This is a genomic window from Streptomyces sp. NPDC051636, assembly GCF_044453765.1.
Classification (GTDB): Bacteria; Actinomycetota; Actinomycetes; order Streptomycetales; family Streptomycetaceae; genus Streptomyces.
The window spans coordinates 111978-227320 of sequence record NZ_JBITDA010000008.1; the positions used below are offsets into that span (position 1 = coordinate 111978).

General features: G+C 72.1%; 59 protein-coding genes and 7 pseudogenes (1 of these 66 only partly in view). 43 read left to right on the forward strand and 23 right to left on the reverse strand.

The window, feature by feature from the left end; genetic code table 11:
• The first annotated feature begins 273 nt into the window (after nucleotides 1-273).
• Nucleotides 274-987 carry an SDR family NAD(P)-dependent oxidoreductase gene (locus tag ACIBBH_RS17230; protein WP_399405332.1) on the forward strand — a complete coding sequence of 238 codons (714 nt, stop codon included), beginning with the start codon at nucleotides 274-276 and terminating at the stop codon, nucleotides 985-987.
• Nucleotides 988-1080: 93 nt separating this feature from the next.
• Here the strand turns inward: ACIBBH_RS17230 and ACIBBH_RS17235 are convergent, their stop codons facing one another.
• On the reverse strand, nucleotides 1081-1206 hold the full coding sequence (locus ACIBBH_RS17235; RefSeq protein WP_399405334.1) for a hypothetical protein: 126 nt from the start codon (nucleotides 1204-1206) through the stop codon (nucleotides 1081-1083).
• A 238-nt stretch (nucleotides 1207-1444) separates the two neighbouring features.
• Between ACIBBH_RS17235 and ACIBBH_RS17240 the strand changes: the two genes are divergently transcribed.
• Both ACIBBH_RS17240 and ACIBBH_RS17245 read left to right on the forward strand, forming a co-directional pair.
• A complete protein-coding gene (locus ACIBBH_RS17240; RefSeq protein WP_399405336.1) occupies nucleotides 1445-2260 on the forward strand; it encodes an SAM-dependent methyltransferase in 816 nt (271 codons plus the stop codon).
• Nucleotides 2261-2744: 484 nt separating this feature from the next.
• Nucleotides 2745-3521, forward strand: a complete 777-nt coding sequence (locus ACIBBH_RS17245; protein WP_399405338.1) for a hypothetical protein — start codon at nucleotides 2745-2747, stop codon at nucleotides 3519-3521.
• On the opposite strand, the gene ACIBBH_RS17250 is transcribed toward ACIBBH_RS17245, so the two are convergent.
• Nucleotides 3479-3787, reverse strand: a complete 309-nt coding sequence (locus ACIBBH_RS17250; protein ID WP_399405339.1) for a M23 family metallopeptidase — start codon at nucleotides 3785-3787, stop codon at nucleotides 3479-3481. The genes ACIBBH_RS17245 and ACIBBH_RS17250 overlap by 43 nt on opposite strands.
• A 308-nt stretch (nucleotides 3788-4095) precedes the next feature.
• Between ACIBBH_RS17250 and ACIBBH_RS17255 the strand changes: the two genes are divergently transcribed.
• Nucleotides 4096-4548 (forward strand): hypothetical protein, encoded by a 453-nt coding sequence (locus tag ACIBBH_RS17255; protein WP_399405341.1) that lies wholly within the window; start codon nucleotides 4096-4098, stop codon nucleotides 4546-4548.
• Here ACIBBH_RS17255 and ACIBBH_RS17260 read toward each other — a convergent pair.
• Nucleotides 4504-4752, reverse strand: a complete 249-nt coding sequence (locus ACIBBH_RS17260) for a hypothetical protein (RefSeq protein ID WP_399405343.1) — start codon at nucleotides 4750-4752, stop codon at nucleotides 4504-4506. The two genes, ACIBBH_RS17255 and ACIBBH_RS17260, sit on opposite strands and share 45 nt — an antisense overlap.
• Nucleotides 4753-4825: 73 nt before the next feature.
• Nucleotides 4826-5674 (reverse strand): class I SAM-dependent methyltransferase, encoded by an 849-nt coding sequence (locus tag ACIBBH_RS17265; RefSeq protein WP_399405345.1) that lies wholly within the window; start codon nucleotides 5672-5674, stop codon nucleotides 4826-4828.
• 146 nt (nucleotides 5675-5820) lie between these two features.
• On the opposite strand from ACIBBH_RS17265, the gene ACIBBH_RS17270 reads away from it, so the two are divergent.
• Nucleotides 5821-6405: a TetR/AcrR family transcriptional regulator gene (locus ACIBBH_RS17270; protein WP_399405347.1), complete on the forward strand. Its 585-nt coding sequence runs from the start codon at nucleotides 5821-5823 to the stop codon at nucleotides 6403-6405.
• Nucleotides 6406-6458: 53 nt separating this feature from the next.
• Here the strand turns inward: ACIBBH_RS17270 and ACIBBH_RS17275 are convergent.
• From ACIBBH_RS17275 to ACIBBH_RS17290, 4 genes and pseudogenes are all read right to left on the reverse strand, one after another.
• Nucleotides 6459-6904 (reverse strand): annotated as a pseudogene (locus ACIBBH_RS17275) (transposase); the annotation flags it as partial.
• Between the two features lie 125 nt (nucleotides 6905-7029).
• The gene (locus ACIBBH_RS17280; protein ID WP_399405349.1) at nucleotides 7030-7767 is read right to left on the reverse strand and encodes a hypothetical protein; all 738 of its coding nucleotides are present in this window, start codon (nucleotides 7765-7767) and stop codon (nucleotides 7030-7032) included.
• Nucleotides 7768-7959: 192 nt separating this feature from the next.
• Nucleotides 7960-8103, reverse strand: a pseudogene (locus ACIBBH_RS17285) (IS5/IS1182 family transposase); the annotation flags it as partial.
• A 3-nt stretch (nucleotides 8104-8106) separates the two neighbouring features.
• Nucleotides 8107-11094 (reverse strand): NACHT domain-containing protein, encoded by a 2988-nt coding sequence (locus ACIBBH_RS17290; RefSeq protein WP_399405351.1) that lies wholly within the window; start codon nucleotides 11092-11094, stop codon nucleotides 8107-8109.
• 483 nt (nucleotides 11095-11577) lie between these two features.
• Between ACIBBH_RS17290 and ACIBBH_RS17295 the strand changes: the two genes are divergently transcribed.
• Complete coding sequence (locus ACIBBH_RS17295; RefSeq protein WP_399405353.1) at nucleotides 11578-11718, forward strand: hypothetical protein; 141 nt, start codon at nucleotides 11578-11580, stop codon at nucleotides 11716-11718.
• A 23-nt stretch (nucleotides 11719-11741) separates the two neighbouring features.
• Nucleotides 11742-12167 (forward strand): annotated as a pseudogene (locus ACIBBH_RS17300) (transposase); the annotation flags it as partial.
• 225 nt (nucleotides 12168-12392) lie between these two features.
• Here the strand turns inward: ACIBBH_RS17300 and ACIBBH_RS17305 are convergent.
• Nucleotides 12393-13358, reverse strand: a complete 966-nt coding sequence (locus ACIBBH_RS17305) for an SDR family NAD(P)-dependent oxidoreductase (protein WP_399405355.1) — start codon at nucleotides 13356-13358, stop codon at nucleotides 12393-12395.
• A 149-nt stretch (nucleotides 13359-13507) separates the two neighbouring features.
• Between ACIBBH_RS17305 and ACIBBH_RS17310 the strand changes: the two are divergent.
• From ACIBBH_RS17310 to ACIBBH_RS17370, 13 genes and pseudogenes are all read left to right on the forward strand, one after another.
• A pseudogene (locus ACIBBH_RS17310) lies at nucleotides 13508-13582 on the forward strand (ATPase); the annotation flags it as partial.
• A 986-nt stretch (nucleotides 13583-14568) separates the two neighbouring features.
• The gene (locus tag ACIBBH_RS17315; RefSeq protein ID WP_399405357.1) at nucleotides 14569-14808 is read left to right on the forward strand and encodes an MbtH family protein; all 240 of its coding nucleotides are present in this window, start codon (nucleotides 14569-14571) and stop codon (nucleotides 14806-14808) included.
• Nucleotides 14809-14831: 23 nt separating this feature from the next.
• On the forward strand, nucleotides 14832-15704 hold the full coding sequence (locus ACIBBH_RS17320; RefSeq protein ID WP_399405359.1) for an aspartyl/asparaginyl beta-hydroxylase domain-containing protein: 873 nt from the start codon (nucleotides 14832-14834) through the stop codon (nucleotides 15702-15704).
• 28 nt (nucleotides 15705-15732) lie between these two features.
• Nucleotides 15733-16389 carry a 4'-phosphopantetheinyl transferase gene (locus ACIBBH_RS17325; RefSeq protein ID WP_399405543.1) on the forward strand — a complete coding sequence of 219 codons (657 nt, stop codon included), beginning with the start codon at nucleotides 15733-15735 and terminating at the stop codon, nucleotides 16387-16389.
• A gap of 68 nt (nucleotides 16390-16457) precedes the next feature.
• Nucleotides 16458-24677 (forward strand): SDR family NAD(P)-dependent oxidoreductase, encoded by an 8220-nt coding sequence (locus ACIBBH_RS17330; protein ID WP_399405361.1) that lies wholly within the window; start codon nucleotides 16458-16460, stop codon nucleotides 24675-24677.
• A gap of 15 nt (nucleotides 24678-24692) precedes the next feature.
• Entirely contained in the window at nucleotides 24693-32798 is an 8106-nt protein-coding gene (locus ACIBBH_RS17335; RefSeq protein WP_399405363.1) for an amino acid adenylation domain-containing protein, read from the forward strand.
• 130 nt (nucleotides 32799-32928) lie between these two features.
• On the forward strand, nucleotides 32929-47598 hold the full coding sequence (locus ACIBBH_RS17340) for an SDR family NAD(P)-dependent oxidoreductase (RefSeq protein ID WP_399405365.1): 14670 nt from the start codon (nucleotides 32929-32931) through the stop codon (nucleotides 47596-47598).
• Nucleotides 47595-51053: an amino acid adenylation domain-containing protein gene (locus tag ACIBBH_RS17345; protein ID WP_399405367.1), complete on the forward strand. Its 3459-nt coding sequence runs from the start codon at nucleotides 47595-47597 to the stop codon at nucleotides 51051-51053. The genes ACIBBH_RS17340 and ACIBBH_RS17345 overlap by 4 nt, the downstream gene beginning before the upstream one ends.
• A 65-nt stretch (nucleotides 51054-51118) precedes the next feature.
• On the forward strand, nucleotides 51119-52252 hold the full coding sequence (locus ACIBBH_RS17350; protein ID WP_399405368.1) for an OzmP: 1134 nt from the start codon (nucleotides 51119-51121) through the stop codon (nucleotides 52250-52252).
• Nucleotides 52253-52277: 25 nt separating this feature from the next.
• On the forward strand, nucleotides 52278-54932 hold the full coding sequence (locus tag ACIBBH_RS17355; protein WP_399405370.1) for a type I polyketide synthase: 2655 nt from the start codon (nucleotides 52278-52280) through the stop codon (nucleotides 54930-54932).
• 64 nt (nucleotides 54933-54996) lie between these two features.
• On the forward strand, nucleotides 54997-73266 hold the full coding sequence (locus ACIBBH_RS17360) for an amino acid adenylation domain-containing protein (protein WP_399405372.1): 18270 nt from the start codon (nucleotides 54997-54999) through the stop codon (nucleotides 73264-73266).
• Nucleotides 73267-73289: 23 nt separating this feature from the next.
• A complete protein-coding gene (gene fabD / locus ACIBBH_RS17365; protein ID WP_399405374.1) occupies nucleotides 73290-76595 on the forward strand; it encodes an ACP S-malonyltransferase in 3306 nt (1101 codons plus the stop codon).
• A 343-nt stretch (nucleotides 76596-76938) separates the two neighbouring features.
• Nucleotides 76939-78000, forward strand: a complete 1062-nt coding sequence (locus ACIBBH_RS17370) for a hypothetical protein (protein ID WP_399405376.1) — start codon at nucleotides 76939-76941, stop codon at nucleotides 77998-78000.
• Between the two features lie 217 nt (nucleotides 78001-78217).
• Here the strand turns inward: ACIBBH_RS17370 and ACIBBH_RS17375 are convergent, their stop codons facing one another.
• Entirely contained in the window at nucleotides 78218-79576 is a 1359-nt protein-coding gene (locus tag ACIBBH_RS17375; RefSeq protein WP_399405378.1) for a glutamine synthetase family protein, read from the reverse strand.
• 291 nt (nucleotides 79577-79867) lie between these two features.
• On the opposite strand from ACIBBH_RS17375, the pseudogene ACIBBH_RS17380 reads away from it, so the two are divergent.
• From ACIBBH_RS17380 to ACIBBH_RS17425, 10 genes and pseudogenes are all read left to right on the forward strand, one after another.
• A pseudogene (locus ACIBBH_RS17380) lies at nucleotides 79868-80532 on the forward strand (4Fe-4S domain-containing protein); the annotation flags it as partial.
• Nucleotides 80533-80540: 8 nt separating this feature from the next.
• Entirely contained in the window at nucleotides 80541-81347 is an 807-nt protein-coding gene (locus tag ACIBBH_RS17385; protein ID WP_399405380.1) for an acetoacetate decarboxylase family protein, read from the forward strand.
• Nucleotides 81348-81379: 32 nt separating this feature from the next.
• A complete protein-coding gene (locus ACIBBH_RS17390) occupies nucleotides 81380-82843 on the forward strand; it encodes an aldehyde dehydrogenase (RefSeq protein WP_399405382.1) in 1464 nt (487 codons plus the stop codon).
• Nucleotides 82836-83780 (forward strand): 3,4-dihydroxyphenylacetate 2,3-dioxygenase, encoded by a 945-nt coding sequence (locus ACIBBH_RS17395; protein ID WP_399405384.1) that lies wholly within the window; start codon nucleotides 82836-82838, stop codon nucleotides 83778-83780. The genes ACIBBH_RS17390 and ACIBBH_RS17395 overlap by 8 nt, the downstream gene beginning before the upstream one ends.
• Nucleotides 83781-83791: 11 nt before the next feature.
• Nucleotides 83792-84637 (forward strand): fumarylacetoacetate hydrolase family protein, encoded by an 846-nt coding sequence (locus tag ACIBBH_RS17400; protein WP_399405386.1) that lies wholly within the window; start codon nucleotides 83792-83794, stop codon nucleotides 84635-84637.
• Between the two features lie 28 nt (nucleotides 84638-84665).
• On the forward strand, nucleotides 84666-85265 hold the full coding sequence (locus ACIBBH_RS17405) for a TetR/AcrR family transcriptional regulator (RefSeq protein ID WP_399405388.1): 600 nt from the start codon (nucleotides 84666-84668) through the stop codon (nucleotides 85263-85265).
• Between the two features lie 171 nt (nucleotides 85266-85436).
• Nucleotides 85437-86897, forward strand: coding sequence for an APC family permease (locus ACIBBH_RS17410; RefSeq protein ID WP_399405390.1), 1461 nt, complete (start codon nucleotides 85437-85439; stop codon nucleotides 86895-86897).
• 100 nt (nucleotides 86898-86997) lie between these two features.
• Entirely contained in the window at nucleotides 86998-88488 is a 1491-nt protein-coding gene (locus ACIBBH_RS17415; protein ID WP_399405392.1) for an aldehyde dehydrogenase, read from the forward strand.
• Nucleotides 88485-89210, forward strand: coding sequence for a gamma-glutamyl-gamma-aminobutyrate hydrolase family protein (locus tag ACIBBH_RS17420; protein ID WP_399405394.1), 726 nt, complete (start codon nucleotides 88485-88487; stop codon nucleotides 89208-89210). The genes ACIBBH_RS17415 and ACIBBH_RS17420 overlap by 4 nt, the downstream gene beginning before the upstream one ends.
• Before the next feature lie 93 nt (nucleotides 89211-89303).
• Complete coding sequence (locus tag ACIBBH_RS17425; RefSeq protein ID WP_399405396.1) at nucleotides 89304-89438, forward strand: hypothetical protein; 135 nt, start codon at nucleotides 89304-89306, stop codon at nucleotides 89436-89438.
• 185 nt (nucleotides 89439-89623) lie between these two features.
• Here ACIBBH_RS17425 and ACIBBH_RS17430 read toward each other — a convergent pair whose 3' ends face one another.
• A complete protein-coding gene (locus ACIBBH_RS17430; RefSeq protein ID WP_399405398.1) occupies nucleotides 89624-90112 on the reverse strand; it encodes a MarR family winged helix-turn-helix transcriptional regulator in 489 nt (162 codons plus the stop codon).
• A 151-nt stretch (nucleotides 90113-90263) separates the two neighbouring features.
• On the opposite strand from ACIBBH_RS17430, the gene ACIBBH_RS17435 reads away from it, so the two are divergent.
• Nucleotides 90264-91628: a pyridoxal phosphate-dependent decarboxylase family protein gene (locus ACIBBH_RS17435; protein WP_399405400.1), complete on the forward strand. Its 1365-nt coding sequence runs from the start codon at nucleotides 90264-90266 to the stop codon at nucleotides 91626-91628.
• Between the two features lie 282 nt (nucleotides 91629-91910).
• A complete protein-coding gene (locus ACIBBH_RS17440) occupies nucleotides 91911-92483 on the forward strand; it encodes a MarR family winged helix-turn-helix transcriptional regulator (RefSeq protein WP_399405402.1) in 573 nt (190 codons plus the stop codon).
• Nucleotides 92484-92507: 24 nt separating this feature from the next.
• Here ACIBBH_RS17440 and ACIBBH_RS17445 read toward each other — a convergent pair.
• The 5 genes and pseudogenes from ACIBBH_RS17445 to efeU all read right to left on the reverse strand — a co-directional run.
• A pseudogene (locus ACIBBH_RS17445) lies at nucleotides 92508-92694 on the reverse strand (threonine dehydratase); the annotation flags it as partial.
• 71 nt (nucleotides 92695-92765) lie between these two features.
• Nucleotides 92766-93567, reverse strand: a pseudogene (locus ACIBBH_RS17450) (IS256 family transposase); the annotation flags it as partial.
• Nucleotides 93568-93744: 177 nt separating this feature from the next.
• Nucleotides 93745-94185 (reverse strand): hypothetical protein, encoded by a 441-nt coding sequence (locus ACIBBH_RS17455; RefSeq protein WP_399405404.1) that lies wholly within the window; start codon nucleotides 94183-94185, stop codon nucleotides 93745-93747.
• A 657-nt stretch (nucleotides 94186-94842) separates the two neighbouring features.
• On the reverse strand, nucleotides 94843-95553 hold the full coding sequence (locus ACIBBH_RS17460) for a cupredoxin domain-containing protein (protein ID WP_399405406.1): 711 nt from the start codon (nucleotides 95551-95553) through the stop codon (nucleotides 94843-94845).
• Between the two features lie 51 nt (nucleotides 95554-95604).
• Nucleotides 95605-96441, reverse strand: a complete 837-nt coding sequence (efeU, locus tag ACIBBH_RS17465) for an iron uptake transporter permease EfeU (protein ID WP_399405408.1) — start codon at nucleotides 96439-96441, stop codon at nucleotides 95605-95607.
• A gap of 829 nt (nucleotides 96442-97270) precedes the next feature.
• Between efeU and ACIBBH_RS17470 the strand changes: the two genes are divergently transcribed.
• The 3 genes from ACIBBH_RS17470 to ACIBBH_RS17480 all read left to right on the forward strand — a co-directional run bounded on the left by ACIBBH_RS17470 (nucleotide 97271) and on the right by ACIBBH_RS17480 (nucleotide 101184).
• On the forward strand, nucleotides 97271-98026 hold the full coding sequence (locus ACIBBH_RS17470; protein WP_399405410.1) for a hypothetical protein: 756 nt from the start codon (nucleotides 97271-97273) through the stop codon (nucleotides 98024-98026).
• Between the two features lie 1130 nt (nucleotides 98027-99156).
• Nucleotides 99157-100716: a hypothetical protein gene (locus tag ACIBBH_RS17475; RefSeq protein WP_399405412.1), complete on the forward strand. Its 1560-nt coding sequence runs from the start codon at nucleotides 99157-99159 to the stop codon at nucleotides 100714-100716.
• Nucleotides 100717-101184 carry a hypothetical protein gene (locus tag ACIBBH_RS17480; protein WP_399405414.1) on the forward strand — a complete coding sequence of 156 codons (468 nt, stop codon included), beginning with the start codon at nucleotides 100717-100719 and terminating at the stop codon, nucleotides 101182-101184.
• Nucleotides 101185-101485: 301 nt separating this feature from the next.
• On the opposite strand, the gene ACIBBH_RS17485 is transcribed toward ACIBBH_RS17480, so the two are convergent.
• From ACIBBH_RS17485 to ACIBBH_RS17495, 3 genes are all read right to left on the reverse strand, one after another.
• On the reverse strand, nucleotides 101486-101686 hold the full coding sequence (locus tag ACIBBH_RS17485; RefSeq protein ID WP_399405416.1) for a DUF6207 family protein: 201 nt from the start codon (nucleotides 101684-101686) through the stop codon (nucleotides 101486-101488).
• A 125-nt stretch (nucleotides 101687-101811) separates the two neighbouring features.
• Complete coding sequence (locus ACIBBH_RS17490; RefSeq protein WP_399405418.1) at nucleotides 101812-102411, reverse strand: CHAP domain-containing protein; 600 nt, start codon at nucleotides 102409-102411, stop codon at nucleotides 101812-101814.
• A 511-nt stretch (nucleotides 102412-102922) separates the two neighbouring features.
• Nucleotides 102923-103300, reverse strand: coding sequence for a winged helix-turn-helix transcriptional regulator (locus ACIBBH_RS17495; protein ID WP_399405420.1), 378 nt, complete (start codon nucleotides 103298-103300; stop codon nucleotides 102923-102925).
• A gap of 137 nt (nucleotides 103301-103437) precedes the next feature.
• On the opposite strand from ACIBBH_RS17495, the gene ACIBBH_RS17500 reads away from it, so the two are divergent.
• The 3 genes from ACIBBH_RS17500 to ACIBBH_RS17510 all read left to right on the forward strand — a co-directional run bounded on the left by ACIBBH_RS17500 (nucleotide 103438) and on the right by ACIBBH_RS17510 (nucleotide 105270).
• A complete protein-coding gene (locus ACIBBH_RS17500; RefSeq protein WP_399405422.1) occupies nucleotides 103438-104406 on the forward strand; it encodes an NADP-dependent oxidoreductase in 969 nt (322 codons plus the stop codon).
• A 30-nt stretch (nucleotides 104407-104436) separates the two neighbouring features.
• The gene (locus tag ACIBBH_RS17505) at nucleotides 104437-104757 is read left to right on the forward strand and encodes an NIPSNAP family protein (RefSeq protein WP_399405424.1); all 321 of its coding nucleotides are present in this window, start codon (nucleotides 104437-104439) and stop codon (nucleotides 104755-104757) included.
• Nucleotides 104758-104823: 66 nt separating this feature from the next.
• The gene (locus tag ACIBBH_RS17510) at nucleotides 104824-105270 is read left to right on the forward strand and encodes a heme-binding protein (RefSeq protein ID WP_399405426.1); all 447 of its coding nucleotides are present in this window, start codon (nucleotides 104824-104826) and stop codon (nucleotides 105268-105270) included.
• A 276-nt stretch (nucleotides 105271-105546) separates the two neighbouring features.
• On the opposite strand, the gene ACIBBH_RS17515 is transcribed toward ACIBBH_RS17510, so the two are convergent.
• Both ACIBBH_RS17515 and ACIBBH_RS17520 read right to left on the reverse strand, forming a co-directional pair.
• Nucleotides 105547-105999 carry a nuclear transport factor 2 family protein gene (locus ACIBBH_RS17515; RefSeq protein WP_399405427.1) on the reverse strand — a complete coding sequence of 151 codons (453 nt, stop codon included), beginning with the start codon at nucleotides 105997-105999 and terminating at the stop codon, nucleotides 105547-105549.
• Nucleotides 106000-106067: 68 nt separating this feature from the next.
• Nucleotides 106068-106778 (reverse strand): SDR family NAD(P)-dependent oxidoreductase, encoded by a 711-nt coding sequence (locus ACIBBH_RS17520; protein WP_399405429.1) that lies wholly within the window; start codon nucleotides 106776-106778, stop codon nucleotides 106068-106070.
• A 104-nt stretch (nucleotides 106779-106882) separates the two neighbouring features.
• Here ACIBBH_RS17520 and ACIBBH_RS17525 point away from each other — a divergent pair, with 104 nt between their 5' ends.
• The 3 genes from ACIBBH_RS17525 (at nucleotide 106883) to ACIBBH_RS17535 (ending at nucleotide 110154) form a co-directional block, all read left to right on the forward strand.
• Entirely contained in the window at nucleotides 106883-107725 is an 843-nt protein-coding gene (locus tag ACIBBH_RS17525; RefSeq protein WP_399405431.1) for a helix-turn-helix transcriptional regulator, read from the forward strand.
• 159 nt (nucleotides 107726-107884) lie between these two features.
• Entirely contained in the window at nucleotides 107885-108442 is a 558-nt protein-coding gene (locus ACIBBH_RS17530; RefSeq protein WP_399405433.1) for a hypothetical protein, read from the forward strand.
• Nucleotides 108443-109302: 860 nt separating this feature from the next.
• Complete coding sequence (locus ACIBBH_RS17535; protein ID WP_399405545.1) at nucleotides 109303-110154, forward strand: phosphotransferase enzyme family protein; 852 nt, start codon at nucleotides 109303-109305, stop codon at nucleotides 110152-110154.
• Between the two features lie 308 nt (nucleotides 110155-110462).
• On the opposite strand, the gene ACIBBH_RS17540 is transcribed toward ACIBBH_RS17535, so the two are convergent.
• A complete protein-coding gene (locus ACIBBH_RS17540; RefSeq protein WP_399405547.1) occupies nucleotides 110463-111557 on the reverse strand; it encodes an AraC family transcriptional regulator in 1095 nt (364 codons plus the stop codon).
• 352 nt (nucleotides 111558-111909) lie between these two features.
• Here ACIBBH_RS17540 and ACIBBH_RS17545 point away from each other — a divergent pair, with 352 nt between their 5' ends.
• Entirely contained in the window at nucleotides 111910-112659 is a 750-nt protein-coding gene (locus tag ACIBBH_RS17545; protein WP_399405435.1) for a LuxR C-terminal-related transcriptional regulator, read from the forward strand.
• Here ACIBBH_RS17545 and ACIBBH_RS17550 read toward each other — a convergent pair.
• Nucleotides 112643-113932, reverse strand: a complete 1290-nt coding sequence (locus ACIBBH_RS17550) for a beta-ketoacyl-[acyl-carrier-protein] synthase family protein (protein ID WP_399405437.1) — start codon at nucleotides 113930-113932, stop codon at nucleotides 112643-112645. The two genes, ACIBBH_RS17545 and ACIBBH_RS17550, sit on opposite strands and share 17 nt — an antisense overlap.
• A 270-nt stretch (nucleotides 113933-114202) precedes the next feature.
• Between ACIBBH_RS17550 and ACIBBH_RS17555 the strand changes: the two genes are divergently transcribed.
• Nucleotides 114203-115343: the 5' portion of a fatty acyl-AMP ligase gene (locus ACIBBH_RS17555; RefSeq protein WP_399405439.1), read on the forward strand. It continues 752 nt past the right edge of the window; 1141 of the gene's 1893 nt are visible here — the first part of the coding sequence; it begins with the start codon at nucleotides 114203-114205; its stop codon lies off the right edge, out of view.

Sequence of the window (115343 nt, forward strand, 5' to 3'; positions counted from 1 at the left end):
CAGGAAGGTCGCGTCTATGGGGGGGCAGAAGCTCCGCCTCCCTTCCCGGCGGCACGCGCCTACCGTGGAAGGCATGGACCAGCGACCTACAAGGCCATGCACGAGCGACGCGCCACCAAGGTGCTCCTCACCCTCTGACCTGCCGCGTACGCCTTCCCCGTCCGTCCCGTATCCCGCGGGGCGGGCCCACCCGACGGCGTGTGCGGCGGGTGGTCGGGACGAGGTCCCCACCACCCGCAGCGCCCCGTCCCCACAGAACGAAAGGTGACGGACATGGCACTGATCCTGGTGACCGGGGCCTCCAGCGGGCTCGGGCACAACACGGCGAGCGCATTGGCCGACGACGGGCACGAGGTGGTCATCCACGTCCGCAACCCGGCCCGTATCACTGACGCAGGTGATGCCGCCCGGTGGAAGGGCGTCGTCATCGGGGACCTCGCCGACCTCGACGCAATCCACGGAGTGGCCCGGCAGGCCTCTGAGTTCGGCCGCTTCGACACCGTCATCCACAACGCCGGCGTCTTGCACTCCCCAGAAGCGGTCACCGTCAACACCATCGCGCCCTACATGCTGACGGCACTGATGAGCAAACCGGCCAGGCTCATCTACCTCAGCAGCTCCATGCACCGAACCGGCTCCACCGACCTTGGGCGGCTGGCCGCCGGCACCGCTTCCTACGACGACAGCAAACTGTGGGTCACCACCCTCGCGCTCGCACTCGCGTCCCGGTGGGAGGGAACCTCCAGCCATGCGGTCGACCCCGGGTGGGTCCCCACACGCATGGGCGGCGCCGGGGCTCCGGATGACCTGACCGCCGGGCATCAGACACAGGTGTGGCTCGCCACCCACCACGACACGATCCCGCACACCGGCGGCTACTGGTACCACCAGCAGCCGCAGCCACCGCACCCCGCAGCGCTGGACGCAGAATTCCAGGGCCACCTCATTCAGGCCCTGAAGCACCACACGGGCGTCCCGCTCGACTGATGGTGCCGCCGGCAGAATGCATCACCAACGACTCACGATGTGACCCGCCCGGTTCGCGCCGAGGACCGCCGTATTCGCCGGCTCGCTGCCCGGTCAGCTGCTCTTCGGCTCTTCATGGGCGCTGAAGTCCGGGCTGGCGCGGAGCATGGCCTTGTACAGGGCGTCGTCCTCGGGCAGGTCCGGGCAGGGGGCCCGTGCAGGGGCCTCGAAGGACACCACAGCGGAGCTCTTACCACTCCGGCCGAGACCGAGCCGACCCATGTGGACTTGGTCCGGGCTGCCTCGATTGCGCGCGGCTGTGTCGGGAGACCATCCCCGCGGGCGCGGGGAGCAGGGCGGCGCTGTCCTCCACGCCCGGGATCAGCCAGACACCCGAACTGCTAGGCGGCAGGCGGGCGTTCAGGCGTAGGTTGTGCCGTGAGTGATCCACGCCCCGGCTGAAAGACGGACACGACTCATGACCGACCCTGTGACGACGCCCGAACCAACGATGCGGCAGAAGATCGACACGTCGGTGCCGCACTCCGCCCGCATCTGGAACTACTGGCTGGGCGGCAAGGACAACTACCCCGTCGACGAAGAGGCCGGCGACGCGTACACCGCGGTCTTCCCCGGCATCGTCACAATCGCCCGCAGCAGCCGTGCCTTCCTGCATCGCACCATCGCGTATCTGGTCTCGGAGGCGGGCATCCGGCAGTTCCTGGACGTCGGCACCGGCCTGCCGACCGCCGAGAACACGCATGAGGTCGCCCAGCGGCTCGCCCCCGAGGCACGGATCGTCTACGTCGACAACGATCCGATGATCTTGGCCCACGCCCGTGCCCTGCTCTTCTCCTCACACGAGGGCGCGACCGCCTACATCGACGCCGACGTGGCGGACCCGGACCGCATCCTCGCGGCCGCCGCCGAGACGCTGGACTTCGGCCGCCCCACCGCACTCATCCTCAGCAACATCCTGGGACACGTCGCCGACTACGACCAGGCCCGGTCCATTGTCACCCGGCTGATGGACGCCCTGCCGTCGGGCAGTTACCTCTCCATCAACGACGGGTCACGCGGCATCGACCCCGTTTTCGAGCAGGCCCAGGACGCCTACAACAACAGCGGCGCTGTCCCGTACATCCTGCGCAGCATCGAGGAGATCGCCACGTTCTTCGATGGCCTGGAGCTCATCGAGCCCGGCGTCGTCTCGGTCACGCAGTGGCGTTCGGAGCCCGGTTCGCCCACGCCGGCGGTCATCGCCGAGCACGGCGGACTCGCCCGGAAGCCGTAACCGGCAAACGGTTCACCGACGGCTCCCCTGCCCCAGCGCCAGGTCCGTCATCGGGGCGCTCGGTGTCATCGCCTGGCTCTGGCCGATCGGTCAAGACGACCACGCGGTGGGCCCGCCCCGCCTCCGGCGCCCCCGACCTGCCGCCGGCGCTGGGCTGGGCCGGGTGGCTCCCTGCCTGGCAGGGGTCCTGGCGGTCGCACTGCCGCGGAGGCGGCCGCGACCGGTGTGACGCCGGCACCGTCCGACTCCGCACGTGGGGAACGGACGGCGGTCATCCCGACAACAGGGCCCCGAGCCACGGCCCGCCCCGACGGGTCGTACGTGGCCGCCGACGGGTGGTCGATCGAGTGATGCAGCGCACTGGCCGCCCCCAACGCCCCGCGCACCGCTCGGCGCCCAGCAGTCCGACCGGCGTCGAGCGGTCGCGCGGAGTGCGCTCGTGCGAGGCGCCTGCCACAACCGGTCGTCTCGGCGGAGCGGCGCGGTGACGAACCGGTACGGGCATGGCCGGCTGGGCCGCGCGGTCCGCTCGCCGGATAGTGTCGACGCCTACAAGTCGAGCGGGGAGTCGGTGTCAACGGTGGGGAGCGATGTCGTGGGCGGCGAGGCGCGGGGAACGTTCGGAGAACGGATGGCGGAGGCGCGCCGTCGTAGGCCCGGCGCTTACGCGCACCTCTTCGACGGCCGCCCCAAGGTGGTGATCAGGACCACGCAACTGCTTCCCGACCAGGCGATCCAGCTGGCCACCGCCTACGGATACCGTCACCTGGAGACGCGGGGCAGCAAGAGTGTGCGGCGCCGGGTGTTCGTGCCGGACCCGGACCCGGCGGCACGCTGGGAGGCCTTGCCGCCGGGCACGTCTTTCGAGGTGGCCGCGCAGCACCCGGCCTTCCACGGGGCGAGCGCCCGCGCCGCCCGCAACCATGCCGAGTTGATCAAAAATGAGCAGAACCTCCTCAAACTGCTTCCGGCGGCGGTGTTCATCTTCCTGGGAATGATCGGTGTGGCTGCACAGCTGATCAGCACCGGGAAGGGGGTGCTGCTCGCGCCGCTGTGCTTCGGCGTATTGCTGGATGTGGCCGTCGTGTGGCTCATGTGGTCACGGAAGCGCAAACGGCGCGAACTGCTCGCACAAGCCGGTCAGCTGATGCTCACGTACCCGCCGCACGGGTTCCGGGCCTGGATGCCCGACCCCCATGCCTCGGCGCATGCTGTCCCTCAGCCGCCGGAAGCGAGCCACGGCATCGGATCGGTGGAGTAACCACCGTAGGTCTGGAGGCGCTTGCCGCTGAGCGTGCCGTGGCCGGTGACGATGCGGTTGCCGTACGCCTTGGTCAGCGCGTCGAACACGACCCGCCCCTGCCGTGCGGCCAGGACCTGGGCCCCGCGCGGTGCGCCGAAGTCGACGCCGGTGCGGAGTCTGGTCACGCCGGTGAGGGGGTGCTTGCGGGAGCCGAAGGCGAGGCGACGGCAAGGGTGCTCACACCCGCACATGATGGACGTCCTGGTGCCCGAGGACTCCGTCATCACGACTCCCTCCGACCCCAACGGCCTCGAGGAAGCTGGAACCGCAGGATCACCAGGGTCACGATCACCCGGTCGCCGAAGACCAGTTGATGACTGGGTCCGCCGCCCTCGGCGCGCAGACGCTCATGCCCTCGGCGTTCGCCCAGCCATGATTCTTCCCGCGCCATCCACGGCCCCGCCAACTCAGCGACGGGGGCCTCGAGTCGACGCCGCGAGATGCCCGTGCAATGCACCACGCCTGTAACTGACCCTGGGGCCTGAGTATTTCTACTCAGGCCCCAGGCGGTCGATCAGGGAAGGCTGTAGGCATGAACACCTCCCGAACAGAACCACGTCCCGTCATACCGCACGTGTCCGGAGCGGCTGTCACCGGTGCGGTTCTGGCCTACGGTGCCGCGTACTTCTTCTCCTGGGTCAAGCATCACAGCGACCAGGCATGCAGGACGACAGACGGCCTCTGCTGGACCTGGTGGGACTGGGCAGCCATCCCGCTCACCTTTACGACTGCCTTGATCACCCTGATCATCGTCTACAAGCAACTGGACATCAGGCCACGGCTCGCAGTCATCCCGCCGACGATCCTGCTGGCACCGTTCCCTCTCCTCGCCGCACAAGCGATCGCCGGCTGGTGGACTGCCGCCGTCACGGGCGGAGCATGGTCATGCTCCCTCGCACTGGCCGCATGGAGCCGCTACCGGATCCTGGGGCTCACTGCTTCAGCCACGCTTCTGCTCGCCTCCCTCGTCGTTCTCTACCACTGAGCTGGATCGTGAGGGCACTGGGACCCCGCTTTCGTGCACACCTCCGTAAGTCCCTGAAGGCTCGCCGTCAGCCGCTGCCACACCTGCCGCCAGGCCGGTCGGGGGGAACAGACACCCCGCCGGCAGCAGACGCACCACCCGGGAGGGCAGATCCCTCACTCGTGCCTGCACCGTGCCGGTCAGGGCCAGAGCCTCGTCGCCCATCTCGAACGGAACGGTCCGGGTCGGCTCGCCGAGATGGCCGGGCGCGGTGCCGCGGGCTGGTCGCGGTCCCCGCTCAGGCCGGGCGGTCCGCCGTGACCAGCCATGACGTGCTGCGCAGCCGGACGGTGCCGTCCGTTGCCTCGTGGGTGCGCAGATGGTCCTCCAGAGTCCGGCGGGCGCGGACCTGCGTCGCCGCGTCGACCTGCTCCATCAGGAAGCGGCCAGGGCCCGTGTGGAGTAGGAACTCCGCCGCGTCCTCGGCTCCGTGTCCCCACGTCCCGTACGCCTGCGCCTGGTTGATGGTGATGCCGGCGAATCCGGCCGTGGCGAGGACTTGGCGGACCCGGTCCGGGGCGGCCAGCGAGAACATGCCGGGCAGCCCCGGCCGCCCGAAGTCGCCGACCGGCAGGAGGTCACGCAGGGCCGCCATCGCCCCAACCCAGCCGTTGAGTGCTGCATCGGCCGGGCAGACGAACGCCAGACGCCCACCGGGCCGCAGCGCCCGGCCGATGTTGCTGAACGCCGCGACGGGGTCAGCGAAGAACATCACTCCGTAGCGGCTGAGCGCCACGTCGAACGCGCCCGTCTCGAAGGGGTACGCCTGGGCGTCCCCCTGCTCGAAGACGGCATTGGGGATGCCCTCTCGCCTCGCGCGGGTGCGCGCCTCGGCCAGCATCGGGCCGGACAGGTCGAGGCCCAGCGCACGCCCTCGGGGTGCCCTGAGCGCGGCGATCCGCGTGGTCTGCCCGGAACCGCAGCCGATGTCGAGGACCCGGTGGTCCCCGGCGATCCCGGCGGCGTCGATCAGCGGCTCGTTGAAACCTTCGTTCACGGCGTTCCAGCGGTCCTGGTTGTGGGCCCAGTGGATTCCTTCGGGGCCGTTCCACGCCTGTGCCTGCTCGGTGTTGACGACGTTCGGCACGGGTGCCTCCTGGTGTGGTGACGAAGAATGGGCGTGTGCCCAAACAGTATGGGCGGATGCTCAAACTGGCAATCCTCGTTAAGATCCAGCTGGTTACGGGGGGACGCGCCCACCAACAACGGCAGCAGTAATTACGGGAGAGGCCCATGTCACCGCGCGGAGTGGCGACGCCAGACGTACGCGAGCGGCTGTTCGCCGCTGCGGAGCGGGTCCTTGCGAACGACGGACCCGGCGCGCTGACGAGCCGGGCGATCACTACCGAAGCGGGCTGCGCCAAGGGGCTGCTGCACACGCACTTCGCCGGGCTCGACGAGTTCGTGGCCGAGCTCTGCCTCGACCGGTTCGCGCGTACAGCCGCGAAGGCACAGGCCCTCTCGGGGCTCGTCGGGCAGGGCTCGGTGGCGGCGAACCTCGACGCCGTCGTCCTCGCGCTGCTCGACTCCGGCGGCCCGGCCATCGCGGGCCTCGCCATGACCCGCCCCGCCGCCGCCCTGCGTATCCGCGAGGCTCTGGCAGCCGGGGCACCCGGCTTCACCGCAATTCAAGAGGCCATCACCGGCTACCTGGAAGCCGAGCACCGACTCGACCGGGTGCCGGACACCGTCGACCCGCCCGTCGCGGCCCTCGCCATCGTTGGGACAGCTCACCATCTCCTGATGACCAGTTGGCCGGGCACACCCGACCCACGGACCCAGCTGACCCGTCTCGTGGCCGCTCTGGTGGGAAGCTGAAGAGCTCCGTTCCTGTTCAGGCGACTTGACACACTCGCCTCACACCTAACAGGTCATCTCAATTGGTCAGTCAGCTTGTAGCAGATGAGGGTGCAGGTGACGCTGGTGAAGTCCAGGAAGTGGCTGGCTTTGCGTTCGTAGCGTCGGTGGAGGCGTCTCCGTCGAGCCAGGCCATGGTCCGTTCGATGCTCCAGCGGTGTCGGCCAAGCCGCTGGCTGGAGTCCGTTCCCTTGCGGGCGATCCCGGGTGTGATGCCGCGACCGCGTAACCATCGCCGCAGGTGGCTGTAGTCGTAGTCCTTGTCGCCGTGCAGTCTGCCCGGTCTGCGCCGCCGTCGGCCGCGGCGGGAGCGGATCGGCGGTATGCCTTGCACGAGCGGGATCAGGGCCTGACCGTCGTGGACGTTGGCACCCGAGACTCCGACGGACAGGGGCAGACCGGTGCGCTCAGTGATCAAGTGGATCTTCGATCCGTACTTGCCCCGGTCCACGGGATCCGGCCTGTCAGCGGGGTTGCGGCCGCCGACCCTGAAGGACGAGGGACTGCTCACCGCGTGGTCGGCCGCGGAGGTGTGCCCCGTCGAGCCGGTGGAGGACCGACAGCGGGGAAAGCATGCGGATCGCGTCATTGTGGTCCGGCTTCAGGGATGTGGAGTTCCGTGCACGCCGGCCCGTGCTGCGTCTTGGCTTCGCACGCGCCCGGCTCGGCCTCGTATGGGTTAACGGCCGAAACCGCGATCACCGACGTTCCGGCCGGAGGCGAAAGTGGGATGTCGATCTGCTGAGCGACCTTCCCCTGATCGTCAGGTCTGAGCACACTCCAGTAGAGGTCTTTGCCCCACTTCCCGGAGGAAAGATCCTGAGGGTTTACCGACACCTCGATGTGTGACCACTTCTGGACGCCGTCGGCGTGCACGCTGAAGCGCAGCCGCATGTTGGAGCGAGGTCCGTCGAGTCTGACGTCGGTGAAGGTCGGTCGGCCGTTTCCACCCGCGGCCTGGGCGGCACCGACCACGGCAATGCTCAGGGACGCCATGTAGAAAACAACGCCGAGGACGAGCACGCCCGTCTCCCACAGGATCCCGCGGCCCGTGGGGCGGATGAGCAGGGCGGCGATGCTGCAGACGATGGAGATGATGGCACAGAGCGAGGCCACGTAGATGGGCCACGACCTGTTGTTGAGGGCGACAAACACGAACTTGCTGTTGAGTCCCAAGGTCGTCATGATGCCGGCCACCGCCACCAGCGCACCGGCCAGGATCTTGGCCACATCGTCCAGGCGCTTTCCCAGCGTGGCCTGAATCTCTCCGATGGTCGGGGTCGGGGATTCCGTCGGTTTCGAAGGTTCGTTCGCCCCGCCCATTGCGCGCTTCCGATCGTTGAGTCCTGCGGGCCAGGACAACTGCTGGACGACGTCAGGTTCGCATACGACCCGGGGCCGGCCGGAGATTGCGATCGCGGGAAGCCGGGCAGTCGGCGGATGTTCCCCTGGTCGGTCCAGAGGGCGGCGCCCGGTCGGCTCTGGGGACTGTCCGGCAGGTCCTCACCGAAGCCACAGGGGCAGATTCGTCCGCCAGTACGCAGCCACCGGCAACACCCGGTCCTCCAGCGGCAGGCTCCACGGCCGGCCCTCGCCGGCCGGATCCGCGCCCTCGCGCCGTAGCGCGGCGATCAGCGTGCCGGACTGACGTGGGCTCAGCCCTCAGAAGTTTCCGGACGGACCAGTCCCCGAGGACGTGCCTGGCCGCTCGGAGAGTAGTCGCCGTATGCGTTCCCCCACCTCGGGCGGAACACTCTCGAGGCCGCGCAGCACCCGGGCGCGCACGGCGACCTCTTCACCGGGAGACAGGTCTGCTGCGCCGAGCAGCAGCTCCAATAGATCGTGCGCGAGCGAGGTGGCCGGCCCGCCCGGTGAGGTGAGGAACGTGGTGACGGCCGGTCCGAGCCATGTGAAGACCGGGTCCAGGGCGTGCCGTACGACGCTGTCGTTCGTGCCGCCGGAGACGTCCAGCTTGTGCCGGAGTTCGTCCCAGTACGTACGGGACCAGCCCGGGCCGTCGTTGCCCTGTGGGTACCGGTACAGCCAGTTCATGTCCACCGGGTCCGGCGCATCCAGGGCGCCGGCCCGCAGGGTGATCTCCAGTTCCCTGCCCTGCTCGGACCAGGTGCGCCGGGTGGAGAGGGACAGGGCGAAGTCGGTCCACTGCTCCTCGTCGAACGAGGAACGCCACAGCAGTGTGTGGCGGTGCCAGGCACTGGCATGGTCGTTCCAGGAGGGGAACAGTTCGCTTGCAGTCACACGGCCCTTCAGGAGCAGGATCACCAGCACCAGGTTGGCGCCGTAAATGCCGTGGCGGGCTGAGGTCCGCAGCAGTGGGGAGGTGGGGAAACGGGTGGGCCGATAGCCGCGGTGGGGTTCGTGCGTGCGCTGGCCGTGCTGCTCCAGTACGCAGATGAGGAGGCGCGCCAGCCGGTCGCGTTCGGCGGCGGGGATTCGGCGGATCATCGATCCGGCGAACCGCAGCATCTGCCGGGAGGACAGTGGCGCGTACGAAAGCAGCGTGTACGCAAGGTCGTCGTCGACACTGCTCTCGGCTACGGACAGGGACGGGCGGTGCGTCAGAAGGCTGGTGAGCACGTGCAGGGCGAGGCGTACGACAAGGTACTCGCCGAAGGTGGCGTGCAGGAACTCGTATGTGGCCAGCGCGCGCCCGTCCCGCATCGACTGCGCGCGCTGGATGAAGAAGAAGCGGCCCAGTGCCACTTCGGCGACGTCGAGCGGAGTGCGGAACCCGGAGGCCGCAGGGGAGGTCCGGCCCAGGAGTGCCGTGAGATCCTCGTCGAGTTCAGTGGCCGACACCCACTGGCGGCGGCGGTTGTGCACGGCGAATGCGACAAGGGAGAGCCGTTGCAGCTCCCGTTCGGCGCGGACGCGCGCTTCGTCTTCGGGTACGGCGGCGGGGGCGGGACCGGTCTTGTCGATCTCTCGGCGGGAGAAGGAGGTGAGCAGTTCCTCGTACAGCTCGGCCTCGTCGAGGGGGCTGTCGCTGTCGCGGCGCAGAGCGTTGTCGGTGGCGTCGTACAGCGCCAGCATCGTCAGCAGCAGCGGTTGCGCGGCGAGCGCCTGGTGGCGCTCGACGGCCTCCCAGGTCAGCGGTCGCAGCCCGCGGGCGGCGAAGCAGTCGGCATTGGCCTCGTTCCACAGGGTGAGCCAGCGGCGGATCTGCTCGGGACGGAACGGCTCCAAACGCAGGGCGACGAGGCCCGCTGGGTAGCGGGCCCGGTCGGCGACGGCGATGCGGCTGGTGACGAGGGCGCGGATGGGACGGCCCTGTTCCGCCTCGCGTTGCTGGAAACGGGCGACTCGAGTGAGGAAATCACTGTGGTGGACCCCGGTGGTCTGCAACAGTTCGTCGAACCCGTCGAGGAGCAGGACGGGTACGGCACCGCCGGCCGAGCGGACCAGCTCCGGCCAGGACGCCTGCTCCCCGGTCGCGGTACGCACCGCCTGCTCGATCTGGTCCTGAAGGTCGTCCTCGGCGCGCACGTCCCGCAACGGCACGCGGACGGGGAGGAAACCGGCGGAAGGCAGGCGGGCGGCAAGGACCCGCGTCAGGACGGACTTTCCCGCACCCGGCTGTCCGAGCACGAGGAGGGGGGCGTCGGCCGGTCCGGCGGACGTCAACGCTCCGGCGAGGTAGCCGGTGAGGTCCCGGCGTACCGGGGCCTCCTCCCACCAGGACTCGGTGGCCGGCCCGCTGGGACCGGCCACCTCACGCACCCGGAAGTCCGGGTCTAGATACATCTCCCGCAGCGTCGGTACGCGGATGCCTTCCGGGCCGGACGAGGCGTCCAGGACGGGGCGGGTTAGGACGGTTTCGGATGTGCGGGCAAGAGCCGCGGCGACATCCACGGGGGGACGCACTGTGCGGGCCAGGTCAGCAAGCAGCTCGGTGACTCCCCCGAGGGAGCGGCGCACCTCGGTCCGGGTCGCCCGGTGCTCGATCTGAGTCGTCCAGAACCCGAACTCCGGGGCCTCGTGGACGAGCTGGGCATACAGGGACTCGTACTGCCGGACCGCCTCGCGGGGCAGGGCGGTGCGGATCACCCGCCGGGCCTCGCCGCGGGCAGTCTGCGTCTGCGCGCTCCAGACGCGGAGTCCCTCCGTGAAGTCCAAAAACCTCGTTGACAGGCCTTCGTACCAGCGTTGCAGCTCGTCCGTGACCGCCTCGAAAGGCCGGTGGGGCGCTGGGCTCGGGGCGTCGACAGCGGCGAGTGAACGGGCAAACGCGGCGCCGCGCTCGACCACTTGCGGTGCGCCCGCGAGGGCGAGCTGTTCGCGGCGGGTCAGCTCCAGGTCCTCCATGCGGACAGGCAGATGCTGTTCTTCCAGAGCCTGGAACCAAGCGAGGACGACGATCACAGTGTGAGCGGCGTGCAGCAGGTCGGTGCGCTCGGCGCGGCCGTCCGCGCGGCCCAGGCGCCGCCTGATGCCCCGCACGGCGCCACGACCGAGCGTCAGCACACTGCCTCGGGCGTCGGCGATCCGCACGAGCCCGTCACTGACCCCACCCGTCGCGATGTTCAGCGCCCCGCCGAGCGCCCGGTCCAACGCGGCGACGGCGGGCGGGTCGCTGCCCAGCAGCGCTAACGCGTCCGAAAACGACAGCAGCCTGCGTACCCCCACCACGCCCCCACAGTCCGTGCGTCGGTTGCGGCGATCTCCCGACGCACTCTGGCACAGAGGCGCGACGCGGGGGTGGTGTTCGCAAAGGACGACGCCGAGGGCGTGGGCCTGGAGGAGGGCCAGCCGGGATCGGGCGCGTGAGCTGGCAGGCGTGGGAGGCGTTCGCGATCCTGGCCGCCCGGGACGGTCTGGGCCCGCCCTCCCGGCCGGGCGTGGCGCTCCGGGTTCTGGGCTCACCAGCGGCCCGGAAGCACGCGAGGGGCCCGAGGCCGACCGGTAGCGCCTCCGATGGATCGGTGCGACGCTCCAGGGGGCTGCTGGACGGTGATGTTGGTGACCACGAGGAGTTGGTCGCCGGTTCAGGCCATCACGACCTGGGCAGGCTGTTACGCCAGCGGCAGGGACGTGCGGCGGAGCGTCCGCCTGCTTGATCGACTCCCAGAGTGTCGACGTCCACCAGCGTCCCTGCCTCCGGGCAGGGCATCGATGCCGGCAAAGCAGATCGTGGGCCGTAAGCGGAGCATCGCGGAAACGGTCGGCCTGCTGCTGGCGGTGCTGGTCACCGCGGCGACATCGACCTGCACGCGGCCCTCAGCACCCGTGGCGAGCATGGCGAGCACCGAATGATCCGGGCCCGTGTCCTCGAATGGCTGGTGTCGGTCGACTCGACCATCGTCCGCGCCCACCAGCGGTTCGTGGCGGATGTGTTGGCCTCGGTTCGACGGAAGGACCAGCGGGCCAAGGGCAACTGCTATCTGCGGGGACTGATGCTGGACGGCCGCCGCAAGTCCGTTCAGGCCATGGCCTCGCAATCAACGGACGGCAGCGAGCAGAACCTGCAGCAGTTCGTGAACCAGTCCCCGTGGTGTCCGGTGCCGGAGCAGTGGCGGGTCATCGAGCGCATGCTGCCGTTGATCGATCCGACGGCCTGGGTGATCGGTCATGTGTCGGTGCCCATGGACGGCGGGATGTCGGTCGGGGTGGCGCCGCGATATTGCGGGGTACTGGGCAAACGGGCCAACTGCCAGGTCGCGGTCAGCGTGAACAACCCGACCGACACCGCCTCCCGCCCGCTGTAATGGCGCCTGTTCCTGCCCGGGCGCACCGTCTCTCGCCGCCTGCGGCATGGAAGGAGATGCAGCAGGCGGCGAGGAAAGCCGTGAGTGAACGCGGCTGCGCCTCTCCGCGTCGAAGGTGTGGAGCGGGATCAGCGCCGGGTGCTGAAGGGCAAGGACCGGCCCAGGCGCTCAAGGAGCCGGCGGGCGCGGTTCTTCCCGGCGTGCGGGCTGTGCCGCAGAGTTCTAAGCGGCGGTGAACGCGTTGACGCCCGTCAGTTCTGCTGACAGTTCCCACAGCCGAGCCGCCTGTTCCGGGTCGGTCGCCCAGTCTTTGACGCCAACGCGCTCGTCGCCCTCTGGCGCGGGCTCAGCGATGTCGCAGTCTTCCAGGTAGACGCCACCGAGCCCGTCCAGCTGGGGCGAGGTCGCCGCCCATACTTGGGTGGCCGCACCTTGCGGCGGGGTCTTGAAACCCTCTGGGTTCAGCGCGTTGCCGTTCTCGTCGATCCAGCCGCGCTCGATCATCTCCTCCTTGGGCAGGTGCCGTTGGAGCGGGGTGATGATGCCGCCGGGGTGCAGGGCGAAGGCGCGGACGCCGGTGTCGCGGCCGAGCTTGTCGAGCTGGACGGCGAACAGGACGTTGGCGGTCTTGGCTTGTCCGTAGGCCCCCCACTTGTCGTAGCTGTGCTGCCAGTGGATGTCGTCCCAGCGGATGCCGGAGAAGTGGTGGCCGCGGGAGGAGACGGAGACGACTCGGGCACCGCCCGCGGCGATCGCGGGCCACAGGCGGTTGACCAGGGCGAAGTGACCAAGGTGGTTGGTGGCAAACTGGGCTTCCCAGCCGGGCCCTACCCGGGTCTCAGGGCACGCCATGATCCCGGCGCTGTCGATCATGATGTCGATATTCCGTCCGGAGGCGAGGAACCGCTCGGAGAAGCCGCGCACGCTCTCCAGGTCGCCGAGATCCAGCTCGTCCAGTTCGACGCTGGGAATATCGGCCAGCGCCTGCTCGGCGGCGACGAGGCGGCGGGCGGGCACGACCACGTGGGCACCGGCCTTGACGAGCGAGCGAGTGGTCTCCAAGCCGATGCCCGAGTAACCGCCGGTGACGAGGGCGAGCTTTCCGGTCAGGTCGATGCCCTGTAGGACGTCGTCGGCGGTGCTGGTGGCGCCGAAACCGGATCCGATCTTGTGCTGTGCAGTGCTCATGTCCGGAACGCTACAAATTCGAGTGCTCTCGAAGTCAAGCTGATCACTGGCGTGTGCGGGCAAGGAAAGGCCGGCTCGGACGGGGTGTCGGCCAACTCATCAAGGTCGACGTTCTGCCCGTAGAAGAGCGCGAGGAGAGGAACAGCGTGGCCATCGTCGACCGGCTCACCTTCAACGGCACCATCATCGAAACCGGTACCGGGTCCTACCGCCTCGCTCAGACCGGCAAAACAGCAGGAGGCGAAGAAGCAGCATCCGCACACCGGTCAGGTGCTGGGCGCCATCGGCTGCTGACCTCCGGCTTGGCTGTCCAGGTATGCGATCAGCGAAGGCTCTCTGCGAAGCAACCGTTCCCGTTGGTCCTCGGGAAGCGATGCCAGGTCATCGACAAGAACGCGCGTCCGGGGCACATGAACCATCGCTCCGGAGCAGATCCGGCAGCCGGAACACCACGACAAGCCGACGCATCGCTCGAACATCGACGACTCGGGCGGATGGAAGCGGAACTGGTAAGAGCGGACGACCGTCCCGCAAGCAGCGCACATTCGTCGATCCCCGTCCTGGACCGTGTCCCAGGTCGAGACCTTGACCCAGCGCTGCCTCCCGGCCGGTGCTCTTCAAGTTGTCATGCGCAGCATTCTCCCTCATGACCACCCCGCGGGGGCACCGCCCCGTCCTCGGATCGGAGGAAGCGACTACCCCGGACCGGGGCACGCGTCGGACCGGACTCCGGGGCCAACTCAGGTCGGAACAATCGCTGCAGCGGCCCCAAGCCGGGCCGACCCCCACGGGACGTGATCAGCCACGACCAAGATCCACTTCCGCAAAAGACCCCCCGGCCGGTAAATCCAACCATGCAATCACCGTGAGGAGTTGACGATCGCGATCGGGCCAATCTAGGCTCCATCTCAGTTCGAAAGCGGAGACAAGACGGGGGAAGCGCTGCTCCGCGGCGACTGAGGGGACTAGGGGGATTTCACGGTTCATTTTCGAGTGCCGTAGGCCGGAGCATGCGCTTTCTGTTGCGTAGGCAGCTTTGTCGTGCTCAGCCGTGGGACGTTCTCCGTCCGGCCTCTCCGTGTTCATCTTCCTTCTGACTACTTGATCACTTGACCACTGATTCTCTGCGTCGGCGATCCCGGTGGCGATTCTGGACGTGCCTCAACGGGACCGCAGCGATGGCTCACTCGTGCCCTAGCGAGGTGTTTGTGTGTCCAGTTCCTTCGAAGAGACCGATGGCGTCTACCGAGTGCTGCGCAACGACCAAGAGCAGTACTCGCTGTGGCCGGCCTCGGTGGACGTGCCCGCGGGATGGCAGATCGCACTGAACGACGCAAGCCGTCAGGACTGCCTCGCCTTCATCGAGGTGAACTGGACCGACATGCGGCCGAGTAGTCTCCGCTCGGCCATGACGTCCACCGCGCACCCCCATTCCGCGACCGAAAGCTGAACCCGACACCAGGAGGACGACGCGTGCGCTCGCACATACTCGGCCGCATTGCACTCGATCAGGAACGCTTAAGGAAGGATCTCGACTATCTCGCCGCGGTGCCCACCGTGGAAGAGGAGTACGACGAGTTCAGCAACGGGTTCTGGAAGAACATCCCGCTGTACAACGCCAGCGGCGGCAGCGAGGACAGGCTGTACCGCGACCTTCAGGGCACACCCGCGCAGCCCACCGAGCATGTCCAGCAGGTTCCCTACCTCAATGAGATCATCACGACGGTCTACAACGTCGAGCGACTCCAGATGGCGCGCACGAGGAACCTGAAGAACGCCATCGTCATCCCGCACCGCGACTTCGTCGAACTCGACCGCGAGCTCGACCAGTACTTCCGCACCTTCATGGTCCTGGAGGACAGCCCGCTGGCCTTCCACTCGGACGACGACACCGTCATCCACATGCGGCCCGGTGAGATCTGGTTCCTCGACGCCGCCGCCGTCCACTCGGCCGTCAACTTCGCCGAGTTCAGCAGGCAGTCGCTCTGCGTCGACCTGGCCTTCGACGGCGTCTTCGACGAGAAGGAAGCCTTCGCGGACACCTCCGTCTTCGCCCCGGGGCTCATTCCCGACTCTCCCCAGCGCAAGCCGTTCACCAAGGAACGCGAGGCGGGCATTCTCACCCTGTCCGGCGTGATCGGACGCGAGAACTTCCGGGACATCCTCTTCCTGCTGTCCAAGGTCCACTACACCTACGACGTCCATCCGAGCGAGACCTTCGAATGGCTCGTGGCCGTCTCCAAGGGGGCCGGTGACGACAAGATGGTGGAAAAGGCCGAGCGCGTCAGGGAGTTCGCCATCGGCGCCAGGGAACTCGGCGAGCGCTTCTCGTTGACCAGCTGGTAACCCGCCGGAGAACGGGGCCGTGGGAACGATGATCGAGGAGATACTCCCCGTCGACGTGATGTCCGCGGAGGCGTTCGGCGACGATGGAGACGTCCACCTCTTCCCCGAGGAACGCGCCGCCATCGCCAACGCCGTCCCCCGGCGCCGGCGGGAGTTCTCGACGGTGCGCCAGTGTGCACGGAAAGCGCTCGGAGAACTGGGAATTCCCCCGGTTCCCCTGCTGCCCGGACGGCAAAGGGCCCCGCAGTGGCCGGCCGGAGTGGTCGGCAGCATGACGCACTGCTCCGGATACCGCGCCGCCGCGGTGGCCCGGGCCAGCCGGCTGCATTCCGTGGGCATCGACGCCGAGGAAAGCGTTCCGCTTCCCGAAGGCCTGCTCGACCTGGTGGGCCTGCCGGCCGAACGGGACATGGTGGAACGGCTCGGCGCCCACGACGACGCGGTGCCGTGGGACCGATTGCTGTTCAGTTGCAAGGAGGCGGTCTACAAGGTCTGGTTTCCGCTCACCCAGCGTCTGCTGGGATTCGACGGGGCCCGGATCGACATCGATTCCAGCGGGTTCTTCTCCGCGCGGTTCCTGGTGCCCCCGCCCCTGGCGGCCGGGAGTCCGGTTCCCCGGCTGACGGGGCGCTGGATGCACCGCGACGGGCTCATTGTGACAGCCATCGCCCTGCCCTGTCCGTAAACGAATCCCCGAGTGCGCCGACAGCGCGTCCGGGGGCCCTGGTGCGCCTTTTCTGGGACGGAAAACCGATGACCGAACTGCCCACGTTCACCGAGACCTTCACCGTCACCGCCGACAATCCCTTGTTGCGCGGGCACGTCGTGTACGGTCGCAGCCTGCTGCCGGGTGTCGGCTACGTGGACCTGGTGCTCCAGGTGCTCGCCCGGCACGGACAGCCGATGCCCGAGGTGGAGCTGCGCAACCTCACGATCCTCGCGCCGCTCGTCGCCGGACCCGGCGAGAGCGTCCTGACCACCGTCGAGGGGCGCCCCGCGGCAGGTGGCGGATGGCGGATCGAGGTGCGCAGCCGACGCGACCAGGACGCCACCGGCGTCCTGCACGCCGTCGTCACCGCCCGGCACCGCGGCCCCTCCGCCTTCACCGAGCGGCTCCCGTTGCCCGTCGAGGGGGTGACCGGGCGCACCACCATGGACGAGATATACACCTGGTGCCGGGAGTACGACCTCTTCCACTCGGGCCTGATGAAGATCGGCGGAGCGGTGCACCACCGTCCCGGGGACTGGGTCGCCGAACTGGAACTGGCGCCCGAACACCACTCGTCCACCGGGGCGTTCCTCTTCCACCCCGCTCTCTTCGAAGCCGGCCTGCTCGGCGGCGGTGTCGCCCTGGGCATGCTGCACGGGGACAACGACGGTCCCGGCCTCTACCTTCCGGTGATGTTCGACCGGTTCCGCGCCGCCGGACCGCTCGGCCGGCGCTGCTACGTACGGGTCCCCGCCGACTCCGTGCGCCGCGACGACGAACTCATCCGCCTGGTCGTCGAGTTCTACGACACCGACGGGCAGAAGGTCGCCGAGGTCGGGCAGTTCGTAGCCAAGCGCATCCGGGCGGCCGGCGCGCTCGACGTCCGCGGTGACGCTGCCGCCGCGACGCTCCCCGCGCCGACTCCCGCTGCCGTCCCGGAGGCCCGGCCGGTCATGTCCGTGCTGCGGGAGTTGGTGGGGGCCCGGCTGGGTGTGTCCGCCGACTCGGTGGACACGGGGCTGGGTTACTACGAGCTGGGGTTGGGTTCGGCCGATCTGCTGTCGTTGGTGGCGGAGCTGGAGGGGCGGCTGTCGGTGGAGTTGTCGCCGACGGTGATGTTCGAGCACCGGACGATCGCGGAACTCGCTGCCTGGCTGGAACCCCAGCTGCCTGCGGGAGCCGCTCCGGCTGCCCCTGCTCCGGCCACCGAGGTACCGAAGCCGACCACGGAATCCCCGGCCGCGCTCGTCCCCGCCACCCTGTCCGCCGTACGCACTGACTTCACCGACGAGGTGGCGGCCCTCCTCGGCGTTGATCCCGCCGACCTCGACCCCGATGCCGAGCTGAGCGAATTCGGGCTGGACCTGGGTGGCCGTGCGCGGCTCGCCGAGCGGGTGAACGAGCGGTACGGACTGGCCCTGACCCCGGGCGTCTTCGGCGAGCACCGCACCCTGCGGGCCATGGCGTCCCACCTGATCCACGCCCACGGCGTCGGGACCACGCCGCCCGCCGTACCCGCCGTGCAGGGCCACCCCCTGCTCCAGCGGGCGGTGCCCGGCGACTCGGCCGACGAGGTGACGTACGAGACACGCTTCGCCGGCACGGAGCCGTACCTCCGGGACCACCAGGTGCGCGGCGGCCGGGTGCTGCCCGGTGTCGCGCACCTGGAGATGGCGCGCGTGGCCGTCGCCCGGGCGCTGGGCCGCTTGGACACCGCCGCCGTCCGGCTGACCGACGTGGTGTGGCTCCGGGCCGCCGTGCACGGCCCGGACGGGCTGACCCTGCGGGTGCGTGTGCGCACCGGCGGCGCGGGCTGCACGTACGAGATCCTCACCGTCCGCCCCGACGGTGCCACCACTCTGTGCGGCCAGGGCCGGGCGAGCCTCGCCGAGGACACCCCCCGGCGCGCCCTGCCCCTGGCCGAACTGCGGGCCGCGTGCACCGAGGCGGTACACCCGGGGGAGCACGTCTACAGCCTCTACGGCGCCCTCGGCCTGGAGTACGGCCCCTCGCAGCGGTCCCTCGCCGAGCTGCGCACCGGCACGGACGCGGAGGGCCGCCGCCAGGTCCTGGCCGAGCTGCGCCTGCCGGACGCGGCCGAACCGCTGCCCGGCGGTCTGCTGCACCCGAGCATCCTCGACGGCGCCCTGCAGGCCACCCTCGGCCTGTGGCTCGGCGACGACGGTCCGGCGGCGCTCGCCCTGCCGTTCGCCCTCGCCCGCGCCGAGGCCCTGGCCGCCTCCCCGGCCCGTGCGTACGCCTGGATCCGCCACCGGCCCGGCACCGGCACCGACCCGGCGTCGGCGCGCCTCGACGTCACGGTCGTCGACGAAGAGGGCCGCGTATGCGCGGAGTTGACGGGGCTGTCCAGCCGGGCACTGCCCGCCGCCGGGACGCCTTCCGCCGAGAAGCCGGCCGAGCCCGAGTTGGAGCCTGTCCGCCCCGGCGACATCGCGATCATCGGCGTCAGCGGTCGCTACCCCGAGGCCGCCGACCTTGACGAGTTCTGGAAGAACCTGCGCTCCGGCCGCGACTGCGTCCGCGAGGTCCCCGCCGACCGCTGGAACCACAGCCGGTACGCCGAGGCCGGAGCCGGCGGCTGGGGTGGCTTCCTGGACGACATCGACCGGTTCGACCCGCTGTTCTTCCAAATCTCGCTGCTGGAGGCCGATCACCTCGACCCGCAGGAGCGGCTGTTCCTGCAGTGCGCCCACCACACCCTGGAGGACGCCGGATACACCGGCGACCGGCTGTCGCACGGCGGCGCGAAGGTCGGCGTGTTCGTCGGCGTGATGTACCAGGAGTACCAGCTGTTCGGCGCCCAGGCGCAGGAGCGCGGCGAGCCCGCCGCCCTGTGGGGCAGCGCCTCCACCGTCGCCAACCGGGTGTCGTACTTCTACGACTTCCACGGGCCGAGCATGGCCGTGGACACCATGTGCTCGTCCTCCCTGACCGCCATCCACCTGGCCTGCGAGGCCATCCGCGGCGGAAGTTGCGACACCGCCCTCGCGGGGGGCGTCAACCTCACCCCCCACCCCAACAAGCACCTCGTGCTGGGGCAGCGCAAGTTCCTCTCCAGCGACGGCCGCTGCCGCAGCTTCGGCGAGGGCGGCGACGGCTACGTGCCCGGCGAGGGCGTCGGCGCCGTGCTCCTCAAGCCGCTGGAGCGGGCCGTGGCCGACGGCGACCGGATTCTCGGCGTCATCAAGGGCACCGCGGTCAACCACGGCGGTCGTACCTCCGGTTACTCGGTGCCCACCCCGGTCGCCCAGGGCGAGGTCATCGCCGACGCGCTCGCCTCCGCCGGCGTCGACCCGCGCACCCTGAGCTACCTGGAGGCCCACGGCACGGGCACGTCGCTCGGCGACCCGATCGAAGTGAGCGGCCTGGAGCGGGCGTTCCGCCGCGCGGGCGGCGCACCCGAGCACCTCGCCATCGGCTCCGTGAAGTCCAACATCGGGCACCTGGAGTCCGCCGCCGGCATCGCCGGCATCACCAAGGTGCTGCTCCAGCTGCGCCACGGCGAACTCGTGCCGAGCCTGCACTCGGCGACGCTCAACCCGCACATCGACTTCGACCGCACGCCGCTGCGCGTCCAGCGGACCCTGGAGCCGTGGCGGCGCCCGGTGCTGGAGGGCCGCACCCTGCCCCGGGTCGCCGGGGTGTCCAGCTTCGGCGGCGGCGGCTCCAACGCCCACGTCGTCATCGCCGAATACCAGCCGGCGCCCCACCCGGCGGACGGACGTCCAGCGCTGCTCCCGGCCGACGGCCGTCCCGTGCTGCTCGTCCTCTCCGCCAAGAGCGAGGCCCAGCTCACCGAACAGGCCCGCAGGCTGCACAACCGGCTCGGGCAGTGCACCGACGCGGATCTGCCCGCGATCGCCTGGACCCTGCAGACCGGACGCATGGCGCTGGAGGAGCGCCTCGCCTTCGCCGCGACCACCCTGACCGACGCCCGGACCCGGCTCGCCGCGTTCGCAGCCGACCCCGGCACGGCCGGCGACTGGCACCGGGGCACCGTCCGCCCGGACCGGCGTGCGGACGTCCCGGCCGTGCGAGCCGCCCTGGACGCCTGGACGGGACTGGGGGCACACCAGGACCTGCTCGGCCAGTGGGCCGACGGAGCCGAGGTGCGCTGGGAGGACGCGTGGCCCGCCGGTGTGCCGGTACGGCGCATCGGGCTGCCCGGCTATCCGTTCGCCCGCGAGCGCTGCTGGTTCGACCTCGACACCGAGGGCGCGCCGCGCCGGCCCGCGCCGGCGGGCTCCCCGGCCGGGGGCGGCGCCGACGTGGTGCTGCTGCGGCCCGAATGGGCGGAGCGGCCGGAGCCGACCGGAGCGGCGGACGCCTTCACCGAACGGCACGTCGTCGTGTTCGGCCTCGCCGCCGACGCGCGCGACGCCCTGCGGGCCGCGCTGCCCGCAGGCACCGAGTGCGCCTTCCTCGACCTGGCGGACGGCCCGCTGGAGCGCCAGTACACCGAAGCCGTACGGCAGTTGTTCACGCTGACCCGGCGGCTGCTGGAGCGGGGCGTGCGCCGGCCCACGCTGCTCCAGGTGGCGGCCGTGGGTGACGGCGACCGGCCGGCCTGCTTCACCGGCCTGTCCGCGCTGCTGCGCACGGCCCGCCTGGAGAACCCCCGGCTGCACACCCAGTACCTGGAATGCCTGGACGGGGCGTCGGCCGCGACCGTCGCCGCCCGCCTCAGGGCCGAGGCCATCGCCGAGCCGGAGCCCGAGGTCCGGCACCACGAGGGCCGCCGCCTGGTCCGCCGCTTTGCCGAGACCGGCGACTCCCGGCCCGCCGCCACGCCCTGGCGCGAGGACGGCGTCTACCTCGTCACCGGTGGCATGGGCGGGCTCGGCCTGCTCGTCGCCCGGGACATCGCCGCCTCCGTCGCGCACGCCACGCTGGTCCTCACCGGGCGGACCCCGCTGACCGACGACCGGCGCGCCGCGCTGAGGGACCTGCGCACCACCGGCCTGACCGTCACCTACGAGCCCGTCGACGTCACCGACCGGGACGCGCTCGCCGCCCTGGTGGACAGGGTGACCGTCGACCACGGTCCACTGACCGGTGTGCTGCACGCCGCCGGGGTCATCGAGGACGGGTTCGTCGTCCGCAAGAGCCCCGAAGAGCTGGACCGGGTCCTCGCTCCCAAGGTCGCCGGACTCGTCCACCTGGACGAGGCGACCCGGAAGCAGCCGCTGGAGCTGTTCGTGTGCTTCTCGTCCCTCGCCGGCGCCTTCGGCAACCCCGGTCAGTGCGACTACGCCGCCGGCAACGCCTTCATGGACGCCTACGCCGGACACCGCGACCGGCTCGTCCGCGCCGGGCGGCGCAGCGGCCGTACCGTGTCCGTCAACTGGCCGCTGTGGGACGAGGGCGGCATGGGCGCCGAAGGGCCGGTCCGCGAGCAGTTGCGCGCGCTGGGCCTCGCGCCTCTCGACACGCCGCGCGGTATGGCCGCCCTGTACCAGGCGCTGGCCGCCGCACCGGGTGACGAGCGGGGGGAGAGGCTGCTGGTGGTGGCGGGCGACCGCGATGCCCTGCTGGCCCGGCTGACGGAGCCCGCGGGCGACCGCACATCGCGGGACACGGCGGCCGTCGAGCCGGAAACGCCCACGGCTCCCGCTCCCGTGACCATGGGCGACGGCGGAACCGTACGGGCCGTCGAGGACCGTGCCGTGAGCCACCTCCGGCGCGTGCTGGCGTCCGCCCTCAAGCTCGGTCCCGAGCGCCTCGACCCCGACACCCCGCTGGAGCGGTACGGCATGGACTCCGTGCTCGCCGTGAACATGGTCCAGCCGCTGGAGGACACGTTCGGCCCGCTGTCGCGCACGCTGCTGTTCGAGGCGCAGACGGTGCGCGGACTGGCCCGGTACCTCGCGACCGAGCACGAGCAGGCCCTGCGCGGACTCGTCGGCGAGCCCGCGCCCGAGGCCGCCCGGGCGGAGTCGGCCGGACCCGATACGGTCCAGCCGGAAGCCTCCGTGGCCGCCGCAGCCGTACCCGAGGCTTTCCGTCCGGAAGCAGCCGCACCCGAAGCCGTACAGCGGAACGCGGCCACCACCGTCCCGCTTCCGCCCTCGCACACCCGGGACATCGCCGTCATCGGCATCGGCGGCCGCTACCCGCACGCCGACGACCTGGACGCCTTCTGGACCGCGTTGCGCGAGGGCCGGGACTGCGTCACCGAGGTCCCGGCCGACCGCTGGAAGCCCACGGCAAGCGCCCGCTACGGCGCCTTCCTCGACGGCATCGACCGGTTCGACCCGCTGCACTTCGGCATCTCGCCCCGCGAGGCCGCCGCCATGGACCCGCAGCAGCGGCTGTTCCTGGAGACCGTGTGGCACCTGCTGGAACAGGGCGGCGTCACCCAGGAGGTGATCGAGCGCCGTTACGGCCGACGCGTCGGCGTGTACGTCGGCGCCGCCTACCAGATGTACCGGGCGGACGCCTCCGAGCCCGCGCTCGCGGCACTCACCTCGGCCGCCTCCTACAACCTGATCGCCAACCGCGTCTCGCACTTCTTCGGCCTCGAGGGGCCGAGCCTCGCCGTGGACAGCATGTGCACCTCCTCGGCGATGGCCGTCCACCTCGCCTGCGCCGACCTGCTGCGCGGCGAGTGCGAACTGGCCGTCGCGGGCGGGGTCAACCTGACCGTGCACGAGGACAAGTACGTCGCGCTGTCCGAGATGCAGCTGCTCGGCACTCACCCGGGCAGCCGCAGTTTCCGCGACGGGGACGGCTACCTGCCCGCGGAGGCGGTCGGCGCCGTCCTGCTCAAGCCGCTGGACGCGGCGCTGCGTGACGGCGACACCGTGCTCGCCGTCATCAAGAGCACGTCCTCGCTGCACGGCGGCCGTTCCAACGGGTTCATGACGCCCAGCCACCGCACACAGGTGGCGGCGATGCGCCGGGCACTGGAGCGGGCCGGTGCCGAACCCGGTTCCATCGGCTACGTCGAGTCCGCCGCCAACGGAACCGCCTTCTCCGACGAGGTCGAACTGCGCGCCCTGCGCGAGGTGTTCGCCGGCGTCGCGGACCCGGTGCCCGTCGGCGCCGTCAAGTCGAACCTCGGGCACCCGGAGGCCGCCTCCGGCATCGCCCAGCTCACCAAGGTCGTCCTCCAGCTCGAGCACGGCCAGATCGCACCGCTCGTCGCCGTCGGCGACGCCAACCCCCGCCTGGACCTGGAAGGTTCGCCACTCGAGCTGTGCGACCGGCTCACCGACTGGACAGCGGACGGCGGCACGGACACCGGCGGCCCGTCGCGGCCCCGCCGGGCCCTCATCAACTGCGTCGCGGCGGGCGGCAGCCACGTCAGCATGGTCGTCGAGGCACCGCCGGCCGCCGCCGGGGCCCGGCCCGTCACGCCGGACAGCGCACCGCAGGTGGTCGTCGTCTCCGCCCGGACCGAGGAACGCCTGGAGACGGCGGTACGGCGGCTGCACGACCACCTGGCGGCCCTGCCCGACGCGGACGGGTCCGTGAGCCTGGCCGACCTCGCCTACACCACGCAGCTGGGTCGGGAACCGCTGCCCGAGCGGCTCGCCGTGGTCGCCACCGACCGTGCCGCACTGACGCGGGCGCTCGCCGGGCACCTGGCGGGCGGTCCCGTGGCCGTACCCCTGTACCGGGGCAGCGCCGACGAGGACCCGGGCCCGCTGATCTCCGTCCTGTCCGGCACCCGCGGCGAGGCATTCCTCGCCGGGCTCGCCGAGGACCGCGCCCTGGAGGAACTGGCCGCGCTGTGGGTGCGCGGGGTCCGGGTGCCCTGGCACGCGCTGCACGCCGGGCGGCGCCGGATGGTGCCCCTGCCCCCCACCGCGTTCGAGGCGGGCAGCTACTGGGTCGGACGCGCCCCGCAGGCCGCGGTACCGCGGACGACGGCACCGGAGGCCGTGCCGCCCTCCGACGAGGTCACCGACGCCGAGCAGACCATGGCGCGGGCCTGGGCCGACGTCCTCCAGGTCGAGGCGGCCACGCTGACCGCGCGCACCGACTTCTTCTCGCTCGGCGGCAACTCGCTGCTGGCCACCCGGCTCATCAACCTGCTCAAGGAGCGGGCGGGCGTCGAGCTGCCGGTGGAAGCGGTCTTCAGCGCACCGCGCCTCGCCGACATGGCACGGGAACTGGGCGCACGTCTCCCCCTGGCCGGGGACGCGGACACGCGCGAGCTGGACCTGATCCTCCAGAGCATCGCCCTCGTCGAGCACATGAGCGACGCGGAGCTGGACGCGCTGGGCACCGAGAGCTGAGGCGAGGGGACGACGATGGACACCACCAGTCAGGACACCGGGCCGGCCCTCATCCGGCGGATCCGCTCCCTGCCCGCCAAGCGGCAGCGCGCCCTGATCGCGCTGCTGCGCCGGCAGGGCGTCGACCTCTCCGCGCTGGAGACCGTCCCGCGGCTGCCCCGGACCGACGGCACACCTCTGCCACTGTCCTTCACCCAGCAGCGGCTGTGGTTCCTCGCCCAGCTCGACGGCACCAGCGCGGCCTACAACATCCCGATGGCGATGCGGTTGCGCGGCCGCCTGGACCGTCCCGCGCTGCTGCGCGCGCTGGAGGCGATCGTCCAGCGGCACGAAGTGCTGCGCACCCGGTTCGCCGACGACGGCGGCGTACCACGCCAAGTCATCGGTGACGGCGGCGACGTCGAGGTCGCCGAGGAGGAACTGGCCGACCCCGCGCGGCTCGCGGCGATCTGCCGTGACGAGGCCGCCGCGCCGTTCGACCTGGAGCGCGGGCCGCTGATCCGCATGCGGCTGCTGCGTCAGTCGGAGCAGGAGCACCACCTGCTCGTCACCACCCACCACAGCGTGTCCGACGGCTGGTCGGTCGGCGTCTTCTTCCGCGACCTGGCCGCGCTGTACGAGGCGTTCACCGCGGGCCGGCCGGACCCGCTCCAGCCGCTGCGGGTGCAGTACGCCGACTACGCCCACTGGCAGCGCGAACGGCTCGCCGGTGACCTGCAGGACCGCCAGGTGGCCTACTGGAAGCGGCAGTTGGCCGGGGTCGACCCGCGGCTGACGCTGCCCGCCGACCGGGAGCGCCCGCGGGTGAAGACGTACGCGGGAGCCCGCGAGAGCTTCACCTGCCCGGCCGACCTGCTCGGGGCCCTGCGCGAGCTCGCCAAGTTCCACGAGGCCACGCTCTACATGACCCTGCTGGCGGCCTACACGGTCGTCCTCGGCCGCTACACCCACCGGACGGACATCGCCGTCGGCACGGTCGTCGCGGGCCGCAGCCGGCGCGAGGTCGAGGACCTGGTCGGTTTCTTCGCCAACACCCTGGTGATGCGGGCCGACCTCGACGGCGACCCCGACTTCCCCGGCCTGCTGGCCCGGGTGAAGAAGACCGCGCTGGAGGCCTTCGACCACCAGGACGTGCCCTTCGAGGCCGTGGTGGACGCCCTCGACACCGAGCGCAGCCTCGCCCATTCGCCCGTCTTCCAGACGCTGTTCGTCCTCCAGGAGGCGCAGACCAGCCGGGACGTCACCCTCGGCGGCCTGGAGGTCTCCCCGGTCGACATCGACCTCAGCTTCACCAAGTTCGACCTGACTCTCGACGTGCGGGAGACCCCCGACGGCCTGGTCGGCACCGTCGAGTACAACACCGACCTGTACGACCGCGACACCGTCCGGCGTTTCATCGGCCACTACACACGGCTGCTCGCCGCCGTCACCGAGAACCCGGCTCAGCCCGTGTCCCGGCTGGCGATGGCCGGCGACGAGGAACGCCACCAGGTGGTCGAGGAGTTCAACGCCACCCGGCGGCCGTTCACCGACGACCGGTGCCTGCACGAGCTGTTCGAGGACCAGGCGACCCGGCACCCCGAGCGCACCGCCCTGGTCACGGCCGACCGCTCCTGGACGTACGCCGAACTCAACGCCTGGGCCAACCGCATCGCCCACGGCCTGCGCCGGCACGGCGTCGGACCGGACGCCCTGGTCGGCCTGCACGCAGAGCGCTCCGCCGAGATGGTCGCAGGCATCCTGGGCACCCTGAAGGCCGGCGGCGCCTACATGCCGATCGAACCGTCCCACCCGGCGGCCCGCCGCGCCGACCTCGTCGAGCGCTCCGGCGCCGACGTGATCCTCACCCAGCCGCACCTGGACGCCGGGCCCCTGCGCGCCGCCGCCCACCAGCTCGTCCTGCACCCCGACGGCACTCTGCGCGACGCGGATGGCCAGGACGTCTGCGGCGACCGCGACGACAACCCGCCCGCCACCGAACTCGGCCCGCACTCAGGGCACCTGGCGTACGTCATCCACACCTCCGGCTCCACCGGGCGCCCCAAGGGCGTGATGATCGAGCACCGGGCCGCCGTCAACCGCATCGAGTGGATGCAGAACGAGTACCGGCTCACCGCCGACGACGTCGTCCTGCAGAAGACCCCCTACAGCTTCGACGTCTCCGTCTGGGAGTTCTTCTGGCCGCTGCTGTTCGGCGCCCGCCTCGCGGTCGCCGCACCCGGTGGCCACCGCGACCCGGCCTACCTGGTCTCCGCCGTCCGCGACTTCGGCGTCACCACCCTGCACTTCGTGCCGTCCATGCTGCGCAGCATCGTCGAGGAGCCCGGCTGGGCGCGGTGCACGACCGTGCGGCAGGTCTTCTGCAGCGGCGAGGCCCTGCCCCCGGACCTGTGCGCCCGCCACTACGAACGCCACCCGGCGCCCCTGCACAACCTCTACGGCCCCACCGAGGCCGCCGTCGACGTCAGCCACTGGACCGTCCCCGCCGGACCGGCGCCCCGCGTCGTCCCCATCGGCCGGCCCATCCAGAACATCCAACTGCACGTGCTCGACGACGCCCTCCAGCCGCAGGGGATCGGCTGCGTCGGCGAGCTGTACATCGCCGGTGCCGGGCTCGCCCGCGGCTATCTGCACCAGCCCGAGCTGACCCGTGAGCGGTTCGTGCACAACCCGTTCGCCGCGGATCCGGACGCCCGCATGTACCGCACCGGCGACCTGGTGCGCCGACTGCCCGACGGGACCCTGGAGTTCCTGGGACGCGCCGACGACCAGGTCAAGCTGCGCGGCTTCCGCATCGAACCGGGCGAGATCGAGCACCGCCTCACCGAGCACCCGGCCGTCCGCTCCTCGGCGGTCCTGGTCCGCGAGGACCAGCCCGGCAGCCCCCGCCTGGTCGCCTACCTGGTCCTCGACCCCGGCACCGCACTCGACGACCACCGCGCCGACCTGATCCGGCACCTCGAGGGCACCCTGCCCGAGTACATGGTCCCGAGCGCCTACGTCACACTCGACGCCCTGCCGGTGACCACCCACGGCAAGCTCGACCGCCGGGCCCTGCCCGCCCCCGGCATCGAGGCGTTCGCCCAGCGCGCCTACGTCGCCCCCGCCACCGGCACCGAGCGCCGACTGGCCGAGGTCCTGGCCGCACTGCTCGGCTTCGACGCCGCACGGATCAGCGCCGACGACAACTTCTTCGCCCTCGGCGGCCACTCCCTGATGATCACGGTGCTGGTGGCCCGGCTGAGGGACAGCGGCCTGCACGTCACCGTCCAGGACGTCTTCACCGCCCCCACCCTGGCCGACCTGGCCGCACGCATCGACGCGCCCGGCGCCGCGCCCGGGCACAGCGTCCCGGCCAACCTGATCCCGGACGGCTGCGAACGCATCACGCCCGGCCTGCTCCCGCTGATCGACCTCACCCAGGAGCAGATCGACACCGTCGTGGCCGCGGTGCCCGGCGGCACCGCCAACGTCCAGGACGTCTACCCGCTGCTGTCCACGCAGGAGGGCATCCTCTTCCACCACCTGATGGACCCCGACCACGACCCGTACCTCGTCGCCACCCTCTACCGGGCCGAGGACGAGCAGGCGTGCGCCCGGTTCACCGACGCGCTGCAGCGCATCGTCGACCGCCACGACGTGATGCGCACCGCCGTCCTCACCACCGGCCTGCCCGAACCGGTCCAGGTCGTGCACCGCGCCGCGACCCTTCCCGTGGAGCGGATCCGGCTCTCCAAGGGCCGGGACGCCGAGGAACAGGCGCGGGAACTGCTCGCCCGCCCCGGGCGGATGCGCCTGGACAGCGCGCCGCTGCTGCGGCTGGTCGTCGCCGAGGATCCCCGCTCCGAGCGGCGTTACCTGCTGCTGACCGCCCACCACCTCATCGAGGACGCCACTTCCCTGCGGCTGACCCTGCAGGAGCTGGCCCTGCACATGGCGGACCGCGGCGACCTGCTGCCCGCTCCCGCGCCGTACCGCGAGTTCGTCGCCCACACCCTGCGCCAACAGGCATCCGGTGAGGCCGAGGACTACTTCCGCCGGGTCCTCGGCGATGTCACCGAACCGACCTTCCCCTTCGGCCTGTCCGACACGCACGGCGACGCGAGCGGCGTGACCCGGCTGCGCCGCACCCTGCCGCAGGAACTGACCCGCGAGCTGCGTGCCCACGCCGGGCGGCTGCGGCTGAGCCCGGCCTGCCTCTTCCACGCCGCCTGGGCCCGCGTCGTCGCCGCGTGCAGCGGCCGCGAGGACATCGTCCTCGGCTCCGTGATGTCCGGGCGCCTGCAGGGCGTCGAGGGCGTGGAGCGGATGCTCGGCAACTTCATCAACACCCTGCCCCTGCGGGTCCGGCTCACCGGTCGCACGGTGCGGGAGCTGATCGACGAGGTCGACACCGGCCTCAGGGAACTCGTCGCCCGCGAGCACACCCCGCTCGGCCTGGCCCAGCGGTGCGCCGACACCGACGGCGACGTCCACCTGTTCAGCGCCGTCGGCAACTTCCGGCATTTCGAGCCCGGGCACGGCGAGGCCGCCGCGGTCCGCATCGAGGACCAGGGCGTACGGTTCCTCGCCGCCACCGACGGCATCAACTACCCGGTGTCCGTCTCCCTCGACGACTTCGGCACCGAGTTCTCCCTCGACCTCCAGGTCGACGACGCGGTCCGCGCCGACGCCGTCGCCGACTACGTCGAGGCCGCCCTCCGGGGGCTCGTGACCGCCCTCGCCGACGGCGACGGCACCACCACCCGGGCCCTCGACATCGACGTGCTGCCCGCCGCCGAGCGCCGTCGCCTGCTGACCGAGTGGAACGACACGGACACCCCGATGCCGTCCCCGACGCTCACGGCCGCCTTCGCCGCCCAGCTGGCCCGCACGCCCGACCTGCCCGCGCTGGTCTTCGAGGACGCCGAGCTGTCCTACGCGGAGCTGAACGCCCGCGCCAACCGGCTCGCACACTGGCTGACCGGACGCGGCGCCGGCCCCGAACGCCTTGTCGCCGTGAGCATGCAGCGCTCCTTCGACCTGCTCGTCGCGATCTACGGCATCCTCAAGTCCGGCGCCGCCTACCTGCCCCTCGACCCGGACCTGCCCCGCGGGCGCCGCGAGCAGATGCTCTCCGACGGGCGCCCGCTGCTCCTGCTGGAGGAACTGCCGGACACCGCGGGCCTGCCCGACACCGACCCGGACGTCCCGGTGCACGCAGACAACCCCGCGTACGTGCTTTACACCTCGGGCACCACCGGCCGCCCCAAGGGCGTGACGATCACCCACCGGGCGAGCATGAACTGGCTGCACTGGGACCAGCGCGCCTACCGCATGCGCGAGGGCGGCCGGATCGTGTTCAAGACCTCCATCGGCTTCGACGTCTCCATCAAGGAGCTGTTCTGGCCGCTCCAGGTCGGCGGCACGATCGTCATCGCCCGGCCCGGCGGACAGAAGGACCCCGAGTACCTGGCCTCCCTCGTGAAGGACCAGCACGTCACCGACATCGACTTCGTGCCCTCGATGCTCGCCGAGTTCCTCTCCGAACCGGCCGCCGCCGGCTGCACCGGCCTGGTCCGTCTGGAGGCCACCGGCGAACCCCTGCCCGTGGAGCTGGCCGAGCGCGTCGCGCGCGTCCTGCCCGGCACCGAGCTGTACAACCTGTGCGGACCCACCGAGGTCGGCGGCGCCCTCGGTCTGACCACGCCGTACACCGTGGAGCCGGGCGCCGTCCGGGTGCCGATCGGCGCGCCGGTGTGCAACACCCAGGCCTATGTCCTCGACCCGGGCCTGCGGCTGCTGCCGCAGGGCGTGCCGGGCGAGCTGTACATCGCCGGCGACCAGCTGGCCCGCGGCTTCCACGGCCGCCCGGCCCTGACCGCCGAGCGGTTCGTCGCCAACCCGTTCACTCCGGGCACCCGCATGTACCGCACCGGCGACCTCGTCAAATGGCGGCCCGACGGGCTGATCGAACACCTGGGCCGGGTCGACGACCAGGTCAAGATCCGCGGCTTCCGGGTCGAGCCGGGCGAGATCGAGAACCACCTGCACACCCACCCCGCGGTGCACCGCGCGGTGGTCCTGCCGCACGGCTCCGGCGCCGCCCGCGTGCTGGTCGCCTACCTCAGCCCGGCCCGCCGGTGGCGCGAGGAGGCCGGGGAGGGGGCGTCGCCCGCCCGGGAGCTGAAGGAGTACCTCGGCGCCCGGCTGCCGGACTACATGGTGCCCACGGCCTTCGTCGTCCTGGACGAGCTGCCGGTCAACCGCAACGGCAAGATCGACCGGGGCGCCCTGCCCGCCCCCAGCGAGAACGACCTGGCCCGCGAGGAGTACGTGGCGCCGCGCACCGCCACGCAGCGGACGCTGTGCCGCATCGCCGAGGAGGTCCTCGGTGTCAGCCGGGTCGGCCTCAACGACAGCTTCTTCGACCTCGGCGGGCACTCCCTGCTCGCCACCCGCCTGTCCCTGCGCATCAAGAAGGAGACGGGCGCCGACCTTCCGCTCCAGGTCATCTTCACCGCGCCCGGCATGGCCGGCATCGCGGCGGCCCTGGAGGAACTGCTCACGGGCGGCGGGAGCACGGAGCCCGCCGGGGGACAGGCCTTCGCTGATCCGGCCGTCGCCGACGGCGCGGGGGCAGAGGACGCGGGAGCGAAGGAATCCGGGAGCCAGGCCGCCGAAGCCACCGGTGCGGCACCGCACACGGACGACGCGACCGGTGCCCCACCGCGCACCGGCGACGCCCCCCTCTCCCTCCAGCAGCGCGACCTGTGGTTCCTGAACCGGCCCGACCACCTGGCCGCCGCGTGGGACAACGTCCAGCTCGCCTTCCGGCTCGACGGCCCCCTCGACCGGGACGCGTTCACGCGCAGTGTGCGCGCACTCGTGGAGCGGCACGCGATCCTGCGGACCAGCTACCACCGGCACGCCGGCGGCGCGTTCGTCCAGCGCGTGCACGACGCCGACGGCTTCACCGTGAGCGTGGCCGCCGGTCCGAGCGACGACACCGGCCTGGCCGAGTGGCTGCGCGCCGAACGGGCCCGCCCGTTCGCGCCGGAGGAGCCCTATCCGCTCCGCTCGCATCTGCTGACCCTCTCCGAGGGCCGGCACATCGCCGTGCTCACCCGCCCCTGGGGCGTCTTCGACGGCTGGTCGGTCAACATCGTCCTGACCGAACAGCTCGCCCTCTACCGGGCGCTCGCCCGGGGACGCGAGGCCGATCTGCCCAAACTTCCGCTGGGGTACGCCGACTTCGCGCGCCGTCAGCACGGCGCCGTGGACGCCGCGGAACTCGACCGGCAGCGCGAGCACTGGCGCAGGACGCTGGCCGGGCTCCCAGCCGGCCCGGGGCTGCGCACCGACTACGAGCGGCACCCGGTGAAGACGTACCAGGGCTCCTCGGTGGACCTGAAGGTCCCCCAGCGGGTGGCCGGCAAGCTCCGCCGGCTCGGCCGGGACGCCGGCGTCACGCCGTACATGACCCTGCTGTCCGCCTTCGCCGTGCTGCTCGGCGGTCACACCGACGACACCGACCTGGTCATCGGCTCACCGGTCGCCAACCGGCCCTGGGCCGAACTGGAGGGAATCGTCGGCTACTTCGTCAACATGCTGGCGATGCGCCTGGACGTGACCGGTCAGCGGAGCTTCACCGAACTGCTGGCGCAGGCCAAGGAGGTGACGACCGAGGCCCACGGACACAAGGACGTGCCCTTCACCGACCTCGCGCGCACCCTGGCCGCCGAGCCCGGCACGAGCGGGTCCCCGCTGTTCCAGGCCGCGTTCAACCTCCTGCCGACCTGGGACATGCCGGCCGGCGACGACGGCTCCGGCGAACTGACGGTCACACAGGTGCGCACCGACGCCGGACCCGCCCGGTACGACCTCAGCCTCGTCGTGCGGGAGACGGGCGACGGTCTCGGCGGCTACCTGGAGTACAGCACCGACCTGTTCGCCCGGGACACCGCCGAGCGCATGGCCCGTACGTACGAACGGCTGCTGGACCGGATCGCCGCCGAGCCGGGGGCCTCCCTCGCCGACCTGCGCGCCCGCGCGGAGACGAAGGAGTCCGGGTCCGCGGCGAAGAGCAGGCCCGCGGCCGGCGGCGGCCGGCGGCCCGCACGGCGCAGGACGGCTCGGTGAGCCGCCCGCGGCCGGACTGACCCCCGGCCACCGCCGCAGCACCCCGGGCCGACGGCCCGTACCGGATCAGAGAACCACCACCTGCCCGTTCCGCACCGGAACGGGCGCACGAAAAGGGGAGATCGGGCCAGTGAGCAGCCACGAGGTCCAGGCAGCCGAGACGGATGTCGCGATCATCGGCATGGCCGGGCGTTTCCCCGGCGCCGACGACCTGGACTCCTTCTGGCGTCTGCTGAGCGAGGGCCGCGAGGGCATCACCCGCTTCAGCCGCGAGGAACTCGCCGCGGCGGGGGTGCCCGACCGGCTGCTCGACGACCCGGACTACGTCCCCGCCCACGGGATCATCCCGGACGTCGACCTGTTCGACACCGGCTACTTCGAGTTCACCCCGGCCGAGGCCGCGATCACCGACCCGCAGCACCGCATCCTGCTGACCGCCGGCCACGCCGCCCTGGAGCACGCCGGATACGACCCGGCCCGCTACGACGGGCTGATCAGCGTCTACGCCGGCGCGGCGATCAACACCTACCTCCAGCAGCAGGTCCTCCCCAACGTCGACCAGACCGCCACCTCCGACCACTTCGCGGTGATGGTCGGCAACGACAAGGACTTCCTCGCCACCCGGCTGTCGTACAAACTCGACCTCAAGGGCCCCGGTTACGCCGTCCAGACCGCCTGCTCCACGTCCCTCGTCGCCATCCACCTGGCCTGCCAGGGCCTGGTCAACGGCGAGTGCGACATGGCGCTCGCGGGCGGTGTCACCGTGAAACTGCCGCAGACCAAGGGCTACTTGTACGAAGAGGGCGCGATCCTGTCCCAGGACGGGCACGTACGCACCTTCGACGCCGGCGCGAGCGGCACGGTCCTCGGCAACGGCGTCGGCGTCCTGGTCCTGAAGCTCCTGCGGGACGCCATCGAGGACCGCGACACCATCCACGCCGTCATCAAGGGCACGGCCACCAACAACGACGGCTCGGGCAAGGTGAGTTTCGCCGCGCCCGGCGCCGCCGGCCAGGCCGCCGTCATCCGCGAGGCGCACACCGTCTCCGGCGTCGACCCGCGCTCCATCGGCTACGTCGAGGCGCACGGCACCGCAACCCGGCTCGGCGATCCCGTCGAGGTCTCGGCGCTCACCCGGGCCTTCCGGGAGGCCACGGCCGACACCGGGTTCTGCGCCATCGGCTCGGTCAAATCCAACATCGGCCACCTGGACGCGGCGGCCGGTGTCGCCGGCGTGATCAAGACGGTCCTGATGATGAAGCACCGGACCCTGGTGCCGACGCTCAACCACGACATCCCCAATCCGGCCATCGACTTCGCGGCCAGCCCCTTCAAGGTGAACACCGGTACCGTCCCGTGGCCGGGGGAGGAGGGCCCACTGCGAGCGGGCGTCAGCTCCTTCGGCATCGGCGGCACCAACGCGCACGCCGTCCTGCAGGAAGCCCCGCCCGCCCCCGTCACCGGCGACGCGCACCGGGCGCAGCAGGTCCTGGTGGTCTCCGCCCGCACCGCCACCGCGCTGGCCACGGCCGCCGGGAACCTGGCAGCCCACCTCGACGCGGACGACTCCGCCGCGCTCGCCGACGTCGCCTACACGCTGGCCGTCGGCCGCCGCGCCCACGAGTACCGGCTCGCCGTCACCGGCTCCGACCGCGCCGCACTCGCCCGCGCACTGCGCGAGGCCCCCCTCCCGGAGCGCCCCGGCACCGGCGAGGTCTCCTTCGTGTTCGCCGAGGACGTCCCGGACGCGGCGGCCCTGGCCGAGCGGTGGACCGCAGCGGAGCCCGCCTTCGCCGGGCACCACCGGGCCGCGCTCGCCGCAGGCGCCGGCCGGCTGGGGGAGCGGGGGCAGGCGTTCGCCGTGCAGTACGCGCTCGGCAGGCTCTGGCTCGACTGGGGGCTCACTCCGGCCGCGATCCACGGTGACGGGCTCGCGGCGCGGGCCGCCGCGTGCGTGTCCGGCGCGCTGCGGCTGGAGGACGCGCTGACCGGCGAGGAACAGGCGCCGTCCACCGTACGCACCCGCATTCCCGTGCGCGGCGCCCTCGACGAGGTCCGCGGAGTCGCCCTGGGAGTGACCGACGGCCCCTGGGACGGCGTGGCCCGGGCCTGGCAGGCCGGTGCCGCCGTCGACTGGGCGGCCTGGTTCGAGGGCGAGGAGCGCGGCCGCGTCCCGCTGCCGACGTACCCCTTCGAGGGCCGCCGCTGCTGGCTGACCGGCCCGGACGGCAGCGCGGCCGGCGGCATCGCCGGTCCCGGCGGCAAGGGTTCCGTCGGCGGCGTTCCCGGATCCGGCAGCACCGGCCACGGCCCGCACCCCCTGCTCGACGAGAACGTCTCCACCCTCGACACGCTCGCCTACCGCACCTCTCGCACCGGCACCGAGTTCTACCTCGCCGACCACCGCGTCCGCACCGAGGCCGTCCTGCCCGCCGCCGTGCAGCTCGAACTGGCCCGCGCGGCCGGCGCGCTCTCCCTCGGCGGCCCGGTCCGGCTGTGCGGCGTCTCCTTCGAGCACCTGCTGTCCTACGCCGCCGGGCCGCGCACCGCACTGGTCCAGCTGTGGCGCGAGCCCGACACGGTCGGCTTCGAACTCACCGCCGAGGAGCAGGTGGTCGCGGCAGGCGAGATCCGTCCCGCAGGCACCGAGCGGCCCGCCCCGGTCGACCTGACCGCCGTCGCCGCCCGCTGCACCGAGCCGGTCACCCGCGCCGACGCCTACGATCTCCTGCGCGCCCGCGGCCTCGACTACGGCCCCCGGATGCGCGCCCTCACCGAGGTCCGCCTCGGCGACGGGGAGGCCGTCGGCACGCTCGACCTGCCCGACGGCGCCGCACTCGACGGCGCCGCCCTCAACCCCGCTCTGCTGGACGGCGCCCTGCACGCCCTGGTGGTGCTGCTGGCCCGTGTCTACGGTGACTCCGCCGACGGCTTCCTGCCGCTGGCCCTCGGTGAACTCACCGTGTACGCCCCCGTCACCGGGCCCTGCCGCGTCCACGTGGCGGCCGGCCGGCTGGGGGAGCGGACCGCACACGCCGACCTCACCGTCCTGGACGCCCACGGCCAGGTGCTGGCCCGCCTGGACGACCTCGCCGTCCGCGTCCTCGGCGAGGCCCGCGAGTCGGCCCTGCTGGTCCGCCGCTGGAAAACCGCGCCCACCGAGCACACCGGCGCACTCCGCGCTGAGACGGCCGCCGTCGTCACCGCCGATCCGGCCCGCCGGGCACAGCTCGCCGCCCACCTCACGGCCCTGGGCGTCGGGACGGTCACCCGCGACCTCGACCCGGCCACCGCGCCGGACGTCGTCCTCGTCGACGAGCCGTCCCCCGGACAGGCGCTGCACGTCGTCCGTACCCTCCTCGCCGCCCGCCCCACGGCCCCCGTCCGCGTCCTCCTGCTCCACCGGCACGACGCCGACGGCCCCCGTCCCGAGCGAGCCGCCCTCGCCGCCTTCGCCCGGACCGTCCGCGCGGAGAACCCCCTCCTCGAACTCCAGGCCGTCGGTCTCGCCGAGGGCGTGACCGAGGCCGACGCGCTCGCCGACGAACTGGCGGGCCACGGCCGCGACCCGGAGGTCGCCCACACCGCGGAAGGCCGCCGGATTCCGCACGCGGAGCCGGCCCCCGCCGGCGACCCGGTGGCCATCCGCGACCGCGGCGTGTACGTCGTGACGGGCGGCGCCGGCGGACTCGGCCGTGCCGTCGCCGACCGGCTCCTCGCGCGTGCCGACGCCCGCGTGATCCTGCTGGGCCGCAGCGAGCGACCCGCCGACCTGGACGAGCGCCTCGTCCACCGCAGCGTTGACGTGTCGGACGCGGACGCACTGACCGCGCAACTCAACGCAGTCCGGGCAGAGTTCGGCCCGCTCAACGGAGTCGTCCACGCCGCGGGCGTACTGCGCGACGGCTTCGCCCTCACCAAGTCCGACGAGGACTTCGCGGCCGTCCTGGCCCCCAAGGCCGCCGGACTGCGCGCCCTGGACGCGGCCACCACCGACGACCCGCTGGACTTCTTCGTCGTCTTCTCCTCCATCGCCGCGCACATCGGCAACCCCGGCCAGAGCGACTACGCGTACGCCAACGCCTACCTGGAGGCCTACGCCGAACGGCACCGCCGGATCACCGCGATCGCCTGGCCGATGTGGGCCGACGGCGGGATGCGCCAGAGCGCCGACGCGGCCGCGGACATCGCCGACCGCACCGGCTTCGGTGTCCTGCCCACCGAGGCCGGCCTTGCCCTGTTCGAGCAGGCGCTCGGCACCCCCGGCCCGCTCGTCGCCGCCCACGGGGACATCCGCAAGATCACCACCGCGCTCACCGCACCCGCCGCCCGCACCGCGGAGCCGGCCGCCCGCACCATCGGGGCCGCCGTCCCCGCCGGGGAGGGCGCAGCCCGCGCGGAGGCCCTGCGGCTGCTGCGCGAGCTGATCGCCGCCGAGACCGGGCTGAACGCGGCCGAACTGGCCGAGGACGAACCGTTCGACCGGTACGGCATCGACTCGCTGATGATCACCAAGCTCAACCGCGAGCTGGACCGGTACTTCGCCGGACTGTCCAAGACGTTGTTCTTTGAATACGCCACTCTCGGAGAACTCGCCGGCTACTTCGCCGAGTACCACGCGGCCGAGCTGGGCCGCGGCGACGACCAGGCCACCGCCCCGGCGCCGGTCCCGGCACTCCCCGCCGCCCCCCGCCCGGCGCGCTCCCCGCGCCGCACCGGACGGTCCGGCGGTCCCGCACCCGTCGAAGCCGACGACACCGACGACGCCGTCGCCGTCATCGGCCTGGCCGGCCGCTACCCGGGCGCCGACGACCTCGACGCGTTCTGGGCTGCCCTGGCCGAAGGGCGCGACCACATCACGGAGATTCCCGCCGACCGCTGGGACAGCGGCCGCTGGTACGACCCGGACCCGGCGGCGCCCGGCCTAGCCCACACCCGGTGGGGCGGGTTCCTGCGCGACGTCGACCGCTTCGACCCGCTCTTCTTCGGCATCTCACCGCGCCAGGCCGAACTGATGGACCCCCAGGAACGGCTCTTCCTGCAGAACGCCTGGCACGTCCTGGAGGACGCCGGCTACCGCCGCTCCGACCTGGCCGGCCGGCCCGTCGGCGTGTACGTCGGCGTGATGTACGGCGAGTACCAGTTCCACGGGGCCCTGGACGCCCTGCGCGGCGGGCGGCCGCTGACCGGCTCGTCGTTCGCCACCATCGCCAACCGGGTCAGCCACGCCCTGGACCTGTCGGGCCCGAGCATGGCGCTGGACACCATGTGCTCCTCCTCGCTGACCGCGATCCACCTGGCCTGCGAGAGCCTGCGCCGGGGCGAGAGCGAACTGGCCGTCGCGGGCGGCGTCAACGTCTCCGTCCACCCGTACAAGTTCGCCTTCCTCAGTCAGGGCCGCTTCCTGTCCTCCGACGGCCGCTGCCGGGCGTTCGGCGCGGGCGGCGACGGGTACGTGCCCGGCGAGGGCGTCGGCGCCGTCCTGCTCAAGCCCTACCGCAAGGCACTGGCCGACGGCGACCGCATCCACGGCCTCGTCCTGGGCAGCGCCGTCAACCACGGCGCCCGGACCAACGGCTACAGCGTGCCCAACCCGCGCGCCCAGCAGCGGGCGATCACCACCGCGCTGGAGCAGGCCGGTGTCACCCCGCGTGACATCGGCTACGTCGAGGCCCACGGCACCGGCACCGCCCTCGGCGACCCGATCGAGCTGACCGGCCTCACCCACGCCTACCGCTTGGCCGAGGCCGCGCCCGGCACCTGGCCGATCGGCTCGGTGAAGTCCAACATCGGGCACCTGGAGTCCGCGGCCGGCATCGCCGGACTCACCAAGGTGCTGCTGCAGTTCCGCCACCGCACCCTCGTGCCCTCCCTGCACGCGGCCGAGCTGAACCCCAACATCGACTTCGACCGCTCTCCGTTCCGCGTCCAGCGCGAGCGGTCCGACTGGCCCGGCGGGGACCGGCCGCGCCGGGCCGGGCTCAGTTCCTTCGGCGCGGGCGGCGCCAACGCGCACCTCGTCCTGGAGGAGTCCCCGAACGCCGACCCCGTCACCGCCGTACCGGCGGGAGAGCAGCGCACCGGCGAACCGGTTCTGTTCCTGCTCTCCGCCCGCGACGAGGAACGGCTGCGCGCCTACGCCGAGTCGGCCGCCCGCTTCGTCGCCGCCGAGCGCGTGCCGCTCGCCGACCTGTGCTTCACCACCCAGGTCGGCCGCGAACCCCTCGCCGCCCGGCTCGCGGTGGCCGTCACCGACGGCGCCGACCTCGTCACCGCCCTGCGCCGGTTCGCCGACGGGGGGCCCGCCCCCGAGCTCCCCGGCGCAGGCCCGTGCACCGAGCCGGCCCGGCGCTGGCTGGGCGGAGCCGACGTGGACTGGGCCGCTTGGCACGCCGACCGGCCGGGTCCCCTCCCGCGCCGGGTGCGTGCCCCGCTCTACCCGTTCGCCGCGGAACGCTACTGGATCCCGCTCAACCCCGACCTGGGCTCGGCCGCCCCGCATCCGCTGGTCGACGCCAACGAGTCCACCGTCCGCGAGGTCCGCTTCCGCAAGACCCTGCACGCGCACGATCCGCTGCTGCGCGACCACGTCATCGAGGGCCGGCCGCTGCTGGCGGGCGCGGCGATCCTGGAGTTCGTCCGGGCCGCCGCGGCGCTCGCCGAACCGGGCGTCCGGCACGCCCTGCGCGACGTGGTGTGGGGCCGGGCCGTCGAACCCGCCGACGGATCAACGGAGTTGTACGTCTCCTTCCGTCCGGAGGGCACCGCTCTGGTCTTCGAGGTGTCCAGCGGAACCGGCGGCGACCGCACCACCCACGCCCGCGGCAGCGCGGTCCCGGCTCCCGCCGCCCCGGACACGGTCGAGGACCTCGCCGCACTGCGCGAGCGCCTGTCCGCCGTACGCGACCGGCCCACCGCCTACGCCGACTACGCGGCCGCCGGATTCGCGTACGGCCCCTCCTTCCAGGTCGTCGACGAGATCCGCGTCGGCCCGGGCGAGGCGCTCGTCCGGCTGACCGCGCCCGGTGCCGCCCCCGGCACGGAGCTGCCCCCGGCCCTCCTCGACGGCGCGCTGCGCGCCTGCCACTGGACCGGCCGCACCACCGCGCCGCGGCCCGGTGAACTCGCCGTCCCCTTCAGCCTCGGCGCCCTGCACGCCTTCGCGCCGCTGCCGGAGGTCTGTCACGCGCACGCGCGGCTGACGGACGAGTCGGCGGGCGTGCGCCGCTTCGACCTGGCCGTGTACGACGACGAGGGCCGCGTGCTCGTCTCCGTGCGGGACTTCGCAGGACGTACGCCCCCCGCGCCGGCCGCGCGGCCCGAAGCGGCGCCGGGCACCGCCCCCGCCTCCGGCGGACCCCGCCTCTACGAGCCGTACTGGCGTTCCGCCCCCGACCCGGAGCCGCAGGGTGCCGCCGGGACCCTCGCCCTGCTCGGCCACCCCACCGCACTGCAGTCCGCGCTGGCCGCGACCGGCGTGTGGCGGCGGGTCGTTCCCGTCGGCGGGGGCGGCGACGCACCGGCCTCGCTCGTCGGCGAGGACGGGCTCGACCTCGCCGTCGTCCTCGGCGGGCCGGACGAGGGCTCGCCCGCCGACCTGCTCGACGCTGCCTGCGCCCCCGTGCTGGACGTGCTCGACGCGGCCCGTTCCGGCACGCTCCCCGGCCGGGTGCGCTGCCTGGTGCTGCACACGCAGGACGCCGGCGCGGACCGGCCGGAGCATGCGGCCCTGGCCGGGTTCGCCCGCTCCACGGGGCCGGTCGCACCGCGCCTGGAACTGCTCACCCTCGGCGTCGACGCCGCCGCCCCACCGGCTGAGGTCGCCCAGGCCGTGGCCGTGGAACTGCGCGCCGGGCCTCGTGCCGCCGGGCTGGAGGTCCGCCGCACGGCCTCCGGCGAGCGCCAGGTGCGGGCCCTGCGCCCGCTCACCGGGACGGCGGCACCGGCCGAACTGCCCCTGCGGGACGGCGGCGTGTACGTCGTGACCGGCGGCTCCGGTGCCATCGGGCGCGTGCTCGCCGAGCACCTGGCCCGCGCCCACGCGGCCAAGCTGGTGCTGATCGGCCGCTCCGAGCCCGACGGGCGGACCCGCGCCTGGCACCGCACCCTGGCCGGCCTCGGCGCAGAGGTGCTCGCCCTGCGCGCCGACGTGACCGACGCCGGGGAACTCGGCGCGGCGCTCGCGACCGCCCGGGACCGGTTCGGCGCGCTCCACGGCGTGTTCCACCTGGCGGGCGTCGCCGACGGGGGCCGTGCCGACGGCGACCGGGACCGCTTCGCCCGGCTGCTCGGCGCCAAGACGCACGGGCTGGTCCAGCTGGACCGGCTGACCCGCGAGGACGCCCTCGACCTGTTCGTGGTCTTCTCCTCCGTCTCCTCCCTCATCGGTGACTTCGGAGCGGCCGGCTACGCCACCGCCAACCGCTTCGCCGACCTCTACACGGTGCTCCGCGACGGCCGGGTGCGCCGGGGCGAGCGGCACGGCCGCAGCCTGGCCCTGGCCTGGCCGCTGTGGGCGGTCGGCGGGGTCGACGGGCTGGTCCGCGCGGAGGAGCTGGCCGCCTACACCCGCCGCAGCGGCATGCGCGCGCTGACCGCCGAACAGGGACTGGACCTCCTCACCCGGTCGATCGCCGCCGGCGCCTCCTGGCTCGTGCCCGCCTGGGGCGACCCGGAGGCCGTCGACGCCGCCCTGACAAACGCGCCGGCCACGGCCAGGCCCGCTGCCACGGCCGCCGCTGCCTCCGCCCACCCGGACCGGCTCAGGAACCGCCTGGTGGAGCACCTGCGCCAGGTCCTCGCGGGCGTCCTCAAGCTGTCCCCCGGACGCCTCGACAGCCGGGTGGCACTCGACGACTACGGCCTGGACTCGGTGCTGGTCATGGAGTCCAACTCGCTGCTCGGCAAGGACTTCCCGGGCCTGCGCGGCACCGTGTTCTTCGAGTTCCGCACGGTCGACGAACTGGCCGGCCACATCCTCGCCGAGCACGCCGACGCCGTCACCCGCCTCTTCCCGGACGAGACCGAGCCGCAGCCGGGGGAGCCCGCTCCCGCGGCCGTACCCGCCCCGGCACCGGAGCCCGTCCCCGCGGCCGTACCCGCCCCGGCGCCGCGCACTTCGCCCGTCCGCAAGGACGCCGACGAGCCGATCGCCGTCATCGGGATCAGCGGCCGCTACCCCCAGGCGGACACCCTGGAGGAGTTCTGGCGCAACCTCGCCGAGGGCCGCGACTGCGTCACCGAGGTTCCCGCGGACCGCTGGGACGCCGATGCCCTGTTCGACGCGGACCCGGCCGCACCGGGCCGCAGTTACGGCCGCTGGGGCGGCTTCCTGTCGGACGTGGACTGCTTCGACTCGCTGTTCTTCCAGATCGCCCCCAAACAGGCCCGCACGATGGACCCGCAGGAGCGGCTCTTCCTCCAGACGGCGTGGTCGGCGCTGGAGGACGCCGGCTACCCGCCGTCGCGCATCCCCGCGCCCCGCCACGGCGGCCAGGGCCACGACGTGGGCGTGTTCGTCGGCGTCATGTGGGACGACTACGCGATCCTGGCCGCCACCGAGTCCGCCCGCGGCAACCACCAGGTGGTCCTCGCCAACCGTTCCTCCATCGCCAACCAGGTCTCCTACTTCGGCGACTTCCGAGGCCCGAGCGTGGTGGTCGACACCGCCTGCTCCGCGTCCCTCGTCGCCGTCCACCAGGCCTGCGAGAGCATCCGCCGCGGCGAGTGCTCGTACGCCATCGCGGGCGGCGTGAACGTGGCCGTGCACCCCGACAAGTACGTGCACCTGAGCCACAAGACCATGCTGTCCGCCGACGGCCGCTGCCGGGCCTTCGGCGCGGGCGGCACCGGATACGTGCCCGGCGAGGGTGTCGGCGCGGTGGTGCTCAAGCGGCTGTCGGAAGCGGTTCGCGACGGTGACACCGTGCACGCGGTGATCCGGGCCAGCGCCGTGGGCCACGGCGGCCGCACCAGCGGCTACACCGTGCCCAACCCGCAGGCGCAGCAGGCGCTGGTGGAGCAGGCGCTGGCCGCCGCGGGCATCGACGCCCGCACCATCGGCTGCGTCGAGGCGCACGGCACCGGCACCGCCCTGGGCGACCCCATCGAGCACACCGCGCTCGCCCAGGCCTTCGCCCGGCACACCGGGGACACGGGCTTCTGCGCGCTGGGCTCGGTGAAGTCCGCGATCGGCCACCTGGAGGGCGCCGCCGGCATCGCCGGACTCACCAAGGCCGTCCTGCAGGTGCGCCGCGGCACGCTGCTGCCCACGCTGCACGCCGAGGAGACCAACCCGGCCATCGACTTCGACCGCTCGCCGTTCACCGTGCAGCGCGAGACGGCGCCCTGGCCGCGCGCCCACGACGGCGACGGCCGCCCGCTGCCGCGCCGCGCCGCCGTCAGCTCGTTCGGTGCGGGCGGCACCAACGCGCACGTCATCGTGGAGGAGTACGTGGCCGGCGAACCGGCGCCGGCCGGCCCCGAACCGGCGGAGCTGATCGTCCTCTCCGCCCGTGACGAGGAGCGGCTGCGCGCCTACGCGGCCGACCTGGGCCGTGCCCTCGCCGGCCCGGACGCCCCGCGCCTCGCCGACGTCGCCCACACCCTGCGCGTGGGCCGAGAACCCCTTGCCGCACGACTGGCGTTCATCGCCGCCGACCTCGCGGACGCGGCCGGCAAGCTCACCGCCGTCGGCCGCGGCGAGGGCGGCCAGTGGCTGCACCGGGGCCGGGTGGAGCAGCACCCGCCGCTGGCCGGTCTGCTGACCGACGGGGTCGGCGGCGACGACTTCCTCGCCGCCCAGATCACGGCGGGCGCCGACGACCTCCTCGGCCGGCTGTGGGTCTCCGGCGTCACCGTCGACTGGGACCTGCTGCACCGCCTGCGTCCCGCCGCGCGCCGCCGGGTGCCACTGCCGACCTACCCCTTCGAGCGGGTACGGCACTGGCTCGACACCACGCCCACCCCCGCCCCGCGGCAAGGAGTCCGCCGGTGGGAGCGCCGGCTCGCCGCTGACGAGCCGGTACTGCGCGACCACGTGGTCGACGGCCGGCCCGTCCTCCCCGGCGTCGGCCACCTCGACCTCGTCGCCGAGGCGAACGGGGGGCTGACCGGGCAGGCCTGCGCGGACGTCCGCTGGATCGTCCCGCTGGCGCTGAACGGGGCCCAGGAGACGGTCGCGGTGGTCCTCGACGGCGACCGGTACGAGATCCGCGGCGCCGACGACACCGTCCGCTCGTGCGGCCGCCTCGCCCCCGCCCCGGCCGCACCCGCCCCCCTCGACATCACCGCCCTGCGCACCCGCCTGGACGAGGGCCCCGGAGAAGCCGCCTTCTACCGGGCGCTCGCCGGACAGGGGCTGCCGTACGGGCCCTTCTTCCGGCGCGTCCGGCAGGTGTGGACCGGCGACGACGAGGTGCTCGGCCGGATCGGCGAGCCCGTCGGCGACGGCCCGGCACACCCACTGCACCCCGGCGTCCTGGACGCAGCCCTGCACACGATCGCCGCCCTGCTGGTGCGCCGCCGCGGCGAACACGCCCGGCCCATGCTGCCGTTCGCCGCCGACCGCGTCGAGGTGTTCGGCCCGGTACCGGAGACCGGCTGGTCCTACGTCCGGGAGACCGGCCCCGACCGTTGCGAGGTGCTGCTCTGCGACGACACCGGCGCGGTACGGGTCCGCTTCGAGGGCCTGACCTACCGCGAGGCCAAGCCGTCCGCGGTGGTCGTACACCGGCCGGTGTGGACCGCCCGGCCCGCCGACGGCCGGGCCGCCACCGCCCGCAGCGTGCTGCTGGTCGGGGAGCGGCTGGACGCCGAGCCCGCCGCCGGCATCGCCCGCGCCCACCGCGGCGCGGACGTACGGCGCCTCCCGGTCGGCCCCGGCGGGCTCACCGACGCCGAACTCGACCGCGCCCTCGCCGGATCCGGTGCGCCGGACCTGGTCTACTTCCTCGGTACGGCCCCCGGACGTGAACCCGCCGAGCGCGGCGAGCTGCGCGCTCTGACCGACCGGGGCCCGGTCGCCCTGTACCGCCTGGTGCGCGCGCTGGACCGGCACGGCCTGCTGGACCGCGAGGCCCGCCTGAAGATCGTCACCACGGACGTCCACCCGCTGGAGGCGGGCGACGACTCCACGCCGTGGGCCGCCGGGATCACCGGGCTGGCCGCCGTCGCGGCCAAGGAGTACCCCGCCCTGCGCGTGGCGCTGGTCGACGTACGCGCCACGGAGGCCGACCGGGCCGCCGACGCCATCGTGGCCGAACCGTTCCCGGCCCGGCCGGTGCCGGTGTCGCTGCGCGCCGGTGTCCGCCGTGTCCGCACCCTGGAGCGCGTGGAACTGCCCGCGGCAGCACCCGCGTTCCGTCCGGGCGGCGTCTACCTGGTCGTCGGCGGCCTCGGCGCGGTGGGCCGGGACACCTGCCGGCACCTGGCCCGCGCATACGGGGCGAAGCTGGTCGTCGTCGGCCGCTCCCCGCTCGACGAGGCCCGGCGCCGGAGTGTCGCGGAGCTGGAGAAGGCGGGCGCCGAGGTCCGCTACCTGGCCCTCGACGCCACCGACCCCGACGCGCTCCGGGAAGCGGCCGAGCTGGCCGTGCGCGAGTTCGGCGCCCTGCACGGAGTCATCAACGCCGCGATGGTGCTGGTCAGCCAGATGCTGCGGGAGCTGCCGGAGGACGCGCTGCGGGCGGCCCTGGAGACCAAGACGGACTCCGCCTGGAGCCTGCTGCACGCGGTGCGCCACCTGCCGCTGGACTTCGCGCTCTTCTACTCCTCCGGAGTGGCCTTCGAGGGCAACCACGGCCAGGCGGGATACGCGGCCGGCTGCGCCTTCGCCGACGCCTACGCCCTGCACGCCGCCCGCACCCTGCCCTTCCCGGTCCGGGTCCTCAACCTCGGCTACTGGCACGCGGGCGGCGACCCGGAGCGGGAGCGGGTGCTGCGCCGCTTCCGAGCCGCCGGCATCCGCCCGCTCAGCGCCGAGCAGGGCATGACCGTCGTCGAGCGCACCCTCGCGGCGCGGCTGCCCCAGGTGTTCGCCCTGGACGCCGACCGGCCCGTCCTGGAGAACCTCGGCATCGACCCGGACCGCACGCTGAAGGTCCTGCCCGGTGCCGGACCGGAGGCGCCGGCCGAGGTCTGCTTCCCCGGCGCGCCCGACCCCGACCGGGAACTGCTCGCGCACCAGCGTGCGGTCGCCGAGGCGGAGGAACTGGCGCTGCGCCTGCTGGCTGCGGTGCTGCACCGGGCGGGCCTGTTCGGTCCGGCCGAAGCCGCACGGGAGGAACTGGCCGCCCGCCTGGGCGTGGTGCCCGAACACGCCGCGCTGTTCCAGGCGCAGCTGGACATGCTGGCCGAGGGCGGCTGGCTGACGGTCACGGACACCGGCCGTGTCCGCCCGACGGGCCGTACGGTCCAGCCCGAGGCGGAGGCGGCGGCCGCCCTCCACGAGCTGACCGAACGGCACCCCGCCGTCGCGCCGGTCCTCACACTCCTGAGCGACTGCCTGACCGCCCTGCCCGACATCCTCACCGGCCGCCGCCCCGCCATGGAGGTGCTCTTCCCCGACGGCTCCGCCGAGCGGGTGGCCGGCGTGTACCGGGGCGACCCGGTCACCGACCGCTGCAACGCGGAAGTCGCGCGGCTCGTGGTCGAGCAGGTCCGCGCCCGCCGGGCCGCCGACCCGGCCGCGACCGTGCGGATCCTGGAGGTCGGCGCGGGCACGGGCGGTACCACGGCGACCGTACTCGCCGCCCTCGCCCCCTACGGCGACGGCGTCGAGTACGTCTTCACCGACGTCTCCCCGGCGTTCGTCCGCAAGGCCCGGCACCGGTTCGGCGACCCGTATCCGTTCACCCGCTTCGAGACGCTGGACATCGAGGCCGACCCGGCCGGGCAGGACCCGTCCTCCGGCACCCACGACGTGGTGCTCGGCACCAATGTCCTGCACGCCACCCGGCGGCTGTCCGACACGCTGGCCCGCGCCAAGCGACTGCTGCGACCGGGCGGCGCCATGCTGCTGGTGGAGGGCACCCGGCCCCGGCACCAGCTGGCGCTCGTCTTCGGCCTGACACCCGGCTGGTGGCGCTTCGCCGACCCCGAGCAGCGCATGCCCCGCTCCCCGCTGGCGAGCGAACGCCAGTGGCGCGACGTGCTCGCCACGTGCGGCTTCACGGACATCAGCGCGGCGGCGCCCGCGACGCAGGCCGGCACGGCCTTCCAGAGCGTCATCACCGCCATCAGCGACGGCGTGGTGCCCGTCGCCGAGCAGGCGCCCGCCCCGGCTCAGACACCGCCTCCCGCCCGGTCCCGCACGGCGGCCACCGCCCCGGCCCGCACGGCGGCTCCCGCGCCCGGTCCCACCGTGGCCCCGGTCTCCCCGGTGTCCCAGGACGACCCCCTGCGCCGGGTGACGGACGTCTTCGCCCGGGTCCTGGAGATGACACCCGACCAGCTCGACCCCGACCTCACCTTCGAGAACTACGGCGTCGACTCGCTCGTCGTCCTGGAACTGACCCGCGCCCTGGAAGCCGTCTACGGACCCCAGCCGGCGACCCTGCTGTTCGAGCGGATCACGATCCGCCAGCTGGCCGTTCACTTCGGCTCCCGAACGCCCGGCGAAACCACCCCCCAGCCCGAGCCCGAAAAGCCCCGTCCGGCGGCACCCGGCCCCGCGGTTCCCGACCCCGCCCCGGCCGACGCCGCCGAGCGCCTGGTCGCGGGGCTGTCCGACGAGGCCGTCGACGAGCTGCTGGCCGAACTGCTCTCCCCGCGCGGGGAGTCCGAAGGAGGCGGACGATGACTGCCGAGCCGTTCAGCTGTGTCGTGATCGGCGAGGAGACGCTCCTCGTCGAGTGCACCAGGCTGCTCGTGGCCCGCGGACACACGGTGGCCGCCGTGGTGTCCCCCTCCGCCGAACTGGTCGCCTGGGCAGAGGGCGAGGGGCTGCCCGCCGTGCCCTTCGGCGGGGACCTCGCCGACCGACTGGCCCCGCTGCGCTTCGACTACCTGTTCAGCATCGCCAACCTCCGCATGCTCCCGGAGGCGGTGCTCGCGCTGCCGGCCCGGCTGCCCGTCAACTTCCACGACGGTCCGCTGCCCCGGCACGCGGGTCTCTTCGCCACCAGCTGGGCCATCCTCGACGGCGACAAACAGCACGGCGTCACCTGGCACGTGATGAACCGCGAGGCCGACACCGGAGACGTGCTCAAGCAGCGCGCGGTGCCCGTCGACCCGGCGGCCACGGTGCACGACCTCGACGTCGCCTGCTTCGACGCGGGCATCGAGTCCTTCGCCGAACTCGTCGACGAACTCGCCGCCGGCACGGCCACCCGCACTCCGCAGGATCTGGGCCTGCGCACCTACCACGGCCGGTACGACGGACTGCCCCGGGCCGGTGTGTTCGACTGGCGGCAGCCCGCCGCGGAACTGGACGCGCTGGTGCGGGCCACCGCGTTCGGGCGCCGCCGCAACGACTTCGGCACGGCCCTGCTGGCTTCCGGCGACGACCTGGTGGCCGTACGCGCAGTCGAGGTCACCGACCGGCCGTCCACCGCCGAGCCCGGCACGGTCGTCGGATCCGGCCCCGACGCCCTCACCGTGGCCACCGGCGACCGGGACGTCCGCCTCACCGACCTCGCCGACCTGTCCGGGGAGCGCCTCGACCCGGTCGCCCTGGCCCGGGACCTGGGCGGCCGCTTCCCGCACCTGTCCGACGCGGTCGTCGCCGAACTGGCCGAGGCCGCTCGCGCCGCACACCGCCAGGAGCGCCGCTGGCTGCGCGTCCTGCGGTCGCTGCAGCCGGTGCTCCCGCCCAGGTTCGGACCGCTGGGCCCGGCCGCCGCTCCGGCCGGTACGGTGCCGCTGCCCGACGCCCTGCGCGGCCAGGATCCGGAACTGTCGGCCCTCGCCGTCGTCCTGGCCTTCCTGGCCCGGCTCACCCGCGGCGACGAGCGGCACGTCGCCGTGTCCGTCCCGCGGGCGGCCTCCCCGGCCGCGTTCCGCATCCTGGCGCCCGAGGTGCCGTTGCGGATCCCGGACGGGCTGCTCGACCTGCCCCTGTCCGGCCTCACGGAGCTCGTCGGCACCGAACTCGACCGGCTCCGCGACGGCGTGCCGTACCGGCGTGACGTCGCCCTGCGCCATCCGGACCTGACCGGCGCGGCCCGCACGCGGCTGCCCGTCGCCGTCCTGCTGCCCGGCAGCGCGGACGGACCGGACGACCGCCCGCTCACCGTCCGCATCGACGCCGACGGAAGCACCGGCTTCCGCACGGGCGCCGGGCTGACCGCGGACCACGAGCGCTGGCTGGCCCGGCACTTCGCAGCCTTCCTCGACGCCCTCACCGCCGACCCGCACCGCCCCCTGGGCACCGCCGGACTGCTCACGCCCAAGGAGCGGGAGCTGCTGCTCGGCCGGTGGAACGACACCGACGAGGACTACCCGCGCCAGGAGACCGTGACCCGGCTGGTCACCGACATCGCCTGCGCCGCACCGGACGCCACCGCCGTCCGCTTCCAGGACCGCGTCCTCGGCTACGGCGAACTCGACGACGCCACCGGCCGGCTGGCCCGGCACCTCGCCGGCCTGGGCGCCGGACCGGGCGAACTCGTCGGCGTCTACCTGGAGCGCTCACCCGAGCTGCTGATCAGCCTGCTCGCCGTCCTGCGCACCGGCGCCGCCTACGTGCCGATCGACCCGATCTACCCGCCCGCCCGCATCGGCCACATGCTCCAGGACTCCGGCGCCCGCCTGGTCGTGACCGACGAGACGCTGGGCGGCACCTTGGCGGACCTCCCCGTCACCCCGGTCCTCGCCTCCGCCGCCCTCACAGACGCGGGGCCGGGCGCCCCCCTGGACCGTTCCGCCGCGGACGCACCCGCCTACGTCATCTACACCTCCGGCTCCACCGGCCTGCCCAAGGGCGTCCAGGTCGGCCACCGGGCGCTGGTCAACTTCCTGTGGACGATGGCCCGCAGGCCCGGCTTCGGCTCCCAGGACTCGCTGCTCGCGCTGACCACCGTCTGCTTCGACATCGCGGGCCTGGAGCTGTACCTGCCGCTCGTGCGCGGCGGCACGGTGGAGATCCTGGCCGCCGCCGAGGCCGCCGACGGCGTCGCCCTGCGCGAGCGGGTGGAGCGCTCCGCGCCCACCGTCCTGCAGGCCACCCCGACCACCTGGCAGATGCTGCTCGCCGCCGGCTGGAGCGGCGACCCCGCGCTGCGGGCGCTGTGCGGCGGCGAACCCCTGCCCCCCGAGCTGGCCGGGCAACTCGCCCACCGGGTAGGAGCGTTGTACAACATGTACGGCCCCACCGAGACCACCATCTGGTCCACCGTCGACCGGGTGCGGCCCGGCGAGCCGGCCACCATCGGCCGGCCCATCGGCAACACCCGCTGCCACGTTCTGGACGAACGCGGCGTCCCCGTCCCGCCGGGCATCCCCGGCGAGCTGTACCTGTCCGGGGACGGCGTCGCCGACGGCTACCTCGGCCGGCCCGAGCTGACCGCCGAACGCTTCGTCACCGCCCCCGAGGGTGCCACGGGCCGTGCCTACCGCACCGGCGACCTGGTACGCCACCTGCCCGACGGCCGCCTGGAGTACCTGGAGCGGATCGACGGGCAGATCAAGCTCAACGGCTACCGGATCGAACTCGGTGAGGTGGAGTCCGCCCTGCGCCGGCTGCCCGGTGTCACCGCCGCCGTCGCCGTCGTCCGCGAGGACCGCCCCGGCGAACGCCGCCTGGCCGGTTACCTGGCAGGCCCCGCCGGCCCGCCGGACGCCGGCCGGTGGCGGGCGGCGCTGGCCGAGCGACTGCCCGCCTACATGGTCCCCTCCGCCTTCGCCGTCCTGCCCCGGCTGCCGCTCACCCCGAACGGCAAGATCGACCGCAAGGCCCTGCCGAAGCCCGACGCCCCCCGCGTCGCGGGCGGCGCGGCGGCCGTCCGCACCGACCTGGAACGGCGCATCGCCGAGGCCTGGTGCGAGGCGCTCGGCCTGGAGCGGGTCGGCGCGGAGGACAACTTCTTCGACGTCGGCGGCGACTCGCTGCGCCTGACGTCCGTGGTGGCGACCCTGCGGGAACGGCTCGGTCTGCAGGTCAGCCGCCTCGACATGTTCCGCCACCCGACGGTGCGGGCCATGGCCGCCCACGCCGGCGGCTCCGGCCCCGCCGGGCCCGCCGCGTCCCGCCACCGCCGCTCCCGGGACACCGCGGCCCTCGTCCGCCGCCGCGACCGGAAGCAGCGGCGCCCATGACCGGCCACCACGACATCGCCGCACCCACCGCACATTCCGATCAGTCCGTTCGCCCAGGGGGTTCCGTGTCCAGCTGCCAGGTCTGCTCGCTCAAGGCCGACCATCCCGGAGTGGTGCTCGATGACCAGGGGGTGTGCAACCTGTGCAACCTGGACTTCGCCGAGGACCTGCTCGTCAACTACCGCTACACCAGTGAGGTGTTCGCCGAGTTCCAGCAGGCACCGCCCGGTGCCGGCGAGTACGACTGCCTGTTCATGTACAGCGGCGGCAAGGACAGCACCTACATGCTGGACAAGTTCGTCAACGAGTACGGCAAGCGGGTGCTGGCCTTCACCTTCGACGTGCCCTTCGAGAGCGTGCACGCCGCCCAGAACATCGCACTCGCCCGGGAGAGGATCCCCGCGACGTTCGTCCTGGACGCCGACGACGACAACATCAAGCTGATGATGCGGGAGGTGTTCAACCGCCCCGCGCCGAAGAAGCCCGGCACATACCTCGACGAGAAGCTGCCCTGCGTCTCCTGCCGCACCTTCTTCGTGCTGCGCGCGATCCTCATGGCCCACCGGCAGAAGATCCCCTACATCGCGCTGTGCGCCGACCCGCAGCAGATCCTCACCATGGAGTCCAACGTCCGGGAGATCGTGCGCGGTTTCTACAAGACCTTCGGTGAGCGGCTCACCGACACCCTCTTCGGCGGGCAGCTGGAGGAACTCCTCTTCGACGACGACGAGAACCTGCCGAAGATCGTCTTCCCGTTCATCGCCATGCGGCACGAGTACGACCCCGACCGGATCGTCGAGGAATTGCGCGCCAAGGGCCTCTACCAGTCCTCGCCGCTGGAGACCCACTGCACGCTCTTCCCGCTGCTGAACTACTACTCGTTCAAGAACTACGACTGCATGTTCTACAAGCTCAACGCGGCCAGCCACGTGCGGTCCGTCAAGCGCAACGCCTCCTACGACCGCAACACCTTCAGCATCAAGTTCCCCCGCTCCCTCGACCTCGCCGACGTCGAGGAGCGGCTCGGCAGGGTCGTCAAGGAGATCGCCGCGGGGGAGGGGGACCGCGAGGAGCACGAGCGCGCACTCGTCGACCTCTTCCAGCGCATGGACGCCTCCGAGGACGCCGCCCGCTTCGTCGCCCGGAGCTTCCTCGACATGCGGACCGTCGCCGCCGACCTCGGCATCCGGCTGAGCTGAGACAACGAGCAGGAGAACCAGCACCATGACGCTTTCCGACTCCGACGTCGCCATCATCGGCATGTCCTGCCGCTTCCCCGGCGCCGACTCCGTCGACCGCTTCTGGGACGTCCTCAGCGAGGGCCGCGAGACCCTGACCCGGTACACCGACGAGGAACTCCTCGCCGCCGGCGTCCCCGCCGCCCGGCTGGCCGACCCGCGCTACGTGAAGGCCGCCCAGACCATCCCCGGCACCGACCTGTTCGACGCCGAGCTGTTCCAGTTCACCAAGGACGAGGCCGAGATCCTCGACCCCCAGCACCGGATCTTCCTGGAGTGCGCCCTGGAAGCCCTGGAGCGGGCGGGCTACGACCCCGAGCGCACCGACGCCCACATCGGCGTCTACGCCGGCGCCGGCATGAACACCTACCTCCTGAACAACCTGGGTGAGCGTTACCGGGCCGCGTCCTCCGTGGACCACTACCGGCTGATGCTCGCCAACGACAAGGACTTCCTCGCCACCCGGGTCTCCTACAAGCTCAACCTCACCGGACCCGGCGTCAGCATCAACACCGCCTGCTCCACCTCGCTGGTCGCCGTGCACACCGCCTGCCTCGCCCTGCTCGGCGGCGAGTGCGACATGGCCCTCGTCGGCGCCGTACACCTCAACCCGCCGCGCCGGGGCTACCAGTACCAGGAGGGCATGATCTTCTCGCCCGACGGGCACTGCCGCGCCTTCGACGCCGAGGCCCGCGGCACCGTCATCGGCAGCGGCGCCGGAGCGGTCGTCCTCAAGCGGCTCAAGGACGCCCTCGCCGACGGCGACTGGATCCACGCCGTCATCAAGGGCAGCGCCGTCAACAACGACGGCTCCGCCAAGACCGGTTACACCGCGCCCAGCGTCGCCGGGCAGGCCGCCGTCATCGCCGACGCCCAGGACGTCGCCGACGTCGACCCGGACACCATCGGTTACGTCGAGGCGCACGGCACCGGCACCCCGCTCGGCGACCCCGTCGAGGTCGCCGCGCTCACCCAGGCCTTCCAGGACGGCACCGACCGCACCGGGTACTGCGCGCTGGGCTCCGTGAAGACCAACATCGGGCACCTGGACACGGCCGCCGGCATGGCGGGCCTGATCAAGACCGCGCTGATGCTGGAGCACCGCACCCTGGTGCCCAGCCTGCACTTCACCGAGCCCAACCCCGACATCGACTTCGCCGCCGGCCCGTTCTTCGTCAACACCGAGAAGACCGAGTGGAAGAGCGAGAACGGCCCGCGGCGCGCGGGCGTCAGTTCCTTCGGCATCGGCGGGACGAACGCCCACGTGATCCTCCAGGAGGGGCCGGCCCGCACCGAAACCCCGCACGAGCGCCGACCGGAGCTGCTGGTCCTCTCCGCCCGCTCCGCCGACGCCCTCGACCAGGCCTCCGCCGCCCTGGCCCGCCACCTGCGGGCCCACCCCGGCCTCGATCCGGCCGCCGTCGCCCAGACCCTCGGGCTCGGCCGCCGCGCCCACAGCCACCGGCTGGCCCTGGTTGCCACCAGCACCCGCTCCGCGGCCATGGCGCTCGCCCTCGGCGACGAGGAGCGCATCCGCCGGGGCGCGACGGACCGCGAACCCAGCGCCCCCGTCCTCGTCCTGACCGGCAGCGGCGCCGATCCGGCCGGCACCGCCGAGCTGTACGCCTCGGTGCCCGCCTACCGGGACGCCGCCGACGCCTGCGCCGCCGCCCTCGGGCGCGCCGGACAGGCCGAGGCCCTGCTCGCCGAGGACGGCGCGGTCGCCGCGTGCGCCCATGAGTACGCACTCGCCACCGCCCTCACCGCCTGGGGCCTCGAACCGGCCGGCCTCGCCGCGTCCGGTACCGGCCTCGCCACGGCCGCCGCCCTTGCCGAGGCCCTCCCGCTCGCCGACGCCCTCGCCCTGGCCCGGGGCACCGCGCCCGTCCGTGTCGCACCGCCCCGGCTGCCCGTGGTGTCGCCGCACACCGGCCACTGGACGACCGAGGACGAGGCCCGCGACCCGGCCCTGTGGACCGGCACGGCCGACCAAACGGCTTCCCTGGACGCCCTGCTCGACGGCACCGGCCGGCACCCGGTCCGCCTCACCCCGCCGGACGGCGAACCCGCCGGCCTCACCCACCTGCTCACCCTCGCCGCCGACCAGTGGGTGCTCGGCGCCGGCCTCGACTTCGCGGCCGTCCACGCCGAACGGGACATCCGCCGGGTGCCGCTGCCCACCCACCGCTTCGACCGGCGCCGGTACTGGGTGGAGCCCGGCGACCACACCAGCCGGACCGAGCCGGCACCCGCCCGGGACCGGCTGATCGCCCGCTTCGACCCGGACGACCCGCAGCACAACACCCAGCTGATCCGGGAGCACCTCACCGAGGCGATCGGCAAGGTCCTCGGCGGCCGGCACCTCGCCGCGCCCGACACCAACCTCTTCGACCTGGGCCTGGACTCCCTGGTCCTCATCGAGGTCGTCGCCCGGCTCGGCGAGGAACTGGACTTCGAGGTCCCGGCCACGTCCTTCGTCGAGTTCCCCACCATCCGGTCCTTCGTGGACAACCTCGCCGAACTGATGGGCCTCGCCCCGGCGCCCGGCACGGCCCCGGACGGCGGCGGGAGCACCGCCACGGCCCTGCGCGTCTCCCGGCGGGCGCAACGCGCGGCCGCCCGCCACACCGGCCCGGCCTGACCCCTCCCGGCGGCGACGCCACGGCCCGCAGCGGCCGACCGAAGACCTGTGAGAGAGAGCAACTGTGGACGACAAGCGAAAGCTGCTGCTGAGCCTGCTGGCCCGGGCCTCCGCCCCGGCCCCGGCGAGCGACGGCGTGGCGATCGTGGGCGTCGCCGGCCGCTACCCGCTGGCCGAGACGCCCGGTGAGCTGTGGGACAACCTGGCCGCGGGCCGCCACTGCATCCGCGAGGTGCCCGCCGACCGCTGGGACGCCGACGTCCACTACGACCCGTCGGGCGTGCACGGCAGCTACAGCAAATGGGCCGGATTCATCGACGACGTCGACAAGTTCGACCCGCTCTTCTTCCAGATATCGCCGGCCGACGCCGAGGCGATGGACCCGCAGGAGCGGCTGTTCCTGCAGACCGCCGCCGCCGTCCTCGACGACGCCGGCCATCCGGCCGCCGAGCTGGCCGCGCGCGGCCCGGTCGGCGTCTTCGCCGGCGTCATGAACAACAACTACGAGTGGATGAGCGGCGAGGCCACCGCCCTCGGCGTCCGCACCGACGCGCACTCCAACCACTGGTCCATCGCCAACCGGGTCTCCTACACCTTCGACTTCACCGGCCCCAGCCTCGCCGTCGACACCGCCTGCTCGGCCTCCCTCACCGCGATCCACCTGGCCTGCGAGAGCATCAGGTCGGGGGAGTGCCACACCGCCATCGCCGGCGGCGTCAACCTGATCCTGCACCCCATGCACCTGCGGATGCTGTCCGACCGCGGGATGATCTCGCACGGCGACCGGCTCAGGAGCTTCGGCGCGGACGCCGACGGGTTCGTCGACGGCGAGGGCGTCGGCGCCGTCCTGCTGCGGCCCCTGAAGGACGCCGTCGCCGACGGTGACCGCATCCTCGGCGTGATCCGGGGCTCCGCCATCAACGCGGGCGGCAAGACCGGCGGCTACACCGTGCCCAGCGCCGCCGCGCAGGCCGAGGTGATCCGCACCGCCCTGGACCGCGCCGGGACCGACCCGGCCACCATCGGCTACGTCGAGGCGCACGGCACCGGCACCCCGCTCGGCGACCCCATCGAGATCGCCGGACTCGTCGAGGCCTTCGGCGGGCGCATCGACCCGTCCCGGCGGGCGCAGCGGCCGACCGTCGCCGTCGGCTCGGTGAAGTCCAACATCGGCCACCTGGAGTCCGCGGCCGGTGTCGCGGGCCTGACCAAGGTGCTGTTCCAGCTGCGCCACCGCGCCCTGGTGCCGTCGCTGAACTCCGCCCGGCGCAACCCCGGCATCGACTTCACCACCACGCCCTTCGAGGTCCAGCAGACCCTCCGGCCCTGGGCACCCCCCGGCGGCGGGACCGGCGCACCGCTGCGCGCGGTCGTCAGCTCCTTCGGCGGGGGCGGCGCCAACGCCTGCCTGGTCGTGGAGGAGTACCCCGGCCCGGCACCGGCCGAGCCCGAAGTCCCGGACACCGGCCAGCTCCTCGTCCTGTCCGCCAAGACCGAGGACCGGCTGCGCGCCTACGCCGCCGATCTCGCCGCGTTTCTGCGTGGCACCCCGGGTTCGCAACCGGCGAGTGCCGCCCGGGAGCGGCTGGGCGACGCCCAGCGGCTCTGCCTGCGCCTGGCCGCCGAAACCGCCGGCGTGGCACCCGAGTTCCTCGACCTCGGTACCGACCTCGCCGACTGCGGCTTCGGCGTCCCCGAACGCGCCCGCTTCGAGGCGTCGCTGGCGGCGGAGGTCGAGCGTGCGCTGCCCGCGGCGGTGGGTACGGCGCGGACGCTGGGCGCGGTCGCGGAGGCGGTCGCCGGGCTCGGGAGTGCTGGCGGGCCGTCGGCCGGGAACGGCTCGCCGGGCACGGACGCGGGTGCGTCAGCCGACCTTCACGGCGTCACCCGCCTGGCCGCAGGCACCCCCCGCCTCGTCGACATCGCCCACACCCTCCAGTCCGGCCGTACCGCCCACGAGTTCCGGCTCGCGATGGCCGTCGGCTCGCCGGACGAGGCCGTTGCGCTGCTGGAGACGTACGCCGCCGGGGCCGCCGACGCCCGGATCGTCACCGGCCGGGCCACCCGGGCACGGGTCGTCCTCACCGGCGCCGGGGCCGAGGCCCTGGAGACGGCCCTGACCCGCCGGGACCTGGCGGCGGTGGCCGGACACTGGGTGGCGGGCGCCGACATCGACTGGTCCCGCGTCACGCACGCCACGGCCCGCAGGACCGAACTGCCGACGTACCCCTTCGCCCGCAAGCGCTACTGGATCCCCGAGCCGCCGGTCCGCACGTCTCCCGCCGCCGTGCCGGCCCGTTCCCACGACGGCCCCGCCGATCCCATCCGGTCCCAGGACGGCCCCACCGGGCTGTCCCGGTCGCACGGCGAGTCCGGTGGGCCCTCCCGGTCGCACGGCGGGCCCGCCGAGCCGCCCCGGTCCCACGACGAGCCCACCGGGCCGGCTCCGTCCGGCGGCGGGTCCGCCGGGGAACTCCCGGACTTCTACCGCCCCCTGTGGGTACGCGAGGACAGCCCCGCCCCCGCCCCCGCCGCCCACCCCGGCCGTGTCGTCGCCCTGGTGACCGAGGACTCCGCCTGGCTCGCCGAAGCCGTCTTGGGCCGTCTCCCCGACAGCCGGGTGGAGCTGGTCCGCATCGACGAACTCCCGGTGTCCGCCTGGCTGGAGAAGACGAACGGCGCCGACCTGGTGCTGCACCTCGGCGGCGTGGGCACCTCCATCGCCGAGGGGACGGGTGCCGACCGGGCGGCCGCACACCTGCGCACCGGCTCCCTCTCCCTGTTCCACCTGGTCCGCACCACCAACGCCACCCGCGTCGTCGTCGTCACCAGCGACGTCCACCCGGTCGCCGGCAGCACCGCCACGAACCCCTTCGCCGCGGGGATGCACGGCCTGCTCCAGGTGGTGGCCAAGGAACGCCCCGAACTCCGCGTCGCCGCACTGGACTTCGCCACCGCGGACCTCACCGGCGAGCACGCGGCCACCGCCCTGGCCGACGCGGTCCTCGCGCTGCCCGCCGACAGCACCGGCCGCACCGTCGCCCTGCGCGGCGGGGCCCGCTACGTCCGCCGCCTCGGCCGGGTCGGCCTGCCCGCGCCCGGCCCGGTCTTCCGGGACGGCGGCGTCTACCTGCTCGTCGGCGGCACCGGCGGGATCGCCCAGGAACTCAGCCGCCACCTCGCCGAACGCCACCGGGCCCGGCTGGTGTGGTTCAGCCGCGGTGAACCGGGCGCAGACCAGCGCGCCGCCGCCGAGGAGATCCGGGCTCTCGGCGGAGACGTCGCCCACGTCCGCGGCGACGCCTGCGCCACCGCCGACCTCGCCGCGGCCGTCGCCGAGGCGCATCGCCGCTTCGGCGCCCTGCACGGCGTCGTGCACGCCGCGATGGTGTTCGACAACCATGCCCTCGCCGACCTCGACGAGGAGACCTTCACCGCCGCCACCCGGGTCAAGACCGAGGGTGCCGCCGCGCTTGCCGCCGCCGTCGACGGCCAGGACCTCGACTTCCTGGTCTACTTCTCCTCCGCCGGCTCCTTCGGCAGCTTCGCCGGGAACGGCGCCTACATCTGCGCCTCCGCCACCGAGGACGCCTACGCCGTGTTCCTGCGCGACCGGCTGCCGTACCCCGTGACCGTCGTGAACCAGGGCTACTGGGGCATGGTCGGCTCCGGCGCACAGCCCGGCCTCGCCGACATCTTCGCCGGGCTCGGCATCCAGGGCTTCAGCCCCGCCGCGGGCATCGCCGCCGTCCACCGCATCCTGGGCAGCGGGCTGCCGCAGGTCATGCCGATCCGCGCCGGCCGCCGGGCCCTGGAGGCCATGGGCCACGACCCGGCCCTGGACGGCGAAGTCCTCACCGGCGGCCACCCGGCCGCGCTGGCCGCCGCGGCCGCGGACCTCGCCACCACCCCCACCGACCCGGCCGCCCGCCGCGTGCTCGCCGGCTACGAGGAACTGGAGGCCGTCTCCGCGCCCATGCTGCTCGGCGCCTACCAGCGCATGGGAGCCTTCCGGCGCTCCGGCGAACGGCACGGCGCCGAGGAGCTGCGAACCCGGCTCGGCATCCTCGACCGTTTCCGCCGGCTGCACGAGGCGCTGCTCAACATCCTGACCGGCGCCGGATTCCTGACGCGCGACGGCGACCTGGTCACCAGCACCCCGGCGGTCGACGGCGTCGACGCGGACGAGCACGCGGGCCGCAGGCAGGCCGAGTTCGACCGGATCGCGGCCGCCTACCCGGACATCGAACCGACGGTCACCCTCAACCGCCTGTTCCTCGAGGCGTACCCGCGCATCCTGCGCGGCGAGGTGGGCGCCACCGAGATCATGTTCCCCGGCTCCTCGATGAAGCTGGTGCAGAACTTCTACAAGGGCAACCCGCTCACCGACCACTTCAACCTCCTGGTCCGCGACACCGTCCGCCACTTCCTGCAGCTGCGCCTCCCCCAGCTGCCCGGGGACCGCACGGTCGAGGTCGTGGAGCTGGGCGCCGGCACCGGCGCCACCAGCGAACGGGTGCTCCCCGCGCTCGCCGCGCACCCGGGACGCGTCGGCTACACCTTCACCGACATCTCGCCGCGCTTCCTGGAACACGGCCGCGAACGCTTCGCCGCACGCTACGACTTCGCCCGCTTCCAGGTCCTCAACCTCGAACGCGGCCTGACGGAGCAGGGGTTCACACCCGCGTGCGCCGACCTCGTCGTCGCCACCAACGTCGTCCACGCCACCAGCGACCTGCGGGCCACCCTGCGCAAGGCCAAGGCGCTGCTGCGGCCCGGCGGCTGGCTCGTCCTCAACGAACTGACCTCGGTCCGGCCGCTGCTCACCATCGGCGGCGGTGTCCTGGAGGGCTGGTGGGCCTTCGAGGACGGCCATCTGCGCATGCCCGACTCCCCGCTCGCCTCCCCGGCGGGCTGGACCAGGCTCCTGCACGAGGAGGGGTACGCCCCCGTCCACACGCTCGGCGCCGGCGACCCGGCACTGGGCCAGACCGTCCTGGTCGCGGAGAGCGACGGCGTCCTGCTGAGCACGCCCCGGCCGGCGAGCGGCCCGGCGGCCGCCTCCCCCTCTCCCGGGACCACCCCCACCCACTCCCTCGCCGAGCGCCTGCGCGACCTCGTCGAGGGAGTGCTCAAGCTGGAGGAGCGCATCGACCCCGACCGGCCGCTGGCCGACTACGGCTTCGACTCCCTCAGCGGCATGAAGATCGTCGCCGCCGTGGACGAGGCGTTCGGCGTCACCGTGCCGCTCGGCGACTTCTTCGAGCAGCCGACCCTGCGCGAACTGGCCGCCCATCTGGCCACCAACTGGCTCGCCGGAACGGCGAACGGGGCCGCGCCGACCCCCACCCCCGCAGCGGCCGCCCCGGCGGCGCAGCCGACGGCACCCACCCCGGTCCACACCCTTGCCGTTCCCCCGGCCGGCGCCCCCGCCGTGTCCCCGGCCGCCGAGGCGGCGGCCCGCGTCCTGCGCCCGCGCACCGACGGGGAAGAGGACCGCCACCCCCTGTCGGAGGGCCAGCGCGCCCTGTGGGTGATCGAGCAGATCGCACCCGGAACCTACGCCTACAACCTGCCCCTCGCCCTCTGGCTCGACCGCGACCTGGACGTCCTCGCCCTGCGGGCCGCCCTGCAGGACGTGGTCGACCGGCACGCCGAACTGCGGGCGACCGTGCGCACCGGCCCGGAGGGGCCGTACGCCCGGATCGCCACCGAGCCCGAACTGCCCTTCCAGCAGGTGTTCCTGACCGCCCGCGGCGACGCCGAGCTGCGCGACCGCATGCGCGCCGATCTGCGCCGCCCGTTCGACCTGGCCGCCGGGCCCCTCGTCCGGGCCAGCCTCTACACCCTCGGCGACGGCCGCAACGCGCTGCTGCTGACCTTCCACCACCTGGTCTTCGACGGCGTCTCCATCGCCCTGCTCCTGAAGGAACTGGAGCACGGCTACCGCACGCTCCTCGCCGGCCGCACGCTCCCCGACAAACGCCCCGCCCGCGACTACGCCGCCTTCACCGCCTGGCAGCGCGACCTGCTCGCCGGTGACGAGGGCCGGCGGCTGCGCACGTACTGGACCGAGCGGCTGCGCGGGCGCCGGACCACTGTGCCGCTGCCGCTCGACCGGCCCCGCCCGGCCGTGCCCGGCTTCCGCGGGGCCAGCCTGGACGGGTTCATCCCGGCCGCGGTCACCGACCGGGCCCGTGCGCTCGCCCGCACCGAGCAGACCTCGCTCTTCGGCGTCGTCCTCGCCGCCTGGTTCACGCTGCTGCGCCGCTACGGCGACCAGACCGACGTCGCCGTGGGCACCCCGACGGCGGGACGCCCGGCGAGCGGCTGGGACGACACGCTCGGCTACTTCATGAACATGGTGGTACTCGCCGAACGCGTCGAGGCCGCCGACGAGTTCCGCGGGTTGGTCCGCCGCGTCCACCGCACCGTGCTCGACGCCCTGGACCACAGCGCGTATCCGCTGCTCACCCTGGCCGACGACCTGCGCCGCGAGAACCCCGAGGCCGGTACCCCCTTCAACGTCGCCTTCTACTTCCAGAACTGGGCCCGCGACACCCGCACCGGCGCGCCCGGCGACAGCCTGGTCCTCGGCCCGGTCGAAGGAGTGCACCAGGAGGGCGAGTTCGACCTGACCCTGGAGGTCGTCGAGCAGGCGGAGGGCTGCCGCTACACCCTCAAGTACGACCCCGGCCTCTTCGACGAGGACACCGTCGCCCGCATCGGCGCCCACTTCACCACCCTCCTCACCGCCGCCGTCGAACAGCCCGGCACCCCGGTGGCCGACCTGGAGCTGCTCACCGAGGAAGAGCGGGCCCGGCTCGCCCCGCCCGCCCCCGCCGACTACCCGGCCGACTCCCTCGTCTGGGAGCTGGTACGGCGGCAGGCCGAGGCCCGGCCCGACGCGGTCGCGGTCCGCCACGCGGGCACCGAACTGACGTACCGCACACTCGTGGAGCGCGTGGACGCCCTCGCCGCCCGGCTCACCGCCGCGGGCGCCGGCCGCGGACGCACCGTCGGCGTGCTGCTCCCGCGCGACGCGGACCTGCCGGTCGCGCTCCTCGCCGTCCAGGCCGCCGGCGCCGCCTACGTGCCGCTCGACCCCGCCTACCCCGCCGACCGCCTCGCCTACATGGCCGAGGACGCCGGGCTGCACCTGCTGCTCACCCACTCCGGCGTCGGCGTCACCGTGGGCACCGTGCCCCGGCTGGTCGCCGACACCGCCGAACAGCCGCCGCTCCTGCCCTCGCCCGGCCCGGCCGGCCCGTCCGACGCCGCCTACGTCATCTACACCTCCGGCTCCACCGGCCGCCCCAAGGGCGTCCGGGTGCCGCACCGCGCGCTGACCAACTTCCTGTGGTCCATGGCCCGCGAGCCCGGCTTCGGCCCCGGCGACACCCTGCTGGCCCTCACCACCGTCTGCTTCGACATCTCCGGTCTGGAGCTGTACCTGCCGCTGGTCACCGGTGGCACGGCGGAGGTGCTGGCCGCCGAGGACGCGCGCGACGGGCTGCGGCTGCGCGAGGCCGTCGAACGGGTCCGGCCCACCGTCGTGCAGGCCACCCCGGCCACCTGGAGCATGCTGCTGGCGGCCGGCTGGCAGGGCGACCCGGGGCTGAAGGTGCTGTGCGGCGGCGAGGCTCTGTCCGCCGACCTGGCCGAGGCGCTCCTCGCGGGCAACGGCGAGGTGTGGAACCTCTACGGCCCGACCGAGACCACCATCTGGTCGGCCGCCGCACGCCTCACCCCCGGCGCCCGGGTCACACTCGGCGCCCCGGTCGCCAACACCGCCCTGTACGTCCTCGACAGCGCCCGCAGGCCCGTCCCCACCGCCGTCCCCGGCGAGCTGTACATCGGCGGCGACGGCGTGGCCGACGGCTACCTCGGCCGCCCCGACCTGACCGCCGAGCGCTTCCTGCCCGACCCGTTCGCGGGGCGCGCCGAGGCCCGCATGTACCGCACCGGCGACCTCGTACGGCGGCTCGCCGACGGCACCATCGAGTACCTGGGCCGGATCGACTCCCAGGTCAAGGTGCGCGGCTACCGGGTCGAACTGGAGGAGATCGAGGCGACGCTGCGCCGGCTCGACGGCGTCCGCGAGGCGGTCGTCGTGGCCCGGGGACAGGCCGCCGGCTCGCACACCCTGCTCGCCGCCTACGTCCTCGACGACGGCGCCGCCGAGCCGGCCCGCGAGCAGCTGGCGGCCTGGCTGCCGGACCACATGGTGCCCGACGCCCTGGTCAGGATGACCGGGTTCCCGCGCACCCTGAACGAGAAGATCGACCGCACCACGCTGGCCGCGCTGCCCCTGCCGGAGCTGCGTGCCCGATTCGGTGCCGGAACGCGGGCCGAGGCCCGCACCGCCCCGGCACGCGACACCGGCGGCCGCACGCAGGCCCTCGTCGCCGACCTGGCCCGCAAGGTCGCCGCCCTGGTCGACCTGCGCCCCGAGGACATCGGTGCGCGCACGCCGCTCGGCGAGGTCGGCATGAACTCGGTGAGCTTCACCGCCCTCAGCGCGGAGCTGCGCAAGGCGTACGGCATCACCGAGTACCCGACCCTCTTCTACCGCCACGGCACCCTGCACGCGCTGGCCGAGCACCTGTGGGAGCATCACGCGCCCGCGCTGTCGGCCCGCTTCGGGAAACTCTCCCGGACAGCCGTCGTCACCGAGGAGGCCGGCGACGAGGACACCGCAGCGGCCACCGAAGAGGCCACCGAAGAGGCCACTGAAGAAGCCACTGAAGAAGCCGCCACCGCCCCTGCCCGCCCCGGGTCCGGACGCGCACCGGCCCCCGCCCGCCGCGAGATCGCCGTCATCGGCATGGCCGGACGCCTGCCCGGCTCCACGGATCTCAAGGAGTTCTGGGACCACCTCGCCGCCGGTGACGACCTGGTCGGTGAGATCCCCGCCGACCGCTGGGACTGGCGCGACCACCCGCGCTCCCGCTCCCGCTGGGGCGGGTTCGCCCCGGACGTGGACCGGTTCGACGCCGCGTTCTTCGGCATCTCGCCCCGCGAGGCCGAACTGATGGACCCGCAGCAGCGGTTGCTGCTCGAAACCGTCTGGCAGGCCGTCGAGGACGCCGGGTACCGCCCCTCCGAGCTGGCCGGGAAACGGGTCGGGGTGTTCATCGCCGTGACCAACTCCGACTACCACGAGGTGCAGCGGGCCGCCGGACGTGCCACCGAGGGCCACACCCTCACCGGCGCCGCCCTGTCGATCGTCCCGAACCGGGTGTCGTACCTGCTCGACCTGCGCGGTCCCAGCATCGCCGTGGACACCGCCTGCTCCGGCTCCCTCACCGCCGTGCACCAGGCCTGCGCCGCGCTGCGCGAGGGCACCTGCGACCTGGCCGTCGCGGGCGGTGTCAGCCTCATCCTGGCGCCCGGCGTCTACGAGGCGCTCAGCCAGGGCGAGATGCTCAGCCCCGACGGCCGCTGCAAGGCCTTCGACAGCCGGGCCGACGGGTACGTGCGCGGCGAGGGCGCGGGCGTCGTCCTGCTCAAGCCGAACGAGCGGGCCGTACGCGACGGCGACGCCGTCCACGCCGTGATCAAGGGTGCCGCCCTCAACCACGGCGGCCGCACCACCTCCCTCACGGCGCCCAACCCCGACGCCCAGGCCGACCTGCTGGTCGAGGCCTACCAGGCCGCCGGCGTGTCCCCGGACACCGTCGGCTACATCGAGGCGCACGGCACGGGCACCGCCCTCGGCGACCCGATCGAGACCACCGGCCTGAGCACCGCCTTCCGGCGGCTGCGCGCACAGGACGGGTCACAGTCCCCGTCCGCTCCGTGCGCCATCGGCTCGGTCAAGACGAACATCGGCCACCTGGAGGCCGCCGCCGGCATCGCCGGACTCTTCAAGGTGATCCTCGCCATGCGGCACGGCACCATCCCGGCCAGCCTGCACTTCCGCGAACAGAACTCCTACCTGGAACTCGACGGCGGCCCCTTCGAGGTCGCCGCCACCGCCCGGCCCTGGCCGCGCCCACGTGACGCCGAAGGAACCGAGCTGCCGCGCCGCGGCGGCGTCAGCTCCTTCGGCTTCGGCGGGGCCAACGCGCACATCGTGCTGGAGGAACCCCACATGCCGGACACCCGCGACGAGCCCGCGACCGAGCAGCTCTTCGTGCTCTCGGCCCGCGACGGCCAGGCGCTCAGGCGCTCCGCCGAACGGCTCGCCGACCACCTCCGGCGCCAGGACGTCCCGGCCGTCGACCTCGCCCACACCCTCCAGATCGGCCGGGAGCCCATGCCGCACCGGCTCGCCGTCGTCGCCGACGGGACCGCTGCCCTGCGCGCGGAGCTGACCGCCTACCTGGCCGGGCGCCCGTCCGCCGTCCGCACGGGCGAGGTGACGGCTGCCCCGGCGGGCTCCGCCCTCCCGCCGGACGAACGCGACCCGCACGCCGTGGCCGCCGCCTGGCTGCGCGGCACCGACGTCGACTGGCGGACGCTGCACGGAGGCGCCGCCCGGCGCCGCGTCCACCTGCCCGCCTACCCCTTCGCGGGCCCCCGGCACTGGGTCGCCCCGGGAGAGCGCCCCGCCGCACCCGGCCCTCGCCTGCACCCCACCCTCCTGGACGCCAACGTCTCCGTCCTCGGCGAGCAACGGTTCGCCAAGACGCTGACGGGCGAGGAGTTCTTCCTGCGCGACCACGTCGTCGGCGGCGACCTGGTGCTGCCCGGGGTCGCCTACCTGGAGATGGGCCGCCTGGCGGGTGAACTCGCCGCCGGGGGAACGCCGGTGCGCGGCGTCGACGACCTGGTGTGGGCCGCGCCGGTCCGGCTCCCCGCCGGCGGCCCCGGACGTGCGCTGCTGGTCCGCGTCACCGGTGACCGCTCCGGCGCCGCCTTCGAGGTGCGCGGCACCGCGGAGGACGCCCCGGTGCACGCCAGCGGCACCCTGCGGTTCGACGACCCCGGCTCCCGGCCCGCCTCCGTCGCCCTCACGGACGTACGCGCCCGGTGCACCCGCATCCAGCAGGGGGACGCCTGCTACGAGGGCTTCGTCCGGCTCGGCTTCGCCTACGGTCCCGCCTTCCGGGTCATCGAGGAGATCGCCGAGGGCCCGGGGGAGGCGCTGGCGACGCTGCGCCTGCCCGAGCCGCTGCGCGCGGACGCGGGTGCGTACGTCTTCCATCCCTCGCTGCTCGACGCCGCCCTGCAGACCGCCGGCCGGCTCGTTCCCGGCGCCAAGGATCTTTCGGGCCCGGCACCGTACCTGCCGTTCTCCCTCGGCTCGGTCCGGCTCCACGCCCCCCTGCCCGAGCGCGTCTACGCGCACGCCACCCCGGCCCGACGCCCCGCCCCGGCGGGCTCGCTCACCTTCGACGTCACTCTGCTCGACGAGAACGGGCAGGTGGCCGTCACGCTGGATTCCTTCACGCTGCGGGCCGTGCCCGCCGAGGACGCCGCACGAGCCACGGCCGCCGTCCCTGCCGCGTCCACGGCCGACGCCGTGCACGCCTTCGAGCCCGTCTGGGAGCCCCTGCCCGCACCGCAGGGCCGACTCGGCGCCGCCGCACAGGTCCTGCTGCTGGACCCCGGCTCCGCGGACGCCTCCGAGGTGACAGCCGCCCTCACGGCAGCGGGCGCCGACGTCCGCCGCATCCCGCTCGCAACCAACGGCTTCGACGCCGACGCCGCCGTACGCGCGGCCCGAACCGGACCCGTCCACGTCGTCCACGTGGCCGACGGCACCGGCAGCATCCAGGGCTCCCTGGAGCACGGCTTCCACGCGGCCCTGGCCTTCCTGCAGGCCTGGCAGCGCGAGCGCCGTGACGCGCTGCGCTACCTGTACGTCCATCCCGAGCCCGCCCCGTCACCCGCGCACCCGGCGATGGCCGCCTTCGCCCGCACGGTGCGCCTGGAGCATCCGTCGGTCGCCCTCGGCGTCCTCGCGGTCGCCGCGGGACACCCGGCCGCCGAGGCCGTCGTCGCCGAACTCGGCGACGACGGCGGCCCCGAGGTGCGTGCGGGCGCGGAGGGCCGGGCCCGCCGCGGCTGGCGCGAGGTGACCCTCCCGGCCGTCACGGGCACCGCGTTCGCCGGCACCGGCGCGCACATCGTCACCGGGGGCACCGGCGCCCTGGGGCTCCTCGTCGCCGAGCACATCACCGCCGCGCGGCGGGCCGCCGGCGTCACCGGCGGAGGTATCGTGCTCGCCGCGCGTACCGCCCCCGGTCCCGAGGCCCGGGCCCGCGCCGACGCCCTCGGCGCGCGGGTGATGCTCGCCGACGTCACCGACCCGGCCGCCGTACGGGACCTGGTGGCCGAGGCCCGCCGGGCCCACGGCTCGGTCAGTGGTGTCGTGCATACGGCCGGTGTCCTCAGGGACGGGCTCCTGCGCACCAAGCAGCGTGCGGCCGCGGACACCGTGCTCGCCGCCAAGGTGCACGGCACCGTGCTGCTCGACGAGGCGACGGCCGCCGAACCGCTGGACTACTTCGTCGCGTTCTCCTCGGCCGCCGCGGCCTTCGGCAACGCCGGCCAGAGCGACTACGCCTTCGCCAACGCCTTCCTCGACCATTTCGCCGAGGAGCGCGAACGGCGCCGCCGCGCGGGCACCCGGCACGGCCGCACCCTCGCGGCCGCCTGGCCCGTCTGGGCCGACGGCGGAATGCGCATCGACTCCGATGCCGAGGCCTTCATGGACCGGACGCTCGGCATGCGCCCGGTGCGCACCGCCCCGGCCCTCGACGCTCTGGACCGCGCCCTGGCCCACACCGCGCCGCGCCTGCTCCTCACCGCCGGCGACCCCGGCCGCGTCCTCGGGGCCCTGGCCGGCGCCGGACCGCGCAAGGACACGTCCGCCACCGCCGCGCCGGGAGCGCACGAGCGTGCCGAGGCACTGGTCCTGCGGCTGCTCGCCGAGGAGCTGAAACTCCCCGAGGCGGAGATCGCCGTCACCGAGCCCTTCGACCGGTACGGCGTGGACTCGCTCATCACCATGAGCCTCCTGCGCCGCTTGGAGGAACACGTCGGCCCGCTGTCGAAGACCCTGCTCTTCGAGCACGTGACCGTGCGCGACCTCGCCGGCCATCTGGCGGGGGCCCACCCCGGCGCCTTCCCGGCCAACGCCGCCCCGGCGGCGTCAGCTCTTCCGCCGGTTCCCGAACCGGCCCCGGCGGTGCCGGCCGCGGCTCCCGCACCGCCCACCGAGCAGGGCGCGGACATCGCCGTCATCGGCGTGGCGGGCCGCTATCCGCAGGCCGACGACGTCACCGAGTTCTGGCGCAACCTGCGCGCCGGCCGGGACAGCATCGAGGAGATCCCCGCCGACCGCTGGGACCACGGCCTGTTCTACGACCCGGACAGGTCCGCCACCGGCAAGACCTACGGCAAGTGGGGCGGCTTCGTCCGCGGCGCCGACCGTTTCGACCCGCTGTTCTTCCGCATGTCGCAGATCGAGGCCGAGCACACCGACCCGCAGGAGCGGGTGTTCCTGGAGACCGTCTGGCATCTGCTGGAGGACGCCGGATACACCCGCGAGCAGCTGCGCGGCGCCCGCACCGGCGTGTTCGTCGGCATGATGTACGGCCACTACCAGCTGTACGGCACCCAGGAGGCCCTGCGCGGCGAGGGCTTCGCGACCTCCTCGTCGTACGCCTCGGTGGCCAACCGGGTGTCGTACTTCTTCGACTTCAGCGGCCCCAGCGTCGCCCTGGACACCATGTGCTCCTCGTCGCTGGTCACCATCCACCAGGCCTGCCTCGCGATCCGCAACGGCGACTGCGACGTCGCCGTGGCCGGCGGGGTCAACATCTCCAGCCATCCGGTGAAGTTCCTGCAGCTCGCCCAGCGCGGCTTCCTCGCCGAGGACGGGCGCTGCCGCAGCTTCGGCGAGGGCGGCACCGGGTACGTGCCGGCCGAGGGCTCCGGCGCCGTCCTGCTCAAGCGCCTCGACGCCGCCCTCGCCGACGGCGACCGGATCCTCGCCGTCGTCAAGGCGTCCGCCGTCAACCACGGCGGGGCGGGTGCCGGTTACAGCGTGCCCAACCCCAAGGCCCAGGGTGATCTGGTGCGTTCGGCACTGCAGCGGGCCGGGCTCGCGCCCGCCGACCTCGACTACCTGGAGGCGCACGGCACCGGCACCGCGCTCGGCGACCCGGTGGAGGTCACCGGCATGCTCCGGGCCTTCGGCGACGAGCCGCCCGAGCGGCTGCCCATCGGCTCGGTGAAGTCCAACATCGGGCACGCCGAGTCGGCCGCCGGCATCGCGGCGATCACGAAGGTCCTGCTCCAGATGCGCCACGGCGAGCTGGTGACCTCCTTGCACGCGGACCGCCTCAACCCGAACATCGACTTCACGGCGACCCCGTTCGAGGTCCAGCGCGAGCGGGCACCCTGGCCCCGCCGCGTCCTGGCCGACGGCACGGTACGGCCGAGGACGGCGGGCGTCAGCTCCTTCGGAGCGGGCGGCACGAACGCTCACATCATCCTGCAGGAGTACGTCGGTGACGGCGCCGGTGCCGCAGCCGCCCCGGCCGGCCCGCAGCTGGCGGTCCTCTCCGCCCGGGACGCCGGCCGGCTGACCGCGCAGGCCCGGCGACTCGCCGGACATCTCAGCGCCGAAGGGGCGACCGCGACACCGGCACAGATCGCCTGGACCCTGCAGACGGGCCGCGAGGCGATGGCCCACCGGCTCGCCGTGCTCTTCCACGACCTGCCGGAACTGATCGCCCGCCTCGACGAGTTCGCCGCGGGCGGCACTCCGGCCGGCAGCTGGACCGGGGTGGTCGACCCGCGCCGGCCCGCCGCCGCCGAGCAGCTCCCCGCCGACCCCGGCGCGTACGCCGCGGCCTGGACCCGCGGACAGCAGGTCGACTGGCCGGGCCTGCACCCCGGCGGCCGGCCCGGCCGGGTGCCGCTGCCCGGCTACCCCTTCGACGGGGACCGCGTCTGGCTCGCGGCCGCCGACGCCGAACTCGCCGCGCTCGGTGGCGGACACGACGCATCCGCCACCGGCCGGAACACCCTCGGAACCGGCCCGTACCCCGAGGAGCTGCTGCTGACCCGGCAGTGGATCCCCGCACCGGCCGCGCCCCGTACGGGGCCGCCCGCGCGCACCGCCGTACTCGCCGCACCCGGCACCGAGGAGCTGGCCGCCCGGCTCGCGACCGCCCTGCCCGCCGCCGAGGTGCTCACCGCCGACCGGATCACCGCCGAAGTCACCGACGCCGGCACCCGCTGGGACCGCTTCGACGCCGTCGTCGACCTCGCGGGCTGCACCGGCCCCGGGATGCCGCCCTCGCACTCCGCACTGCCCTCATGGCTGCGCTGGCTCCAGCACCTGGTCGACCACGGCCGCCGCGACCTGCGGGCGCTCCTCGTCTCGCGCGGCGCGCCCGCCCTCGGCGGGGCGGCCCGGGTGGGCCTGTACCGGATGCTGCAGAGCGAGTACCGTCACGTCCGCTCCCGCCACGTGGTGACCGATGCCGCCACGACCGACGACCAGCTGTGCCGCTGGATCGCCGAGGAGCTGTCCGCCGAGGGCGAGCCCGCGGAGGTCGCCTACCGCGGCGGAGCACGCCACCTGGCGACGCTCGCCCGGGCCCCGGAGACACCGGGCACCGAGCTGCGCTTCCCGCCGGACCACGTGCTGTGGGTGACCGGCGGAACACGCGGCCTCGGGCTGCTCACCGCACGCCACTTCGTCACCCGGCACGGCGTCCGCAAGCTGGTCCTCACCGGCCGCGAGGAGCTGCCGCCGCGCGCCGAGTGGGCCGCACACATCGCGCAGGACGGTCCGCTGGGCCGCAAGCTGCGCCCCCTGGCGGAGCTCGCCGGTCAGGGCGTCGAACTCGAAGTCACCGCCGTGCCGTTGGAGGAGAAGGAGGCGCTGGCCAAGGTCATCGCCGACGTCAGGCTGCGGCTCGGCCCGGTCGGTGGGGTGATCCACAGCGCGGGCTTCACCGACTTCGAGAACCCGGCTTTCGTTCGCAAGCCGCAGACCGGCGTCGCCCGCGTCCTGTCACCCAAGGTCTTCGGCCTGGACGCCCTGCTGGAGTGCTTCCGCGACGAGCCGCCCGGCCTGTTCGTGCTGTACTCGTCGGTCGCCGCCGCCGTACCCGCCCTCGCCGTCGGCCAGAGCGACTACGCCATGGCCAACGCCTACCTCGACGCGGTGGCCGAGGCGCGCCCCTACGGCCTGCCTCTGGTCAGCGTGCAGTGGCCGAGCTGGAAGGACACCGGCATGGGGGAGGCCCGCAGCGCCGCCTACCGGGCTTCCGGCCTTGCCTCGCTCACCGACGAACAAGGCCTGGCTCTGCTCGACCGCGCACTGGCGAGCGGCAACCGGGTCGTCATGCCCGTGCTGCCGCGCCCCGACGGCGAGTTCAGCGCGGCGAGGCTGACGGCACGGCGCCTGGACACCCCGCCCGCGGCGCCCGCCGCACCGGCCGGCACGGCACCACCCGTGGCCGGAGCGGGCGCGGACGTCCACGGCGCCGTCGAGGCGGTCACCGACTGGCTGCTCGACCAGCTCGCGGGCGAACTGCGGTTCGACCGCACGAAGCTGACCGGCGACGTCCCGGTCCAGGACTACGGCATGGATTCGATCATGGTCTCGCAGCTCGTCCAGACCGTCGCCAAGCGGCTCGACGTCTCCGTCGACCCCTCCGCCCTGCTGGAACACCCGACGATCGACGCCTTCGCGGCCTACCTCGCCGAGGAGCACCGCACCGAACTGCTCACACAGTTCGGCGGCACGGCGACCGACGCCCCGGCACCCGCGGCCGGCGCGCAACCCGCGCCCGTGACCCCCGGACAGGCCAGGTCCGCAGCCCCGGCCCGGCCGGAACCCGTGATCCCGGTACAGCCCGGCCCCGCGGGCCCGGGACAGCCGGAATCCGCCGCCCCCGCGCCCGTCTGGGCCTTCGACGCCCCCGTCGTCACCGGTCAGGAGCAAGGCGTCACCCCGGCCGTACCCGGACCCCGGGCCACCGACATCGCCGTGGTCGGCATCTCCTGCCGCTTCCCCGACGCCGACTCCGCCGACGCCTACTGGGAGCTGCTGCGGAACGGCCGTACGGCACTGCGCGCGATCCCGGACTCCCGTTTCGGCCGCCCCCTCGGCTACCACGCCGGACTGCTGCCGGAGGTGCTGCGGTTCGCCCCGGAGCGGTTCCTGTTGTCCGAGGCGGACGTCGCCGCGATGGACCCGCAGGCGCTGCTGCTGCTGGAGGAGGTCGACCGGGCCGTGCACCACGCCGGTCACCGCCCGGCGGACCTCAAGGGCCGCAGGATCGGCGTGTACGTCGGCGGCCGGGCCACCCACACCCCCGACCCGGTGGCGCTGGAACAGGCCAGGAACCCGGTCGTGGTGACCGGCCAGAACTACCTCGCGGCCAACATCTCCCAGTTCTTCGACTTCCAGGGTCCGAGCCTGGTGGTCGACACCGCCTGCTCCTCCGCCCTGGTGGCGATGGACATGGCTGTACAGGCACTGCGCACGGAAACCGTCGAGTCGGCCGTGGTCGCCGGCGTGAGCCTGCTGGCGGACGACCGCGCCCACCGGGTGTTCGGGCAGCGCGGGCTGCTCAACCCCGGCCCGGAGTTCCACGCGTTCGATGGCAGGGCGGCCGGTCTCGTGCTCGGCGAGGGCGTCGGCGTCGTCGTCCTGAAGCCGCTGGCCCGGGCCCAGGCGGACGGCGACCGCGTGCTCGCGGTGCTGGAGGGCATCGCGATCAACAACGACGGCCGCACCGCCGGTCCCGCCACGCCCAACCTGCGGGCGCAGAAGGACGTGATGGCCGAGGCGCTGAGGCTCAGCGGCCGGGCGCCGCACGACATCGGGTGGGTGGAGACGAACGCCTCCGGCTCGACCGTCACCGACCTGCTCGAACTGAAGGCGATCGAGGGCGTGTACGGCGCGGCGCCGGCCCGCTCGACGCGGCTCGCGCTCGGATCGGTGAAGCCGAACATCGGTCACCCGCTGGCCGCGGAGGGCATCGCCGCGTTCATCAAGGTCGTCCTGATGCTCCACCACCGGCAGCAGGTGCCGTTCCGTTCCGGGCAGCAGCCGCTGCCCCACTTCGACCTGGACGCGTCCTCCATGTACTTCCCGCGTCAGGCCCTGCCCTGGCCGGCGACCGCCGACCGGGCCGCGCTCAACTGCTTCGCCGACGGCGGCACCAACGCGCACCTGCTGCTCGCCCCCGCCCCGGCGGACCACCGCCCCGGCCGGACGCCGCTGCCGCAGCCCCCGCTCGACCGCACGGTCGTCATCCGGGGCGCCGCCGCCCTCGCGGCGTCCGACGCGGCGCCCGGCACCCCCGCCGAGCCTGCGGCGGCCGGCCTTTTCTGGGACACCTACCGATGACCGCGACGAACGGGACGACCGCAGTGACCGATGCACCCGCCGGCCCCCTGCCCGTGGTCTTCATGTTCTCCGGGCAGGGCTCGCAGTACTACCGCATGGGGGAGGAACTCTTCGACACCGACGAGGTGTTCCGCACGGCCTTGCGCCGGTACGACGCCGTCGCCGCCGAGCTGCTGGGCGAGTCGGTCCTCGACCGGATCTTCGACCCTGCCCGGCGGAAGAACGACCCCTTCACCGACACCCGGCTCACCCACCCGGCGATCGTCATGATCGAACTGGCCCTGGCCGAGACCCTGCGCTCGGCCGGGATCGAGCCGGACTACCTGCTCGGCTCCAGCCTCGGCGAGTACGCGGCGGCGGCGGTGTCGGGCAGCATCACCCCCGAGACCTGCCTGCGGCTGCTCGTGCGCCAGGCCGACGGCCTGCGGGCGGGCCCGCACGGCGGACTGCTGGCGGTGATCACCCGTTCGGACGGCCGGGACCGGATCCCCGCGCTGCCCGGCTGCGAGGTCGCCGCCCGCAACTACCCAGGCCACATCGTGGTCGCGGGCGCCGACGCCGACCTGGCCCGGGCCGAGGCCGCCCTGCGCGCGGCCGACGTCCTGCACCAGCGGGTGCCGGTCGAGTACGCCTACCACTCCAGCCTGATGGACGGCGTACTCGACGAGTGCCGGGCCGCCTTCGACGGGGTGACCTTCGCCCGGCCGCGCATCCCGTGGGTGTCGTGCGTCGACGGCCGGCTGGTCGAGCAGGCCACGGCCGACCACTTCTGGCAGGTCGCCCGCAGGCCGATCGAGTTCGAGCGGACCATGACCGCCATGCGGGCCCGCGGCGACTTCCTCTACCTGGACCTTGGCCCCTCGGGCACCCTGCACAACTTCGTCCGCGGCAACCTCCCGGCGGGCGACCGCTCCCGGTCACTGCCGCTGCTCAGCCCGTTCGGCCACGACCCACGGGTCGTGGAGCAGGCCCGCACCCTCGCGGCACCGGGGCGCTCCACCACTGCGACGACACATCCGACTCCGGCGACTGCGAAGACGGCAAGGAAGGCACACGGCATGAAGGTCTACGGTTTCCCCGGCCAGGGGTCTCAGCAACGGGGCATGGGCAAGCAGTTGTTCGCCCGGTTCCCGCGGGAGACCTCCATCGCCGACGGCGTGCTCGGCTACTCGATCGAGGAGCTGTGCGTCCTCGACCCCGAGCGCCGCCTGGGCCGTACCGAGTACACACAGCCCGCGCTCTACGTGGTCAGCGCCCTGACCCACCTCGACCGGCTCGCCGAAGACCCCGAACCGGCCGACTACCTGATCGGCCACAGCCTCGGCGAGTACGTCGCCCTGTTCGCCGCGGGCGTCTTCGACTTCGAGACCGGACTGCGCCTGGTGCAGCGGCGCGGCGCCCTGATGGCGGCGGCCGGCGGTGGCGGGATGGTGGCGGTGGTCGGCTGCGACGAGGCGGCCGTGCTGCGGGTGCTCGCCGACTCCGGCATCGACGACCTCGACCTGGCCAACCACAACGCCCCCGACCAGTTCGTGCTGTCCGGCCCCGCCGAGCGCGTCGACGCGGCACGTGCCGCCTTCGAGTCGGCCGGCGTTCGTGCCGTCCGGCTCAACGTCAGCGCCCCCTTCCACTCCCGCTACATGCGGGACACCGCCGAGGAGTTCGGCCGCTTCCTGGACGGCTTCACCCTGCGCCCGCCGACCGTCCCGGTACTGGCCAACGTGGACGGGCAGCCCTACGCCCCCGACGCCGTCAAGGCGACCCTGACCGCGCAGATCGCCTCCCCCGTCCGCTGGACCGACACGGTGCGCCGGCTGATGGGCCACGGAGACTTCGAATTCGTCGAACTGGGGCCCGGCCGAGTGCTGACGAACCTGGTCGCCAAGATCAGGAAGAACGCGGAGCCGCTGCCCGTACCGGTGCCCCGTACGGCGAACCCGGCGGAAGAAGCGCCCGGGACGCACGAGCTGCCCGACCGGACACCGGCATCCGAGACGCCGGCACTCGCGCCCGCTACTGCGACGCATGCGTCCGTGACATCGACGCCCGCCCCTGTGCGGCCCGCCGCTCCCGCCGCCCTGACCGCGGACACCCTCGGCGCCGCCACCTTCCGCGAGCGGTACGGTCTGCGGCGCTCGTACCTGCTGGGCGCCCTGTACGGTGGCGTCTCGGGCCGCGAGATGCTGGGCGCGGCGGCCAAGGCCGGACTCCTCGGCTTCCTGGGGACCGGGGGCCTGCCCCTCGACGAGGTCGACGGACTGCTGCGAGACCTGGCCGGGGACCTGGGCCTCGGCGGCGCGTTCGGGGTCAACCTGCTGTACCGGCACGGCGCCCCGGACGAGGAGTCCGCCCTGGTGGACCTGCTCCTGCGGCACGGTGTCGACCTGGTCGAGGCGTCCGGGTTCCCGCTGATCACCCCGGCGCTGGTCCGGTACCGGCTCAAGGGCGGCCGGATCATCGCCAAGGTGTCGCGCACCGACGTGGCCGCCGAGTTCCTCGCCCCGCCGCCCGAGCGGCTGGTCGCCCGGCTGCTGGAGACCGGCGATGTCACCCAGGAGGAGGCCCGCGCGGCGGCCGGCCGGCCGATGGCGGACGACCTGTGCGTGGAGGCCGACGGCGGCTGGTTGAGCAGCACGGCCGACCTGCTCACCCTGCTCCCCGCCGTACTGCGGCTGCGCGACGCGGCCGGCCCGAACGGCCACCGGGTGCACGTGGGGTGCGCGGGCGGCATCGGCACGCCCGAGGCCGCCGGGGCGGCGTTCCTGCTCGGTGCCGACTTCGTGCTGACCGGCTCGGTCAACCAGTGCTCCGTGGAGGCGGCCACCAGCCCCGAGGTGAAGGATATCCTGCAGGAGGCCCGCGAGTACGACGTGGACACCGCACCCTGGGGCGAGCTTTTCGACCTCGGCGTCCAGGCCCGCTACCTCAAGCGCGGGCTGTTCTTCCCGGCCCGGGCATCCCGGCTGCACGAGCTGTGGCGGCGGCACGGCTCGCTCGCCGAACTGGACGAGGAGACCAGGAACCAGGTCTACGACCGCTATCTGGGCGGCGATGCCCCCGCGCCCGCCGTCGGCAGCGACCCGAAGCAGCACATGGCAGCCGTGTTCCGCGGCTACTTCGAGCGCGGCTTCCGCCTCGCGGTGCGCGGGGACCGGCGCTCCCGGGTGGACTACCTGGTGCACTGCGGACCCGCGATGGGGGCCTTCAACCAGGTGGTCGCGGGCACCGACCTGCACTCCTGGCGGGCCCGCACGGTGGAGGCGATCGCCGACACCCTCATGGACGGCGCCGCCGCCCACCTCACCGCACGGCTGCGCAGCTTCGGCTGAGCAGCGCGCCGCAGCAGGCCCGGGCTGCCGAACCCCGTCTGCCGGCCGCAATGCGGCGGACCGGTTCGCCGGTGGCCCGGTCGCAGGCGGTCAGGGCGGCCCGTTGCCCGCGCCGCTGCTGGACGGCGCGACCCCCGGGGGTGTAGCGGGCTGTTCGGCGATGCGGTGGAGGCGGTGGCGGGCTCGCTGCCGCCTCTTACCACCAGGTGTATCCGTGGGTGGCCCTGCCGACGGCCAACGCAGGCCGGTGCGTAAGCTGATCGAGTTGCGAACGAAATGGTGACAAGGCACGGGGGTGCACATGCGGACACGCAGGACTATGGCCGAGATTGCGGGAGTTGGAGTGCTCGCACTGGCCGTCACGGCGTGCGGGTCGGCAGGCTCGGACTCCGCCGGCGACACGGATTCCGGTTCCGGCAAGGGAACGAGCAAACCCGCCGCGGTAACGGCGCTACCGGTCGCCTCGACGGCCCGGACGGCCACGTGGACTGTCCAAAGCACCCCGCATCAGCTGAAGATCGCACCCAAACGGCTCGCACGCGGTACGTCGGCGGACCTTGACCACGTACAGCTGGACGAGGACCTGAAGGGGATGGTCCCGTACTACCTGACCGTCACCTACACCAACACCGGCTCTGCGGCCCTGACCCGGCCGGACCCGCAGGCGAACTTCACCGTCACCCTCGCGGACGGCACGCCCGGCAAGGCGATCTCCCTGTGGAACACCAACCCCCTCGCCACCGCCGCCGGTTCGTCCCTCCCCGACAACTGCGACAAGGCCGGCCCCGCCGCGGTGGCACCCGGAGCCACGGCCACGGTGTGCCAGCTGGTGATGCTGCCCGAGGGACACACGCCCGCCACGGTCGCGTACGCCGACGAAGCCGGTGAGACCCTTCTGTGGAAGGTCGCCGACGGCAAGGGCGACGACGATGGCCAGTTGCTGGCCGCGGGCACGACCGCCGACTCCTCGTACCAGGACGTCACCACGAAGGGCGGCGCCGTGCCGATCCGCGTCACGCCCAAGAGCGTGCGCGCCGGCAGCCTCAAGGACCTCGGCGACTACGACCTGGGCGACACCCAGAAGAATCTGGTGCCTTGGTACGTCAGCGTCGAGTACCGCAACGTCGGCACGGAGAAGCTCCTGCCGTCCATGGACGACGGCGTGGGTCTGCGCACCGCCGGCGGCCGCGAGGTCCAGCCGGTGCCCCTGATCGACTTCTCCCGCGCCGCCGAAGGCGAGGGCATCGACCAGTGCCGGGGCAGCGTCCCCAACACCCGCCTCGAGCCGAACTCCGCGCTCACCCTGTGCACCGTCCACTTGCTCCCGAAGGGCGACCGTCCGGCGATGGTGTCGTTCAAGGGGGAGGGCAAGGGCGCGAAGACGCTGATGTGGCACGCCAGTTAGGGGCCAATGCGGAACGCGACGCTGTACGGGAGTAAGCCCGCCGGGAGTGGCGGGCCCGCGAGCACCCCAAGCGGCGATGATGAGGAGCGGCTGCGCGTCCTCATGGGAGCCTCCTCCCGCTGCCAGTGCACCGGGTCCTTGTGGCGCAGGGTGTGGAACATGCGCCAAGGCGTCACCCCGTCCGTGAAGTTGTCGAGATCGGCGAGGTCGACGTCCGTCACAGATGGTAGGCGTACTCGGTGAACTCCCAGTCGGTGACGTGCCGTTGGAAGCGCTCGACCTCGTTCCGCTTGTAGGCGAGGAAGGAGGTGGTGAAGTCCTTGCCGAGCACCTCGGCCAGGGCGGTGTCCGCCTCCAGCGCGTCCAGGGCGGCGGACAGGCTCATCGGCAGGACGGCCGACCTGGAGGTGTCGTAGCCGTAGCCCTCCAGTGGGGCCGGCGGCTCGTCCGCGGCGAGGACGCCCAGCAGTGCGGCGGCGATCGTGCCGGCGATCGCGAGATAGGGGTTGGCGCCTGCGTCACCCAGCCGCAGTTCGAAGCGGGCGCCGGACCCGCGCTCGGGCGGGATGCGGACCATGGCGCTGCGGTTGTCCAGCCCCCAGTCGATCAGCCAGGGCGCGAGGGTGTCGGGTCCGAAGCGTTTGTACGAGTTGACGGTCGGGTTGAGCAGCGCGGCGAGTGCGGGGGCGTGGGCCAGGACGCCGGCGACCGCGTGGCGGGCGGTGGCCGACAGGCCGTACGCGCCCGAGGGGTCGTCGAAGGCGTTGCGGGCACCTTCCTCGTCGGAGGCCGCGCAGGACAGGTGAAGGTGGAAACCGGAACCGCCGGCGTCGTTGAACGGCTTGGCCATGAAGGTGGCGAGCCTGCCCTCCTTGCGGGCGAGTTCCTTGACCGCGACTTTGAAGCGGAAGGCCCGGTCGGCGGCCGACATCGCCTCCGAATGGACGAGGTTGATCTCGAACTGTCCGCCGTCGAACTCGTGGTTGCCGCTGACCACGCCGATGTTCAGGTCACGGACGTGCCGCAGAGTGCGCAGGAGGTGGTTGTCGGGGTCGCCGCGCAGCCCCGCGGTGTAGACGACGCCGGGATCCCGTGGGTACCGGCGCCAGCCGCCGGCCGGGTCCGGCTCGCACAGGAAGTACTCCAGCTCAGGGCCGACGATCGGCCGCAGGCCGTGTTCGGCGCACCGGGCGAGGACGGCCCGGAGCAGGTCGCGGGGCGACTCGGGAGGGGGTGACCCGGTGGCGGGGTCGACGACCACGCCGAGACAGGAGGCGACGCCGGGCTCCCAGGGGAGCGCCACGAGAGTGTCGAGGTCCGGGTGTACGCAGATGTCGGGCAGGCCCGCGTCCAGGCCGCCGCTGACCGGGACCACGTCGCCCTGGGGGCTGGTGTGGTAGACGGCCCGGCAGAAGGCGAGCCCGTGCTCCACGGCCCGGGGCAGCTCCGCCATCAGCACGTCGCGGGCCCGGTCGGTGCCGATGAGATCCGGATAGGTCACCCGGACCACGTCGATGCCGTCGGCGGCGAGCCGGTCGATGTGCCGGCGGACTTCCGGGATGTCGTGAACGCTCACCGATGTCTCCTCGGGCGGACGGTGGGGCACCTCCGAGACGCAGGGTCCGGAAGGCGGGTGGCGTGCAGAAAAAGGGGAGGCGGGGCGCGACAGCAAGGCAGCCCCAAGCAATTTGTTTGATGGCAAACGGTAGGAGCTTGCGACGGGTCCCGCAAGGGGCGAGAGGAAGAATTTATCCATCCGGATAGGTATTGACCAGGCCCTGGTGGCTTCCTATCTTGTTTGAAGCCAAACGAGTCAGGGGTCGGTCATCGCGCCCCTTCGGCCGGGGCCCGGCCACCGTGCCGGGCCCCTGTTCCCGCACCCGCTCCGACGCCCTTACACGCAGGAGGACCGGCCATGAAGGTCGTCGTCGACATGAACAAGTGCCAGGACCACGGCCAGTGCGTCTTCGCGGCACCCGACGTCTTCCGGATGGACGGCGACGGACGACTGGCCTACGTGGTCGTGGAGTCGGTCGGCTCGATCGCCAACACCGGGTGGCTGGAGGGCAAGGGGCTCGATCTGACCGACGGCGTACTGACGAATGAGCACTTGCGCGTCGGCGATCTCCCGTACGTCGTCGCGGTCGGCGACGTCGCCCGTGTCCCCAACGCCCGTTACGACGGGGTGCCCCGCCGCGTGGAACACTGGTCCATCCCCACCGACACCGCCAAGCACGCGGCGAAGACACTTGCCGCCCATCTGCACGGCCTGGACGCCGACTTGGCGCCCTTCGCACCGCTGCCCACGTTCTGGAGCGACCAGCACGATTCCGGCTGCAGTCCTTCGGCGCGCCCGTGCTGGGCAGGGACGACGTCCGCGTCCTGGACGGCGACCCGGACGGTGACGTCGTCGTCGGCTACCACGCCGGTGACCGTCTGGTCGGTGTCGTCGGCCTCGGCGGTCACGCCACGGCCACCGCGGCCGCCCGCTACCGCGCCCAGCTGCTGAGGCAGCCCGCCCTCACCGCTTAAGGAACGTCATGACGACTGTCCGTGGATACTTCCACCCCAAGACGGCGAGCGGCGTCTCCTCGCTGATCCCCTCGCCGCCGTGGCGCTACTCCGGCGACCTGCTCACCGTCGAATACCGTACCGACCCCGCCCGGGTGCGTGAACTGCTGCCGGAGCCGCTGGGGTTGGCCGACGAGGACCCGGGCGCCGTCGCACTGATCTGGGCGGACTGGCAGTCCTGCTCGGCCTCGGGGGAGGAACTGCTCGATCCGGTGCGCTCCCAGTACAAGGAGGCTTTCGCGGTCGTCCGCTGCACGTACAGGGGGCAGACCTACTCCCGCTGCGTGTACATCTGGGTCGACAAGGACTTCGCCATCGCGCGTGGACTGCACCAGGGGTATCCGAAGAAGCTCGGCTCCATCCACCAGACGCGTCCGCATCCGTACGGGCCCGCTCCGCGGATCGAGGCCGGAGCGCGGTTCGGTGCGACGCTCGCCGCGGCGGACCGGCGGCTCGCCCAGGCCACGGTGACCCTGCTGGAGCCCTCCGAGACGAACGGCTTCGTCAACGCCCACCCCATGGCCCACCATCGCTGGCTGCCCTCGATCGAGAAGGGCAAGGGGCTCGCACTGAATGAGCTCATCGAGTCCGGTGCGGCGTCCTTCGAGGGCGGGCAGCCGTGGGTCGGTGATGCCGAGCTGGAGCTGTTCGAGGCGCCGACCGAGGAGCTGGCGCGGCTGGAGATCCGCGAGCCGATCGCCGCGTACTACCGCCAGGTCGGCGTCGTCTGGGACGGCGGCCGGCTGCTGGAGTCCGGCGCGTCCGGCACCGAGTAACGCCCTTACATCAAAGGACTTGGAGACCGGACATGACCGATCCCATCACCACCGTCGCCGGTGTCACCGTCGACACCCGGCACTGGATCGGCGGCGAACGCGTCGCCTCCGCCGAGACCTTCACCGATGTGTCGCCGATCGACGGCACCACGCTCGGTGAAATCGCCCGAGGTGGCCCGGCCGAGGCCGCGGCCGCAGTGGCCGCTGCCAAGGCAGCCTTTTCCGGCTGGGCCGCCACGCCCCCTGGCGAGCGCGCTCGCATCCTGAACGCCATCGCCGACGGCGTCGAAAAACGTCTCGAAGAACTCGCGATCGTCGAGACCACCGACAACGGCGCCCTCCTTCGCTCCCACCGCCGAGGCGTGATGCCCCGCGTCGCCCACAACTTCCGCTTCTTCGCTGACTGGTTGGTGCACCTGCACCACGAGGACTTCGAGACGCGCGCCCACACCAACCACGTCAGCTGGGACCCGGCGGGCCCGTGCGTCCTGATCACGCCGTGGAACGCCCCGCTGATGCTGGCGACGTGGAAGGTCGCCCCGGCCCTCGCCGCCGGCAACACGGTCGTGCTCAAGCCCGCCGAGTGGTCGCCGCTGACCGCCTCACTGCTCGCCGACATCGCTGCCGGGGCCGGGCTGCCCGCCGGCGTCCTCAACGTCGTCCAGGGCTACGGTTCCGAGATCGGCGACGCCCTCACCTCGCACCCGGACGTACGCCGGATCAGCTTCACCGGTTCCGTGCCGACGGCCAGGCGGATCGCGGAGTCGGCCGCCGCCAACCTCACCCCGCTCAGTCTCGAACTCGGCGGCAAGTCACCCCTGCTGGTGTTCGCCGACGCTGACCTCGACCTGGCCGCCGACCTCGCGGTGGAGCAGTACGACAACGCCGGGCAGGTCTGCCTCGCCGCGACCCGCCTCCTCGTCGAGGAATCGATAGCCGACGCATTCACGCGCCGCTTCGTCGAGAAGGCTTCGCGGCTCGAGCAGGGCGACCCGCGCGACGAGGCCACAGACGTCGGCCCCACCATCCACCCCCGCCAGCTGGAGAAGATCGACGGCTTCGTGCAGCGGGCGCTCGCGGCCGGCGCCCGCGCGCTCATCGGCGGCAAGCGCAAGGGCGGCCGGTACTACGAGCCGACCCTCCTCACCGACGTCGCGCAGGACTCGGAGATCGTCCAGGAGGAGGTCTTCGGCCCGGTGCTGACCCTCCAGACCTTCACCACGGAGGACGAAGCCGTCCGCCTCGCCAACGACACCCGCTTCGGGCTGGCCGCCACCCTCGTCACCGGCGACCCCGAGCGCGCCGAACGCGTCACCTCCCGGCTCGTCGCCGGCACCGTCTGGGTCAACTGCTTCTTCGTACGCGACCTTCGGGCACCCTTCGGCGGCTCCCGCCAGTCCGGCGTCGGCCGCGAGGGCGGCACCTGGAGCTTCGACTTCTACTGCGACCTGAAGAACACCGTGACCGCGCCGAAGGGATTCAAGGACCATGGGTGAGATCGTCGGGGCGGGCCTGCTCGCCCACGTCCCCACCATCGTGCTCCCCGAGGCCGACCGGCTGGAGCTGAACGGGGGCAAGGAGATCACCCTCGTCACAGGACTCCGGCAGCTGCGCGAGGACGTCTTCGAGCGGGACGACTACGACACCGTCGTCGTCCTCGACTCGCACTGGGCGACCACCGTCGAGTTCGTCGTCACCGCCCAGCAGCGGCGCGCGGGCCTGTTCACCTCCGAGGAGCTGCCGCGCGGCATGTGCCGCATGCCGTACGACTACCCGGGCGACCCCGAACTCGCCCACAACGTCGCGAAGTTCGCCGACCGGCACGGCACCTGGATCACCCCGATCGACGACGCCTGCCTGCCGGTCTACTACGCCACCATCAACCTCTGGAAGTTCCTCGGCGAGGGCCTGCCCGACAAGCGGTGGGTGACCATCGGCGTCTGCCAGACCGGCGACATGGAGGACCATCTGCGGCTCGGCCGCGCCCTGGCGGACGGCATCGCGGCCACACCTGGCCGGCGGGTCCTTCTCATCGCCTCCGGGGCGCTCTCGCACACCTTCTGGCCGCTGCGCGAGCTGCGCGACCACGAGGCGAGCGACCCCGTGCACATCTTCACGCCCGAGGCCCGCCAGGCAGACCTGGAGCGCATCGCCTGGTTGAAGGAGGGCCGCCACGACAAGGTCCTCGACACCATGGACGAGTTCTGGACGTACAAGCCGGAGGCGAAGTTCTTCCACTACCTCATGATGGCCGGAGCCCTCGGCGAGCAGGCGTGTGCCGCGAAGGGCCGCCAGTACGGCGAGTACGAGAACGCCATCGGCACCGGCCAGGTCCACCTCTGGTTCGACCGCCCCGCCGGCGGCTGGACCGGCACCGGTGTGCCCGCATCCCCACCGCCCCCGTCCCCGCGTAGTCCGCACAGCCGCCTCTGAGGAGCCCCGCCATGCCCGAATACCGCCGTATCCTCCTCGACGGCGCCGCCGTCCAGGTCACCGTCGACGGCGACGAACTCGTCGCCGGGGACGGCCGCCGCGTCCCGACCGGCGAGGCCCGGCACCTGCCCCCGGTCGTTCCCTCCAAGGTGATCGCCGTCCACCTCAACCACCGCAGCCGCGTCGACGAGTTCCGCATCGAGCTTCCCGACACGCCCACCTACTTCCACAAGCCGACCTCGGCCCTCAACTCGCACCGGGGCGCGATCGTCCGCCCCGAGGGCTGCAAGTGGCTCAACTACGAGGGCGAGGTCGCCATCGTGATCGGGAAGACCGCGCGGAACATCGCCCCGGCCGAGGCGGGGGAGTACATCGCGGGCTACACGATCGCCAACGACTACGGTCTGCACGACTTCCGTGACACCGACGCCGGCTCCATGCTCCGGGTGAAGGGCTCCGACACCCTCTGCCCGCTCGGCCCCGGCCTGGTCACCGACTGGGACTTCCACGGCAAGCGCCTGCGGACCTACGTCAACGGCGAGGTCGTCCAGGACGGCTCGACCGACGAGATGAAGTGGGACATGCACTACCTCGTCGCCGACATCGCCCGCACCATCACCCTGTACCCCGGCGACGTCCTGCTGTCCGGCACTCCGGCCAACTCCCGCCCCGTACGGCCCGGTGACATCGTCGAGGTCGAGGTCGAGGGGCTCGGCAGGCTCACCAACCACGTCGTCACCGGCCCTACCCCCGTCCGCACCGACGTCGGCGCCCAGCCCACCGAGTCGGAGGAGGTGCTGTCCACCGCGCTCGGCGGCGACTGGGAGTTCCGTGGGATCCGGCCGCCGCGGCGCTGAGGCCGGCGGCGCGGGTAGGGTCACGTGCATGACCGAGCCTGCCGGCCGCCGCCCCCGCAAGCGCGTCACGTACGGCGCGGGCCGCGAGGCCCTGCTGAACGCCGCGGTGCGTGTGGTGGCGCGCGGCGGGCTGCGCAGGCTCACCTACCGCGCCGTCGCGGAGGAGGCGGGCGTCACCCACGGGCTCGTCGTGCACCACTTCGGCTCGCGCGACGCGCTGATCGAGGAGGCGCTCACCCACGCCATCCGCTCCTCCCTCGGCAGCAGCGACCTCGAACCCGGCACCGGCAAGACCGCCGACTTCTCCGCCGGTCTGACGCAGATGGTGGAGTCCGCACCGGATCTCCAGGCGTTCCAGTACGAGCTGCTCCTGGAGTCGCGCCGCCGGCCGGAGCTGCTGCCCCACCTGCGTGCGCTGTACGCCGAGTACTTCGACGCCACCCGGCGTGAGCTGACCCAGATGCTGCCCGGACCGGTCGACGAGGGTCTGTCCCGCATGGTGTTCGCCACCCTGGAGGGCCTCGTGCTGCACCAGCTCGTCTTCGGGGAGCGCGAGATCATCGAGGAAGCCCTCGACGAGCTGCGGCGCGTGCTGCGGCTGCTTGCCCGGGACCGGGACGGCGACTGAGCCTCTCCCGGCCTGCCCCACTGGGCGCAAGTCGCTGATCGCGGCCCCTGAGAAATCCGTGTCGGACCCGGATTCTCCGTGCCACCCCCTTGCCAAACGGATAGTTCCGCCTCACGATGAGGCAATTCGTTTGGCCTGAAACGACTCTCCCCTTTCTGGCAGGTGATCCGAGTGGACAGTCAGACGGCCGCGACGCAGCGGACCGTGCGGGACGCAACCACGGCAGGCACGCTCCAACCCAATGCGCTCGGCGTGCTGGGCATCCTCTTCTTCGTCCTGTCCGCACAGGCGCCGCTCACCGGCATCGCCGGCGCGGTCCCCATCTCCGTGGCGCTGGGCAACGGCCCCGGCACGCCCGCCGCCTACGTACTGGCGGGCGCCGTGATCCTGCTGTTCTCGGTCGGCTTCGTCGCGATGGGCCGCCACGTCGTGGACGCGGGCGCCTTCTACACGTACATCGGCAAGGGCCTCGGCATGAGTGCCGGCGTCGGCAGCGCGGGCGTCGCGCTGTTCGCGTACTGCACGATCCAGGCCGCCATGTACGGGCTGTACGGGGCGATCGTGGGCGGTCTGGTCGAGGGCCGTACGGGTCTGGACCTGCCGTGGTGGGTCTGGGTGCTGGCCACGATGGCCGTCGTGCAGGTGCTCGGGGGCGCCGGGGTCGGGACGGGGGCGAAGGTGCTGGCGGTCTTCGTCCTGGCCGAGTTCAGCGTCCTGCTGGTCTTCGGCCTGGTGACACTGGCCAAGGGCGGGGGACCCGAGGGGCTCGACGTCGCCGGGAGCTTCGCGCCGAGCGCGGCCCTGCAGGGCGCGCCGGGTGTGGCCGTCATGTTCGCCGTCGCGTCCATGTTCGGCTTCGAGGCCACCGCGATCTACGGCGAGGAGGCACGCGAGCCCAAGAAGACCGTGCCCCGGGCGACCTACCTGTCGGTCGCCGTGGTCACCGGCTTCTTCGCTCTGACGTCCTGGATGCTGGTCTCCGCGTACGGCCCCTCGAAGGCCGGCGCGGCGGCCGGCAAGGCGCTGATGAGCGGGGACTCCACCGGATTCGTCTTCGCACCGATCGCGGCACAGTTCGGCGGCTGGGTGAACGACGTGCTGCCCATCCTGCTGGCCACCTCCCTGTTCGCCGGCATCCTCACCTTCCACAACTCCGCCAACCGCTATCTGTTCTCGCTCGGCCGTGACGGGCTGCTGCCCCGCCGCCTGTGCGCGCTCAACGGCCGCCGTTCTCCCTGGGCGGCCGGGTGTGTGCAGACGGCCGTCGCCGTGGCCCTGGTGATCCCCTTCGCCCTGGCGGGCGGGGACCCGGTACTGAGCCTGTTCTCCTGGTTCAGCGGGGTCGCCGTCCTGGCGATGATGCTGCTGTACCTGCTCACCTCGGTGTCCGTTGTCGTCTTCTTCCGCCGTGAACACCTCGACACCCGCCCCTGGAACACGCTGATCGCCCCGGTCCTCGGCGCGCTCGGCACCGCGGGCGCCAGCTGGCTGATCCTGGCCAACTTCACCACCCTCATCGGCGGCGACGCGGAGACGGCCCTGTGGCTCACGCTGAGCGTTCCCGTGGTCATGGCGCTGGGGCTGGTGACCGCCCGGGTGACGCGCCGGGGCGCGCCGGCCGTCGGGGACTGACCCGGCCAACTCCGGCGCGCGTCCGGCGGAACGGGTGCGCGCCGGAGGGCCGAAACCCGCTGTTTTCCATGTTCTTCGAGACGAGACTCTGGAGGTCCGCATGCCGGCCGTCACTCATGACGAATGGCTCCGCCGCGCCAAGGCGTTCGACGTGTCCGGCGCCCATCACATCGACGGCGCCGACGAGGCCGGGGGCGGCGGCACCTTCCAGGTGGTCTCGCCGCGCGACGGCCAGGTCCTGGCCGAGGTCGCGGACGGCGGTCCGGCCGAGGTGGACGCGGCCGTGGCCGCCGCCCGCCGGGCCTTCGACAGCGGGCCCTGGCCGCGTCTGGCCCCCGCCGAGCGTGGCCGGGTCCTGTCGCGCATCGCCGAACTGATCGAGGAGCGGCGCGAGTCGCTGGCCCTGACCGTGAGCCTGGAGATGGGCAAGCCGGTCACGGACGCCTACCACATCGAACTGCGCGCCGCGATCAACACCTTCCGCTGGTACGGGCAGTTGGCCGACAAGCTCACCGACGAGTCCCCGCACACCGCACCGGACGCCCTGGCGCTGGTCACGCGGGAGCCCGCCGGCGTGGTGGGCTCGGTCGTGCCGTGGAACTTCCCGCTGACACTGGCGAGTTGGAAGGTCGCCCCGGCGCTGGCGGCCGGCTGCACGGTCGTACTGAAGCCGTCCGAGAACTCGCCGCTGTCCGCGCTGCTGCTGGGCCGTCTCGCCACCGAGGCCGGGCTGCCGCCGGGCGTCCTCAACGTCGTCACCGGCGACGGACCGACCACCGGGCGTGCCATCGGACTTCACCCCGACGTCGACGTGCTCGCCTTCACCGGCTCCACCGCCGTGGGCCGGCACTTCCTGCGCCATGCCGCCGACTCCAACCTCAAGCGGGTCTGGCTGGAGCTGGGCGGCAAGTCGCCCAACATCATCCTTCCCGACGCCCCCGACCTGGAGAAGGCCGCAGCCACTGCCGCCTGGGGCATCTTCTTCAACCAGGGCGAGATGTGCACCGCCCCCTCCCGGCTGCTGGTGCACTCCTCCGTCGCCGAACGCGTCACCGAGGCCGTCGTCGAACGAGCCCGCGCGCTCCGCGTCGGTGACCCCCTCGACCCGGCCACCGAGATGGGCGCGCTGGTCGGCGAGGGACACCTGGAGCGCGTACTCGACCACGTCCGGCAGGGGGTCGACGAGGGTGCTCGGCTACGGACCGGAGGCTCCCGCACCGGGACGGACAGTGGTGGCAGCTTCTTCGAGCCCACTGTGTTCGACCAGGTCGATCCCGCTGCCCGGCTGGCCCGCGAGGAGATCTTCGGCCCCGTCCTCTCCGTCCTGGCCTTCGACACCCTCGACGAGGCGGTGGCGCTGGCCAACGCCACCGAGTACGGCCTCGCCGCCGGTCTGTGGACCTCGGACCTGTCCACCGCGCACCAGGTCTCCCGGGCGCTGAAGGCGGGCACGGTGTGGGTCAACTGCTACGAGGAGGGCGATCTGACGGTGCCTTTCGGCGGGATGAAGCAGTCAGGCAACGGCCGGGACAAGTCCGCGCACGCCCTGGAGAAGTACACCGAGCTCAAGACCACCTGGATCCAGCTGTGAGCCGCCCGCTGATCGCCGTCCCCGCGCGGTTCTCCGCCACCGCCTCCGCGTTGCGGTACGCCGCCGAGGTCAACGCTCGTGCGCTCGTCGAGGCGGTGTGGCGGGCCGGCGGCGAACCCGCGTCGATCCACCCGTACGCACCCGGCGGCACCGCCGATCCGGCGGAGGTGGCCGCCCGCCTCGCCCGCTTCGACGGGGTGCTGCTCCCCGGCGGTGGTGATCTGGCGCCGTACCGCTACGGGCACCGCCAAACCCACGAGAGCGTGTACGACGTCGACGACGAGCAGGACGGTTTCGATCTCGAAGTCGCCCGGCAGACGATGAACCTGGGTCTGCCCCTGCTGGCGATCTGCCGGGGTCTGCAGGCGGTCAACGTCGCCCTCGGCGGCACCCTGCACCAGGACATGGGCGGGCCGGAGCACGAGCACCGGCATGTCGTGCACCCCGTTTCCCTGGAGCCGGGGTCGGTCGTCGCGAGGGCCACGCGGGCGGAGAAGGTGGACGCGTCCTGCTACCACCACCAGCGGGTCGACCGCCTGGGCGCGGGGCTGCGCGTCACCGCCACGGCGGCCGACGGCACAGTCGAGGGGCTCGAACTCGTCGGCGCACGGGGCTGGTTCACCGCGGTGCAGTGGCATCCCGAGGACACGGCCCACGAGGATGCGGCGCAGCACCGCCTCTTCGAAGCGCTCGTACGGGCGGCCGCTCGCGAAGCCCGCTGAGGCTCGGCCCTGGGAGCGCTGCCAGGAGGGCAGAGGAGGGGAGAGCCTGCTGTTACAGGGGCGGCGGCCCCCCGCACTCGTGGACGGCCGCCCGTGGGCCACCGTCAGGTCCGCCTCGGCATCCATGATCCGGTGCGGAGCCAGGTCCGGCACCGGGCGGTCCAGGACGAACAGGTCCGCCACCTGGCCCGACTCGACGGACCCTTCCGGTCCACGACGACGTCCTGACGGGCCTCGTTGCTCGTGCACGACCGCGGTGCCTCGGCGAGGTCGACGCACCGCTTGCTCCCGCTGCGTCGGCCGCTCGCTCGACTCCCGCAGCGGCTCACGGCCACGCCCTGGGGCCAGCCGGGCACGGGCGCCTCGGAGGCGGCACGGACTCGGCGGCCGGTCCGGCCATGATGGCGGTCATGTCACTCGGTGGCTTCGCGCAGCGCCCCGTTGATCTCGCTCAGCGCGCGGATCAGCCGTGCGTAGTCCTGGGAGTCCACCGGCTTGACGAAGTACCGCTCGACGACGCGGGCATGAACGTCGGCGGCCTGGAGGAACACCGTACGGCCCTGGTCGGTCGGTTCCACCAGCACGATGCGGCGGTCATCGGCTGAGGGCAGGCGCCGGACCGTACCGGCTTCCTCCATGCGGTCGATCAGCCGGGTGGTGCCGCTGCTGGTCAGCGTCAGGTCGTCGGCCAGTTGGCGCTGTGACACCTCCTCGCCGGGCTGCCGGCAGAGCCTGATGAGCACCTCCAGCATGGTGTGGCTGATCCCGCACTCCCGTCGCAGTGCGGCGTCGATCCGCTGTTCCAGACGGGTGGCGGACTTGATCAGCAGCCCGAACTCCCGAACGAGCCCGCTGTTGGCGGCACGGGCGGCTTCGTCGCCCTGCCGGATCGAGGCATTCACCTGCCTGAGCCCTCCGGTCCTGTCGTCCTGTCCTGCGAGTTTACTGCCGCATCACCTACTGATGGCTCAATTGCTGAGCAGTCAATTGCTGACTAGTCAAAGAAATCGTAGGGTGGCCGCCAGCACCTGCGAGCGAGAGGGAGATCGATCCATGGATCTGCAGTACTGGCTCGGCCGAGCCACACACGCGATACACGAATGGGCCGACACCTTCGGCCCCTACCAGACGCACCCGTCCGTCCTCGTCGACGACGACCGCTTCGCCGACGCCTTCCAGGAGTTCACCGGGAGACTGAAGGACAACTACCCCTTCTTCCATCCGCACTACGCAGGGCAGATGCTCAAGCCGCCACACCCCGCCGCCGTGGTCGGCTACCTCACCGCCATGCTGATCAACCCCAACAACCACGCACTCGACGGCGGACCCGCGACCGCCCGGATGGAACGCGAGGCCGTCGGGCAGCTCGCCGCGATGTTCGGCTTCGACACCCATCTCGGCCACCTCACCACCAGCGGCACGATCGCCAACCTCGAAGCGTTGTTCGTCGCCCGGGAACTCCACCCCGGCCGGGGCATCGCCTACAGCCAAGACGCCCACTACACCCACGGGCGGATGTGCCGGGTCCTGGGCATCGACGGCCACCCCGTACGCACCGACAGCCGGGGCCGCATCGACCTCGACGCGCTGGAAGACCTGCTGCGGACCGGCGCGGTGGGCACCGTCGTCCTCACCTCCGGCACCACCGGACTGGGAGCCATCGACCCCATCCACAAGGCCCTGGCCCTGAGAGAACGCTACGACGTCCGCATCCACGTCGACGCCGCCTACGGCGGCTTCTTCACCTTGCTGGCGGGCGCCGACGGCACTGAAGGGCTCGCCCCCGAGCCCTGGCGGGCCATCGCGCAGTGCGACTCGGTCGTGGTGGATCCGCACAAGCACGGGCTCCAGCCCTACGGCTGCGGCGCCGTACTCTTCCGCGACCCCGAGGTGGGACGCTTCTACCTCCACGACTCGCCCTACACCTACTTCACCTCCACCGAGCTGCACCTGGGGGAGATCAGCCTGGAATGCTCACGCGCCGGCGCCGCGGCCGCCGCTCTGTGGCTCACCTTCCAGCTCCTCCCGCCCACCCCCGACGGACTCGGCCAGGTCCTGGCGGCCGGCCGGCGGGCCGCGCTGAAGTGGGCGGAAATGATCACCTCGTCGGATGTCCTGAAGCTCTACCAGCGGCCCGAGTTGGACATCGTCAGCTACTTCCCGGCCGTCGAACCCGCCACCCTGACCGGTATCGACACGGCATCGGCGCGCATCCTGGCGGACGGCATGACCAGCACCGATCCGGTGTTCCTGAGCACCCTGAAAGCCAACCGCGAGGCATTCGCCGCACGCCACCCCAAGATCACCGCAGATGCGGCCGACGCCCGCATCCTCCGCAGTGCCCTGATGAAGCCGGAATCCGAGCTTCACATAGAGCGCGTCCACACCAGAGTGGAACAGATCGCCCGGTCCCGATAACCACCGCGGCCACGGTCGTCGGCCCGGCCGATAGCCTGGGCGGCTCTCGCTGACCTGCCCTCTCGCATGATTGTTCCGAGCGTGGTCGCCTCGTCAGCGGGCCTTGTTCACGGGTCACACGGCCAGCGGGGATGACGGTGAAGTGGGCGGCCGCGATGAACAGCGCGGCGTAGTTGCCCTCACCGCATCGCTGCTGTTTCAGGACCGGGGGGGGGACTACATTTGGTGGCAAACGAACTTCTGTGACGGCAGCGTAGCCGCTCGAATCAAAGGGAGATGCCCGTGCCCGGCCATCGATCCATCGCCGATACCGAACGGGCAGTACAGGAGAAGCTCAGCGGTTTCCAGTTGCAGCGAGAGCAGATGGCCGCCGTCGCCAACATCCATCGAGCTGCCGCGGCCGTTCGGTCGCACCTGGAGAACTCGGTCCTGCGCCCCTCCGAGCTGACCTGGACGGGTTTCGTCGTCCTGTGGGTGCTGTGGATCTGGGGCGAGTCGGAGACGTGGTCCGTTGCGGAGGAGGCGGGGATCTCCAAGGGGACACTGACCGGGGTCGCGCGCACCTTGGAGTCGCGAGGGCTGGTGGGGCGCTCGACCCATCCCGAGGACGGGCGGCGGGTCCTGCTCTCGTTGACCCCTGAGGGGGAAAGGCTGATGGAGCAGCTCTTCCCCGCGTTCAACGCGGAGGAGGCGTTCGTGGCCTCCCGGCTCAGCGCCGAGGAATGCCTGCGGCTTGCGGACGGGCTGCGGGCCGTGGTCGCCCAGCTCGAAGAGTGCGGCGAGGGGCGGCGCCGGGAGCTGCTGGGTGGCGCGGAGCCTGCTCCTCGCCGCTCCGGTCGCCGGTCGCGCACATAGATCCCCTCTGCCCCTCGCCCCGGTCGACTACCTCGGTGCCGCGGGCCTTGAAGCTGCGGACCGGGTTCGCCGTTTCGAGCTTGATGCTCACCGTGCACCCGAGGCCGGGCTCCAGCGCCTCGCAGCGGTACAGCGGAGTGTCGAGAAAGACCGGGTCGATTACCCGGCGAGCCGCCCGGATCCGAGCAGTGTCGAGACGCGTCTCCTGCACGACACAGCAGCGTAGCGCCGCCGGCGCTGGTTCCACGAGCAACTGTCAGGAGTTGTAGGTCGGTTGAGGTGTCACGCTGCGGCTGGTTCCTCGGGGCGTTCGACGAGGTGACCGTTCTCGAAGCGGGCGCCGGCCCGGACGAGGGCGACGAGGTGGGGTGCGGTGACCGCACGCCAGCGCGCCTGGGCGGACTCGACAAGCTTGAACACCATCGCCAGGGCGGCGGCCGGGCTACCCGTGCCCCTGGTGACTTGGTCCGGAGTTTCACCGTGGAGAAAGTCGACCCGATGGGGTTGGTCGTCCGCAGGTGGATCCAGTGCTCGGCGGGCAAGTCGTAGAACACCAGCAGCTCGTCGGCGTCGGTGATTTTCTTCACGGCCTTCGGTAATTTCGCGCCGTACGCCTTCTCGAACGCCTTGACAGCCTTCTTCGTGGGTGCTGTCCTCGGCGTTGGAGATGTCCTGCAGGGCCTTCTTCGCCCCCGCCTGTGCCGACTTCGGCAGGGCGTCCGCGACATTCCGGGTTTTGTGCGCCCAGCACCTTTGACGCCGGGCATCGGGAAACACCTCCGCGAGGGCCTTCCACAGGCCCATCGCGCCGTCCCCGACCACCAGCGCCGGATCGCGCATGCCGCGCCGACGGCAGTCGCGCAGCAGGTCGGCCCACGACTCGGTCGACTCCCGCACTCCCTCCGCCAGCGCGATCAGCTCCTTGGAGCCGTCGGTGCGCACGCCCATCAGCACCAGGACACCGAACGGGCCTGGCCCAGGCGGAGCTTGGGGGTGCACGCCGTCCGCCCACACGTACACGTAGCCTCGTCACAGTGGCCGGCGACAGCCCGGCCGAGCTGCCCAGGAACTGCTCCAGCGCCGGCGCGACGGGCGTCAGGCGCTGGGTCATGCCTGACCCGGTCATCCTCCGGTCGACCCAGCGTCGCTGGTCAGTAACGCCCTTCGCGGGAAAGCTGCTCAGCGTGGAGTTCCCTGGGCGCTTGCTCTGCTCCGGGAGACAGTGTGTGTGTTGAGGCAAGCGATCGTGCCGCTCTCCGTCTCACGTCTCATGAGTGCTGTCTCCCAGTGTGAGAGAGAAGTACGCGAGACCGTCGTCCCCCCTGGTGAGGTCGGTGCCGCCGACCATCCCGCAGAGTTCCTCGGCGACACGCCAACTGCCGATGCTGCGGTGTGGACTCACAGGACTGCGCGACCGGAGCAATGCGTCCTCCTCGTCCGGTGGGGGATCACCGCCGACGTAGCGGGCCAGATCATGGTTGACGTCCCAGCTGTACACATGGATCTTCACCGTGGCGCCGGGGGACCACCGCCTCACACTGACCCGCGTGTAGGACACCTCGTTGTCACCACCGATGGAGACGGTTGCTTCGAACAGGGGCTCCGTACCGCTCTTCGCTTCCCCGCGCCGCCTGTACAGATCCAGCAGGTCGCTCAGAGCAGGTTCGGCCAGTCGGGCCATCATCGCAGCGAACGGGAACACAGGGGCCTCCTCGCCTAGCGCACCGAAGAACGGGCCGGGCGGGCCCGGGCCTCAACCGTACCGGTCAACGACCGACCGCCTCCCCCGAATGCCGTAGGACCGGGTCAGCGGATCACAGGTGCTGCCCGATGACGCCACCCCGGTTGACGTCCGGATGATCACGAGCGAGGCGGAGCGGGCCCGGTAGGAGATGCACGGGTCCGCAACGCTGCTGGTCAACGGTGCCGATCCCTTCGCCGCACCGGACGCAACGGCCAGCGTCTCATGCCGGATCTGCCGCTGCGCCGACGGACGCACCATCGGCGCTCCCAGCGTGGAACAACTCGCAGCCGCCCTCCAACGCGCCCGTCAGGGCGCGTGTTGCCCGCCCCCCTGGCATACAGCGAACCAGCGGGGCGGGACGCCCAGCATTGCAAGGCATGGTGCCCCGCCGGGTGCCTGCCTACCTCTCAGCCTTGGCGTTCGCGTACAGCCAGGTGAAGGTCGTCGCGGTCGGCGCCATGGCGATGGAGTGCGCCGATCTGATGATCGGGGATCCGGTCCTCGATGTATGGCAGTAGCCGATGAGTCTGTCCGGCGAACGGCCATGAGCGAGGGCACAGCGGCGTCCCCGTGCGGACGCCGCTGTGCGCCGGGCCGACCGGAGTGCGGGATGCGTCAGCGTACGGTGAAGCTGCCCTTCATACCCTTGTCGGCGTGGTCGCCGATGCCGCACTTGTATGTGTAGGTGCCGGGCTTGACCAGGGCGATGACGGCCTCGCCAGTGACGCCGGGCTTGACCGGGCTGACCTCACCGACCTCCTTGCCGTCCGGGCCGAAGAGCTCCAGTTCGTGCTCGGTCGTGCCCTTGTTCTCCAGCTTGAACTCGATCTTCTCGCCGGCCTTGGCGGTGAAGGTGTCGAGCCCTTCCAGCTTGTGCTCCTTGACCTCTACCTCGACCTCGCGGTCGTACGCCTCCTCGTCCTGCGGCTCAGCCTTGGCGCCGGTGACGGTGATCTTCTGGCGGATCCCGTTTCCGCTCTGTCCGGGCTTGCAGGCGATCTCGTAGGTGCCGCCGCCCAGCTTGACCGTCATGTCGCGGGAGATGCCGGGACCGATGTTCTCGACCTCGCTGACAACCCTGTCGTAGGCACCGTCGTGTTCGCCGTAGACGTAGACCTCGGTGGTCTTGTCCCCCTCGTTGGTGACGCCGAAGGTGGTCCGGCCCGCCTGCAGTTCACTCTTGGCGACCTTGCAGGCGGTGTCGGTGGCGGTGATGGCCACCTTGTCGCCACCGGAGCCGGTGGAGTCGTTGCCACCGCAGGCGGCGAGCAGGGGCAGGGCGAGCAGGGCGGCAGCGAGGAGGGGGAGCGGGCGGGACGTGGGCACGGGTGGTCTCCAGAGCGAGATGGGGTGAAGGGGGGTGTGCTGTGCGGGGAGTCAGCGGTCGGCCGGAGCGGCGGCCGGGGCCGGGGACTTGGCCCGGCTGGGGAGGAAGAACACAGTCGTCACCGGCAGCATGTAGGCGAGCCAGGCGGCGACCTCGTACCAGGTGGAGGCGGGGCTGAAGTTGACGGTGCCCTTGAGCAGGGTGCCGTACCAGCTGTCGGGCGGGACAGTGCCGGAGACGTCGAAGGCGAGGTCGTTCAGGCCGGGCAGCACGCCTGCTTCCTGCAGGTCGTGGACCCCGTAGGAGAACACCCCGGCGGCGACGACCACCAGGGCGGCGCCGGTCCAGGTGAAGAACGTGGCGAGGTTGATCTTCACTGCGCCGCGGTAGAAGAGGTAGCCGAGGACGACGGCGCTGGCCAGGCCGAGGCCGGCGCCGGTGACCGGGGCGGTGCTCTGCCCGGTGGCTTGCACGGCCGTCCAGATGAACAGGGCGGTCTCCAGACCTTCCCGGCCGACCGCGATGAACGCGGTGACGACCAGCGCGAGGGTGCCCATCGCGAGGGCGGCGTCGAGCTTGCCCTGCAGTTCGGCCTTCAGGTGCCGGGCGGTGCGGCGCATCCAGAAGACCATCCAGGTGACGAAGCCGACCGCGACGATCGACAGGCTGCCCCCGAAGGCCTCCCGTGCCTCGAAGGACATCTGGGAGGAAGTGAAGGTGAGCACCGCACCGAAGGCGAGGCTGAGGACGACGGCGGCCAGGACACCGGCCCAGACGGGCGCGAGCCGGTTCCGGTGGCCGCTCTTGACCAGATAGGCGACCAGAATGCCGACGACGAGGGACGCTTCCAGTCCCTCGCGCAGGCCGATGAGGTAGTTGGCGAACACAGCGCGGACACTAGATTAGGAAAGCCTTACCTATCAACTTTCTGTGCGTCAGATATCGACCATATCTCGCCATGACCACGGCTAGCCCTTGACTTTCATGAGACGGGCACTGGGTCCGCCGTGCTGCTGGTGGTGCTCGTGGTCCTGCGTCGGGCATGAGGCGGGCTCGCTCTGCAGATGGGCCGCAGCCGGTGTTCCGGGGCGTGGCCGCTGCGGAGCGGGAGCCGACCAGGAGCAGACACAGGACCGCGACACCGGCGATGACGCCCACGAGGAGCAGCGGGTCGAGGTGGCGGGTGGCGGAGGCGGCGTTGTGGGGCTCCCGGTTTATGGCTGGCACCTGTTGCAAAGCCTGTCGGCCGCGGTCGAGAAGACCTCCCACCAGCATCGCAACTGCCTGCGCAAACACGCCGAGCAGGAGAAGGAACCAGCAGTGCCGGAACCGGTCTTGCTGGAACTGCCGGTGCCGGAACTGCCCCGCACCCGGATCATCGAACGGACCCGTCACCGCTTCGGCCGCGACCGCCGCCCGCCACATGGCGGTGGCACCCGGCCGCTGGTTCGGCGAGCACGGCGTCAGCGAACGCGACGCATCCCCCGCCGCCGGGTGGTACCGGCAGCCAGGCGAAGATCGAGCGGGGTGTGTCGACGGACCACATAGTCCTCGGCCGTTCCCGGCGAGTCCCGCACAGGGCACATCCTGAACGCGCTACTTGCCCGCGCCGGCACAGTAGCGTGCTCAGTCACACGTATGCGGCGGGCCGTCGTACAACGCTCTGGCGAGGGTCCGTCTTCTTTCCGCTCCATGAATGCGAGACCGAAGATGACCATGTCCCGGCGCAGTGCCCGCCGTCCTCTCGCTGCCCGCGCGGCCGCATTCCGCGAGCTGGTCGACCCGGCCCGCATCGGCCGACGCTCGGTGCGCCGCCGCGCGAAGGGCATGATCGCGGCCGAGGTCGCGGCGGCCCTCGAGGACGCCCGGTTCTTCGCGCGTCAGGACTTCCAGCAGGATCACCTGGCCGATGATGAGCGCGGCCGGGCGGAGCTCGCGGAGTGGGAGCGCATCGAGCAGCTGCTCGCCGCCGCAGTCCCGAACACCGTCTACGACCCGGACGCCGACGGCGTCGTCCAGGCCGAACTCGCCGCCGACGCCGCGTCCGCCGCCGCCCGCGAGGCAGAGCTGCGCGAAGCCGCCCGGATCGCGGCCCGCGCCGATGAGCTCCAGGCCCTGCGCGAGCAGGGCACGCTGGAGCACACCGAGCCCCGCGAGGGCGACGAAGCCGCCCGGGACGAACTCACCCGCCGCGCGGGCGGCTACGTCCAGGCCGACATCGACGGATGGCTCGCGCACACCCTGGCCGCGCACCTCGGGCACTACCGCGACCCGAGCGCCCGGCAGGCCGCCGCCGGCCTCCTGCCGCCACCGCTGCTCGCACACGCCGCACTGCTCGCCGAACTCGCCCACCTCGCCCCCCACGCCGGCGTCGGCCAGCTTGCGTTCGCTGCCCGGCTCACCACCGCCGACCCCGAAGCCGCCGGCGACCTCGCCGCGTTCCTCACCCGCGCCCGATCCGACGCGAGCTGACCTCACCCTCTGTAATCCCTCGGTGAGGTCCCAGGGCCGGCCCCGAGCAGGAGGAAGGCGGCCAGTCGGCCGGTGGCGACGAGGAGGCCGCCGTGGCAGGTGCCGGATCCGGTGGATGGTTTCCTCGCTGGTGGCGTGGTGGCTTCTGCTGTGGGCCAGTCGAGCGCGGGGCGGGTCCGTGCGGCGTGTCCTGCCGGTTTCGCGGCGATGGCTCGCTGCGGCTCGCTCAGCCTGTGCGGAGGCGGCCAGCTGCCAAGGGCGGCTTCGTGCGCGTGGTCGCCCGGGGCGATCGCCGGGCGACGCGAGTGTGCTGGTGAGAGGGAGGGGCAGGGCCCTGTCCAGGAAGGTCGTCTGCAAGGTCGCCAGATGATGCGTCAGCGCCGAGTCCGCTGCGTCCGCCATGGTCGTCTTAGTTTCCGCCAGTTTCCGTGTGGTCACCTTGCCCGCCTGGGCTTGCGCCGGCAGGGGGCTGTTGCGGGTTGGCCTCCCGCATCTGCGGTGCAGGCAGGCGGTGCTGTCGGGCCTGGAGCATCGGCGCAAGCCAGTGGTGACCCTGCGTGGCCCAGGCCCAGACGACGGCTGGCACCGCGAGATGCCTGACTGGGCTCCAGCGGGTCAGGGGACGGATCCTCGGCAACCGGCGTTGAGCGACCTGTCGATGATCGTGTGCCATTCGTCGGGGGAGAGACCTACGTCAAGCCTTGTGCACAGCCCTTTCTGGTGCACCCCGTGCGCACTGTCCGGCCCGCTTCGAAAAGAGTTCGGTTCCTCGCGACGGACGCCGCCTGCCTCCTCGTAGAGCAGACGAAGGCACCACCTGTACCGCTGTGCACCACCGCCCTTGGCCCGACTCGCGAACCCACGAGGTACCTGTGGCTCTCCTCTCGACACTCCGTCTTCACCTCCACCCGCGATCGCGGGGGCTTCTCGCCGTCGGGTTGCTGGCACTCATCGCCGGAACCCTGCCGAGTGGGCCGGCCGACGCCGCCACCCCGCCCTCCGGATCAGTCAGCGACACTGCGCCCACGACCACGTGGAGCGCCGGTCCCTTCGCCGTCCCGAACGTCTCCGGCACTGCCGGGACGGCGAGCTGCGGAAATGCGCAACTCTGCGACGACTACACCCTGAAGGTGTCGGTGCCCGTGGGCTACGACGCCGGTCACAGCCTGCGCGTCGATGTCAAGTGGCCGGACCCCGCCGCCGACTTCGACCTGTACGTCCTCGACGCGGACGGCCGTGAGGTGGCCGCCTCCGCCTCGTCCAGCGACCCGGAGACCCTGCTGCTTCCGGCGGTGACGGCGTCGTACACCGTGCGCGTGGTGCCGTACGCTCCGCTCGGCGACAGCTTCACCGGCACGGCGAGCCTGGTCGCCGATCCGGCCGATCCGCCGCCGAGCACGGCGACCCCGCCGACGTACGCGAGTTCCTCAGCGCCCGGCAGCATCAAGGACGCGCACAACGCCGGCGAACCCTCGATCGGCGTCGACCGCGCGACCGGTGCCGCGATGTTCCAGGCCTACACCTCGACGCTCAAGGTCACCTACGACGGCGCCGGCGCCGCCACCTGGCAGGACAAGAGCGCCAGCGCGGCGGGCGGCTGTCCCCAGGGCAGCATCACCAGCCTCGACCCGATCCTGTTCACCGACCCGGCCACCCACCGCACCTTCGAGTCGCAGCTCGCCGGAAAGACCGCGCTGACCTGCTACACCGACGACGACGGCGAGACGTGGACGCCGACGGCCGGCTCGGGCATCAACTCCGGTGTGGACCACCAGACCATCGGCGGCGGCCCCTTTGCCCCGGGCGGGCCGGCCGCCCTCACCTCGTACCCCAATGCCGTCTACTACTGCTCCCAGGACATCGCCGACGCCTCCTGCGCGGTCAGCCGGGACGGCGGTCTGACGTACGGGCCCGCCGTTCCGATGTACTCGCTGCTGGACTGCGGCGGCCTGCACGGGCATGTGAAGGTCGCCCCGGACGGCACGGTGTACGTGCCCAACAAGGGCTGCGGCGGCAACCAGGCCGTGGCCGTGTCCGAGGACAACGGGCTGACGTGGACCGTCCGCAAGAACCCGTCCAGCACCCCCGGTGACTCCGACCCGAGCGTGGGAATCGGCGCCGGCGGGACGGTGTACATGGGCTACCAGAACAGCGACGGCACCGCACGGATCGCCGTCAGCCACGACAAGGGCAGGACGTGGCTGTACGACCAGAACGTCGGCGCGTCCCTCGGCATCAAGAACATGGTCTTCCCCGCCGTGACCGCGGGCGACGACAACCGCGCCGCCTTCGCCTTCCTGGGCACCACGACCGGGGGCGACTACCAGGACACGGCCAGCTTCAAGGGCGTCTGGCGCCTGTACGTGGCCACCACCTACGACGGAGGCCAGTCCTGGGTCACTGTCGACGCCACACCCACCGACCCGGTTCAGAAGGGGTCCATCTGCACGGGCGGCACCACCTGCGGCCAGGACCGCAACCTCCTGGACTTCATCGACGTCACCCTCGACGCCCAGGGCCGCGTGCTCGCCGCCTACGCCGACGGGTGCACCGGCACCTGCGCCACCGGTGGCGCGCAGAACTACGACGCCCTGGCCTCCATCGCCCGCCAGTCCTCCGGCAACACGCTGTACGGCGCGTACGACGCCGTGGTCGCCGGCAAGCACAAGAAGTCCAAGGGAGGCCGCTAGATGAAGCCGTCCGTCCCGGCTGCCGTGCTGGTCGGCGCCGTCCTCGGTCTGGCAGCTGTCACCGGATGCTCGCCAGAGCCCCGGAACGCCGGGCCCTTGCCTGCGACGCCGTACACGGCCGCCTCCGCGCCCGGCGGCTGCCCCACCGCCGCCTCACTGCCGCTTCCCCAGGACTTCCCGGCGGATCTGCCGGTGCCCGAGGGCGCGGTCGTGACCTCGGTGGAGCACCGCACCGGCGGCCGGCTGATCGTGGTCACGGTCGTACGGAGCGGCTTCGACGCCACGCTGGCCTTTCTGCAGAAGCAGCTTCCCCATGCCGGATATGCCCCGAAGGACGGTGAGGTGGAGAAGGACGACGCCGAGTCGAACTTCTCCTCCACGACCGTCCGGGGCCGCTGGACCCTGCGGAAGATGCCCGACTGCGAGGGAGGGGTTTACCTGACGTACCTGACGTCTGCGGTCTCCTGAACTCGGCCCGGCCGAGGCTTCTGCCCGGCCGGTGGAACCGCGAGTGGCCACCTTTCGCGGGGAGCGGCACCACGTGCGACGTCGGCAGAAGGGCGGCCCCCCGTGCCTGAAGGACCCGTGTCGCGACTGGCCAGGCGCCGATGCCGGTGGAACTGCAAAACCATCCAGCGGGGCGGCCCAGGTATGGCGGGACAGGCGTAGGACCGGCACGTCCGGGTAGTCGCCCGACGCTGGCTGGGGAAGGGCTGCGACACCTGGGGAGGTCGAAGCGGCCCTTCCCTTTCCCTTGCCCCAGTCGGCGTCAACCGGCCGCAGCCCCTGCCCGTCCGGAGCGGGCCCGAAGGGTGGTGTGGTCGGTGGTGCCGGTGCCCCACCGGGAGGCCGGCGCCTGCTGGAAGGCGAAGGCGAAGGCGAAGGCGGTGCGGTCGTCGACGGCCGCGACATCTGTTGCGCCTGCTGATGCGGCGAGCCCCGGCGGCGGTTTTACCGGCACATACCCCACGCAGGGATCCCAGCGGCGCAACCCTGCCCACCCGCCAGCGCATCCAGCACTTCGAATGCGTATCGGCGAGGTCGAAGGGGTGTGGGTTCCGGGCGTCCACCCCCGTGGGACGCCCGGCCGGCAGTTCAGTAGTCCCAGGCGGGGTGGCCGTAGCCCCAGATGAGGTGGCTGGTGCGGGGGTACTTCATCCGCTTGACCCGGTCGGAGCGGTTGCCTTCGACCGTGTGGACGTAGGTGTCGTCGTAGGACGTCACGATCCCGATGTGGTCCGCGCCGTCGTGACCGTTGAGGTCGAAGAAAATCACGCAGCCTTCGCGCGGCCCGCCGCCGGTGGCTCCGCGGCGGTAGAACCGGTGGTGGTTCTTGAACCAGGTGAGATGGTCGGGGACGTACTTGTGCTTGCCGCCGATGGCCCCCAGCTGGCCGACCTCGTGGAAGACCCAGCTGACGAAGATGTCACACCACTGCTGGCCGTCGGCGCCGTACCAGCGGCCGTACTTGGTGTGGTTGGTTCCGCTTTCCCGGTATCCCACCTCCCTCTTGGCGATCCGGGTGACCTTCACCGGCGGCACGTTCGGGTCCATCGGCTCGACGGCGTCCAGGACGGCCAGCTCGGCCGGCGACAGTTCCTGGTCGGGATCGACCGGCTTGGTCACCGCAGCGAGTACCGGTACCTGCTCGCCGGAGACGGGGTGCCCTTCCTGCGGGCTGAGGGGTTCGGACATGATCACTCCTTCGTGCTGTCCACGCGGGGACAGCGATCGGCTGACGCATGACGGGCCGGACGAGGTGAGCGAGTCCGTGCCGTCTGACCTCGACTCTTCCGGCCTGTGGATTGAATGGGCAGCCGGTTTCGCCACTCTGATCAATGGCTGCACCGCAGGTCGTGGGAGTGGAGTGCGGCGCTGACCAAGGAAGTCGCCCGTGGTTTGCCCTTGCATCGCGGGTGCGCGTGGCTTCATGAGCCACAGCGCCGCGTCCACGGGGGAAGCGGGGCACGGGGGTGTTCCGCGTCCTGGTGAACCGTGCATATCCGGGCGGCGAGTTTCGCGTCGGCTGCCTGGCGGGCCGCCCGGTCGGCTGCGGTCTTGCGCCAGTGGCAGGAGCGTGAGCGGGCGATGCCGAAGTGCGTGGGCGTTCGGATCGTTTGAGGACTTCGAGGGGTGCTCACGTCGGCGGACCGGTCTGAGTACCGCACACGGTCGCGCGTGCTGTGGTACAGGACCGTCCGCCCCGTTACGTCGCGGTCGGCTCCGGACGGAAGGCATGGTCGATGTTCCCCTCGACCCACGAGCGGAGCGCGTTGAGCGGGATCGCAGCGCTCTGGCCAAGAGGGGTGAGGGCGTACTCGACGTGCAGGGGGACGGCGGGGTAGACCGTGCGGTCGAGGATGCCGAAGTCCTCCAGGCGCCGGAGCGTCTGGGTCAGCACCTTGGGGCTGACGCCCTGGAGCCTGCGCCGGAGCTCTCCGAAGCGCTGGGGCCCGTCCTCGAGGGCGCCGATGGCCAGAGCGGACCACTTGTTGGCGAGCAGGTCGAGCAGGGCCCGGCAGGGGCACTGGGCGGCGTAGACGTCGTGGTGCGAGTGCTGGCCGCTGGGGCAGGTGGTCGTCACGCTCACTCTCCTCACCAGATAACTTCCCAATTGGAAGTACTAGCCCTTGAAGGTAACTATAGCCTCAGGGATAGCGTCATCGACATCAGGAAGGCCGTCAACGGCCGTCCACCGAGCGGCTTTTCAGGAGATGACGCATGTCCGAAGACACGATGCTCGCGGTGGTCCAGGACGGTTTCGGCGGCCCGGAGGTGCTGCGGATCCAGCAGGAGCCGCGTCCGGTACCCCTGCCCACCGAGGTGCTGGTGCGGGTGCACGCGGCCGGGATCAACCCCGTGGACTGGAAGACCCGCGGCGGCTCCGGAATGGCCGGCCTTCTCGGTGAGCCGCCGTTCACCCTCGGCTGGGACGTGTCCGGAGTGGTGGAGGGGGTCGGCTTCGGTGTGACCACGCTGAAGGTCGGTGACGAGGTGTACGGCATGCCGTGGTTCCCGCGCGCCGCGAACGCTTACGCCGAGTACGTGACCGCCCCGGCCCGGCAGTTCGCCCGCAAGCCCGCCACCGTCGACCACGTGCATGCCGCCGCGGTGCCGCTGGCGGCACTGACCGCCTGGCAGGCCGTGGTCGACACCGCCCACATCCAGGCCGGCCAGCGCGTCCTGATCACCGCCGCCGCCGGCGGGGTCGGCCACTTCGCGGTCCAGTTCGCCCGGCACCTGGGTGCCCACGTGATCGCGACCGCCAGCGCCGCCCGACACACCTGGCTCAAGGAGCTCGGCACTTACGAGACCATCGACTACACCACCGCCCGCTTCGAGGACGCCACCGCCGACGTCGACGTCGTCATCGAGCTGGTGGGCGATGCCCACGACCAGACCAGCACCCGCTCGCTGAAGGTCCTGCGCCCCGGTGGCCTGCTGGTCGCGATCCCGGCCGGCGTCTCCCCGGAGCTGGCCCAGGCCGCCGAGACGGCCGGCGTACGGGTCACCCCGTTCCTGGTCGAGCCGGACGGCGCGGCGCTGACGACGATCGCCGGCCTGATCGACGCCGACCATGTCGCCGTCGCGGTGGAGGAGACCTTCCCGCTCGAGCAGGTCGGCGCGGCCCACGCCCGTGGCGAGGCCGGCCGCACCCGCGGCAAGCTCGTCCTCACCGTCACCGACTGACCATGCCTGCACGCAGTTTGGAGTAGCACCGTGTACTACGAGATCCGCCGCTACCAGGCGCAGCCCGGACGGCGCGAGGAATGGGTGCGCTATATGGAGGACGTCGTCATTCCGTTCCAGACCTCGCTGGGCATGGACGTGACCGCATCCTTCGTCGACGACCAGGACCAGGACGGCTACGTGTGGATCCGCCGGTTCGAGGACGACGCCCGGAGCGAGGCCCTTTACGCGGCCGTCTACCACCACGACCGGTGGAAGGACGAGATCGGCCCGGCCGTCCACAGCCTGCTGATCCCCGAGAAGACCGTCGTCACCCGCGTGGTCCCCACCCCCGCGTCACCACTGCGCTGACCACGCCCCGATGGCCCCGACCGGCACTGTGTCACTCGAACAACACATCCACAAAGGGAACCGTTCATGAGCACAGACACGTACGAAAAGTCCTCCCCCGCCTCCTCAATCGCCCAGGCCGCCGCCGGCGCACTTGTCGCGGCGGTGCACGCGGCCGCCTCCCGGATCGGCTTCACGGCGGCCGTCGCCGTCACCGACCCGGGAGGGCACCTCAAGGCGTTCGACCGCGCGGACGGCGCACCCTTCCTCACCGCCGAGGTCGCCGTCGACAAAGCCTGGACCGCGGCCTCCTTCCACACCCCCACCCACGCGTGGAACGACTACCTCGCCGATTCGCGGATCGCGCCGTTGGCCGGCCACCCGCGTCTGATGGCGGTCGGCGGTGGCTACCCGATCATCGACAACGGCCGGTGCGTCGGAGGTCTCGGAATCTCCGGGGGTACCTACGAGCAGGACCAGCAGGCCGCCGAAGAGGCCCTGACAGTCCTCGGATTCGCGTTGCCCGCCCACTGACCGCACCACCAACAGGGGTCGCCGGCCTCCTCACCCGGCCGGCCTCCATCGACCACGGACGCGCCCTGCCCGCCCGCCTCACCCCCGACGGACAGCAACGCCGGTACGCGGCCCGCAGCGCCGTCTGCGCCATCGAAGAACGCATGATCAAAGCCATCCCCTCAGGGCGCCTCGCCGCCTTGCTGGCCGACCTCGGGGCGCCCCCGCAGACCATTGCGGTCCCGGGGGCGCCCCCGCGGCTGCTGCTGGGTCTCTGCAAGTCAGGAGATCGGCAGGTCAGCGGGCCTGGGCGGCTGCTTCCGCCTCGGAGTCGGCGATGCCGAGGTTGGCGTAGGCGACGGGGTTGGCGTACTCCCACACCTTCACGATGTGACCGTCGGTGACATCGATGCGGAAGATGTAGACGTTGTTGTAGACGAGCCTCTCCGCACTGGACAGGATGTCGCCGTTGGCCTGCAGGAACACCGAGTGGGCGTCCTCGCTGACCGTCCAGACCTTGTCCAGGAAGGCGACGTGGTCGAACTTCGCCGCGACCGACTCGATGTAGGCGAGCACGGCGGCGGGGCTGTCGAAGACGTACCAGGGCTCAGGGGTGCCCGCGATCGACAGCGGGATGACGAAGGTCGCCTCCTCCGACAGCAGGTTCGCCACCGCGGCCGGATCGCGGTTCTCGAACGCGGTGATGAACGCCTGGGCAGTCTCGAGGGACTTCTGATGCATGCTGTTCATGATCGTTCCTTCGTGATGGTGCGGTACAGCCACGGAATACGGCCGCTGCGGAAGAAAAGCCGCAAAGGTCACCAGGGCACGGGGCCGGCGGCGCCGAGGAAGGCGGCGCTGGACGCGTCGGGGCCGGCGATGGCGGCTGCGACGATCACCGCCGCGCCTTCCTCGACGCTCTGGGTGCCCTGGTGGCCGTTGAGGTCGGTCGCGGTGAACCCAGGGTCGACTGAGACCACACTGATCTGCGGGAACGCCTGCGCGTAGACCGCGGTCAGCATGTTCAGCGCGGCCTTGGAGGAGTTGTAGGCCAGGAGCGGCGCCCAAGCGGGGAGGATGTCGGTGTGGGCGGCCGGGTCGGCGTTGATCGTCAGCGAGCCCAGGCTGCTGGAGACGTTCACGATCGCGGGACGGGACGCGGCCTGCAGCAGGGGCCGGAAGGCGCGGGTGGTGCGCACGGCCCCGAAGACGTTGGTGTCGAAGACCCGCTGGAGATCGGCGGCGGTCAGCTCACCGGCCGGGGCAGCCGGCCCGGCGATGCCCGCATTGTTGACCAGCACATCCACGCGGCCCGCCTCGGCACGCACCCGTTGTGCGGCGGCGGCCACCGACGCCTCGTCGGTGATGTCGATCAGGAGCGGGCGGGCTCCCAGGGCTTTGGCGGCCTGCTCGCCGCGGTGGGCGTCGCGGGCACCGGCGTAGACGGTGTGGCCCTGTTCGATGAGGCGGCGGGCCGTTTCGAAACCGAGGCCCTTGTTGGCCCCGGTGATCACGGTGATTGTTGTCATGGCACTGAGCCTGCGCGCCCCGGCGACGGACAGGGAGAGCTCTCCTCAGCGGGGGGTCGGCCAGTACCAGGCTATTTGCACGGTGGCCGGCGGACAATGAATGCGTGAACGACGATCCCGTAGCCCTCGGCCAGGCCCTGCGTCACTGGCGTGACCGCACCAGCCCCAAGGACCTGGGCCTTCCTCTCGGCGGTGTCCGCCGGGCCCCCGGGCTGCGGCGCGAAGAGCTCGCCCAGCTCGCCGGTCTGTCCGTCGACTACGTCGTCCGCCTCGAGCGAGGCCGTGCCACCTCACCCTCCCCGCAGGTCCTGGCCTCCCTTGCCCGCGCCCTGCGCCTGACCGAGGCCGAACGCGACCACCTCTACCTGCTCGCCGGCCAGGCCCCGCCCACCACGGGCCAGGTCTCCCCACACGTCCCGCCCAGCGTCCAGCGCCTCCTCGACCAGCTCCACAGCAACCCGCTGAGTGTGCACGACGCCGCCTGGAACCTCATCTCCTGGAACCCCCTGTGGGCCGCCCTCATGGGCGACCCCTCACCCTGGCGCGGCAAGGAACGCAACATCGCCTGGCGGCACTTCACCCACCTGCCCACCCGCGTCACGCACACCCCCGACCAGCAGGCCCGGTTCGAGACAGCCCTCGTTTCCGACCTGCGTTCCTCCGCCGCCCGTTACCCGAAGGACACGTACCTCGCGACACTGATCAACAGCCTCCGCAGCGCCGGCGACCGCTTCGCCGATCTGTGGGACTCCCATGCCGTCGGGTTTCACACCACCGACAGCAAGACCGTTCATCACCCCGACCTCGGCCCCGTCACCGTCGACTGCGACACCCTCACCGTCCCCGGCAACGACCTGCGCATCGCGATTTGCTCCGCACCATCGGGAACCACCACCGCCGACCAGTTCGCCCTGCTCGGCGCCATCGGCACCCAAGCCCTGACCTGACACACCCCCAAGGCGTGAAACCGGGAGTCGGCGGAGGCTTCGGGACGGTCTGCGGGGGAGGGCTCGGTGCTCGAGGCCGCCGGGCCCGGGCGAGCACCGCTCGCCGGCAGCGAAGCGCCTGAAGTACCTTGAGAAGCGCCCAGTGGCAACATGGTCGTCATGTCCAACTCCTACGCGCAACCCATCCTGAGAACGACCGATCTCTCGGATGGGTTGTGCATTGTTGAGAGGTTGCTCGGGATCGCCGATCTGAGGCATCTCGAAGTCGATTTCGAGATACGGATCTCCTCGACGCACGTCCTTTCAGCGGTTCTGGTTGTGTTGCCGGATGCCGAATGGTGGGCGGAAGGGGACAGGGACGGCTCGTCGGAGAAGGGGGATGATCCGTCGGCACACCTGCCCATCCGGCTGCGGGGCTGGGCTATGCAAGTGGAGACCGTGCAGCCGTTCCTCAGGGCGGTGGGCGACAGCCCGGCCACGGTGCGGTGGGACTTCGCGGGCTGGCCCGAGGCCCCCGAAGCCGGCCTGGGCACGGGTGGTACCAGGGGCGCGTTCCTGACGCTGTGCGTGAATGTCCGCGACCTCGAGCTGGAGCAGCCCGCGACCGATCACACGGTTTTCGTCCACGTCAAGCAGATCGAGGCCGAACGCGCACCATGGCTGGCGGCCCAGGTCGGGTTGCGGGTGATCGGCGATCTGGTGATGGCACCGTACTGAGAAGTTCGTGAACAACGGTGCATCACCGCCGATTCCACCCGTGTCCCCGGGGGTCTCCACTGAGTGGCGCAAACGGCAGGTTGGAAAATGCTCACTGCGTGGGGAAGGGTCAGCTGGACGTTCTGGGGAATCGACGACACCCGCCCAGCGCGGCGCGACTACGGGCGGCGTTGCTGAAGGCCTTGCGGCGGCCTTTCGCACGGGCGGGTGTGGGGGAGGTCTTTGCCCGGCGACGACTCGGAAGAGGCGTTCGGGGCGCGGGAGGCGGTGGCGGCACGGCTGCTGCGCAAGCGGCGTGCGCCCCGCCGCGACTCGACGGCATCCTTCGTGCGCATGCCGCTGCCGAGGGCATCGAGTTGCCCCGCTCACCCGCCCGTTCGGTACCGAACATCATGCACCGGGCCCTGCTGGTGCCGGGCGCCCGGATGGTGGCCGGCGGCGCCGCCGACGTCGGCTTCGAAGCCTTGCCGGAGGCGTGGGAGCGGGCGGCCCGGGACAACGTACCGACGATCGACCGGGTCCGTGCGGCGCACCGGGAAGCCGCTCTCGCCGGGGTGGACAGGATGGAGCACTTTCCTCTGCCAGACGGCCTGGCAGGCCTGCTCCATGCCGTCGGCCAGGCCGACGACCGGCTGCTGTGCGCGGCTGTACGCGCCTGCACCAAGGCCTCCGGAGCCCTGACGGTGCTGGTGCTGCGGACGATGGATGAGCCGGCTGAGCAGCCGAAGGGGCAGATCGCCGATTCAGCCGCGCCCTGCCCGTTGCGGCACCGCGGCAGTCTATCGACAGCTTGGTATGGTGCGCAGGTTGCACCGCTTGGAGAGTTACGGCAGCGCCCAAGAGAGAGGGGCCAGGCGACGATGCAGGCGTCAGAGGTCCCGCGTGCGGTGACCGCGGCCATGTCGACCGCCTCATCACTTGACCTGACAGTCGACGACGCGATCGTTCTTCATGACTCGAACAAGCTCACTCTGCGTCTGCTGCCTTGTGACGTCCTGGCCCGGGTGGCGCCTGTAGCGCATCAGGTCGCACAGTTCGAAGTCGAGCTTGCTCAGCGGCTCACCGAATCCGGGTGTCCTGTGGCTGCTCTCGAGCCTCGAGTGGAACCACGCGTCCATGAGCGTGATGGCTTCGTGGTCACGCTGTGGACCTACTACGAACCCGTGACACCTCGAGAGGTCTCACCAGCCGACTACGCCAATGCGCTCGAGCGGCTGCATGCCGGCATGCGCAAGCTCGACGTCCCGACGCCGCAATTCACGGATCGAGTCGAGCAGGCTCAACGCCTCGTGGCGAACCGCGACCACACTCCGGCGCTCGCCGACGCGGACCGGGAGCTGCTCGGCGACACGTTACGAAGCCTGAGACGAGTGATCGGCGAGCGCGGCGGCGCCGAGCAGCTGCTGCACGGCGAGCCGCACCCGGGCAACGTGCTCACCACGAAGAGCGGGCTGCTGTTTACAGACCTTGAGACGTGTTGCCGAGGGCCCGTCGAATTCGACCTCGCCCATGCTCCCGAAGAAGTCGGCGAGCACTATCCGGGTGTCAATCGAGACTTGCTGCGCGAGTGCCGGATCCTCGTGCTGGCGATGATCACAGCGTGGCGCTGGGAGCGAGGCGACCAACTCCCGAACGGGCGCCAGCTGGGTACAGAGTGGCTCAGCCGGATCCGAGCAGCACTCGATCGCGACGGCCTGGACAGCCATGGCTGATCGCGGACCTTCGAGGTCGTGGCCGGCTGACTGTTGATGTCGGGATCTACCGTGATCGTGGCCCTGGCCCTGGCCGGTTGTGGGCGAGATCCAGTGGGGCGGCCCACGTGGTGTGCGGGACGCTCGGGATGGTCGTTGGTCAGGCGGCGAGTTGGCGCCTGGCCGGAGAGGCCATGTAAGTGTCGGGTCTGGGCTCGAAGCCGTGGCGGCACGGGTCGCAGCAGCCGTTGTCCAAGATCCGGGGTCAAGCCCCGTTCGCGGATTTCCCCCCTGACTTGCCACAGGTTCGGAAGGTTTTCTTGAAACGATCAGTGGGGCCGGGTGGGCACGCCGGTGCGATACGCGCCGGGGGTCGCACCGGTCCAACGGCGGAACGCCCGGATGAATGCCGCAGCATCGGCGTACCCGAGCCGTACGGCGATCTGATCGACTCCGAGCCCAATGGTGGACAGCATCTCAACGGCGCGAGCGTGCCGCGCTCCGTCTACGAGTCGCCGGTAGGACGTGCCTTCCACGGCCAGACGCCGGCGCAGTGTCCGGGTGGAGACGTGCAGAGCGGCCGCGGCCACACCCATATCGGGGATCCCGTCCGGCCACTCCATGACCAGCTTCCCCACCCGAGCTGCGAACCCCGCGTCCGCGCGCCGGGCCAGCAGCAGACGGCACTCGCGTTCGCACACCTGCATGGTGTGCCGGTCCGCCTGCGGCAGCGCCTGCTCCAGTATCGCTGCGGGGGTGACGATCGCGTTGCGCTGCGCGCCGAAGGTGATCGGCGCGTCGGCGAACGCCTCGTAGGGCGCGGGCTTTTCAGGCCGCGGGACACGCAGATCCAGCCGGAGGGGTCTGAAGGGCCGACCCAAGATGGTGTCGAGGATGGTGCGGATGTTGGCCATTTCCCGCTCGACGAAGAAGTGCCGAACGGGCTGTGGCACAAACCTGTCGTCCAGGACGAGGTGGACCTCGTCCGCGTCCTCCTGAAGGTGAATTCCGACCATGGTGAAGGTGAGTTCCAGGTAGCGCAGTCCGATAGTCGCTGCTTCGCGCAAGGTCGGGCTGGAGAGCAACGCGAAGCCCCACACGCTGTAGGTGCGCAGCGGAATCCGGCTACCGACCTCCAGCCCCAGGCCGGGAGCATCACCTGTGGCGCGGACCAGGTTCTGCGCCACAACGAGCTCCTGCCAGGCTCGGACGTGTGCGGCACCGTTGGCAAGCGTGTTCTTGTCCACACCGCTGCCCTCCAGGCACGTCGGTACGGGCACTCCGTGCTCGGCCCCGACATCCACCATCGCGCGCACGCCGGCGATGCCTCTCGGGAACAGCCGCGGAGCTGTGGGGACTTCGTCGACCGCCGTCCTGTGTCCGGAACGGCCAACAGCATGGCCGCCATTGCCTGTATCCAGCACTGCCAATCACCTAGCATCGGAAGGGATCGATGCGGCGTATCCACCGCAGGCTGCATTCAGTCTATCCTGGAAGTGCGCGCGGACCAGGGGGCATACGCGAAATCAGCCACGGTGATCTGTAGGGTTCAGCGCACCTGCAGCCATAGCGTGTAACCGCTGCACCGTAATGCATTCTCGAGCACGACCCATGAAACGCACAGCGTTCGTTGCTTGTTGCCGGAGGCCAACGAGCATGCGGTGGCACGCGAGCCACGCGGAGGGAACGCGTGAGGGGTTGAAACCATACCGGTCGGGAGACCACGGAGTTGGGTGGGGACCACACTTCCGAATCGCGCAGGCGGAGGAGTGAGTGATGGACGGCTTCAGCACGTTGGAAGTATTGCTGGTCGACAACGAGGATCTTGTGCGCCGCGGTTTTCGGCAGGCTCTCGGGGAGGTACCGGATATCGCGGTGGTCGGCGATACGAGGGTCGGTGAGGAGGCATTGCGCATGGTCGAGCTACGGCGGCCGCAGGTCGTACTCGTCGATGCCGAATACGAATTCATCCGGAAACTCGCACATCCTTCGGGGGCGGCCGCAGCCGGACCTGCCCCCGGAATCATTGTGCTGACCAGCATCGACCTCGACAGCCGTCTCTTCGGCGCGCTGAAGGCGGGCGCAAGTGGGTTTCTGCTCAAGAGCGCCAGCCAGGAGGAACTGACATCAGCTGTCCGTGCGGTCGCCGGCGGCGCGGCTTTCATCTGCCCCAGGATGACCCGACGGCTGATCGATCGGTTCGAGATCCTTCCGCCGCCGCAGGAGCGCAGCCACGCCGGCGCTCTGGCTGCCCTGAGCAGCCGGGAGACCCAAGTCCTGTGCGGTATAGCCATGGGAAGGTCGAACCAGGAGATCGCCCGCGAGCTGCATGTGACACCCGCCACCGTGAAATCCCACGTCTCACGCATTCTCGCCAAGCTCGAGTTGCCGAACAGAATGCACGCGGCACTGATGGCCCAGCGGAGCGGTCTGGTGCACTCGCCCCAGTCTCCGCAGGTCTCCGCAGGCCCTCAGGCCCCCTCTCCTCCCGCCCGTCCCGCGCCGGTGGTCAGACGGTCTTGGTGAACGCGAGCACCACGTTGTGACCGCCGAATCCGAAGGAGTTCGAGATGGCGGCAGTTACCTTGGTGTGCCGCGGACTTCCCGTGACGACCTCAACCTTCACCTCGGGGTCCTTGTCGTCGAGGTTCCTGGTCGCGGGAATCATGTCGTTGAAGATGCTCAGGACCGTGAAGATGGCCTCGATCGCCCCGGCCCCGCCGATGAGATGGCCCGTGATCGACTTGGTCGCCGTCACGAGAGCATGCGGGCCGAGAGATTCGAGCAGTGCGGATCCCTCGATACGGTCACCCACGGGCGTACCGGGAGCGTGAGCGTTGACGTGAACGATGTCCTGCGGGCCGAGGCCGCCCGAGTGCAAGGCCTGGCGGATCGCACTGATCTGGCCGTCCGCTGAAGGAGCTGTCATGGTGTGCGCATCGGAGCTCATCCCTGAACCGGCCAGCGTGGCATACATCCGCGCGCCACGAGATATGGCGCATTCGGTTCGTTCCAGTACGACGGCACCGGCACCCTCGGCCATGACGAAGCCGTCACGCTTGCTGTCGAACGGCCGTGACGCGCCCTGAGGATCCTCATGACGGCTGGACAGGGCTCCCATGCGGGCGAATGCCGCCATGGAGAGTCGGCCGATGCATGCCTCGGCGCCGCCGGCGACGACGACGTCGGCCCGCCCGGAACGCAGTATGGCGAGCCCCATGGCGATGGCCTCCGCTCCGGAGGCGCAGGCGCTGGTCGGCGCATGGGCGCCGGCGCGGGCGTCGAGGGCCATACTGACGGCGGCGGCCGGACCGTTGGGCATCAGCATCGTCACCGCGAACGGTGACACGCGGCCCGGCCCCTTCGCCGAGGAAACGTCGTGCTGGTCGACCAGCGTCGTCCCCCCGCCGAGGCCCGTGCCGATCACCACCGCCAACCGTTCCGGCGCCACCTCGGGCGCGCCGGCGTCGGCCCACGCCTGCCGGGCCGCCACCATCGCAACCTGCTGGCAGCGGTCCATCCGTCGGGCCTCGACCCGGTCCAGTACCTCGGTCGGCTCCTGACGCAGTCGGCCTGCCAGCCGTACGGGAAGGTCGCGGGCCCACGGTTCGTCGAGCACGGTGATCGGGGACTCGCCGGCGAGCAGCGCCGACCAGGTGGAGCGGACGTCGGCTCCCAGCGGCGTGGTCATCCCCAACCCGGTGACCACGACGCCGGTTGTACCGAGGACTTCCCCGTCCGAGAGATCGGGGAGCTTCGGATGACCGAAGAAGTGGTCGTCGGATGATTCGTAGGACATCAACATTCCCTTTCTGAAGCCTTCTGGGGAAATGTTCTCCCTAGGACACGCGCCATTCCTCGTCGTCCATTGGTCGTTGTCACGACGGTAGCCAGTCCAAGACGCTTCCCGTAACGGCCGTCGGACGGAAACGTGAGGGCGACCGGAGGCTGGTCGTCATCCGCCTTCCGGGTTACTCGACACTCGCCTCCGGTAGGGGGGTGGACGCCGTCCGTCGGCGGATACCCGATATTTCCCGGTGGACTTAGCATCTCTTCGAGTGGAACGACCATGACGCAGGCGTACGGCAATGGCTGGGTAAATGGCCGAAGTCCTGGCGGGGGAAGTGGGGCAATGGCGATGGCCAAGCCGAAAAGGAGGACCATGATGTCACACGATGCCGTCCAAGAATCCCGGCTCGAGCCGACGACTTTGGTCGAGCTCTGCAGGTATCGCGCCTCCAGGGATCCCGATCGCCGGATGTTCGCCTTCCTGGAGAACGGCCTCGAAGAGTCCGACTCGCTCACCCTCGCCCAACTCGACGCCCGCGCAAAGGCGATCGCCGTGCGTCTGAGCAGGCATGCCGCGCCTGGCGCCCGCGCTGTGCTGAGTTACCCGCCAGGCCTGGACTTCGTGTCCGCCTTCTTCGGTTGCCTGTATGCCGGCTTGATCGCGGTGCCGGCCCCTCCGGTGCTGCGCGTCGGCGTGGACGACCGGTACGCGCGTTTCCAAGCGATCGTCAACAACTGCGAGCCCGATCTGCTGCTGTCGAACGCAGCCAGGCTGGACCGGGTCGACGCGTTGCTCAGCGGCATGTCCGCGCCACGCAGGCCAATCTGTGTGGCCACCGACGAGATCAGTGAGACGGACGCGTACGGCTGGAGTCCTCCCCAGATCGGTCCGGACACGCTCGCGTATTTGCAGTACACCTCCGGAACCACCGGTCCGCCTCGCGGTGTGGAGCTCACTCACGGCAACGTCCTGCACAACCTCTCGCTGATCCTGGACAACGGCTCCCGGCCCACGGACGACAACGACCGGCAGAAGCCCGTTGTGTCCTGGCTGCCCGTGTTCCACGACATGGGACTCATCACGGGGGTCCTGCAGCCGCTCTACGTCGGGTACGACGCCGCACTGATGCCGCCGTCGGCGTTCACCCAGCAGCCGGTCAACTGGCTCCGGGCGATATCGGACCGTGGCGCGGGCATCGGCTCGGCACCCGGCTTCGGGTACGAGCTGTGCCTTCGGCGCGTCTCCGAGCAGCAGCTGCGTTCCCTCGATCTCGGCGGTTGGCAGATCGCGGTGGTGGGGGACGAGCCGGTGCGCGCAGAGATGATCGACGCGTTCAGCGCCATGCTCGCCCCGTACGGGTTCCGCCGCGAAGCGTTCTTCCCGAGTTACGGCATCGCCGAGTCCACCGTCATGCTCAGCG

Coding starts and splice junctions, on each gene's coding strand:
- ACIBBH_RS17480 (WP_399405414.1), top strand. CDS start 100,717: ATGAAGCCGTCCGTCCCGGCTGCCGTGCTGGTCGGCGCCGTCCTCGGT.
- ACIBBH_RS17255 (WP_399405341.1), top strand. CDS start 4,096: ATGAACACCTCCCGAACAGAACCACGTCCCGTCATACCGCACGTGTCC.
- ACIBBH_RS17400 (WP_399405386.1), top strand. CDS start 83,792: ATGCCCGAATACCGCCGTATCCTCCTCGACGGCGCCGCCGTCCAGGTC.
- ACIBBH_RS17335 (WP_399405363.1), top strand. CDS start 24,693: ATGGACACCACCAGTCAGGACACCGGGCCGGCCCTCATCCGGCGGATC.
- ACIBBH_RS17345 (WP_399405367.1), top strand. CDS start 47,595: ATGACTGCCGAGCCGTTCAGCTGTGTCGTGATCGGCGAGGAGACGCTC.
- ACIBBH_RS17535 (WP_399405545.1), top strand. CDS start 109,303: ATGCAGGCGTCAGAGGTCCCGCGTGCGGTGACCGCGGCCATGTCGACC.
- ACIBBH_RS17395 (WP_399405384.1), top strand. CDS start 82,836: ATGGGTGAGATCGTCGGGGCGGGCCTGCTCGCCCACGTCCCCACCATC.
- ACIBBH_RS17325 (WP_399405543.1), top strand. CDS start 15,733: ATGATCGAGGAGATACTCCCCGTCGACGTGATGTCCGCGGAGGCGTTC.
- ACIBBH_RS17250 (WP_399405339.1), bottom strand. CDS start 3,787: ATGACGGAGTCCTCGGGCACCAGGACGTCCATCATGTGCGGGTGTGAG.
- ACIBBH_RS17515 (WP_399405427.1), bottom strand. CDS start 105,999: ATGAACAGCATGCATCAGAAGTCCCTCGAGACTGCCCAGGCGTTCATC.
- ACIBBH_RS17355 (WP_399405370.1), top strand. CDS start 52,278: ATGACGCTTTCCGACTCCGACGTCGCCATCATCGGCATGTCCTGCCGC.
- ACIBBH_RS17545 (WP_399405435.1), top strand. CDS start 111,910: ATGGACGGCTTCAGCACGTTGGAAGTATTGCTGGTCGACAACGAGGAT.
- ACIBBH_RS17230 (WP_399405332.1), top strand. CDS start 274: ATGGCACTGATCCTGGTGACCGGGGCCTCCAGCGGGCTCGGGCACAAC.
- ACIBBH_RS17490 (WP_399405418.1), bottom strand. CDS start 102,411: ATGTCCGAACCCCTCAGCCCGCAGGAAGGGCACCCCGTCTCCGGCGAG.
- ACIBBH_RS17500 (WP_399405422.1), top strand. CDS start 103,438: ATGTCCGAAGACACGATGCTCGCGGTGGTCCAGGACGGTTTCGGCGGC.
- ACIBBH_RS17415 (WP_399405392.1), top strand. CDS start 86,998: ATGCCGGCCGTCACTCATGACGAATGGCTCCGCCGCGCCAAGGCGTTC.
- ACIBBH_RS17530 (WP_399405433.1), top strand. CDS start 107,885: ATGTCCAACTCCTACGCGCAACCCATCCTGAGAACGACCGATCTCTCG.
- ACIBBH_RS17470 (WP_399405410.1), top strand. CDS start 97,271: ATGTCCCGGCGCAGTGCCCGCCGTCCTCTCGCTGCCCGCGCGGCCGCA.
- ACIBBH_RS17390 (WP_399405382.1), top strand. CDS start 81,380: ATGACCGATCCCATCACCACCGTCGCCGGTGTCACCGTCGACACCCGG.
- ACIBBH_RS17550 (WP_399405437.1), bottom strand. CDS start 113,932: ATGTCCTACGAATCATCCGACGACCACTTCTTCGGTCATCCGAAGCTC.
- ACIBBH_RS17305 (WP_399405355.1), bottom strand. CDS start 13,358: ATGAGCACTGCACAGCACAAGATCGGATCCGGTTTCGGCGCCACCAGC.
- ACIBBH_RS17520 (WP_399405429.1), bottom strand. CDS start 106,778: ATGACAACAATCACCGTGATCACCGGGGCCAACAAGGGCCTCGGTTTC.
- ACIBBH_RS17260 (WP_399405343.1), bottom strand. CDS start 4,752: ATGGGCGACGAGGCTCTGGCCCTGACCGGCACGGTGCAGGCACGAGTG.
- ACIBBH_RS17295 (WP_399405353.1), top strand. CDS start 11,578: ATGCCGGCAAAGCAGATCGTGGGCCGTAAGCGGAGCATCGCGGAAACG.
- ACIBBH_RS17435 (WP_399405400.1), top strand. CDS start 90,264: ATGGATCTGCAGTACTGGCTCGGCCGAGCCACACACGCGATACACGAA.
- ACIBBH_RS17270 (WP_399405347.1), top strand. CDS start 5,821: ATGTCACCGCGCGGAGTGGCGACGCCAGACGTACGCGAGCGGCTGTTC.
- ACIBBH_RS17405 (WP_399405388.1), top strand. CDS start 84,666: ATGACCGAGCCTGCCGGCCGCCGCCCCCGCAAGCGCGTCACGTACGGC.
- ACIBBH_RS17510 (WP_399405426.1), top strand. CDS start 104,824: ATGAGCACAGACACGTACGAAAAGTCCTCCCCCGCCTCCTCAATCGCC.
- ACIBBH_RS17330 (WP_399405361.1), top strand. CDS start 16,458: ATGACCGAACTGCCCACGTTCACCGAGACCTTCACCGTCACCGCCGAC.
- ACIBBH_RS17385 (WP_399405380.1), top strand. CDS start 80,541: ATGACGACTGTCCGTGGATACTTCCACCCCAAGACGGCGAGCGGCGTC.
- ACIBBH_RS17280 (WP_399405349.1), bottom strand. CDS start 7,767: ATGGGCGGGGCGAACGAACCTTCGAAACCGACGGAATCCCCGACCCCG.
- ACIBBH_RS17240 (WP_399405336.1), top strand. CDS start 1,445: ATGACCGACCCTGTGACGACGCCCGAACCAACGATGCGGCAGAAGATC.